The following is a 113,419-nucleotide window of genomic DNA, read 5'->3' as shown; positions in this document are numbered from 1 at the left end:
GTATCCGCGGCCGGCGCGCTCACGCCACAGGAGTCCGGATCGTTCGGGCGGCGGGTTTCGACCGAGCGGCGGCCCTGCACGGTGATGTCGTTGGTCACATACTTCAGGCGGTCGTTGTTCTGCTTCTCGTTGTTGAGCGAGCCCAGCTCGTACCAACTGAGGGTGACCATGCCGCTACCGGCGGTGCCGCCGGTGAGGTTCCACATGCAGACCGCGCCATTGAAGGACGGCTCCACATACATGTTGTCGCCCACCGATTTCGCGATGTCGTCCTGGGCGACCACCTGGCATTCGCGCAGCAGCTTGTCGAAATTGGTGTTGATGCGCGAGGTTCCGCCGGTGCCGGTCCCGGTGGTGCCGCCCGCGGGCAGCGCGCTGCCGGGGACGGTCTTGCCGCAGCCGCCCAGCGCGGCGGTCAGGGCCAGCACCGAGAGGGCGACCGCGCCGCGTACCCGCCTGGATCGAGCTGACATTCCGATCCCCCTCATCCGAGCCGCTGCACGGTCAGTTCGGCCATCTTGCGGGTGCGGTCGCACGGGTTGCCGAGGTTGCCGCTGCTGAATACCCCGTAGGAGATGGACCATTCGAAGAAGTCGTCGTCCAGCTGCACCGCGAGATCGCAGACGGCGTTGCTGGGGTCGAGGGCCTGGAAGCCCTTCTTCCCGCCCACGTCGATGGTGTCCGGGGTGCGGCCGACGCTGGCCACCCACGCCTTCTCGCGATCGATGGGACTGCCGCGGTAGGACGCGAAAGTGACGCTGGAGGAACTGATTCCGCCGGCCTGCCAGTTGCAGCCGGTCGAGTTCTTGAAGACGGTGGTGAGGGTGCCGAGCCCACCCAGGTCGCGTACCTCGTCGTCGGTGAGGTGGCCGCACTCACCGACGAACGGGCCCAGCGCCGCCACCTTCTGCGGCGGGCGGAACCCCGGTTCGTCGCCGGAATCGCTCTTCCCCCCGCACGCCGACAGCAGCAGCGCGAGGCTCAACCCCGTCACGATCGCAGTGCCCATTTTGCCCCTCCGCTTCGCTCCGGGGCGGGTTCGCGGCCCTGAGGTCTCGATTCTTCCCTCCTCTGCTCCTCCGCTTCGCTCCCCCGCTCCGTCAGTCCAGAATCGAGACGGCCGCGAACCATCTGAGTTCATGTTCTGGACGGTACCGGACTGCCAAGTGAAGTGGCGTTCAGAGGTTTCCGCGCGCTTCTTGTTCTCGCTCGATGGCCTGGAAGAGCGCCTTGAAGTTGCCCTTGCCGAAACCGAGGGAGCCGTGGCGTTCGATCAGCTCGAAGAAGACGGTGGGCCGGTCGGTGATGGGTTTGCAGAAGATCTGCAGCAGGTAGCCGTCCTCGTCGCGGTCGACCAGGATGCCGCGGCGCTGCAGTTCGGCGACCGGGACGCGGACGTGGCCGATGCGGGCGCGCAGTTCCGGGTCCTCGTAGTAGCTGTCGGGGGTGTCGAGGAATTCGATGCCTTCGCGGCGCAGCACGTCGACGGCGGCGAGGATGTCGCCGGTCGCCAGCGCGATGTGCTGGACGCCGGGGCCGCGGTAGAACTCGAGGTACTCGTCGATCTGGGAGCGTTTGCGGCTGGGAGCGGGCTCGTTGAGCGGGAACTTGACCCGGTGGTTGCCGTTGGCCACCACCTTGCTCATCAGGGCGGAGTACTCGGTGGCGATGTCGTCGCCGACGAATTCGGCCATGTTCTCGAAACCCATGACGCGCCGGTAGAACTCGACCCATTCGTCCATGCGCCCGAGTTCCACATTGCCGACCACGTGGTCGATGGCCTGGAAGATGCGCCGGGGTTGCCCGGCCCGCGGGGCGTAGGCGGAGCGGCGTGGGGTGTAGCCGGGCAGGTAGGGCCCGTAGTAGCGGGAGCGGTCGACCAGGGTGTGCCGGGTGTCGCCGTAAGTGGCGATGGCGGCGGTGCGGACGGTGCCGTAGTCGTCGGTCTCGTCGTGCGGTTCGACCAGTACGGTGGCGCCCTGGGCGCGAGCGCGGCGGATGCAGCGGTCCACATCCGGGACCTCGAGCGCGATGTCCACCACCCCGTCCCCGTGCAGATCGTGGTGTGCGACAAGCGGACTGGCCGGATCCACCGCACCCTTGACGACGAATCGGGCGCCGCCGCTGCGCAGTGCGAAGGCCTTGTGGTCACGATTGCCGGTTTCGGGACCCGAGTAGGCCTCCAACCGCATGCCGAAGGCGGACTGGAGGTAGTGCGCGGTCTGGGTGGCGTTGCCGACCACCCAGACGATGGCGTCCCAGCCCAGCACGGGGAACGGGTCGGCGGCGGCATCGTGGTCCACCAGGCCGACCAGGCGGCGGAGTTCGTCGTCGCCGGGCAGGTCGCCGGATCGGGCCCGAGCGACCCCGGAGCGGGCGTGAGCGCTGCCGTGGTGTCCTGCGTCGATGCTCATGTGCCCAGGAAAAGCCCAGCGGTCGCCACTAGGCAATATCGCTGAATTCCACTGGACACTCTGGTGAATTGCACCATCATCTGCGGCCAGGTGCTGGACAATTTGAATAGCAGTGAACTCACGAGCGGAGGTTCCGCCATGTCCCGCACGCCCGCCCGGCTGGATGAGCTGGATCTGGCCATTCTCACCGCCATGCACGAGTACCAGAAGGCGGGCATTCTGGAACTCTCCCGTCGCACCCGGGTCGCCCGCGCCACCGTGCAGTCGCGCATCGCGCGCATGGAGGAGGCGGGGGTGATCTCCTCCTACGATCCGCAGATCGACGTCACCGCGGCCGGTTTCGATGTGCAGGCGTTCGTGACGCTGGAGATCGCGCAGGGCGCGCTGGAGGCGGTCGCCAACGGCCTCGACGCCATCCCCGGCGTGCTGGAGGCCTACGCCACCACCGGTTCCGGGGATGTGCTGTGCCGGATCGGCGCGGATTCACACGCCGGCTTGCAGGCGGTCCTGCTGAGCATCGACCGGACCAGCTCGGTGGTGCGATCGCACAGCGTGGTGGTGTTGTCGACCGTGGTCCCGCAGCGCACGCTGCCGCTGCTGCGCACGCTGACCCCGTCCGGGTCGAGCAAGGCGCCGGCGTACCGCGCCGCGCACTGAGAATCCGGAGCGGATCGCCCGGTCAGGGGCGCAGGTCCGCTCCGGGATCGAGGATCTCGACGACGGGCTCGCGGTCCGGTTCCGAGAAGGACAGCAGGGCAGCGGCTTCCGCCTCCACCGCGGCGCGGTCGGCGCGGGACCACCTGGTGTGCGGGCTGATCCGCAGCAACGCGGTGTCCCCCTTGGCGAACACTTTGTAGACGCCCGTCAGGAAGCCGTCGATCAGGATCGGGGAGACCTGGTTGGCGAAGGCGCGCAGGGGCGGGGCATTGCCGTCGGGGACGATGCGGGTGCGGTCCTGGTGGGACAGGATGACGTTGTCGTACCACCCGAGCAGGCGGACGGGGGCGGGCAGGTCCGGGTCGGCGAGGGTGGCGTCGGCGTCGTCGTAGAGGGTGCGGCCGCGGTCGTCGGTGTAGGTGCGGACGCGGTCGCCGAGCTTCTCGACGGCCTTCTTCATGCCGGTGAGCTTGGACCAGGTCTGCATGTCCATGGTGGTGGCGGGACCGAAGGCGCGCAGATAGCGCAGCAGCAGTTCCTCCAGCGGATAACCGGGGTCGAGGGATTCGCCGAGCCAGGGTTGCACGCGGGACCAGACCGGGCGGCTGCTGTCGCCCCAGCGGCCGCGCGGCGGGGTCTGCAGGACGGGGAGCTGGTAGAGCCAGGCCTGCACGATCGCGCCGGGATCGCGGTCCGGGTACCGGGCGGCGGCGTGTTCGCGCAGCGTCGCGGCGGGGGTCGGCTCGTCACCGAGTACCTGTTCCCCCTGCGCACGCACCTCCTCGGGATCCAGGCCGACCAGCGCGCCGAAGTTGAAACCCTTACGGAAGGGGATCTTTTCGAGTTCGGGCTGGATGTGCGGGGCGATGCGCAGCGCGTCGGGCGGGGTGACCAGGTGAATGGTGCCGCGCATCAGGGTGATTCGCACCAGCGACCGGTCGTCGAGGGCCTTTGACACCGTCTCGGGATCGAAATCGGCTGTGCGGCTCCACAATGCGACGAACGGCGGCAACATGTCCTGCGCCTGCAGGCCGACGAGGTGGTCGCACAGCGCGTGCACGCCGAGCCCGGACCGCTCGAGCAGATGCTGACGCGCGAGCAGGGTCCGGTTCAGCACCCGGTTGGACAGCTTCACGATCGGTGACGCTACGTGAGCCGCACCCGGTTCGCGCGCGATCGCGCCGGGCGATCCGGTCAGCGGAGGGTGACGACGACCTTGCCGGTGGCGGTGCGCTTGTCGAGGGCGGAGACCGCCTCGGCGGTGTGCGCGAGGGCATAGAGGACGGGCTCCGGCGGGGTGATCTTGCCGTTCGCGAGCAGCGGTTCCACCTCGGCCCACTGTTCCTGCAGGTAGCCCGGGTGCGACATGACCCACTCACCCCAGGCCGCGCCGACCACCTCGACGTTCTTGAGCAGCAGGCGGTTCACCTTGACGGTAGGGATGTCGCCCGCGGTGAAGCCGACCACCAGCAGCCGCCCGGCCGAAGCCAGCGAGCGGATGCTGTCGGTGAAGCGGTCGCCGCCGACCGGGTCGAGCACGATGTCGACGCCGCGGCCGCCGGTGAGCTCCTTGACCGCGGCCAGCCAGCCATCGGTGAGCACCACGTCGGTGGCCCCGTTGGCACGCGCGACCTCGGCCTTCTCCTCGGTGCTGACGACGGCGATGACGCGCCCAGCACCCAGCGCCTGCGCCATGCGCAGCGTGGAGGTGCCGATGCCGCCGGCGGCGCCGTGCACCAGCACGGTCTCCCCCGGGGCCAGGCGGCCGCGGTTCCGGAGGCAGAAGTGCACGGTCAGGTCGTTGAAGAGCACGCCCGCCCCGGACTCCAGCGAGACATTGTCGGGCAGTTTGAAGACCATCTCCACCGGTGCCACCGCGACTTCCGCGGCCGCGTTGCCGAGCAGGGTCAGCGCGACCACCCGGTCGCCGGGCCGCACATGCGAGCCCTCCGGCGCCTCGCGCACGATGCCACCGACCTCGCAGCCGACGACGTAGGGCAGCGGCGGCTTCATCTGGTACAGACCGCGGGTCATGAGCACATCGGGGAAGGCGATCCCGGCCGCGTGCACGTCGATGACGACGCCGCCCGGATACCCCGCCGGCTCGGGAATATCGAGAACTTCGATGGCCTCCGGGCCTTCCAGCGTGCTCACCACGGCTGCGCGCATTCTCGATCAACTCCGATCAATTCACCGGCGGATACCTGCCGAACGTAGCACCCCCCGCCTCCCCGCGCCTTCGGCGGACGGCTGAGAGCCGTTGCCGGTTTCGTACCCGTGCCTGCGGGTGGTGCCGAAACAATTCAGGGCGTACCCGACGAGTTACCCCGAACGTTCCGAAATCAGTTGTCGCGGAGTCGGAGAGCAACAACATCATTCGGCGGGCACGAAGGAATTCGGTTGCCGAGGCTCAGCGATGGGCGTATTCGATCATGGACTCATTTGCCGCGACCTGACCGCCGGTGGTGATGACCAGGCTGTAGGCGGTGATCCGGTACTGCGTGCCGTCGGTCGGATTGGTGACCGTGAAGCCGCCGGTACCGTCGGGCACCGGGTCGTCGAGCTGGATGCCCGCGTTGTCGCTGATGCGCACGCCCTTGTAGTAGAAGCGGCCGGTCGCGGTGCGGCACACCACCAGGCGCGACTTGTCGGTGCGGCCGATGGCCATCGCCGGGTCATCGACATTGCAGCGCGGCGGCTGCGCGGTGAAACCCTGTGCGTCCGTACCGGATACGGCGCCCGAGAGCGGGACCAGGGTGGTGGTCGGGGCGGTCGTGGGGGCGGTGGTCATCGAGGTGCGCGCGGCGGTGGTCTGCGCCGGACCGGTGACCGTCGTGACGCCGCCGGCGTCGTTGCCACCGGTCCTGCCGGACAACAGCGCCCACGCGAGCACCGCGCCCAGCACCAGGACCACCCCGATGAGCGCACCCACCAGCAGCGGCAGCTTGTTGCGCTGCCGGGGCGGCAACGGCAGCGGCGCGGAGGGGTGCTCGCGGGGCAGGGCCGGGTTCTGGTAGGGCGGTGCGGGGTTTGCGGCGTAGGACGCTGCCGGATTTTCGTACGGCGGATGACCGGGCAGGTACCCGGCCTGCGCGGCGGGAATCGGGCGCAGCACGGTCGGCTCGTTGTTGCCCGGCCCGGTGTGTGGACCGGAAACCTGGCCGCCGCGGGGGTAATCCACCGGGCCCGAGGGATGAGCGCCCCCGGGAACATTGCCGGTCCCGGACGGGTGACCCGGACGCGGGTATTCGACGGAGCCCGACGGCCGGTCGAGGTAATTCGGCCCGGAGTGCCCGGGCGGGACGGCCGGGGAGCCGATGGTCGGCGGGGCGGGCGGCACGGTGGTGCGGGTGGGCTCGCCGTGGCCGGCCCGTATCAGCGCGGCCCGGGCGGCGCGGGCGAGTTGCCCGGCGGTGGCGTAGCGCCGGGTCGGATCCTTGGCCATGCCGATGGCGACCACCTGGTCCAGGCCGACCGGGACCCCGGCACGGACGCTGGGCCGCGGCGGGGGCGTGAGCATGTGGGCCCGGATGGTGGCGAGATTGCCCTCCACCCGGAACGGCGGCCCGCCGGTGAGGCATTCGTAGAGTACGCAGGCCAGCGCGTAGATGTCGGCGCCGGGCGAGACGGAGGCATTGTGCTCGAAGCGTTCCGGGGCCATGTAGGCGAAGGAGCCGATGGCATTGCCGGTCTGGGTGAGCTGGACGTCGGACTCGGTGTGCGCGATGCCGAAATCCACCAGGTAGGCGAAGGTTTCGCCGGTGAGCAGGATATTGGCGGGTTTGACGTCGCGGTGTACGAGCCCACTCTCGTGGGCGGCGTCGAGTGCGGCGGCGACCTGCTCCACCACGGTGACGGCCTGCTCGGGCGCCATCGGGCCCTCGTCGTGCAGGTAAGCCTTGAGGTCGCGGCCGCGCACCAGCCGCATGTCGATGAACAGGACGCCGTCCACCTCACCCCAGTCGTGCACCGGAATGACGTGCGGTTCCTGGAGTTTGGCGGCGGTGCGGGATTCGCGACGGAAGCGCTCGACGTAGGTGGGCTGCCGCGCCAGGTCGACATCCAGCAGTTTCACCGCGACCACCCGATCGCGCACCGTGTCGTAGGCCTCGTAGACCTCGCCCATGCCGCCGACCCCGAGCAGCCGCCGCAACTCGTACTGCCCGAACCGCGAACCGGCCCTCGCCCCTGCGGCCACCCTGCGTCGTCCTCCCTGCTGCTGGATGTACAACAGGAAAGGCTACGGGCCGTGCGACGCACTGTCATTCCCCCAAAAGCGACATAGTCCTTCCGCCGATAACGGCGACATTGCGCGACGACGCCGTCAAGCCCCGAACAGTGCCGCTTCCCATTCGGCTGGACTGATCTCCGCAGCCGAGAAACACTGTCGTTCCCCGAACAGAAGTACAGGTGACTCGACGTGAGTGTGTCCCGCACGCCCCGTAGAGTCATGTCACGGACTTCGGTCAGCAAGCACCTCACCGGTGCTTTTGGAAAGACACGCGGCACACCGTGCAGCGCGAGGAGCACCAGTGTCACTCGATGAGCCACTCGCCCCGCTTCCCCAGGAGGGCATGGGCTTCGCTTCCGCGTGGCCCGCCCGAGCCGGCGATGTGGATCCCTATCACCGGCTGCGATTCGATGCCGTGGCCCGTTATCTCCAGGACATCGCCTGGGAGGAAATGCAATCCGGATTCTTCCATCGGACGGATCCGGCCTGGATCGTGCGGCGCACCGTGGTGGACGTGGTACGGCCCATCCACTGGCCGGACCGGGTGGAACTACGGCGCTGGTGTTCGGCCATGTCGACGCGGTGGACCAATATGCGGGTGCGAATCACCAGCGAGAACGGTGGTCTGATCGAGACCGAAGGGTTCTGGATCAATATCAACGAGTTCACCAATATGCCGACCCGGATCAGCGATGAGGGCCTGGCCGAACTCGCCCGCACCACCGATCAGCACCGGCTGCGCTGGCGGCCCTGGCTCACCGACCCCACGCCGCCGGAATCGGACGTGGATCTGCCGTTCCCGGTGCGCGCCACCGATATCGACCAGTACAACCACGTGAACAACGCGGCCTACTGGCAGGCGGTGGAGCAGTACCTGGTCGACTACCCGAAGCTGGTGGCCGGGCCGCATCGCGCAGTCATCGAGTACGTGGCGCCGGTGCTGGCGCGTCAGCACATCAGCGTGCGCAGCCGGCACGAGCCGGGCGACCGCACCGGGCATCCGGCGGCGCTGCGGCTGTGGTTCGTGGTGGGCGGGGTGACGACCACGGCGGTGCGTATCGGGCCGCTGCCCAGCTGAATCCGGTGCTGCTCCGCTGAATCCGGTACTGCCCAGCCGAATCCGGTACTGCTCAGCTGAGCCGGTGGCGCAACTGCGAAATCGGCCGGCCTGGTGCGACATTCCCTGCGGGCCAATACGTTCGCTGGATGTTTGCCTGTGACACTGCGCGCCGGGTCGATCACCAATGCCCAACCCAACCCCGCCATCCCCTCCCCGTGCGCCGAGGACGGCCTCCTCATCGACCGTCAACTCCCAGGCCAACCGCCAAAACGGCTGTGCCCCCACCCATTACAGGTGGGGCCACAGCCGTTGATGCAGGGACAGGTCCGCGTTTCACGGGGGTTCGGGGGCGAAGCCCTGAGAGTCCCGAGAGTTGGGTTTACCCCTTGGCGGCCTTGAGGAGGTCCTCGACGCTGGTGAACTTCACGCGCGGGCGGCCCGCGGACTTGCCCGCGGTCTTCTCGGCGGTGTCGATGGCCTTCCAGCCGTCCCGGCCGATCTGGTCGGGCTGCCGCTGGGCGAGCAGGGCCTCCAGCGCGGCGCGATCGGCTTGCGGGGCAGCGAGCTTGCCCTGGGTGAAGTCCTCGATGAGCTGGTCGACGGTCTCCTGCGAGTCCATCCGGTTGGAGCCGATGACCCCGCGCGGGCCGCGCTTGATCCAGCCGGAGACGTAGACGCCCACAACGGGGTTGCCGTCGGCCACGACTCGGCCCTTGTCATTGGGGATGACGCCGGCAGACTCGTCGAACGGCACGTCCGCGACGGGCTCGCCCTTGTAGCCGATGGAGCGCAGCACCAGCGACGCCTCGAGGGTGCCGGTCCGGTCCGAGGCGCGGGCCACGGTGCGGCCGTTCTCCTCGACCAGCTCGTTGTGCACGTACTCGACCGCCTCGGCCTTGCCGTCGCCGGTGATGGCGGTCGGAGAGACCAGGTAGCGGAACACGATTCGCTTGTTGTCCGGGTTGCGGGAACCGGCGGCGTATTCCTGGGCGAGGGTGTACTTGAGCTGCAGCGAGGGCTCGACCTCCGGGTGGTCCAGCTCGGCCTGCGAGGCCGGGTCCAGGACCAGGTCCTCGGGGTCGACGATGATGTCGACGCCCTTCAGGTGGGTCAGCGCCAGGAATTCCGGCGAGGTGTAGGCGGCCTGCAGCGGACCGCGACGGCCCAGCACCACGACCTCGGTGATGTTGCTGCGGCGCAGCGCATCCAGGGCGTGGTCGGCGATATCGGTCTTGGCCAGCTCGTCCGGGTCGACGGTGAGCACGCGGGCCACATCGAGCGCCACATTGCCGTTGCCAACGATGACGGCGCGCTCGCCGGAGAGGTCGAATTCGCGGTCGGCGAAGTCCGGGTGGCCGTTGTACCAGGCCACGAACTCGGTGGCGGAGTGGCTGCCGGGCAGGTCCTCGCCGGGGATGCCGAGGTGGCGGTCGGTGGCCGCACCGACGGCGTAGATGACGGCGTGGTGGTGGGCGAGCAGCTCCTCGTGCGAGATGTGCTTGCCGACCTCGACATTCAACCGGTACTGCAAGGCCTCGCGCCGGAAGGCGGACTCGAACAGGCCGGCCACCGACTTGGTGCCCGGGTGGTCGGGGGCGACGCCCGCGCGCACCAGGCCGTACGGGGTGGGCAGCCGGTCGAACAGCTCCACCTCGACGTCGGCGCGGCGCAGCAGCTCCTCGGCGGCGTAGCAGGCGGCGGGGCCCGCGCCGATGATGGCGACCCGCAGCGTGCCCAGTTCCTTGGGCGCCCGTGACGGCGCGACCAGCGGCTCGAAGTTCGACTCCAGCGGATGCCGTTGGAAGTAGGCGGCATTGATATCGCGGAAGCGCGCCAGCGAGGCGAGCAGATCGTCCTCGGAGAAGATCGCGTCGACCGGGCAGGCATCGACACAGGCGCCGCAGTCGATGCAGGTGTCCGGGTCGATATAGAGCTGCTCGGTGGTGGCGAACTCGCGTTGCTCGGGCGTGGGACGAATGCAATCGACCGGACACTCGGGTACGCAGCTGGCGTCGTTGCAACAACGCTGCGTGATCACATAGGCCATATCTCGCAGATCCTCGAAACTGTCGCGTGTAATACTCCGCTCGGGCTCGAGCAGGGTCGGTAGAACACGTTCTAATATAGGCGGCATTCCATCGGGTGTCGGCACTGCGATGTGTCGCCACCTTCAGTGTGCCTCGAGTGTGAGCATGTCTCACGTCGGCACCGGCGCGCACCGCTGCGAGACCGGTCTCCCGGGCGCACTCGAGGCCCCCTACCGTAATGCCTATGGTGCGGACTCTCATCCTGATGCGGCACGGTAAATCCAGATACCCCGAGGGCGTGCAGGACCATGAGCGGCCCCTGGCCCCGCGCGGGCGGCGCGAGGCGGCGCTGGCGGGTGACTGGCTGCGCGCCACCCAGCCGGAGATCGACGCCGTCCTCTGTTCCACTTCGACGCGGACGCGGGAGACCTTGGCGGCCACCGGCATCACCGCGCCGGTGACATTCGAGGGTTCGATCTACGAGGCATCCCCGCACGTCATCATCGAGATGCTGCAACTCACCGACGATGCCGTGGAAACCCTGCTGGTCATCGGCCACTCCCCCGGAATGCCCTGGACGGCATGGGAATTGGCAGCCAACCGGCGCTCCGGCCCGGCCGAGGAGATGAGCGCGAAATTCCCCACCTCGGCGCTGGCGGTCATCGAGTTCGACCGCCCGTGGGCAGCCGCCGACCCGGGCACGGGTGAACTGGTGCGATTCCACGTGCCGCGGTAGATCCGGTTACCTCGGCCGGGCCGGGCTCAGCCGAGTAGCTTGCCCTTCCACACCACGACACCACCGAAGATCAGCAGGAGCAGCAGCGCCGGCCAGAAGCCGAGCAGCCACCACACCACGCCCAGCACCGCCACCACGGGCAGCGCGGCAATGGCCGTGATCACCGGTTGTTCCTTGGCCGTCTCCAGGGCCGAGCGAGCCCTGATCCGATCCACGTCTTTTCCAGCCATGACCCCAGGGTAGGCGCGAAACGGGCCGGTCGAGCCGCACACCGAAACTTCGCGCACCCCAGATCCTCCACGTCGCACGCCCGTAGGCTTGCTTGGAGTGCACTCCAACCCGCTAGCGTTGTGAATGGTTCGGCAGGAAGGGGTGAGACCGATGAGCGCAGTACCGGTACAACAGCGCAATCCGGCGCCGCAGGACACCGTGGAACACGAACGGCCGCGGTATTCGATCGGCGAGGTCTCCGATCGCTGCGGCCTGACCCGGGACACGCTGCGCTGGTACGAGCGCATCGGCCTGATGGACTACGTGGGCCGCGACCACTCCGGCCAGCGCCGGTTCAGCGACCGGGATCTGGGGTGGCTGGCGTTCATCGGGAAGCTGCGGCGCACGGGCATGTCGGTGGCCGACATGGTCAAGTACGCGGAGCTGGTGCGGTCCGGGGAGCACACCTATCCGGAGCGGCTCGAGATGTTCCGGCGAACCCGCGCCGAAGTGCTCACCCAGATCGAGGAACTCCAGTCCACCCTGGTGGTCCTCGACCACAAGATCGAGCTCTACGGGGGCGGTCAGACGTGTGATCCGCCGGTCGGGTCGAATGGCGCCGCCCGCCGGCGGAACTGAGCCCCGGCTCCGCCCGGATCAGCCGATCTGGATGGAGCGCTTGGCCATTCCGTACCAGAAACCGTCGATGGCGGTGTGCTGCGTGGCCAGTTCGGCTGCGCCCGCGCCGAGGGTCACGAACAGCGGCGCGAAATGCTCGGTGCGCGGGTGGGCGCGGCGGGCGTCGGGGGCGGTGTGTTCGAAGTCCAGCAGGGCGTCGATGTCACCGGCGGCCAGCGCCTCGTCACCCCAGTGGTCGAATTCCTGGGACCAGCCGGGCGCGAAGTCGGCCGGCATGGAGAAGTTCGCCTCACGCAGGTTGTGCGTGAAGAAGCCGCTGCCGAGGATGAGGACACCCTCGTCGCGCAGCGGGGCGAGACGACGGCCCAGGTCGTAGAGGCCGACCGGGTCGAGGGTCGGCAGGGACAGCTGCAGGACCGGGATGTCGGCGTCGGGATACATCTCGACGAGCGGCACGTACGCGCCGTGGTCGAGGCCACGGGTCGGCGCCTCGTGCACCGGCCGGCCCGGACTTCCCAGCAGCGCACGGACTTTCGCGGCCAGGTCGGGGGCGCCGGGGGCGGCGTAGCGGACCCGGTAGTAGTGCTCGGGGAAGCCCCAGAAGTCGTAGAGCAGCGGCACGGTGGTGGTCGCGCCGAGAGTGACGGGCGCGTCCTCCCAGTGCGCGGAGACCACCAGAATGGCGGTGGGCCTGGGCAGTTCGGCCGACCAGGCGGCGAGCTGGCCGGGCCAGATCGGGTCGTCGGCCAGGGGCGGTGCGCCGTGGCTCAGGTAGAGCACCGGCATGCGGTCCGTCCGCTCGTGAGTCACGGTCTGGGACATGGGATTCCTTTCGGGGATTTCTATGGTCGGCTCAGCCGACGAGCCGGATGGTGTGCCCGGTGTGCTCGGCCTTGGCACGCAGGTAGCGCAGGTTGTCGGGGGTGGCGTGGACGCCGGTGGGGACGGTGTCGCGCACCGTCACGCCGAGGGCGGTCAGCTGGCGGACCTTGTCGGGATTGTTGGTGAGCAGGTCGAGTTCGCCGACGCCGAGAGCGGCCAGCATCTGGGCGGCCGCGGTGTAGTCGCGGGCGTCCTCGTCGAAGCCGAGTTCGGTATTGGCCTGGTAGGTGTCCAGGCCCGAGTCCTGCAGGGCGTAGGCGTCGAGCTTGTTGTAGAGGCCGATGTCACGGCCCTCCTGGCGCAGGTAGAGCAGGATGCCGCCGGTGCCGGTGATGAGTTCGACGGCCTCGCGCAGCTGCGGTCCGCAGTCGCAACGGGCGGAGCCGAAGACGTCGCCGGTGAGGCATTCCGAGTGCAGCCGCACCAGCGGCGTGCCCGGCCCGTCCGGACCGGGGTCGAGTTCACCGAGGACGAGGGCCACGTGCTCGCGGCCGTCGGCGAGGCCATCGAAGGTGACCGCCTGTGCGGTGGTCGAGTAGCCGTCGGCGAAGGTCAGCGGAATCCGCACGCGGGTGCGGACGCTTGCGCCGACGAAGGTGCTGCTCATGAGAGTTCTCCTGAGGCCAGGGACCAGTTCTTTGAATGGGGCACAGTGTTCAAATTTGAACCGCAGGCGGCGGAAGGTTATTCCGACTCGAACAACCGGCTGTAACCTGGGCAGATGAGTCCACGCTGGCTGAACGAGGAGGAACGGGCGGCCTGGTTGGCCTTCCTGAGTGCCTCCAGCCTGCTGGAACGCCGACTCGGCAGACAGCTCGAGCGGGACTCCGGACTCTCCCACCCGCAATACGAGATCCTGGTTCGCCTCGCCGCCGCCCCCGACGGCGAACTGCGCATGACCGAACTGGCCTCGACCCTGCTCAACTCCAAGAGCAAGCTCACCTACCAGGTCGACCAACTGGAGAAGGCGGGCCTGGTGGCCCGCCGCAGCTGCCGCACCGATCTACGCGCGGTCTACGCCCGCCTCACCGACGCCGGACGCGAGCGCCTCGACCAGGCCGCCCCGGGTCACGTCGAGACGGTGCGCGAATTCTTCATCGACGCCTTCACTCCCGAGCAATTGGCCGCTGTGGCAGCGGGTTTCACCGAGGTCAATCGCCGCCTCCGGGAAGGAACCGCCTAGTCGTTCCGAGTCGGCTCAGGACGCCTCGGCCACACCTGGATTCGGGTCGTAGGGCGCGGCCAGGACCGCGTCCTGCTGCCGGGCCAGCAGCATGCGGCGATGGGTCAGCTCGGCGATCTGGTCGTCGAGGCGATCGAGACCGTCGCTCACCACCTGCCGGGAATGATCGCAGTGCTGGAAGCCGGAGTCGGTGGCGCAGGGCAGCAGTTCCCGGATATCGCGGGTGGGCAGTCCGGCGTCGAGGAGTTCGCGGATGCGGGCGACCCGATCCGGGGCGGTGGCCGGGTAGCTGCGGTAGCCGTTCGAATCACGGTGCGGGACAAGCAGCCCCTGCTCCTCGTAGTAGCGCAGCAGCCGGGCGGGCACCCCGGTGGCCCGGGACAGTTCGCCGATCAGCACTGTGACCTCCCGCACATCGAGTTGACCTTCACACCCATGTGAATCCCTAACGTCGCCGCCATGACGAACATTTCTTCCGAAAGGCCGGTCCTCACCACCCAGGTCTCCGGTTCCGGCCCCGCCATCGTGCTGGCCCACGGCGGGGGCGGCGGCATCGATGCCAACTTCGGCGGCCTGATCCCTCTGCTCGCCACCGATCACCTGGTCATCGGGTCCGATTACCCGGCCGATGACACTCCGCTCACCCTGGACTCCCTCGCCGACGCCCTGGTCGCCGAGGCGGTGGCTCGAGGGGCCGGGACCTTTTCGATCGTCGCCTTCTCGCTCGGCACCGCGGTGGCGATCCGGGCGGCGGTGCGGCATCCGGAGCGGGTACGCGGGCTGGTGCTCACCGGCGGCTTCGCCAAGCCCGACAATCGGTCGAGGCTGAACATCCAACTGTGGCGGCGCGCCCTGGCCGCCGGGGACCGCGAATCCTTCGCGCGGTTCGTCCTGCTCGCCGGGTTCAGCGCGGACTTCGTGAATACCCTTCCCGAAGAGCAGCTTTCGGAGATCCTGGCGCAGACCGCGGCGAACATCCCGGGCGGCACCGCCGCGCAGGCGGCGCTGATCGAGCACACGGATGTGCGCGCCGACCTGCCGCGGGTGGCGGTACCGACGCTGGTCATCGGGCTCACCGGCGACCTGCTCTGCGATCCGGCCAACGCCCGCGCGCAGGCCGCCGGGATTCCGGGGGCCGAGTACACCGAGCTCCCGGGCGGGCACGTCGTCATGGTGGAGCAGCCCGACGCCTGGCACACGGCCGTGCTCGATTTCTTCGCGAGGCAGCGGGCGGCCGCGGCACTCTGAGTTCACCCCGGAAGACCTCGGACTGAAACACCAATTTTCAGACCGGAAGGCACGGTTCACATTCTCGGCTTACGATGCAGCCACTATGCAGTCACCTGTAACTCACGACCGGTTGTGGATCGACAAGCAGACGCCCGAGGTCTTCCGCGAACTCAACAGTGTCGCACTCGCGGTGCGGAACGCCGCCGCGGCCGCCGATCTGGACCGTGCGGTCATGGAATTGGTGAATGTGCGCGTCTCCCAGCTCACCGGCTGCCCGTTCTGCCTGGACCTGCATTCCCGGTACGCCCGCGAAGCCGGTGTCACCCAGCAGCAATTGGATGTCCTGACCGCCTGGCACCGCAGTCCGTACCTGTTCACGGAACTGCAGCAGGCCGCACTCTCGGTGGCCGAGACGGTCTCTTCATTACCGGATGAGGAGACCATGCAGCGTGAGTATGCTGCTGCGCGGCAACATTTATCGGATGACCAGATGTCCGTTCTCATCTGGGCTGCGACCACTATCGGCGCGTTCAATCGCGTGTCGATTATGAGCAGACATCCGGTGCGGGTGCGGAAGGAGAACTGAACAATGAGCGAACAGGCCGTGACGGCCGCAGTCGTTCGTAACGACGCGCAACACCGGTACGAGGTGTGGTACGGGAATTCGCTCGCCGGGTTCAGCGAGTACCGCGAGCGCGACGACAACGACACCACCTTCATTCATACCGAGGTGGATCAGGAATTCAGCGGCAAGGGCCTGGCGAATCTGCTCGCGCAGGAGGCGATCAAGGATGTGATCGCCCGCGGTCGCGTCATCGTGCCGCGCTGCCCGTTCATCAAGGGCTGGTTGGACAAGCACCCGGAATACGACGAATACGTAGTGGGCAAGGGCATCAAGAGGTGATCAGGGAGGAGCGGGCATGAGCGATCTGGAGCCACGGCCGGAAGAGGCGCTGTGCGAATCGTCCGGGCGGCCCGGGCCTCGCGCCGAATTCTTTCCGGCCCGCGAGGTGCCGCTGGGCGGCGTGCGCGGGGTGACCGTGTTCCGGTCGCTGCCGCAGCGGGACCTGCCGACGGTCGGCGCGTGGTGTTTCCTGGACCATTTCGACGGGGGCTCACCCGCCAACCCGGAGGGGCACGACATCGACCCGCATCCGCATATCGGATTGCAAACGGTCACGTGGCCTCTGGACGGGCGGATCCGCCACCGCGACAGTGTGGGCTCGGATGTGGAGATCGCGCCCGGGCAGCTGAACCTCATGACCTCCGGACGCGGCATCGCGCACTCGGAATATCGGGTGCCGGGCCACATCTCGGGTCACGGGCTCCAGCTGTGGGTGGCACTGCCGGATGAATCCCGGGATATCGCACCGCATTTCGAGCAGCATCGGGACCTGCCCGAGTTCGTGCTGCCGGGGCTGCACGGCGTCGTCCTGATGGGCTCGCTCGGCGGGGTCACCTCCCCGGCGCGGGCCTACACCCCGATCGTCGGCGCGGATCTGCGCCTCGAGGCGGGTGCGGCGGTGACGCTGCCGCTGAATCCGGACTTCGAGCACGCGGTGCTGGTGATCGCGGGCGGGCTCAGCATCGACGACACCGCCGTCGCGCCCGGCAGCTTGTTCTACCTGGGCAGCGACCGCGAGTCCCTCCGGCTGCACGACTCCGCGGGCGGCGCGCATCTGCTGCTGCTCGGCGGTGAACCGTTCGGCGAGGATCTCGTCATGTGGTGGAACTTCGTGGCCCGCAGCCACGAGGAGATCGAACAGGCCCGCAACGACTGGGAGAAGCACGATGTCGGCCGTTTCGCCGATATCGCCGGGCACACACCGGACCAGCGGATCCCCGCGCCGCCGCTGCCGGGGCTGCATCTGAAGCCGCGCAAGCGCCGCTGCGGCGTGCCGCACGAGTGAACTGCGGCGTGCCGCACGAGTGAACTGCGGCGTGCCGCACGAGTGAGACGAAGGCCGGCCCCGAACCAACTGGTTCGGGGCCGATTTCGTTGCGGTCGACCGTCAGCGGCTGGTCATGGACTGAGTTCCGATGACCCGCAACAGATCCAGCTTCTCCTGGGTGTCGGTGCCGGGCGCGGGGTAGTAGATCAGCACGTGCCGGGTGGCGCTGGGGGTGAGCAACGGTTCGCAGATCAGCTCCAGCACACCGACTTCCGGGTGGATCATGCGCTTGATGTGGCCGGTGCCGGTGCCCACCTCGTGCTCGTTCCACAGCCGCTCGAACTCCGGGCTGGCGGCCCGCAACCGGGCCACCAGCTCGGTCACGTCGGCGTCGCCGGCGCGGCGGGAGGAGACCGCGCGCAGATCGGCGACATGCTTGTGGCTCATGGCTTCCCAGTCCTGCGGGGGGAAGATGGCGCGGGAGCTCGGTTCGGTGAACCAGCGCCACGGAATGCAGCGCTCCAGCCCGCGCCGCTGCGAGTAGTCCCCGGACAGCAGGGTGTGCATGCGGTTCTGCACCAGCACCTCACCCAGGTCGGAGATGACCACGGCGGGAGTGTCGTCCAGCTTCGAGAGCAGGTGCAGCAGGCCCGGTCCCACATGACTGTCGCCGCCGCGCGCGGGGGCCTGGTGGCCGGACAGGTGGTAGAGGTGGTCGCGCTCGCTGTCGGTTAGCCGCACCGCCCGCGCCAGCGAGGCCAGGACCTGCACGGACGGGCGCGGGCCGCGCGCCTGTTCCAGCCGGGTGTAGTAGTCGGTCGACATGCCCGCGAGCATGGCGACCTCGTCGCGGCGCAGGCCCGGGGTGCGGCGGCGCGCGCCCGGCGGCAACCCGACGGTGGCGGGTTGCAGCTGCTCACGGCGGCGGCGCAGGAAGTCTGCCAGCTCGGTTCGATCCACCTCACCACTGTCCCCCGTCCCCGGCCCGCTAGCCAGGTACCGGCGATCCCAGTCTGCGGCGCGCGAATTACTCCCCAGCCGTCCACGGGCGGTTACCAGGGATCGGCGATCCCTGGATGAACGCTCCTCTCCCGGACCTCGCCGGCGGGGCGCAGTGTTAGCGATATGACCACGCACCTCAGCACCGTCCGGCTCGGCAAGACCGGGCCCGCCGTCTCCCGCCCGGCCCTCGGGGCCATGGGCATGTCCGGCATGTACGGCACCGCCGACGACGCCGTCTCGATCGCCACCGTGCACGCCGCCCTCGACTCGGGCGCGAACCTCATCGACACCGGCGACTTCTACGGCATGGGCCACAACGAACTGCTCATCCGGCAGGCGCTGGCCGACCGCAAGCGCGAGGACATCCTGCTCAGCGTGAAGTACGGCGCGCTGCGCGGACCCGACAACAGCTTCGGCGGCGTCGACACCCGGCCCGCGGCCACCAAGAACTTCCTCGCCTACTCCCTGCAACGGCTGGGCACCGACTACGTCGACATCTACCGGCCCGCCCGGCTGGACCCGAACATTCCGATCGAGGAGACCATCGGCGGCCTGGCCGAGCTGGTGCAGGCCGGCTACATCCGCCACATCGGCCTGTCCGAGGTGGGCGCGGAGACGCTGCGCCGCGCGGCGGCCGTGCACCCGATCGTGGACCTGCAGATCGAATACTCCCTGATCTCGCGTGGCATCGAGGCCGAAATCCTGCCCGTCGCACGGGAACTCGGCATCGGCATCACCGCCTACGGGGTGCTCTCGCGCGGTCTGCTGAGCGATTCGCTGCGGCCCGGGCAGCAGTTCGCGCCCTCCGATTTCCGGGCGCACAGCCCGCGTTTCCAGGGCGAGAATCTCGACGCCAACCTGCGCCTGGTCGACGCGCTGGCGAAGATCGCGGCCGAACACCAGGTGAGCGTGGCCCAGCTGGCCATCGCCTGGGTGCTGTCGCGGGGCACGGACATCGTGCCGCTGATCGGCGCGCGGAAGCCCGAACGCTGGGCCGAAGCCGTTGCGGCGGTGGACATTCGGCTGTCCGAGGCCGAGCTGGCCACCATCGAGGCGGCCGCGCCCGCCGACCAGGTGGCGGGCGGCCGCTACGCGCCCGCGCAGATGGCCATGCTCGACAGCGAGCGCTGAGTCATTTCGCTCGCGCCGGAATCACTTCCGGCGCGGCCGGATCACCGCGGTGAAGGCGGCGCGGGCCACGGGCTTGCCGGTGACATCGGAGATCGTCACCGGCACCTCGAGCTCGATCTCGGTGCGGGATTCGATGTTCGCGCGGGTCTCGGCGATGGTCTCCGGCGTCAGCTCGGAGGTAGCGCTGAACGGGCCCGCCTCACCCTTGGCCCGGGCCAGGTATTCGATGCGGCCGTCGCGGGCGACGATGAAGGTGTCGCCGAGCAGGTCCACGATGCCGGAGATGGACACGCCCATGGCGGCCGTCTCGGCCAGACCGAACAGCAGGGCGGCGTGGATATCGCCATTGTGGTTGAAGTGCTCGGGGCGCGCGGCCATGCGGACCACATTGCGGCCCGGTGTGTAGTCCACGCCCTCGATACCGGTGAACTGGATGAAGCCGAGCTTCTGGAAGCCCGCCATCACCATCTCGCCCATGGCGGCGTTCGCCTCGTCCTTGGTAGTGCTGTCCATCGCTTCTCCTGCCCGGCCAGAAATTGAAACCTGTTCCAATTTCATACCGGGCCGGACGCGGCTTTGTCCACGGCAGCTTCCTGCCACGGATCCACGACAGCTTCCGCCGGTTCAGCCCACCACCCGGCCGGCCAGCCCCAGCGCCTCGGCGGTCCGGGCCATGGTCTGGCGCGCCAGCCGCGGATCGTTGGCCAGGCTCTGCCCCAGCGTCGGCATGAGCTCGCGCAACCGCGGCTCCCAGAGCCGGGAGTAGCGCGGGAAGCAACGCTCCAGCACCTCGAGCAGAATCACCGGGGCGGTCGACGCGCCCGGCGTGGCGCCCAACACCGCGGCGATCGACCCATCCTGCGCGGCAACGACTTCCGTCCCGAACGCCAGCACCCCGCCGTGCTCCGGATCCGGCTTCACCAGCTGGGCGCGCTGACCCGCGGTGATCAGGGTCCAATCCTCGGCGCGCGCCTCGGGGACGAATTCCCGCAGCGCGGCGAGCTTCTTCTTCCGGGTCGAGGCCAGCTGCGCCACCAGCAGCCGCATCAGCTCGGGATTCGATTTCAACATGGCCGCGATCGGGCCCGCATTGCCCGGCCGCACCGACCCCGCGGCGTCGAAGAGCGAACCCCGTTTCAGGAAACGAGGATTCGCACCCGCGTACGGACCGAACAGCAGCGCGCGATCGCCATTCACGACCCGGGTATCCAAGTGCGGCATGGCAATCGACGGCGCACCCTCGGGCGCGCTGCCGTAGACCTTCCCGTCGTGCTCGGCCACCACGGCGGGATTGTCACAGCGCAGGAATCGGCCACTCACCGGCAGCAGACCATAACCGTGCACTTCCGGAACACCCGCCCGCTGCAGGATTTTCAGCGCCCAGCCGCCCGCGCCCGCGAATACGAAGCGGGCGTCCACCTTTCGCGTGAGGCGGTCGTTGTCGGTGCGCCAGTCGACCCGCAACTGCCAGGTGCCGTCATTGTTGCGGCGCAGCCCGCGCACCTCGCAATTGCGGTGTATCTCGACATCCTGCCAGCGCAGCCAATGGAACAGCTGGCCGGTCAGTTCGCCGAAATCCACATCGCTACCGGTGATATCGCGGGTCGCGGCGATCGGCTCGGAGGCGTCACGACCCCGGGTGATCAGCGGGGCCCAGTCGGCAATGACCTCCGGATCGTCGCTGAATCGCATATTCGCGAAAAGGTGGTGCGCGGACATGGTTTCGTGACGGCGGCGCAGGAAATCCACTTCCCGCTGCCCGCGCGCCAGCGTCAGGTGCGGGACCGGATTGATGAAGGTCTCCGGCTTGCGCAGCACCCCGGATTCCACCAGCGACGCCCACAGCTGCCGGGTGAGCTGGAACTGCTCATTGAGCTCGAGCGCCGGCTCGATATCGATGGTGCCGTCGGGATTCTCGGTGGTGTAATCGAGTTCGCACAGTCCGGCATGGCCGGTGCCCGAATTGTTCCAGGCCGCCGACGCTTCGGAGCCCACCTCGGGCAATCGCTCGTACACGCCGATGGTCCAGCTGGGTTCCAGATGCTTGATCAGCATCGCGAGCGTCGCGCTCATGATGCCGCCGCCGATCAGCACGACATCGTAGGGCCGCAGCGGCAGTTGTGTTCTCATCGTCATTACCTGGAAAACCCCGATTGAACTCGTACAGCGTACGGGCACGCTAGCACCATCCACCGGCCCGCCAGGGCGGCGCAGCAACACTATCGCCCAACCCGGCCCGGCGCACCCGGAGCTACCGACCCGGTTGCGACATTGCTCGAAAGGGTCCTATATTGGCCACAATCCAAGAGATGCTCTCCGGAAGTTGTGCCGCAGAATGAGAGCATCCGCCTCCGGAGAGGCGCGGAGTGGGCGGCAGATTAATTGTGCCCACGCATCTCTCCATGGAGGTCACCCCCATGCACATCGGTCTCGGACTCCCCATTTCCGATCCCCCCGCCCTGCTCGACTGGGCGCGCCGCGCCGACGCCGGCCCCTTCTCCACCCTCGGTCTGCTCGATCGGCTGGTCTACGACAATCCCGAACCGCTGGTCACCCTCGGCGTGCTCGCCGGCGCGACCAGCCGCGTGAAGCTGCAGACCGAGGTCCTCATCGCACCCTTGCGCGATCCCGCGCTGCTCGCCAAACAGGCCGCCACCCTGGATGTGCTGTCCGGCGGGCGCTTCGTGCTCGGCCTCGGCGTGGGCGGGCGCGCCGACGACCACGAGGCCTCCGGCACCGAACTGCATACTCGCGGCCGCCGCCTCGATGAGCAGATCGGCCTCATGCGCGAGCTCTGGGCCGGCAAACCGTTCAGTTCCACCTGCGGGCCCATCGGCCCCGCACCGAGCTCGCTCCCCGGCCCGGAACTGCTCTTCGGCGGCTTCCAGCCCGCCGCGCTGGAACGCGTCGGCCGCTGGGGCGGCGGGTTCCTCGCCGCCGCCGCACCCTCCTGGGCGGGTGGGCTCTTCGACACGGTCCGCCGTTCCTGGCGCGACCACGGCCGCACCGGCGCGCCCCGCATCGTGGCCCAGATCAATGTCGCGCTCGGCGCGGACGCCGTGCTCGACGACGCCCGCGCGTCCATGGGCGCGTACTACGAATTCTCCGGCCGCGCCGACTTCATGGTCGACGGCATGCTGACCACGCCCGGCGAAATCCGCGACGCCATCCGGCAATTCGGCGATCTCGGGGCGGACGAGGTGATGCTGTACTGCTACGGCCGCGACACCGATCAGGTGGATCGGCTCGCCGACGTGATCAGCTGACCGTCCGGCGGGCTCAACCGACCATTTTGCGAGCCCGGTAGGCCGCGACCGCATTGCGGTTGGTGCACGCCGTGGAGCAGTAGCGGCGGGAACGGTTGCGGGACAGGTCCAGCACGATGCCCGTGCAGGTCTCGTCGGCGCAGATGGCCAGCCGGGACAGCTCGTCGGCGCGAATCAGGTCGATCATGGCCATGGCGGTCTCGACGGCCATGCGGACATCCAGCGGAGCCTCGGGCGGGACCGCGTGGATGTGGTAGTCGAGGCCGTCGTGGCGGACCAGCCGCGGCACCGCGTGATGCTCGGCCAGGATGGCGTTCACCAGGTCGACCGCCGTGTCGCGGTCGGCGGTGAGCAGGCGGCGCAGCGGGGCGCGCTGGGCGCGGACGGCCGTCAGCTCCGCCCGGGTGCGGGCATGGACGCCGGTGTAGCCGTGCTTGACGAAAAACTCGTCCAGCTGGGCGATCTCGGTGAGGGTGTCCGGGTCCTCGGCCGAGTTCACCAGTTCCACCGCCGCCGCCATGGCCGCCACCGTGTCATCAGCGAAAATCACTTTGACAGATTACACCCGGGCCGCCTAGCGTCATTTGTCATGGCGACTTTGACTCATGACAGAGTGGCGGTGTCGAACCGCTTGCGTTCCGGGCTGCTCTGCGCCGCGCTGTCGGCGGCCGCGTTCGGGCTCTCCGGCCCGCTGGCCCGCGGGCTCATCGACGCCGGCTGGAGTCCGGCCGCCGTGGTCATCGTGCGCGTACTGCTCGGCGCGCTGGTCCTGCTGCCCGTGGCCGCGCGACAGTTGCGCGGCGACTGGAACCTGCTGCGCCGCAATGCCGCCCTGCTCGCCGGCTACGGCCTGCTCGCCGTCGCCACCGCGCAGCTGGCCTACTTCAACGCCGTCGCGCACATGGAAGTCGCGGTGGCACTGCTCATCGAATACACCGCACCCATCGCGGTGGTGGTGTGGCTGTGGCTGCGGCACAGCCAGAAGCCCGGGCGCGCAACCGTTCTCGGCGCGGTGATCGGCGTGACCGGCTTGATCCTGGTGCTCGACCCGAACTCCGGCACGGCCACCAGCTGGGTCGGCATCACCTGGGCACTGGGCGCGATGGTCGGCGCGGCAGCGTATTTCATCCTGTCCGCGCACGCCGGGGACCAGGTACCCGGCACCGTGCTGGCCACCGGCGGACTGCTGGTCGGCGGGCTCGGCATTCTGGCGGCCGGACTGATCGGCATCGTGCCGCTGCACGCCACTACCAATTCCGTCGCGTTCCAGGGCTTCATCGTGGACTGGTGGGCGCCGCTGCTCGCGCTCGGCGTGATCACCGCCGCCGTCTCGTACGTGACCGGTATTGCCGCCACCCGGCTGCTCGGCTCCCGGCTGGCGTCCTTCGCCGCGCTCGGCGAGGTGCTGGCCGCCATTCTGTTCTCCTGGGCACTGCTCGGCCAGGCGCCCGCGCCGATCCAATTGCTCGGTGGCGCATTGATTCTCATCGGCGTGGTGGTGGTCCGGCTGGGCGAGCCCGCGGGCGACCCACTGGCGAGCGACACGCCACACTCCTGACACCGGCGCTGACCTGCCGATTCCATTTGTCGATTGCCCTTGTGCGCCACAACCCTTCACATCTCGAGTTGATAACGGTAGTTTGTCGCAAATGTCGGGGAACCAGTCCGCAACTCGAGGGAAAACCACGATGGCTATAACCAAATACATTGCGCCCGCCCTGCTTTGCCTGACCGCGACCACCGTCGCGGGCACCGCAACCGCCGAACCGGCGCAGGCTCCGGAGCAACCCGCCCTGCAGATCAAGGGCACCGATCACAATATCGGCTATGACGTGGCCCTCACCGCCGACCATCGCGCCGCCGTCAGCACCCTGCAGGCCGGGCGCTTCCTCGCCACCTGGGACGGCGACGCCGTCATCGTGACCAACGACGATGGCGTCCTGGTCTCCACGGTCCCCCTGAAGTACGACATCGACGGCAAGACAGCCGAATTCACCCCGACCATCGATCAGGACAACCGCCGGCTGACCCTCACCCCCATCGCGGAATCCGACACCCCGGTCCGTGAGGTCGACGCCCAGCAGCACTTCTTCGACGTCGTCCAGGCCAACCTGCCCGCGGTCGCCACCGGCGCGGCCATCGGCGCCACCATCGGCTTCATCGCGGGCTTCCCCGTCGGCCTGTTCGTCCTCGACTTCATCACCGCTCCCCTGCTCGCCGTGGTCGGCGGTGTCGTCGGCGGAGCCATCGGCCTCCAGATGTCGGGCGGCCAGCAGGCCACGGACGCGGCCCTCAGCTACGTCGACACCCTCGCCCCCGGCACCGGCAACCTCTTCCGCCCGGTCTTCGCCGCCCTCCCCGCCGCCCCCCAACCGGCGAACTGACCCACCCCGCACCACAATTCGGCCCGCGCTCCTCGTCAGAGCGCGGGCCGTTCGCATTCCCGGTTCACTCGAGGAAGGTCGTCTCACTCGAGGAAGATCATCGAGTCCACGGGCATGCTGTTGTCCCAGTGGTACCACCACACGTTCATTTCGCCGGCGAGGTTGAACCGGAAGGTGTGCCCGCTGCCGGGACCGCCGGTGATCGTCCACAACGCATTGGGCTGGGCGACCACCGCGCTGATACTGCCGTCGGCCCAGGCGAATTGGCCCATGGACGGCGCGTCGAGACTGTTGAACGGCAATTCGGCGCTGAAATGCCCCGACACGATGCCGGGCAGCAGCGGACTGGAGCACCCCCACAGATCCGCCTCGCGCCGCACGCTCTGGCCGGCGCTGCCGGTACCCGGAATCCTGGTGCCGCTCAGCATTCCACCGTGCTGACAGCCACCCAGCCCACCGCCCGGATCGGCCGCGGCCTGCGGCGCCCACAGAGACAGCACCGCCATCCCGGAGACTGCCGCGACGACACCGTGACGAATACGACCAACGGACATGTCAGCTCCTCCACCGGGGATCGGCTAAATCGCCGCAACCAGCATAAACCCGCGATGCGCACCCGGACGTGAAAAGAGTTCGGCCCCTGCTCCGATCGGAGCAGGGGCCGAATTCCATTGGCTGCCTACAAAGCTCAGCGGTAGTCGCTGAAGCCGTAGTCGTCCAGCGGGACCGCGGCACCGGTGGAGGTGCCGAAGCCGTCCGGGCTGTAGTAGCTGTCGTCGTAGGACGGGACAGCGTACGCGGCCTGGCGGGCCTCTTCGGTCGGCTGAACCTGGATGTTGCGGTACCGGTTGATGCCGGTACCGGCCGGGATCAGCTTACCGATGATCACGTTCTCCTTCAGGCCGATCAGCTTGTCGGAGCGGCAGTTGATCGCAGCGTCCGTGAGCACGCGGGTGGTCTCCTGGAAGGAGGCCGCCGACAGCCACGAATCGGTCGCGAGCGACGCCTTGGTGATACCCATCAGCACCGGGCGACCCGAGGCGGGCTCGCCACCCTCCGCGACCACGCGGCGGTTGGCGGACTCGAACTCGGCGCGCTCCACCAGCGAACCCGGGAGGAACTCGGTCGCACCCGAATCGATGATGGTGACGCGGCGCAGCATCTGGCGGACGATCACCTCGATGTGCTTGTCGTGGATGGACACACCCTGCGAGCGGTACACCTCCTGGACCTCGTGGACCAGGTGGACCTGCACCTGACGCGGACCCATCACGCGCAGCACCTCGTGCGGATCGGCCGAGCCCTCGAGCAGCTGCTGACCGACCTCGACGTGGTCACCGTCGGCCAGGAGACGCTCGGAGCCGTCCTCATGCTTGAACACCCGCAGCCGCTGACGCTTCGACAGCTTGTCGTAGAGCACCTCGTCCGAACCGTCGTCCGGAATGATGGTGATCTTGTAGAAGCGGTCGTCGTCCTCGAGCCGCACGCGACCCGACACCTCGGCAATGGGGGCCTTGCCCTTGGGCACACGAGCCTCGAAAAGCTCCTGAACTCGGGGCAGACCACCCGTGATGTCGTCACCCGCGACACCACCCTGGTGGAAGGTACGCATGGTCAGCTGGGTACCGGGCTCACCGATGGACTGGGCGGCGACGATACCGACGGCCTCACCGATGTCCACCAGCTTGCCGGTCGCCATCGAGCGGCCGTAGCAGGTGGCACACACGCCGGTGCCGGTGGTGCAGGTCAGCACGGAGCGGACCTTCACCTCGGTGATGCCGGCCTCGAGCAGCGCCTCCAGGGCGGGGTCGCCCAGGTCGTGGCCCTTCTCGACGACGACATTGCCGTTCGCGTCCACCGCGTCGGTGGCCAGCGTACGAGCGTAGGTGCTGGTCTCCACGTGGGCGTCCCGGATGAGCGAGCCGTCGGCCTGCTTCTCCGCGATCGGCACCACGATGCCGCGCTCGGTGCCACAGTCGGTCTCGCGCACGATGACGTCCTGCGACACGTCCACCAGACGACGGGTCAGGTAACCCGAGTCGGCGGTACGAAGCGCGGTGTCGGCCAGACCCTTTCGCGCACCGTGGGTGTTGATGAAGTACTCCAGAACCGTCAGGCCCTCACGGAAGGAGGACTTGATCGGCCGCGGGATGAACTCACCCTTCGGGTTGGTAACCAGACCCTTCATACCGGCGAGGGTACGAGTCTGGGTGAAGTTACCGGTCGCGCCCGAGTCGACGATCGTAATGATCGGGTTGTCGGCCGGGTAGTGCGCGCGCAGCGCCTTACCGACCTCTTCGGTCGCTTCCTGCCAGATCTTGACCAGGGCGTTGTTGCGCTCCTGGTGATCGAGCGCACCACGCTGGTACTTCTTCTCGATCTGATCCGACTGCGCCTCGTAGCGCTCCATGATCTCCGCCTTCTCCGGCGGAACGAGCACGTCCGACATGGAGACGGTGACACCGGAGCGGGTGGCCCAGTAGAAGCCGGAGTCCTTCAGCTTGTCGACGGTCTGCGCCACGACGATCATCGGGTAGCGCTCGGCGAGATCGTTGATGATCGCCGCCTGACGCTTCTTCGGCATCGGCTCGTCGATGAACGCGTAGTCCGCCGGAAGCAGGTCGTTGAAGATGACGCGGCCCAGCGTGGTCTTGGTGATCCACGCGTCGCCCCGCTGCCAGCCGTTCGGGAACAGCTCGGCCTCGACGTCCTTCGGCGGACGCTGCTCGGTCAGACGAATCTTGACCAGCGAACGCACGGTCAGCTCACCACGGTCGACAGCCATCTGCGCCTCGGCGGGCGAGGAGTAGACGCCGAACTCGGCCTCGTCCTTGGTGGCCGCGCGGTACTCACCCTTCGCGCCCTCTTCCAGGCGGGTCAGGTAGTACAGACCGGTCACCATGTCCAGACGCGGCATGGCGAGCGGACGACCCGACGCCGGCGACAGGATGTTGTTCGAGGACAGCATGAGGATGCGGGCCTCGGCCTGCGCCTCCGCCGACAGCGGCAGGTGCACGGCCATCTGGTCACCGTCGAAGTCGGCGTTGAACGCCTCACACACCAGCGGGTGCAGCTGGATGGCCTTACCTTCGACCAGCAGTGGCTCGAAGGCCTGGATACCCAGGCGGTGCAGGGTGGGCGCCCGGTTCAGCAGCACCGGGTGCTCGGAGATGACCTCTTCGAGGACATCCCACACCTGGGGACGCTGACGCTCCACCATCCGCTTGGCGGACTTGATGTTCTGCGCGTGGTTCAGGTCGACCAGACGCTTCATGACGAACGGCTTGAACAGCTCGAGCGCCATCAGCTTGGGCAGACCACACTGGTGCAGCTTCAGCTGCGGACCGACAACGATGACCGAACGGCCGGAGTAGTCGACACGCTTACCGAGCAGGTTCTGACGGAAACGACCCTGCTTACCCTTGAGCAGATCGCTCAGCGACTTCAGCGGGCGGTTACCCGGACCGGTGACCGGACGGCCACGACGGCCGTTGTCGAACAGCGCGTCCACCGACTCCTGAAGCATGCGCTTCTCGTTGTTCACGATGATCTCGGGCGCACCCAGATCGATCAGTCGCTTCAGCCGGTTGTTGCGGTTGATGACGCGGCGGTACAGGTCGTTCAGGTCGGAGGTCGCGAAGCGGCCACCGTCCAGCTGCACCATCGGGCGCAGCTCCGGCGGGATCACCGGCACGGCGTCGAGGACCATGCCCATCGGCGAGTTGCCGTTGGTCTGGAACGCGGCTACGACCTTCAGACGCTTCAGCGCGCGCAGCTTCTTCTGGCCCTTGCCCGTGCGAATGGTCTCGCGCAGGTTCTCGGCCTCGGCGCCGATGTCGAAGGTCTCCATGAGCTTCTGGATCGCCTCGGCACCCATGGCACCGGTGAAGTACTCGCCGTAGCGGTCCTGCAGCTCGCGGTAGATCACCTCGTCGATGATCAGCTGCTTCTTGGCCAGCTTGGTGAAGGTGGTCCAGATCTCGTCGAGCCGGTCCAGCTCACGCTGGGAGCGGTCGCGCAGCTGACGCATCTCGCGCTCGCCGCCGTCCTTGACCTTGCGGCGGACGTCGGACTTGGCGCCCTCGGCCTCCAGCTCGGCCAGGTCGGCTTCCAGCTTCTGGGCGCGGGCCTCGAGGTCGGCGTCGCGCTGATCGGCGACCGACTTCTTCTCGACCTCCATCTCCGCCTCGAGCGTGGACAGCTCGTTGTGGCGCAGCTCGTCGTCGACCGCGGTGATCACGTACGCGGCGAAGTAGATGATCTTTTCCAGATCCTTCGGCGCGAGGTCGAGCAGGTAACCCAGGCGCGACGGCACACCCTTGAAATACCAGATGTGGGTGACCGGGGCGGCCAGCTCGATGTGGCCCATGCGCTCACGACGCACCTTGGCACGAGTCACCTCGACACCACAGCGCTCACAGATGATGCCCTTGAAGCGGACACGCTTGTACTTACCGCAGTAGCACTCCCAGTCCCGGGTGGGACCGAAGATCTTCTCGCAGAAGAGGCCGTCCTTCTCCGGCTTCAGCGTGCGGTAGTTGATGGTCTCCGGCTTCTTGACCTCGCCGAAAGACCAGTTGCGAATGTCTTCGGCGGTCGCCAGGCCGATCCGGAGTTCATCGAAGAAGTTGACGTCTAGCACGTAACTTCCTTTCCCCTGTTCGGGTTGAGAATGAGCAAAAGTTCAAATCCGTTGCCCTGGAGCGCCTTCCGGTATCTCATATCGAGCACCTCGAGCCGCTCCAGGACCGTTCGCTCACTGCGCCAGGTCGTCGACCGTCGCAGCCTCGTTGCGGGACAGGTTGATACCCAGGTTCGCCGCGGCGCGCTCCAGGTCCTCGTCGTCGCCGTCGCGCATCTCGATCGCGGCGCCGTCCGAGGACAGCACCTCCACGTTGAGGCACAACGACTGGAGTTCCTTCAAGAGCACCTTGAACGACTCCGGGATACCGGGCTCCGGAATGTTCTCGCCCTTGACGATCGCCTCGTACACCTTCACGCGGCCGACCACGTCGTCCGACTTGATGGTGAGCAGTTCCTGCAGGGTGTAGGCCGCGCCGTACGCCTGCATGGCCCAACATTCCATTTCACCGAAGCGCTGACCACCGAACTGCGCCTTACCACCCAGCGGCTGCTGCGTGATCATCGAGTACGGACCGGTCGAACGCGCGTGGATCTTGTCGTCGACCAGGTGGTGCAGCTTCAGGATGTACATGTAGCCGACCGACACCGGGTACGGGAACGGCTCGCCGGAACGGCCGTCCAGCAGGATGGCCTTGCCGTCGTCGTTGATCATCTTCTCGCCGTCGCGGTTCGGCAGCGTCGAACCGAGCAGGCCGGTCAGCTCCTCCTCACGCGCACCGTCGAACACCGGGGTGGCGATGTTCGTGTCGGCGGGCTGACCGATCATTTCCTCGGGCAGGTTCTTCGCCCAGTCCGGGGAACCGTCGACCTGCCAGCCGGTCTTGGCGATGTAACCCAGATGGGTCTCCAGCACCTGGCCGATGTTCATACGACGCGGCACACCGTGGGTGTTCAGGATGATGTCGACCGGCGTGCCGTCCGGCAGGAACGGCATGTCCTCCTGCGGCAGGATCTTGCCGATGACACCCTTGTTGCCGTGACGGCCGGCCAGCTTGTCGCCGTCCTGGATCTTGCGCTTCTGCGCAACGTAAACGCGCACCAGCTCGTTCACACCCGGGGGCAGATCGTCATCGTCGTCACGCGAGAACACGCGCACGCCGATCACCTTGCCCGACTCACCGTGGGGCACCTTCAGCGAGGTGTCACGCACCTCACGCGCCTTCTCACCGAAGATCGCGCGCAGCAACCGCTCCTCCGGCGTCAGCTCGGTCTCACCCTTCGGGGTGACCTTGCCGACCAGGATGTCGCCGTCACGAACCTCCGCACCGATACGCACGATGCCACGCTCGTCGAGGTCGGCCAGGACCTCATCGGAGACATTCGGGATGTCGCGGGTGATCTCCTCGGCACCGAGCTTGGTGTCACGAGCATCGATCTCGTGCTCCTCGATGTGGATCGAGGTCAGCACGTCGTCCTCCACGAGGCGCTGCGACAGGATGATCGCGTCCTCGTAGTTGTGGCCCTCCCACGGCATGATCGCCACGAGCAGGTTCTTACCCAGCGCCATCTCACCGTTCTCGGTGCACGGACCGTCGGCGAGCACATGCCCGGCCTCCACCCGCATACCCTCGTCCACGATCGGACGCTGGTTGGCGCAGGTGCCCTGGTTCGAACGCTCGAACTTACGCAGGCGGTACGAACGGCGGGTGCCATCGTCGTGCATGACGGTGATGAAGTCGGCCGAAACCTCCTCCACCACACCGGCCTTCTGGTTCACGACCACGTCGCCGGCGTCGACGGCGGCGCGCAGCTCCATGCCGGTGCCGACCAGCGGCGACTCGGAACGGATCAGCGGCACGGCCTGACGCTGCATGTTCGCGCCCATGAGGGCACGGTTGGCGTCGTCGTGCTCGAGGAACGGGATCATGGCGGTCGCGACCGACACCATCTGGCGCGGCGAGACGTCCATGAAGGTCACCTCGGTCGGCGCGACGTACTCCATCTCCTCGTTGCCGCGGCGCGCGAGCACCTTGTCCTCGAGGAAGTTGCCGTCGGCGTCGACCGGAGAGTTGGCCTGCGCACGAACCTGGCGGTCCTCCTCGTCGGCGGTCAGGTACTTGACCTCATCGGTGACGCGGCCGTTCACGACCTTGCGGTACGGGGTCTCGATGAAACCGAACGGGTTGACCCGCGCGTACACCGAGAGCGAGCCGATCAGGCCGATGTTCGGGCCTTCCGGGGTCTCGATCGGGCACATGCGGCCGTAGTGCGACGGGTGGACGTCACGAACTTCCAGGCCGGCGCGCTCACGGGACAGACCACCCGGGCCCAGCGCCGACAGACGACGCTTGTGGGTCAGACCCGACAGCGGGTTGTTCTGGTCCATGAACTGCGACAGCTGCGAGGTGCCGAAGAACTCCTTGATCGCCGCCACGACCGGGCGGATGTTGATCAGGGTCTGCGGGGTGATCGCCTCGACGTCCTGGGTGGTCATGCGCTCACGCACGACGCGCTCCATGCGGGACAGACCGACGCGGATCTGGTTCTGGATCAGCTCGCCAACCGTCCGCAGACGACGGTTGCCGAAGTGGTCGATGTCGTCGACGTCGACCGGGACCTCGGAGCCGCCGGGGGCGGTCATCAGGCGATCGCCCTGGTGCAGGCGGACCAGGTACTCGATCGTCGCGACGATGTCTTCCTTGGTCAGCGTCGAACCGGTGACCGGCTTGTCCAGGTTCAGGCCGAGCTTCTTGTTGATCTTGTAGCGACCGACGCGAGCCAGGTCGTAGCGCTTCTCCTTGAAGAACAGGTTCTCCAGCAGGGTCTGCGCCGACTCCTTGGTCGGCGGCTCGCCCGGACGCAGCTTGCGGTAGATGTCGAGCAGCGCCTCGTCCTGACCCGGGGTGGAGTCCTTTTCGAGGGTGGACATCATGATCTCGGAGAAGCCGAAGCGCTCGGTGATCTCCTCGGTGGTCATCCCCAGCGCCTTGAGCAGCACGGTGACGGGCTGACGGCGCTTGCGGTCGATGCGGACGCCGACGGTGTCGCGCTTGTCCACGTCGAACTCCAGCCACGCGCCGCGCGACGGGATGACACGCACGGAGTGCAGCGTCTTCTCGGTGGACTTGTCGATCGACTCGTCGAAGTACACACCCGGGGAACGGACCAGCTGCGACACGACGACGCGCTCGGTGCCGTTGATGATGAACGTGCCCTTGTCGGTCATCATCGGGAAGTCACCCATGAAGACCGTCTGAGACTTGATCTCACCGGTGTTGTTGTTGATGAACTCCGCGGTCACGAACAGTGGCGCCGCGTAGGTCATGTCCTTGTCCTTGCACTCCTCGATGGAGGCCTTGACCTCTTCGAAGCGTGGGTCGGAGAAGGACAGCGACATGGAGCCGGAGAAGTCCTCGATCGGAGACAGCTCCTCGAGCACCTCTTCGAGGCCCCCGACGGGATCGGTGACGTCGCCGCGCGCGGTAGCACGCTCACGCCAGTCTGCTGAACCGACCAGCCAGGCGAACGATTCGGTTTGTAGATCGAGAAGTCCGGGAACCTCCAGGGGCTCACGAATCTTCGCGAAAGACACCCGCTTCGGGGCTCCGGGGATACCGGCCTTGGTCTGGGTGGAGACTGCCAAGATGCGTCCTTCCAGCACCTCACGCGCGTCGCGTGGTGGTCCGCGACCGTCGCTTGTCTGCTACGAATTCCGCTGGTTACGACCCGAACGAAACCCGAACAGCAAACAGCGGAAGTAACACCGGAAGGTGGAACTTTCGTGATGCGATCGAGGTATGGACAGGAGGCAGCCAGCGCAACGTCCAAAACTACACCCAAACCTACGGGGGTGTCAAAGTACCACCCGTGGCGATCCGTGGGCGGCAACTTCGCCCCGGTGTGTCCGTGTCGATATCCCGGCGATCAGAACGCCGATATCACCACAGCCGAGTGACGGTCTCCACACGGTTTTCCGGCCGGGCCGCTAGTCCGCTGGCTGCGTTCGCAAGACCCTCGCCGGCGTTCTGTCCCCTGTGACAGCCGCCGCTGTTGTGAATAGCGTGACGGGTCGGACGAAACTCGTCAAGTGGCGGCCCGAGTTGACAAATCGCGAGATCGCCTGTCCCCCTACAAGATCACTGCGCCCACCTGCCCTTCGCTTCGCTCCGGGCTGTTCGCGGCCCCTTCGGGCCTCGATTCTTCCCTCCCTACGCTCCTCCGCTTCGCTCCCCCGCTCCGGTCAGTCCAGAATCGAGGCGGGGCCGCGAACGCTGTCGGTTATGCGACCAGAGAGGGCGGATTTGGGCTATTTGTCGGTGATCTCGGCGGCCAGCCAGTGACCGCCGACCTTCTGCATGCGCAGCACGATCGGACCCGAGGCGAGGGGTTCGGGCTTGCCGTCCTTGACCGCGGAGATGTTCAGGTTGACCAGGAGCTCGGCGCGGTCGCCGGTGAGAAGGGTCACGCCGATCGGATCGGTTTTGACGTCGGTGTCGGTCTGGGTCTGCTTGATGGTCTCGACCGTGGTGTCGACGTACTTGGCGAAGTCCTTCTGCATCTTGTCGGTGAGCACCGAGTTGACCGAGGCCTTCCACTTGTCGATCTCGGCGGCCTTGTAGCCGTAGAGCGTGGTCAGCGCGTGGTCGCCGGCGGCCTTCACCTCGTCGGTGCCCTTGTTGTCGACGTAGGCCAGATTGCCCGAGTCCGAATCGGGCTTGCTCACCCAGTGATTCACGGCGCCGGCGATCGCGAAGGCCAGCAGCAGCGCGGAGAGCGCTGCGCACACCGTGGCGACACCCCAGTTACGCCAAAACCCGCCCTGCCCGGTCGGCCTGGAATACTGTTGCGGGGCACTGTCTTTGGACAGACCCGGACCGCGCGACGGGGTGGTGCGCGATGCGGTCCGATCCGAACGCTCGGAGGTGGACCGGGCGCTCGTGATCTTCTGCTCGGCGCTCCCGGCCTGGACGTCGGCGGCGGTGGTGCGCGACGCGGTACCGCGCTGGGCGGCCGGGCGGCGCGGGGTGACGCGGTTGACGGGTCGTTTCCGGTTGGCCATGGTCACTCCCTCCTAGTTGCCCGGCTTGGGGGTGGGCTGGGTCGAAGTCGGCTGCTGGGGCGCGTCCTGCTGCGGCGCGGCCGAGCCCAGGGGCACCGGCTCGCCGAGGTTCTGCGCCTTCTCGGCCTTCCAGGTGCTGCCGACCTTGACCAGGTCGAGGGTCCACAGCTGGCGGAAGGACGCGGGCTGGCCACCGGGCCAGCTGCGGGTGATCTTCAGGACCGCGAAGGCCGAGGCGTGGTCGAGCTCACTGTTGAGCGCGGTGACCGTGATGCCCTCGACGCCGGCCTGGATGCGGGTCTTGGAGTCCTGGGCGGTCTGCTTGAGCTGGTCCTGCCCGTCCTCCTGCTGCTTGAGCAGGTCGCCGGTCATGGATGACCGGATATTCGCCAGCGACCCGTCGATGTCGTCCGGGTTGATGGACATGAGGTTGACGACGGCCTGGCGGGCGTCGGTCAGAACGGCGTCGCGGGCATCGGCCCGGGAGCTGTCCTTGGCATCGCCGAACCAGATGAATCCGACCACGGCGGCGGCTATCACGGACACCACCAGCAGCGCGGCCGCGCCGACGGTGACGAGCTTCCGCCGGTCCGAGCCCGCGACGCCCGGCGTCGGCGGCAGCTCGGCGGGCTCGTCCGGCACGATGGTCGGCTCGGCGGTGGATTCGGCCGTCTCCGTCTCCGTCTCGGATTCGGCCGGCTCCGGCGCGACGTCCGCCAAGGACGCGTCCGGGGTTGTTTCGGGAACCGGCGTTGTTGCCGGCTTCTCGAGGTTCGCCCCCGATTCGCTGTCCTTGTGCTGACTCACGCCGCCACCATACTTTCCTCTCTTCGCGCCCTGGCTGGGACTGTGTGCCATCTCGCTGCCGGACCGTGGCCGGGCAGATCGGTCAGTGCTTGGGCGTGACGCCCATGAGCGTGGCCAGCTGGGTGGCCACCGGGTTCAGGTTGAGCTTGTCCGGGTCGTACTTCGGCTTGTCGTCCCAGGGCTGCCCGACGCTGGGGTCGGCCAGTTCCGCGCGACTGGCGCCGCGGACGTCGGTCTCGCTGCCCTGCGGCACCGCGCACCCTGCCTGCGTATTGAGCGGGAAGTCGTCGCGGGTGTCGTCGAAGTTGGGGTTCTGGGCCTTCATCTGGTCCAGAATCCGTTGTGTACCTTCGTATCCCACCGTGCAGGCGGGCGGGTTGTTGGTCTCCAGCACCAGGCCGAAGTGGGTGGTGCCGTCACCGGGCGCGGTGGAAGAGCCACCCAGCGGCAGCAGCGGCAGCATCTGCAGCACCGGTCCGAGGGCGTAGAACTTCGGCGAGATGGCCAGCAGCAGGGTGCGCAGGTTGGTGAGGTCCTTGGTGAGGGCCGGGCCGCTCTCCGTGAGCAGGTGCTGGATCGCCGAACCCGCGTCGGTGCCGGTGCCGATCAGCCGGCGGATGTCCGGGTCGTTGGACTTCAGTTGCGCGGTGAGCTTGTCGAGGCCGTCGCTGAACTGCAGGATCGCCGGGGACTGCTCGGCCTGGGTGCCCAGCACGGTGTGAGCGGAGCGGATCAGCGCCAGGGTCTGCTGCAGGTTGTCACCGCTGGCGGTGGCGCTGAACTTGTTGAGCGAGTCGACCAGGATCTTGAGGTCGTCGCCCTTGCCGTCGAAGGCCTTGCCCAGCTCGGTGATGGTGGTGGACAGCGCCTTCAGGTCGGTGGTGCTGGCGAAGTGGTCCACGCTGGAGAGCAGCTCCTCGACGTGGACGGGCAGCTGCGCGCCGACGATGACCGAGCCGTCCTTCAGGTACGGCCCGCCGTCGCTGGTGGGCTGCAGGTCCACGTACTGCTCACCGATGGCGGAGCGGTCGGCCACCACCGCCTTGGCGTTGGCGGGGACCTTGGGCTTGCCGGAGTTCATCTCCAGGGTGATGAGCACGCCGTCGGAGGTGACGTCGAGGTCGCCGACCCGGCCCACCGGAACGCCGCGGTAGGTGACCTCCGCGCCCTTGGACAGGTTGCCGGTTTCGGCGGCCTCCACCTTCACCTTGTACAGCCCGAAGCCGAGCATGTTATCCAGCCGCACGTACTTGGCGCCGACGAACACGACGCCGAGCACCGCGATGACCGCGAAGGCGATCAGCTGATTACGTACCAGACGAGTCATCGCGGACCACCCACTCCCAGCTGCTCGAGAATCGATCCCAGTGGATCGGTCGGTCCCGGCTGCCCGATCGGCCGCGCCACGGTGGGCGGCAGCGGCAGCAGCGAGACGGTCGGCCAGCCGCCGCGCGGCCCGTTGCCGTTGTAGTACGGGTTGGTCGGATCCACGTTGACCTGGCGGCCCGGGGGCGGCACGTACTGCGGATCCTGTTTGCCCACACCGAGATTCGACAGCAGGGTCCCGATCTGCAGGTCCACCGAGAGCCAAGTGTTGACCTGACCGCCGAACGCGGACTTGATGGCCTCGTCCGGGAACGGGTAGGTCGGGATGAGCGGGAACGCGGTCACCAGGTCACCCGCCGACGAACCCAGCGCCTGCAGCGTGGGCCGCAGCGAGGACAGGTCGGTGATCAGGTTGTCCTTGGACTTGTTGAGCACGTCGAATCCGGCCTGCCCCACCCGATCCAGCTGGCCCAGCAGCTGAATCAGCTGAGGCCGTTGCTCGTTGAGGATCTTGATGCCGCCCGGCAGCTCGTCGAGGATCTTGGAGATCTGGGTGGTCTGCTGTCCCACCCGGCTGGTGAGCGTGTCGAGGCTGTCCAGTGCGCGGGTGATGTTGTCGACCTGGTCGTCGAGGCCCTTGATCAGGGTGTTGGCCTGGCTCAGCAGGTCCCGGACCTTGCCCTCGCGGCCGCCCAGAGTCTTGTTGAGTTCCACCACGATCGGCTGCAGCTGCGCTACGCCGCCGCCGTTGAGCAGCAGCGACAGCGCGCCCAGCACCTGCTCCACCTCGGTGGCGGTGCGGGTGTTCTCGACCGGGATCTTGGCGCCGTCCTTCAACCGCGCGGAATCGGCGCCCTGTGTGGGAGCGGACAGTTCGATGTACTTCTCACCCAGCAGGTTGGTCTGCTTGACCTCTGCGTGGGCATTGGCGGGCAGGTTCACGCTGTCGTTGACGAGCACCTGCACGCTGGCTTCCCAGGCGTTGTCGGGGGCGACGCGGATCTTGTCGACCCGGCCCACGGCGACACCGTCCACCTTCACCGACGACTGCGAGACCAGGTCCAGCACGTCGGAGAAGCGGATGTCGAGGTGCAGCGGATGTTTTCCGATATCCGGGCCGCCGGGCAGCGGAATGCTGTCCGCACCGCAGCCGGCCGCCATCAGCGTCACCGCGCCCAGCGAGGTGGCCAGCAGGGCGGTGCGCCGGACCCGGCCGCCGCGAATCCGGTTGGCGCTCATCGCTGCCCACCTTCCTGCTGCGACGGCGGCAGCTGGTCGGACGGATTGCCGGGGACGGTGCCGGGGACCGTGTTGTGTTGTTCGTTCTCGCCGCTGAGGATGCCGAAGGGCAGCACCAGCGAGGGTGTCTTCACGCCCGCGGTGAGCTGATCGGTGATCACCTTGCAGTTGTTCAGGATCGGCTGCAGCTGACGCGAGATGGCGTCGAACTTGGGGTCGCCGGGACGCAGCTTGCCCAGGTCCAGCATCTTGCAGATGACGCCGAAGGGATCCTGCAGATCGGTGAAGTTGGGGCGCATGTCGAGCGTGCCGGACTCACCGTTGTGCACGTTGATCAGGTTGCTCAGCGCGGTCGGGATGAGCGGCAGCGCCTTGGCCAGATCGTCGCGCTGGTCGGCGAGGGTCTGGGTGAGCTTGGTCAGCGCATCGGCGTTGGACTGCACCAGGTCCCGGTTGTTGTCGATGAACCGGGCCACGTCGCCGAGCGCGACCGACAGCAGATTCAGCGCCTGGCCGAGGGTCTGGCGCTCGTCGGACAGGAACCCGGCCAGCGAGGCCAGCTGGGTGTTGAAGGTCCGCACCTGCGCGTCGTTGTCGGCCAGGGTCTGCACGAAGGTCTGCAGGTTCTTGACCGTGTCGAAAATGTCGGTGCGCGAATCGGAGAGCGTGTGCGCGGCCTTGGACAGCTGGGTGAAGCTGTTGCCCAGCGCGTCGCCGTTGCCGGCGAGGTTCGCCGCGCCGGTGCGCACCAACTGGTTCAGCGCGCCTTCACCGGTGGCGCCGTCGGGCTTGTTCGCGCCCTCCGGGCCGAGCGCCTTCGACAGTTCGGTGATGCTGTTGTAGAGCCGGTCCACCTCGACCGGGGTCGCGGTGCGATCCTTCGGAATGGTGGCGTTGCGGGCCATCTTCGGTCCGCCCTTGTAGGCGGGTGCGAGCTGGATGTACCGGTCCGACACCACCGAGGGGGTGATCTGGGCGGCCTTGGCGTCGGCGGGGATGTCGTAGCCGCGGTCGACCTTCATGACGACCTTGACCACGTCGCCCTGCGGGTCCACCGAATCCACCCGGCCCACCGGCACGCCCAGGACGCGCACGTCGGAACCCTTGTAGATGCCGATGGACTTGTCGAAGTACGCGGTGATGGTGGTGGTGTTGAGTCGATCGAAGCTCCACCATGCGACGCCCGCGAGCACCACCGCCAGGACGGTCACTCCGGCGATGATCTTGCTCTTGGTGCTGGTGCCACGCAGGGCGAAGCGCCGAGAGGAGGAGCGCAGCGGATTGCTCGCCACGAGTTAACCTCCCATCTTTCGGATCGGCTGGCGGTCACCCGGGATGTCCGGCAGCGCGGGCGGAATCAGGTTTGTGATGACCGCGTCGAACCAGCGGCCGTTGCCCAGCACGTTGGAGTAGAGCCCGTAGAAGGGCGCGGCCAGCGTGAGGGTCTTGGACAGGTCGGCCTGGTGGTCGTTGAGCAGATCGATGGTCTTGTTGAGGTTGGTCAGCGCCGGGCCGATCTGGGCCTCGTTGTCCTTGACCAGCGCGGTCAGTTCCGCCGCAACGGTTTTCGCGCCGGTGAGCAGCTGGTGGATGGCCTGCTGGCGCACGTTCAACTCGGCCAGCAGCTCGCCGCCGTTGGAGATGAGCCGCTCGAACTCCTGATTGCGGTCGGCCAGCACCTTGGTGGTGGTCTTGGTGGCCTCGAACAGCTTCTTGAGCTGATCGTCACGCTTGGCCAGGGTCTCCGAGAGCCGGGCGACGCCGTCGATCGAGCTGCGCAGTTCCGGCGGGGTGGCCGAGAAGGCGTCCGACAGCACGGTGAAGCTCTTCGCCAGCTGCGCGGTGTCGGTCTGCTCGATGTTCTTGGCGGCGTCGCTGAACGCGTCCACCACGTCGTAGGGAGACACGGTGCGCGAGAGCGGGATCCGATCCGCGGGGTTCAGGACCTTGGTGCCCTTGGGATCCAGCGCCAGGTACTTCTGCCCGAGCAGGGTCTTGATCTGGATCGAGGCGGTGGTCTCGTCACCGACCCAGGCGTCCTGGGTGCGGAAGTCCACCAGCACCTTGTCGCCGTCGAGGCGGACATCGGACACCGCGCCGACCTTGACGCCGGCGATGCGCACCTCGTTGCCCTTCTTCAGGCCCGCGGCCTCGGAGAACTCGGCGGTGTACTTGATGCCTGCCCCGATGATCGGCAGTTTGTCCAGGTTGAACGCGGACAGGGTCACCAGCAGCACCAGGATCAGGCCCAGCCCACCCATGAACGCCGGACTGCGCTTGCCCAATACAGCGCGGTCGTCCATCAGCGGCCTCCCTTCCCATGGCAGCGCGGGGCCGGATTCGTGTAGATCGGCTGGTTCACAGTCGGCATGTTCTGCAGTGCGGGCGGGAAGTTCAGCTGCGGCGCGTCCTTGGTGCCCGGTCCGGCGACGATGTCGATGCCGCACAGATAGAACTGGAACCAGGAGCCGTAGGACGCCGCTCGACCGAGCTTCTCCATCTTGATGGGCAGGTTGGTCAACCCCTCGTCGACCTCGTCCTTGCGGTCGTTGAGAGTGCCGGTGAGCTGGTTCAGACCGGCGATGGCGCCCTGCAGGTTCGGCCGCACCGGGACCAGCAGGTCGGCGGTGGCCGAGGCCAGGTTGCCGAGCGAGGTGACCGCCGAGCCGATGGTGCCGCGATCGGCGTTCAGCCCGGTGACCAGCGCCTCGGTGTTGACGATCAGCTGGTCGAGCTGGTCGCCGCGCGAATTGATGCTGTCCAGCACGGCATTCAGGTTCTTGATCAGCTCACCGATCACCGCGTCCTTGTCGGCCACCTTGTTGGTGAGCGAGGCGGTATTGGCCACCAGGTCCGCGATGGTGCCGGATTCGCCCTGGAAGACCTGGATGATCTCGGACGACAGCTTGTTGACGTCCTCGGGGGTCAGCGTCTGGAACAGCGGCCGGAAGCCGTTGAACAGCTCGGTCAGATTGACCGCCGGCTTGGTGCGCTCCAGCGGGATGGTCGAGTCCTTGTTCATCTTGCGGCCCTGCTGCCCGGTGCCCTGCTCCAGTGCGATGTAGCGCTGGCCCACCAGGTTCCGGTACTTGATGGTCGCGGTCGTGGAGGCGGGCAGCCAATCCCGGTCGGTCAGTTCGAATTCCACATTGGCCAGGCGCTTGTCCACGATGGACACATTGGTCACCTTGCCCACCCGGACACCGGCCACCCGGACCTCGTCGCCCTTGTTCAGGGAGGTCACATCGGTGAACCGGGCATTGAACTTGGTACCGCCGCCACCGTAATTGGCGATGGTCAGCGCCAGCACGCCCGTCAGGAAGACCGTGACGAGAATGAAGGCGATCAGTTTGGTCAGTGTCGGCCCGAGGCCGCGCAACAGATCCTTCACTTGACGCTCACCTCACTGCCGCGGAAGGCCGGGGCGGCGATCTTGGTCACCCAGGTGGGCACCTGTTCGGGCGAAACTCCGTGTGCCGCACCGTAGATCGCACCCAGGGCCTGGGCCTCCTGCGGCGAGTAGGCGGTGGTCGGCGCCTGCGGGCCGTACACCTTGTACTGCGGCTCCGGCATGCGGCCGATGTTCTGGTCACCCGGATTACGGCTCGGCGGCTGGTAGGAACCGTCATTGGCGGAACCGTCGGTGTACTGGCCCGGGTCGGTGCCCGGCGGGTACATCGGAACGCACAGCGGCCCACGCGGGTCGAACCAGCGCGGCTCGTCCTGATTGGGCACATAGCGGCCGCGCGGATTCACGATCTGCACGGTCACGCGCGAGCCCGGCAGGTTGGTGCCCTTGCCGAAGATCTGGTCGATGCGCGGCTTCAGCTCCGCGAAACCAGCCAGCGCGCAACTGTAGCTGGGCGAGTACTTGGCCAGCGCTTCCAGCGCGGGCCGCGAGTCCGCCGCCACGTCGATGATGTTGTCGCGGTTGGCCACCAGGAAGTCGGCGGTGGTCGACGCGCTCGGGGTCAGCGTCGCCAGCAGGGTGTCGACCTGCGAACGCTTCTGCACGATGGTGGCATTGGTGGTGCGCAGGTTGTCCAGCGCGGACACCAACTCCGGCGCGGCATCGGCGTAGGTGGTCGCCACGTCGGCGAGGCTCTTCAGATCCTGTTGCAGCGTCGGCATTTCGCCGTTGACCTGGGTGACGATGTCGTCGAGCCGGTCGATGGTCTTGCCCAGCTCCTCGCCCTGCCCCTGCAGCGCATTGGACAGTGCGCCCAGCGTGGAGGACAGGTACTGCGGCGGAATCGCCTGCAGCAGCGGCAGGATGTGATCCAGCAGCTGGCTCACCTCGACGGCGTTGCCGCTGGTGTCCTGGTGCAGGGTCACGCCCGCGGTGAGATGCCCCTGCGGGCTCTCCGGCCACACCAGATCGATGTAGCGCTCACCGAACAGCGTCTTGGGCAGCAGGCGGGCGGTCACATTGGACGGGATCTTGCCGGCCTTGCCCGGGTCGATGGCCAGATCCAGCGTGACGTTCTTGCCGTCGTAGGAGCTCGACCGCAGCTCGCCGACGGTGACGCCGCGGACCTTCACATCCGCGTTGCGGGTCAGCGCGTTTCCGACGGTGTCGGTGATCAGGTTGACCCGGACGGTGTCCACGAACTGCTTGTTGTAGATGGCGATGGTGGTCCACAGGAACAGCGCCACCAGCACGAAGAAGAGCACGCCGAGGGTACGGCTGCGCAGTTTCTCGGTGGAACGCCAGAGCTGCACGTGCTGCGGGTTGCTCATGCTGCCTCCATCCGGGATGAGCGGGCGGCCTGCGTGGTTACGCAAGCTGCCGCCTCCGGCCGCTGACCGCTCATGCTGCCTCCATCCGGGATGAGCGGGCGGCCTGCGTGGTTACGCAAGCTGCCGCCTCCGGCCGCTGACCGCTCATCCCGCCACCCGCACCGTCGTGGTCGTGCCCCAGATAGCCAGGGACAGGAAGAAATCGAGCACATTGATCAGCACGATGGCGGCGCGCACCGCGCGGCCCACGGCCACACCCACGCCCGCGGGACCGCCGCTCGCGTTGTAGCCGTAGTAGCAGTGCACCAGGATGATCACGAACGCGAAGACGAGCACCTTCACGAAGGAATAGAGCACGTCCTCCGGTGGCAGGAACAGACTGAAGTAGTGGTCATAGGAACCACTGGACTGCCCGTTGAAGTAGATGCTGATCATCCGCGAGGCCAGGTAGGTGCCCAGCAGGCCGACCACGTACAGCGGAATCACGGCGAGGAAGCCGGCGATGGCGCGCGTGGTCACCAGGAAGGGCACCGAGGGCACCGCCATCACCTCGAGCGCGTCGATCTCCTCGGAGATCCGCATCGCGCCCAGCTGCGCGGTGAAACCACAGCCGACCGTCGCCGAAAGTGCCAGTGCCGCAACCAGTGGTGCGAGCTCGCGGGTATTGATGTACCCGGTCAGGAAGCCGGTGAGGACACCGGAGCCCAAGGCGTCGAGGGCCTTGAAGCCCTGCAGGCCGACGACCACACCGACCGAGGCCGACATGAACACGATGACGCCGATGGTGCCGCCGATGACCGCGAGGGCGCCCGACCCGAAGGTCACCTCGGCCAGCAGCCGCATGACCTCCTTGCGGAAGTGCACGATCGTCTTCGGGATCGCGCCGATCGCCCGCGAGTAGAACGACATCTGATCGCCGGCCTTGTCGACCAGGTCGACCGGCGCCATGAGCACGGGTCTGACCCGGCGCGCCGACCGGGAGAAAACGGTGGAGCGCTGCGAAACAACCATGGGTCACGCGCCCTTTGCGGGGACGACCTGAAGGTAGATCAGGGTGAGGATCAGATTCAGGAAGAACAGAACGAGGAACGTGATCACCACGGACTGGTTCACCGCGTCACCCACTCCTTTCGGTCCCCCCTTTGGATGCAGGCCCTTGTAGGCGGCGATCACGCCGGCCACGACACCGAAGATCAGGGCCTTGATCTCGCCGATGACCAGGTCGGGGATCTGCGCGAGGGCGGAGAAGGACGCGAGGTACGCGCCCGGGGTGCCGCCCTGGAGCCCGACGTTGAAGAAGTAGCCGCCGCAGATGCCGACGACCGAGACCATGCCGTTGAGCAGGAAGGCCACCAGCATCATGCCCAGCACGCGCGGAACCACAAGGCGCTGAATGGGATCGATGCCGAGGACCTCCATGGCGTCGATCTCCTCGCGAATGGTGCGCGAGCCGAGATCGGCGGCCACGGCCGAGCCGGCGGCGCCGGCGATGATCAGCGCGGTGACGACCGGTGCAGCTTGCTGCACGGTGGCCAGAACACTGGTCGCGCCGGTGAAGTTCTCCGCCCCCAGCTGCTTGATGAGCGAGCCGGTCTGCAGGGCCACCACGGCGCCGAACGGGATTGCCACCAGAGCGGCAGGGAGGATCGAGACACTCGCGATGAACCACGACTGTTCGATGAACTCCCGCACTTGGAAGGGCCGGCGGAACGTCTTCCGGAACACGTCCAGAAACAGTGCGAAAATGTTGCCGGTCTGGGCAAGTCCCGACTCGACCGGGGTGCGCAGTCGCGTCAGGGTGGGATTCACGCCGCGTATGTTACCCGTTAGTCAGGTTCTGTCGAACCGTGGCGTCGTAGCCACCCTGATATGCGGGCATCACCGTCGTGTCGGCCTCATCGCCGTTCTGCGACATCGACTCGCGAATGGCTTCCTGGGCGGCCGGCGGCAGCGTATGCATGATCTGGCGGACCCGCTCGCGGCGACGCGCGACAGCGCCACGCACGGGCATGCCCGGCTGCGCCCGCATCTGCGGGATGATGCCCTCGATCTCCTCCGCGCCACCGGCGTGGTGACCCGAGTCGAACATGGCCTGCTCGCGGGCCATCTGGGCTTCGTCCTTCTCCTCGGACATACCGATCGGGCCCTGCATACGGCCGTTGAGGAACTGCTTGACCACCGGCTCCTCCGAGGTCAGCAGCACCTCGCGTGGGCCGAACATGACCAGATTGCGGCGGAACAGCATGCCGATGTTGTCCGGCACCGTACGAGCCAGGTTGATGTTGTGCGTCACGATCAGGATCGTCGCGTCGATCTGCGCGTTGATATCGATCAACAGCTGCGAGAGATAGGTGGTGCGAACCGGATCCAGACCGGAGTCCGGCTCGTCGACCAGGATGATCTGCGGGTCCAGCACCAGCGCGCGGGCCAGGCCGGCGCGCTTGCGCATACCACCGGAGATCTCACCGGGCAGCTTGCCCTCGGCGCCGAGCAGACCGGTCAGCTCGAGCTTCTCCATGACGATCTTCTTGATCTCGGATTCGCTCTTCTTGGTGTGCTCGCGCAACGGGAAGGCCGTGTTGTCGAACAGGTTCATCGACCCGAACAGCGCGCCGTCCTGGAACAGGACACCGAACAGCTTGCGGATCTCGTACAGATCCTTGTTCGAGCAGGTGGTGATGTCGGTGCCGTCGATGTAGATCGAGCCCTTCTCCGGGCGCAGCAGACCGATCAACGACTTCAGGAAGACCGACTTACCGGTACCCGACGGGCCGAGCAATGCGCTGACTTCCCCCGGCGGCAGCGTCAGCGTGACGTCCTGCCAAATACGCTGCGAACCGAACGACTTCGTGATGCCTTCGGTTCTGACCTCGACGCCCACGCCAACCTCCACTTTCTCCGACGAGCGCACTACGTGTGACTACGCGCCACAAAATTCGCGCGGTGTGGCGCATCACAGTAGGTCCGGTCACTGTATCGCATATACACCGTCTCGGACACCGGGACCTGACTGGTCGGTAGGAACATTCGAATCGAATTACCGATTTGCGCCAATCACGACGGCACAATACGCGAAAAGGGCGGTCCCACAATGGGAACCACCCTTTTCACAATCGAGGCGTCACGAGGCTGTGCCCCGCCACAAGCCCGTCTTACTTGACGGAAACCTTGGCGCCGGCCTCTTCCAGCTTCGCCTTGGCGGCCTCGGCGGCATCCTTGGCAACCTTCTCCAGGATCGGCTTCGGGGCACCCTCGACCAGGTCCTTGGCTTCCTTCAGGCCCAGGCCCGAAACGATCTCGCGCACGACCTTGATGACCTGGATCTTCTTGTCGCCGGCACCCTCGAGGATGACGTCGAACTCGTCCTGCTCCTCGGCGGCCTCGGCCGGAGCAGCGGCGCCACCGGCGACGGCGACGGCGACCGGAGCGGCAGCGGTGACCTCGAACTTGTCCTCGAACGCCTTCACGAACTCGGACAGCTCCAGCAGGGTCATGCCGGCGAAGGTCTCGAGCAGCTCATCAACGTTGGCCATTGATATTTCCTTTCGGTAGTTCCGTCACCGCGCGAACGGCGACGAAGAGGTTTGGGGTAGTGACTTATTCGGCGTCTGCGGCCGGAGCTTCGGCGGCGCCACCCTCGGCGCGCTTCTTCTCCTCCAGGGCCGCGGCCAGGCGGGCGATCTGCGAGGCCGGGGCGGCGAACAGCCCGGCAGCCTTCGACAGGTTGCCCTTCATCGCGCCGGCCAGCTTGGCCAGCAGCACCTCGCGCGACTCCAGGTCGGCAATGCGCTCGACCTCGGACACGGACAGCGCAGCGCCGTCCATGTAGCCGCCCTTGATGATGAGCGCCTTGTTGTCCTTGGCGAACGCCTTCAGCGCCTTCGCGGCGTCGACCGGCTCACCCGTAATGAAGGTGATAGCGGTCGGACCGACGAACAAGTCATCCAGGCCTTCCACGCCCGCCTCGGCGGCAGCGCGCTTGACCAGGGTGTTCTTGGCGACGGAGTAGGTAGCGTTCGCGCCGAGGGCACGACGCAGCTCGGTGATCTTGCCGACGGACAGGCCACGGTATTCCGTGACGACAGTCGCGGTGGACGACTTGAACTGCTCAGTGATCTCCGCAACCGCGGTGACCTTCTCAGCCTTTGCCATACTTCGCCTCCTCTCTGGATGGTCGGTTCTCGTATGAACTACCGAGTTCCGCCACAGGGGCCGGCGACAAAGCAAACGCCCCGGACGCAAGGTGGTCCCGGGGCGCACAAGAAACAGTCGCGATTTCTCGCGGGTTTCCCGACCTCGGCTCTCCCTGCGTGGGCCGCCGGCAATATCGCCGGACCTTCAGCCGCCTGACGGCGGCAACCAACGGTCTTCGGTAGAACGATTTGGGGGTGATCACCGAACATGCCGGTGACCGTCGTCCAATATAGCGGACCGGCATCGATACGCCAAAACGAGGGGAAGCACCCGCCCGTCCGCCGTTGTTCTTCTTCGCAAAAGCGAAGGGCCGGTACGAGATTCGTACCGGCCCTTCGGGCTTCATACGTTGCTACGCGTTACCGCGCCGAGGAATCAGTCTTCCTCGGCGAAGTTGCGGGTGCGGTTCGGATCCACCGGGATGCCCGGTCCGGTGTTGGTCGAGAACGTCACCTTCTTGACGTAGCGGCCCTTCGCGGTGGAGGGCTTGACACGCAGGATCTCGTCGAGCGCGGCGCCGTAGTTCTCGGCCAGCTTCTTCTCGTCGAAGGAAGCCTTGCCGATCACGAAGTGCAGGTTGGCCTGCTTGTCGACGCGGAAGTTGATCTTGCCGCCCTTGATGTCGTTGACAGCCTTGGTCACATCGGGGGTGACGGTGCCGGTCTTGGGGTTCGGCATCAGGCCACGCGGGCCCAGCACGCGAGCGATACGACCGACCTTGGCCATCTGGTCCGGGGTGGCGATCGCGGCGTCGAACTCCAGCCAGCCGCCCTGGATGCGCTCGATCAGGTCCTCGGCGCCCACGGCGTCCGCACCGGCGGCCTCGGCCTCGGCGGCCTTGTCGCCGACCGCGAACACGATGACGCGGGCGGTCTTACCGGTGCCGTGCGGCAGGTTGACGGTGCCACGGACCATCTGGTCGGCCTTGCGGGGGTCGACGCCCAGACGGACGGCGACCTCGACGGTCGCGTCGGTCTTGGTGGTCGAAGTCTCCTTCGCCAGGCGCGCGGCGGCCAGCGGAGCGTAGAGCGCGGCGCGGTCGACCTTGGCGGCCGCCTCGAGATAAGCCTTGCTTCGTTTTGCCATGATTCTCTGTCCTTGTCTAAGTCAGAAGTGGTGCGGGACAGGCGGTCCCTTCCACAAGAGCTCTGTATCCAACTGCGGCGATCGCGGGCCCTACGTGGTTACGCAGATAAGCGCGGAGTAGCGCCTCCGGGCCTGACACGCTCGCCGCGGAGAGCCCTACTCCGCGATGGTGATACCCATCGAACGGGCGGTACCAGCGATGATCTTCGCCGCGGCGTCGATGTCGTTGGCGTTCAGGTCTTCCTGCTTGGTCTTGGCGATCTCACGGACCTGGTCCATGGTGATCTGCGCGACCTTGGTGCGGTGCGGCTCGGCGGAGCCCTTCTGCACACCGGCGGCCTTCAGCAGCAGACGCGCGGCGGGCGGCGTCTTCAGCTTGAAGTCGAACGAGCGGTCTTCGTAGACCGTGATCTCGACCGGGATGACGTTGCCACGCTGCGACTCGGTCGCCGCGTTGTACGCCTTGCAGAACTCCATGATGTTGACGCCGTGCTGACCCAGCGCCGGACCGACCGGCGGAGCCGGGTTGGCCTGGCCGGCCTGGATCTGGAGCTTGATGAGCCCAGCGACCTTCTTCTTCTTCGGGGGCATCTTTCTTCCTTGGGTTAGGTTCCTTACGGATTCCCGTAAGCCTTCTCCGGACCGTGCGCCCGGGCGCGGACGCCCGCGGCACAACCCGTCAAGTCTATGCGAACGCGAAAAAGGCGGTGACACCGGCCCGGAAGAGGGCCGGGCCACCGCCCTGACGCACTTAAATCTTGGCGACCTGCGTGAAAGCCAGCTCGACCGGAGTCTCGCGGCCGAAGATCGAGACCAGCACCTTGAGCTTCTGCTGCTCGGCATTGACCTCGGAGATGCTGGCCGGGAGGGTCGCGAAGGGGCCGTCCATGACAGTCACCGACTCGCCGACCTCGAAGTCGACCTCGATGACCGGCTTCACGATCGGGGCCGCGGTGGCGGCAGCGGCGGTGGCCGGGGCGGCCTTCTTCTGCTGCGCGGCCGGGACCAGGAATTTCACCACTTCGGGAATGGTGAGCGGCGAGGGCCGCGAGGTGGCGCCGACGAAACCGGTGACACCGGGGGTGTTGCGCACCGCGCCCCAGGACTCGTCGTTCAACTCCATGCGGACCAGGATGTAGCCCGGCAGCACCTTGCGGTTGACGTTCTTCTTCTGACCGTTCTTGATCTCGGTGACCTCTTCGGTCGGCACCTCGACCTGGAAGATGTAGTCCTCGAGACCAAGGTTCTGCACGCGGGTCTCGAGATTGGTCTTCACCTTGTTCTCGTAGCCGGCGTAGGAGTGGACGACGTACCAGTCACCGGGCGCGCGCCGGAGCGCGGCCGTCATCTCGGCGACCGGGTCGGCAGGCTCGTCGGAGAGCTCGGCGGCGGGGCGGGCGGGCTCGTCCTCCTCGGCATCGGCGGCGAACTCGCCGGCCTCCGCGTCGGCGGCAAAAGTCTCGGCCTCGTCGGCGAAGCCCTCAGCGTCCTCGACGTCCGCGGTGGTCTCTTCGATCACCACGTCATCCACCGGGAATTCCTCGGTTGTGCCGTTCTCCGGGGTGCTCACTGGGGCACTCGCTTCCTTAGTCGTCACGTAATCCTCTGCGCGCCGGGACAAAACGCCCGGCGGATGGTCCCGCTCCCCGCCTCTGCCCGGGGGGCCGCTCACCGGCCGCGACGGTCAGATGCGGTCATCGTGCCGCCTAGCCGAAGAGCCAGTTGACACCCTTGATGAACGCCAGATCCAACCCGCTGATGTACGCGACGATAAAAATCACGAACACCAGGACAACGCTCGTATAGGTGACCATCTGCTTGCGGTTGGGCCAGATGACCTTGCGAAGTTCCGCGATGACTTCCTTGAGGAACTTCACCAGGCGCTTGAACGGATTGCCCGTACCGCCTCGCCCGACCTTCTTGTCCTTGCCGGACTGCTTGGTGGTTGCCTTGGCCGAGTCCGACGGTCGGTCGATCGTCGCGACGGCGCTCGACGACGCGGCGCGTGTGCGCCGGGCGGACCGCTTGCCGCTCGGCCGAGCCACCGCGGCGGTGTCATCGCCATCTTCGTGGCGAGTGTCCCGCTCGTCGCTCACGTCGATCCTCTCTACGTCGGCATCCAGGGCAGGGGCGACAGGACTTGAACCTGCAACCTGCGGTTTTGGAGACCGCTGCTCTGCCAGTTGAGCTACGCCCCTTCGGCTGGACGGGGTAACGAATCCAGCCACTGTTCCATTCAGTTGTACACGGGTTTTCACACAACACGCGCGCCGCTCCTCGGAGCAGCGCGCATCGGCTGGTGACCCCAGATTCCCGAGTGTACGTTACCCCGCGTGGCGACCGCCAATCGGGGTGTCGCAGCGTATCTCGGGTCGAGGGTCAGGCCAGCTGCACCGTTGCGGTGGCGCGGCCGAAGATCTTGCGCCCGTCGGACTTCGCCACGATGGCGACGACGGCGGTGCGGGTCTCCGGGTCCACGGACTTGACCTTGCCGGTGTACTCGATCTCCGCGGGACGGTCGCTCGGGACGTAGACGGGGCTGGTGAAGCGGACGTTGTACTCCTTGACCGCGCCCGGGTCGCCGAGCCACGAGGTGACGAAGCCGCCGCCCAGGCCCATGGTCAGCATGCCGTGCGCCACAACGTTTTCCAGGCCGACCAGCTTGACGACATCGTCGCTCCAGTGGATCGGGTTGGCGTCGCCGGAGACGCCGGCGTAGTTCACCAGATCACCGCGGGTGAGACGAACCACGCGCGGGGGCAGTTCGGCGCCGACGGTCACATTCTCGAAGCGGCGGACGTGCTTACTCGCGACGATCGTGCCGGTGGCCGCGATCTCGACCGGCGACGGGGGCGGCGGCACGTCGGCGGTGCGCGGGTGGTGCTCTGGACGCTCCTCCGGGCCGACGCCGTGCATGAGCACGTTGCGCACGGCGGCACCCATATTGGGATCGATGTCACCGCCGCTGCGGCCGATGAGGGTGGTGTAGGTGGTGAGGACCAGCTCGTCGTTCTGGGCGACCACGTCGTTGCGGGTGACGATGATGTCGCCGCCGAAGGCCTGCCGGAAGGAGTGCAGGTAGACGATGCAGGACAGCTGGTCGCCGGCCCGGATGGGCCGGTGGAACTCCAGGATCTGATCGGTCTGCATGATCTGGCTCAGGTCGTAGCCGGTGATGATCTGCTCGAAGAGCCTGCGCTGGGCCAGGATTCCGACCAGCGAGATGAAGGTGAGGGGGGCGACCAGCCCGTCGTGACCGTGGCTCTTGGCGATGTCCTCGTCCCAATGGACCGGGTGGTAGTCCTGCACCGCGCGGGCGTACTCACGCACCTTCTCGCGTCCGACCTCGTAGTAGTCGTCGACGCGGTAGTGGTGGCCGACCATGGCGGCGGCGTGTGCGGCGGGGTCGAAAACCTCGCTGGAATCGACCATGTCGGCCTCGGTGTCAATGTTGATCGTCACGGCAGGAAGTCCCTATCTGATCCCCGGAACGGGATCGGGCGAGAGCGCTGAACCACCGCTATATACGCCAAATGCCGGACCGGCGCCACTGTCTCTTTCTAAGAGACTAGGTGACTTGCCGATCCGGCACTGTCATCCACGCGGTAGATCGCGCGGGTTTAAGTTAGCGAGACTCTCGGTGCGCCCGGTGGGTACCGCAGTTCGGGCAGAATTTCTTCAGCTCGAGGCGGTCCGGGTCGTTGCGCCGGTTCTTCTTGGTGATGTAGTTGCGGTGCTTGCACTGCTCGCAGGCCAAGGTGATCTTTGGCCGGATATCAGTGGACTTCGCGGCCACGATTGCCTTCTTTCCGGTCAGCCTGATTGGGATATCAGTATGTAGCGATGGCCGGACTTGAACCGGCGACACAACGATTATGAGTCGTTTGCTCTACCGACTGAGCTACACCGCCATCTGTTGTCGGTACTGACGGCGGGAAGGTCCCGGGTCCTGCAACGAGACGCCGAGTCGGTCACCACCGGCAATCCGGCGAGCCCCCTAACGGAATCGAACCGTTGACCTTTTCCTTACCATGGAAACGCTCTGCCGACTGAGCTAAGGGGGCGTGTCTGTCTTGCTCCGGTCTCGGCCGGGGCGCTGACGACTTGAACGAGATTACACACATCCTCGCCGACTATCCAAACCGTGTGGTCAGAGGACATTTCGAACACTCGCAGGTTCGCGGCCCGGCTCGATTCCGGACTGCGGCTCGATAGACCTCCGCCCTGGAGCGGGGGAGCGAAGCGAAGCAGCGGAGAAGGGAAGAATCGAGCTTCCGGCTCCATGGACCTACGCCTCGGCCGCGAACCCGCCGGAGCGGAGCGGAGGGAGTGGAGGCCAAAAGCAAAGAGCCCCGTGGATCTTGTCCACGGGGCTCTCTGGTGGCGGATGAAGGATTTGAACCTCCGAAGCATTACGCGGCTGATTTACAGTCAGCTCCCTTTGGCCGCTCGGGCAATCCGCCGGGGTACGCCTTGCAGCGCTCCAGCAGAATACAACGAACCCACGCCCGGAATGCAAACCGGCTGGATACAGCCATGCCGAAGGGGCTAGCGTCGGCGTGGAACATCCCGAATATCCGAGTCTCGGACAGGAGAAGAGTGTGGCGGATTCGTCGTTCGATGTCGTCAGCAAGATCGATCGCCAGGAGGTGGACAACGCCCTGAACCAGGCCGCCAAGGAGCTGAGCCAGCGCTACGACTTCCGGGGCACCGGTGCGAGCATCGAATGGTCGGGCGAGGAGAAGATCATCCTCAGCGCCGAGTCGGAGGATCGCGTCAAGGCCGCCCTGGATGTGTTCAAGGAGAAGCTGATTCGCCGCGACATCTCGCTCAAGGCGTTCGACGCGGGTGATCCGCAGGCCTCCGGCAAGGTGTACAAGATCACAGGAACCCTGGTGCAGGGCATCACCACGGAGAATGCGAAGAAGATCGCCAAGAAGATCCGTGACGAAGGTCCCAAGGGCGTCAAGGCGCAGATCCAGGGCGAGGAACTGCGGGTCAGCAGCAAGAGCCGCGACGATCTGCAGGCGGTCATCTCGCTGCTGAAGGGCGGCGACTTCGATATCGCCCTGCAGTTCGTGAACTACCGCTAGTAATTGCGGTTTCCACCAGCCATCTCCTCGAGGCGGGCGATACGGTCCGCCATCGGGGGGTGGGTGGAGAACCAGCGGGCCATCCGATCGCCGTTGCGGAACGGGTTGGCGATCATCAGGTGCGACTGAGCGGTCAGCTGGGGTTCGGGGGGCAGCGGGGCGGCCTGGGTGCCGCGTTCCAGCTTGCGCAGGGCCGACGCGAGGGCCAGGGGGTCGCCGGTGAGTTCGGCGCCGTCCTGGTCGGCCTGGTACTCCCGGGAGCGGGACACGGCGAGTTTGATGAGCGAGGCCGCGATCGGGCCCAGCAGCGAAACCAGCAGGATGCCAATGATATTCGGGCCCTCGCCGTCCCGGCTGCCGCCGAAGGCGCCCGCGAAGAAGGCCAGGTTGGCCAGGCCGGAAATGACCGAGGCGAGCGCGCCGGCCACCGACGAGATCAGGATGTCGCGGTTGTAGACGTGCGACAGTTCGTGGCCCAGCACCGCGCGCAGTTCCCGCTCGTCGAGGATCTGCAGGATGCCGGTGGTGCAGCAGACCGCGGCATTGCGCGGATTGCGGCCGGTGGCAAAGGCATTCGGCGCATTGGTGGGGCTGATGTAGAGGCGCGGCATGGGTTGCCGTGCGGCCGTGGCCAACTCGCGCACGATGCGATACATGGCCGGGGCCTCCAGCTCCGTCACCGGCTGCGCGTGCATGGCCTTCAACGCCAGCTTGTCGCTGTTGAAGTAGGCGTAGGCATTCATGCCCACGGCCAGCACGATCGACAGGATCAGGATCGTGGGATTGCGGAACATCGCTCCCACGAACACGATCAGCGCCGACATCCCTACCAGCAGCCCGAACGTCTTCAACCCGTTCGCATACCCGTGACTGTGCATTTTTGCCCTCCGCTTCGCTCCGGGCGGGTTCGCGGCCCTGGAGGTCTCGTTCTTCCCTCCTCCGCTCCTCCGCTCCTCCGCTTCGCTCCCCCGCTCCGTCAGTCCAGAACGAGACGAGCCGCGAACCACGTTGCTGTGCCCATCAGGGCAGGTACACCAGATCAACGATGGATGTCACGGAGGGGTTCCCCGGGATCCTCAGCCGACGCGTTCGATGGTGTAGCGGACCAGGTGTTCCAGGGCCTCGTTGGCCGGGCCGGCGGGCAGGGCGGAGAGTTCGGCGTGGGCGATGTCGGCGTAGCCGTGCAGCTTCTCCTTGGCCAGCACCAGGCCGCGGGAGCGGGACAGCAGGTACAGGGCCTCGTCGACCTCGGCGTCGGTCTCCAGCGGGCGGGCCAGCAGCTTGCGCAGGTGGTCGCCCTCGGCGCCCTCGTCGCGCAGGGCGTAGAGGACCGGCAGGGTGTGGACGCCCTCGCGCAGGTCGGTGCCGGGGGTCTTGCCGGACTGCTCGGACACCGAGGAGATGTCGATGATGTCGTCGGCGATCTGGAAGGCGGTGCCCACGGCGTCGCCGAGGCGGGCCAGCCGCTCCACGTGGTCGCGATCCGCGCCGGAGAAGGTACCGCCGAAACGGCCGGCGGCGGCGATCAGCGAACCGGTCTTCTCCCAGACCACGCGCAGGTAGTGCTCGACCGGGTCCTGGGACTGCCGGGCGCCGATGGTCTCGCGCATCTGGCCGGTGACCAGCTCGGCGAAGGTCTCGGCGATGATGCGGACCGCGTCCGGGCCGAGGGTGGAGACCAGTCGCGACGCGTGGGCGAACAGGTAGTCGCCGGCCAGGATGGCGACGCTGTTGCCCCAGCGCGAGTTCACGCTGGGCGCGCCGCGGCGCATGGACGCCTCGTCCATGACGTCGTCGTGGTACAGGGTGGCCAGGTGCACGAGCTCCACCACGGTGCCGGCGGTGACCAGGTCGGGGCTGGTCGGGTCGGGGCCCAGCTGACCGGTCAGGATGGTGAACAGGGGACGGAACCGCTTGCCGCCGGCCTTGGCCAGGTGCAGCGCCGCTTCCTGCAGGAACTCCTCGCCGTCGGACAGCTCGGTGATCAGCAGATCCTCGACCTCGATCAGGCCCTTGCGCACGGTCGCCGCGAGCTCGGGATCGCCCAGATCCACCCCCGCGACCACGGTGCTCTCCTCGCTCACAGCTGATGCGCTCATTTCATCTCCCAGTGCCGCGTCCGACCCCACGCCAAAGAACCTAGCGTGTGGACCGATCACCCCCTATGGACACCACCGTAGTGCGACGCACGAAACACTGCTGTGTCCAATTGCCTGTGTCCAATTGCCCTCCGCTTCGCTCCGGGCGGGTTCGCGGCCCCGAGGTCTCGATTCTTCCCTCCTCCGCTCCTCCGCTTCGCTCCCCCGCTCCGTCAGTCCAGAACGAGACGGGCCGCGAACCTTTGGGCGGATCTTGTTCGGGCAGTCCGTGTCTGATTGCCCTCCGCTTCGCTCCGGGCGGGGTTCGCGGCCCTGGAGGTCTCGATTCTTCCCTCCTCCGCTTCGCTCCCCCGCTCCGTCGGTCCAGAATCGAGACGGCCGCGAACCTTTCGGCGGATCTTGTTCGGGTGGTCCGTGTTGGGGGATCCGTGGCGGAGCGGACCGCGTCGACAGCGATTGTGATGTGCTGCAAGTATTGACGCCATGCGCTCACCGGATGACGACCCGAGTATGCCGCGCCTGCAGGTCCGCGGCCCAAGCGCGGGGAGGCGGAGCGCTCGTTCCGGACTGAGCGGAGCGACGGAGCGCAGCGGAGGAGCGGAGGGAGGGAACAACGAGACCTCCAGGGCCGCGAACCCCGCCCGGGGCGGAGCGGAGGGCAAATCAGACACCGCTCTGCCGGCGCACGCCGAGGTCCTGGTGGTCGGGGCGGGGCCTGCCGGGTCCGCGGCGGCCGCCTGGGCCGCGCGGATGGGCCGGGACGTGCTGCTGACCGATTCCGCGGTGTTCCCGCGCGACAAGACCTGCGGTGACGGACTGACCCCGCGTGCCACCGCCGAACTCGAGCATCTCGGGCTGGGCGACTGGGTGCGGGCGCACACGGTCAATCGCGGCCTGCGGATGGCCGGGTTCGGGCGGGAGGCGCTGTTGCCCTGGCCGGACGGGTCGTTCCCCAGCTACGGAAGCGCCGTTCCGCGAACCGAACTCGACGACAAGCTGCGCGAGACCGCGATCAAGTCGGGCGTGCGGATGGTGGACGGGGTCAAGGTGGTGGAGGTGGCCCGCGAGGGCGACCGGGTCACCGGGGTGACCGTCAAGACCGACGCCGGCCTGCGGGCGGTGTCGTGCGACATCCTCATCGTGGCCGACGGCGTGCGCTCCCCCGTCGGAAAACTGCTGGGCCGCACCTGGCATCGCCAGTACGCGTACGGGACCGCGGCGCGCGCCTACATCAAGTCCGAGCGCAGTGACGACGAGTGGATCACCTCGCATCTCGAATTGCGGAGTGCGAACGGGGAATTGATTCCCGGATACGGCTGGGTTTTCCCGCTCGGCAATGGCGAGGTGAATATCGGCGTCGGCTCGCTGGCCACCGAAAAGCGTCCGTCGCATATCGCCTTGAAACCGCTGCTGCAGCACTATGTTTCGGAACGCCGCGCGGAGTGGGCATTCGAGGGCGAGGCGCGGGCGGTGGCGTCGGCGCTGCTGCCCATGGGCGGCGCGGTGTCGAATCTGTCCGGGCGCAACTGGGCGCTGGTGGGCGACGCGGCCGGGTGCGTGAACCCGCTCAATGGCGAGGGCATCGACTACGGTCTGGAGGGCGGGCACATGCTCGCCGGAATCCTGGACCAGCACGATCTGACCCGTATCTGGCCGGAGTTGCTGCGGGAACGCTACGGCCGCACCTATTCGGTGGCGCGGCGGCTGGCGGGGCTGGCCACCCACCCGCGCACGGTGCCGCTGGGCGGGCCGCCGATGATGCGGTCGAAGCTGTTGCAGCGCACCGCGGTCCGGGTGATGGGCAATCTGGTCACCGACGAGGACGTGGACCTGACCGCCCGGCTGTGGCGGGGTGCGGGCCGGGCCTCTCTGCGTTTCGACAAGATCCAGCCGTTCTCGTGAGCGCCCGGCCGGTTCCCGAAGAGCTGCTGCCGCATCTGCGGCGAGCGCGGGATCTGGCCGACCGGCACTACGCGGAGCGGTTGGATCTGGACAGTCTGGCGGCGGCCGCGGGGGTGTCGAAGTATCACTTCCTGCGATGTTTCGCGGCGACCTACGGCAAGACGCCCGCGGTGTATCTGGCCGAGCGCCGGATCGAGCGGGCACAGGATCTGTTGCGCGCCACCAACGTGACGGTGACCGAGGCCTGCATGCTCGTCGGCTACAGCAGTCTCGGGTCGTTCAGCAGCAAATTCACCGAGCTGGTGGGGATGTCGCCCTCGGAGTATCAAGCGAAATTCGCGGCCGAGGGCGCACCCCATATCCCGGGTTGCTACGTCTTCATGCACGGTCTCTCGGATCGGAAACCGCCTGTGTAGCAGCTATTTCGACGGCAGGACGTGAGTGCCGGTCTTGTCGGTCGAGAGCGCCAGCGAGCTGATGTACTGGATCTCGCCCTCGGGTCCCGGGACCGCCGAGGCGATCATGTCCGGGCGCTCGAATTCCATGCCGGTGACGGCGCAGGTAAGGGTCTCCCCCGACGGGTTGCCGTGCTCGTCGAACATGGGCAGCTCGATGCCGTCGTGGTCGCGGCGCAGGTAGTACTTGCCCTTGGTGAGGATCGCGGTCAGCGGGGTCGCCAGGAACGAAACCACCACGGCCACAATGGGCGAGTACGGTTTCAGGGTCTCGCCGAAGATGCCGAAGAAGGTCATGATCGACAACGCCGCCGACAGCCCGAAACCGACCAGGCCGACCGGGTTGAAGTCGTAGAGCATGCCACGCCGGAACTCCGGCTCCTTGGGCGAGATCTTCAGCACGTACTTGTTGATCGCGATATCCGTTGCGACGGTGACGATCCAGGCGATGCCGCAGTTGGCGTAGAAGCCGAGGATGCTGTTGAGGAAGTCGAACATGTTGGCTTCCATCAGGATCAACGCGATGGCCAGGTTCAGGCCGAGGAAGACGATGCGGCCCGGGTAGGTCTTGGTGACGCGGGTGAAGGAGTTGGTCCACGCCAGCGAACCCGAATACGCATTGGTCACATTGATCTTGATCTGGCTGATGACGACCAGCGCCACGGCCAGGGTCATGGCCAGCCAGGACGGCATCATGTCGCGGTAGATCTCGAGGAACTGGTGCACCGGCTGGTTGGCGATGTTCTGCGCGCCGGGCAGATTCGCGATCAGGTAGACCGCCAGGAACAGGCCGACCACCTGCTTGATGGCGCCGAAGATCACCCAACCGGGTCCGGCCAGCAGCATCCAGCCCCACCACCTCCGGGCGTTCTCCGGGGTCCGGGGCGGCATGAAGCGCAGGTAGTCGATCTGCTCGGCGATCTGTGCGATGAGCGAGAGGCAGACGCCGGCGGCCAGCAGCGCGCCGGACAGGCTCACGCCCTTGCCGTCCTGGCCGCCGTAGGACAGGAAGGTGCCGACCGAGTCCGGGTGGCGCACCAGCAGGAAGCCGAACGGCAGCACCATCAGGATCAGCCACAGCGGAGTGGTCCACACCTGCAGCTTGGCCAGGGTGTTCATGCCGTAGATGACCAGCGGGAAGATCATCACCGTGGACACCAGGTAGCCGATCGGCAGCGGCACGTGCAGGCCGAGTTTCAGGCCCTGCGCCATGATCGAACCCTCGAGGGCGAAGAAGATGAAGGTGAAGGAGGCGAACACGATGTTCGTCACCACCGACCCGTAGTAACCGAAGCCGCTGCCGCGGGTGATCAGGTCCAGGTCGATGTTGTAGCGCGCCGCGTAGTAGGCCAGCGGGAAGCCGGTGAGCATGACCACGATTGCGAAGATGCCGATGCCCAGCAGGGCGTTGCCGGTGCCGTTGGCGATGCCGATGTTCGCGCCGATGGAGAAGTCGGCCAGGTAGGCGATGCCGCCGAGCGCCGAGACGCCGACCACCGCCGGACTCCATTTGCGGTAGCTGCGGGGTGCGAACCGCAGCGTGTAATCCTCCAGCGTCTCTTTCGACGCGGCGACCGCATCGGCCGCGGGTGTTTCGACTTGAACCACCGGCACTCCTCGTTCGGGCTCGTCACGAGCTTTTTCCCGATTCGAGGGTGGTCACCGAATGTTGATCTCGGCTTTCAGATCCATTGCGCAGCTGTTACGGCAGGCTCACCGAGGTTCCGAGTGTGTGAACTCGGCTATCCGGACGCGAATCGGCCCGGCACGGAAACGCGCAATTTCGGAGAAGCCCGCGCGGGCCGGCCGTCCATAGGCTCGAGGCATGACGACCATCACCAATGTCTCGCTCGTGACCGTGTACGTGATCGATCAGACCGCCGCGAAGCAGTGGTACATCGAGAAACTGGGTTTCGTGGAGGCCAGCGATGTGACCATGGGCGACAACGGCTTCCGCTGGGTGACCGTGGTGCACCCGAACCATCCGGAGCTGGAGATCACGCTGATGATCCCCGGTCCCCCGCTGGACGACAATCTCGCCGAGGCCATCCGGCGGTCCATGGCCAACGGCACGCACGGCGCGCTGGGCCTGCGAACCGACAACTGCCAGAAGGCCTTCGAGGAACTCACCGCCAAGAACGTGGAGTTCGTGCAGCCGCCGTCGGAACGCCCCTACGGCGTCGAGGCCATCATCCGCGACAACTCCGGCAACTGGCTGGTCCTCGTCGAACCCCGCGAATTCGACCCCGCCACGGCCCAGTTCGGCCCACAGTAACCAATCACCGACAGTAAGCCGGACGAGCGACGACGCCTCTCGAATGACCGCTGAACGTTCGCTCGATGATGACCGCTGAACGTTCGCGGCCCGGCTCGGTCTGGACTGCGCTCCGCCTCCCCGCGCTTGGAGCGGGGGAGCGAAGCGGAGGAGGGAAGACCGAACTTCCGGCTCCATGGGCCTGCGCCTTGGCCGCGAACCCGCCCGGAGCGAAGCGGAGGGCAATCGAACACCTCCCGTGGATGCGGGACCACCCCCGCATCCACGGTTTACCGGGATCAGGCGATCTGCGCGGCGAACCAGGATTCGACGGACTTGCGCTCGCTGTTGATGATCCTCTTGAACAGGTTCTCGACCAGCGGTTCGATGGCCCCGCCGACCAGCGGGACCTTCACGTCCACCGCGCCGGTGGCCTCGATCTCGGAACCTCCGGCGATGGGTCGCAATTCGAACGTGCCCGCCAGATTGGTGGTGATGCCGCCCGAGCGGCCGCTGAAGGCACCCTTGGCGACGCCGTCCGCGAGCGGGCCCCAGGTGTCGGTGCGCTCGAGCATGAGCTCGCTCTTGAGAACCTTCTTGACGATGCCGGGAATCTGGTCCTCGGACACCTTCTCGGTCATGTGGATCCGGATGGTGCCTGGGCCGTCCGGGTGGGTGAGCTCGAGTGTGGCGGTGGTCGCCTCGGCGAAGCGGGCCTGCCACATCTCGTCATTGGTCAGTGCCCGGTGAAGCTCTTCGACCGGAACGCTGTACTGCACGGTGAAGCTGAATTTTCGGGACATGGCGAAGACCGTAGTCCAGCGATGGAATAGCCTGCTGAAGTGTCGGAAACTAGCCAGTCTCATAGCGCTGAACAGCGGCGGGCGGTTCGGTTGCGGCGGGCTCGGATCGGGGTCGTGATCGCCGCGGCCACCATCAGCTTCCTGGCCGTGCTGCTGGTGCTGGCGGCCTGGCGCGACGACCACCTGATCAACTCCGACAAGGGCGTGACCAGCGCCGAAGTCCTCTCGGCGGGCACGCTGCGGTCCGCGGTCATCTTCGTGACGCCCGACGGCGAGACGCACAATCCGAAGACCGGGGTGCTGTACCCCACCAAACTGACCGTCGGCGAACGCATCAATGTCGAATACCGGCGCAGTGATCCCGATCTCGTACGCGTGGCGGGTCGCGATGCGCGTGTCGCGATCATCCCGGCGCTGTCGGTCATCGTGGTCTCCTGGGCCGTCGCCATTCCCGCGCTGTGGTTGCTCGGCTCGCCCCCGACCCGGTGGCTGGGCGCGCTGCGGGCACGGCTGCGAACTAGGCTGCGGCGGTAGAAGAACCCGGCCACCACCCACAGGTTCGCGGCCCGTCTCGATTCTGGACTGCGGCTCCACAGGCCAGCGCCTTGGAGCGAGACGGGGAGCGAAGCGGAGGAGCGGAGGAGGGAAGAATCGAGACCTCCGGGGCCGCGAACCCGCCCGGAGCGAAGCGGAGGGCAAAATTAACAGAGCATCGTTTCGGGCCCAGCTGGACAAGCAGCCGCGCGACGTCGCGTCCATGTTCGACGGTGTCGCCAAGCGGTACGACCTGACCAATTCGGTGATCTCCGTTGGCCAGGACAGGTATTGGCGCTGGGTGACGCGCAAGGCACTGGGCCTGCGGCCCGGCGAGCGGGTGCTGGATCTGGCGGCGGGGACCGGCGTCTCCACCCTGGACCTGTCCAAGTCGGGCGCGTGGGTGCTGGCCGCGGACTTCTCCCAAGGCATGCTGTCGGCCGGACGGCACCGCAATGTGCCCATGGTCGCCGCCGACGCCATGGCACTGCCCTTCGCCGACGACTCCTTCGACGCGGTGACCATCGCCTACGGCCTGCGCAATGTGGCCGACCCGGATCTGGCGCTGCGCGAGATGCTGCGCGTCACCAAGCCCGGCGGGCGGCTGGTGGTGGCCGAGTTCTCCACACCGACCTGGGAACCCTTCCGGACCATCTACATGGAGTACCTGATGCGGGCGCTGCCGCCGCTGGCGCGCGCGGTCTCCAGCAATCCGGACGCCTACGTGTATCTGGCCGAGTCGATTCGGGAGTGGCCGAACCAGCCGCAGCTGGCGCTGCGGATCGCCGACGCCGGGTGGTCCTCGGTGCAGTGGCGCAATCTCTCGGGCGGGGCCGTGGCCCTGCACCGGGCGTACAAGCTGGGCTGAGCGGAACCGAGTCCGGAGCGCTGACCTGTGGCATTGCTCACGGCAGCGTCCCGACCTGGGCCTCACGGTCACGAAAGACGGCTGTGAGGTGGATTGTCATCTGGCGATAACGTTCGGTAAATCCACTGCAACCCGGGGTGGCTTAACTCGGAACCATGCCGGAACAGCCCACTCCCCCGACGAGCACCCGGACCGCGTGCTCGTACTGCGGGGTGGGCTGCGGCATCACCGTCGAAACCAAGACCGGGACACACGGACTGCCCGCGATCGCCAAGGTGAAGGGCGACAAGGACCACCCGGTCAATGCCGGGCGGCTGTGCACCAAGGGCAATACGCACGCCGAACTGATGGCCGCGCCCGGCCGCATGGAGACCGCCTACCGCCGGCCCGAACGCGGCCAGCCGCCGGTGCCCATGCCCGTCGACGAGGCGATTCACGAAGCCGCACAGCGGCTTCGCGTGATTCTCGACACAGACGGACCGGACGCCATCGCTCTCTACGTGTCCGGCCAGCTGTCGATCGAGGCCCAGTATCTGGCCACCAAACTCGCCAAGGGCCACCTGCGCACCGTGCACATGGAGGCCAACTCGCGGCTGTGCATGGCCAGCGCGGCCAGCGGGTACAAGCTGTCGCTGGGCGCGGACGGGCCGCCCGGGTCCTACGACGACCTCGATCATGCCGACCTGTTCTTCGTCATCGGCGCGAATATGGCCGACTGCCACCCCATCCTGTTCCTGCGCATGGCCGACCGGCTCAAGGCGGGCGCCAAGCTGATCGTGGTGGATCCGCGGCGCACCGACACCGCGGCGCGCGCCGACCTGTTCCTCCAGATCAAGCCGGGCACGGATCTCGCGCTGCTTAACGGGCTGCTGCACCTGCTGGTCGAGAACGGCGACATCGACGCCGAATTCATCGCCGAGCACACCGAGAACTGGGCGGGCATGCCCGAGTTCCTCGCCGCATACACCCCGTCGATGGTGTCCGAAGAAACCGGCATTCCCGAGGCCGACATCCACACCGCCGCCGCCTGGATCGGCGCGGCCGGCGAATGGATGTCGCTGTGGACCATGGGGATCAACCAGTCCACGCACGGCACCTGGGCCAGTAACGCCATCATCAACCTGCACCTGGCCACCGGTGCCATCTGCCGGACCGGCAGCGGGCCCTTCTCGCTCACCGGGCAGCCCAATGCCATGGGCGGGCGCGAAATGGGTTACATGGGACCGGGATTGCCGGGACAACGCAGCGTGCTCGCCGACGCCGACCGGGCCTTCGTGGAGGCCGAATGGGGGCTGGCGCCGGGCACCATTCGCGCCGAGGCCGGGCCCGGCTCCATCGAGATGTTCCGGGAACTGGCCGACGGGAAGATCAAAGCCTGCTGGATCATGTGCAGCAATCCCGTTGCCTCCATGGCGAATCGGCGCACCGTCATCGCCGGGCTGGAGACCGCCGAGCTGGTGATCGCCCAGGACGTGTTCACCGACACCGCCACCAACGCCTACGCCGACCTGCTGCTGCCCGCCACCCTGTGGGCCGAGGCCGACGGGGTGCAGGTGAACTCGGAACGCAACCTGACCCTGCTGCAGCAGTCGGTGGAGCCGATCGGCGACGCGCGTCCGGACTGGCAGCTCATCGCGCAGGTCGCGACGGCGCTCGGCTTCCCCGGGTTCGAATACGCCTCCAGCGCCGAGATCTTCGACGAGATCCGGCGATTCGCCAACCCGGCCACCGGCTACGACCTGCGCGGCATCGACTACGACGGGCTGCGGGCCGGGCCCGCGCAGTGGCCGTGCCCCGATCCGGCCCAGCGCCGCAACCCGATTCGCTACCTGAATGACGGGGTCAGCCAGACCCCGCACACCGACGAGCACGGGCACACCCCGCGACTGGCATTCGCCACACCCAGCCGCAAGGCCGTGTTCTGGGCGCGCCCGCACCTGCTGCCCGACGAGATGCCGGACGAGGATCACCCGTTCGTGCTCAATACCGGCCGCCTGCAACACCAGTGGCACACCATGACCAAAACCGGGAAGGTGGCGAAACTGACCAAGCTCAATGGCAAGCCCTTCCTGGAAATCCACCCCGGGGACGCCGCCCGCCTCGAGGTGCACGCGGGCGACCAGCTCGAAATCACCTCCCGCCGCGGCCGCGCCGTGCTGCCCGTCCAGGTGAGCGACCGCGTCCTCCCCGGCACCTGCTTCGCCCCGTTCCACTGGAACGACGAGCAGGGCGAATACCTGACCATCAATGCCGTCACCAACGACGCGGTCGACCCGATCTCCCTGCAACCCGAGTTCAAGGCCTGCGCGGTCCGGCTGCGGAAGGTGGCGGCCCTGACCGCGGCGGCGCCCGATGGCGCCGGCAGCGAGGGCGGGCTGACCGGCCGCGTCGCCGATGCCGGCGGCCGCCGCGCCGCGCACGCCGACCCGTCGTCCGCGGACCGCTATCCGGTCGGGGCGGGTAGTGGCTCCGGCCTCACCGGTTCGGTGCCGGCGGGTTTCGGCGCACCGTTCATCGCGGGCTCCGGGGAACCCGACCGGTCGGCTGCTGTCGCCCCCGGTACCGCGAGCGGACCGCATCCCCTGGCGCTCATGCTCGGGTTGGAGACCGGTGTCGCACCGACGCTGACCGAGACCGAGCGCATCTATCTCGGTGGATATCTCGCGGCGCTGCAGAGCCTGCCGGTCAGTGGCGTCCCGGTGCTGCCCGAGACCGCGCCGATCTCGGAGCGCAGCCGGGTGTGGATCGACGGACTGCTGGGCGGCATGTATTCGCGTGGGGCGCAGCACTACTCACCGGCGCTCGACGGTGCAGTGGGCGGCAGCCCGTCGGACACCACGGGTGCGGCCACGACCGCGGCGACCCGCACGGTGACCGTGCTGTGGGCGTCGCAGACCGGGACGGCGGAGGAACTGGCCGCCGCCCTGGCGACCTATCTGGCCGATTCGGGATCCACACCGCGCCTGCTGGACATGGATTCCGCCGAACTGTCCGACCTGACAGGTGATGTGCTGGTCATCAGCAGCACCTTCGGCGACGGCGGACCGCCCGACAATGGCGCGGACTTCTGGGAACGCCTGAACGACAGCGCGATCCGGCTGACCGGCATGCGGTACGCGGTCTTCGCGCTGGGCGATTCCTCGTACGACGACTTCTGTGGCCACGGCCGCAAACTGGACGAACTGTTCGAGAAGCGCGGAGCCACCCGCCTGTTGCCGCGCGTCGACAGCGAACCCGATCACGAGGACCTGTCCGCGGCCTGGTTCGACGCCGTGGCCGACATCCTCGCCCAGATCGCGGACCACGCCGCCACGTCGGCTGGTTCGGGACCGGACGACGGTTCCGCCGGTGGAGCCGGCACCACACCGGGCCGCGGCAGCAATCTCGACCGGTCGGGCGGCGTCACCGGGTTCGGCGGGCCCGCAGCGGGTGTTCAGAATTCGGATGGTTCGGCCGCCCGGCCCGGCGATGTGCCGCCGGGGTGGGGTTCCCCGGGCTTCGGCCCGAATTCCACTCCCACGGGCGGTGATGGCCGACATGGCGCGGCCGGGTCGGCCCGGCCGCACCGGTCCGATGCGATCACGCCGGGGTCCACCGCACCGCGGGCCGGATCCGGCACGATCACCGGCCTCGCGCCGGGGCGGCGGACACGCGCGACCGCCGCCGCGCCTTTCACACGGAATTCGCCGGTACTGGCGAAATTGGTCCGCAATGAACTGCTTTCGCGGGACGGTTCCGGAAAAGAGGTACGGCAGTTCGGTTTCGATCTGAGTGATCCCGAGGCGACCTACGAGGTCGGGGATTCGCTCGGGGTGCGGCCCGCGAATTGTGAAGCGCTGGTGGCGGAGTGGCTGGCGGTAACCGGTCTGGAGGGGCGGCGGCTCATCGAGGTCGAGGACGGTGAGGTGGCGCTGGCCGAGGCGCTGCGGACGCGCTACGACATCACGCGGGTGAGCACGGATCTGCTGTCGTTCGTGGCCGAGCACAATGCCAGCCCGTGGCTGGCCAAGCTGCTGCGCCGGGACAATCGCAATGAGCTGGACGGGTATCTGTGGGATCGGCAGGCGGTCGACGTGCTGCGCGATTTCCCGGTGCGGGCCGATCTGGTGGAGTGGCTGGGCACGCTGAAAAAGCTGCAGCCGCGCCAGTATTCGATTTCGTCGAGTCCGCTGGTGAGTCCGCGCGAGGTGCAGCTGACGGTCGGCGTGGTGCGCTACGGCGACCCGGCGGCCATCGGTTCGGCGGCTCGGCGCGGCGGGGTGAGCTCGACGTTCCTGGCCGATCGCGCCCACGCGGAGGTGCCGATCTTCCTGCAGCGGGCGCCGCATTTCCGGCCGCCGCTGGATCCGAACGCGCCGATGATCATGGTCGGTCCGGGTACCGGTATCGCGCCGTTCCGCGGTTTCCTCCAGGAGCGCCGTGCCCTCGGCTGCCGGGGTCGCAATTGGCTGTTCTTCGGCGATCAGCACGCCAAGGACAATTTCTATTACCGCGCCGAACTCGAGGACATGTTCCGTTCGGGATTCCTGACCCGGCTGGATCTGGCGTTCTCCCGGGATCAGCGCGAGCGGATCTATGTGCAGCACCGGATGATCGAGCATGGCGCGGAATTGTGGGCGTGGTTGCGCGAGGGCGGTCATTTCTATGTGTGCGGTGACGCCGCGCGCATGGCCAAGGATGTGGACGACACCCTGCTGAAGATTGCCCGCATTCACGGCAAGCTCAGCGAGGACGGCGCGCTGGCATTCAAGAAGCAGCTGGTGGCCGAGAAGCGCTACGTACGCGACGTGTACTGATCCGGTTGCCCGCCGCGGCATCGGTCCGCCGATTCCGGCCTCCACAAATGTGAAACTGTGGTATTTGTAACTCGCCTGTCCAGGCTCATGTGGATGGGCGGGCCGTCACCGGGGCGGTTGCCAGGAACGCTGAGGGCAGGTGCCTTGAACCGTCGTACCAGTCGAGCCACCGGACGATTGACGGTGGCGGTGCTCGCGACCGTCGCCGCACTGGGCTTGTCGGGCCCCGTACCCGCCGTTGCGGACGATCCCACCGCACCCGGCGTCTCGGTCCCGGACATGAAGACCGACGACGGCTCCTTCATCAAGAGCGTGGCCGTCACCGACGACCGCCACGTCACCTTCACCGTCTACTCCGCCGCCATGAACCAGACCTTCCCGGTCGACGTGCTGCGCCCGGCGGATGCCTCCGAGCCGCGCCCCACCCTCTACCTCCTCAATGGCGCCGGCGGCGGCGAGGACGCCGCCACCTGGCAATTGCGCACCGACGCACTGGATTTCCTGAGCGACAAGAACATCAATGTCGTGCAGATCATCGGCGGCAGATTCAGCTGGTACACCGACTGGCTCCAGCCCGACCGCGCGCTGGGGGTCAACAAATGGTCGACCTACCTGGGCAAGGAATTGCCGCCATTGATGACGGCCGCACTGACCAGCAGTGGCAACAATGCCATCGCCGGCATCTCGATGGCCGGTCTGCCCGTACTGAATTCGGTGATCTTCAATCCCGGGCTGTTCCGTAGCGCGGCCGTGTACAGCGGCTTCTTCCAGACCATCACGCCGATGGCCCGGGAAGCCATCAAGATGGTCACCGAGCTCTACGGCGGCGGCAAGGTCGAGAACATGTGGGGCCCCGAGGGCGGACCACTGTGGGTGGCCAACGACCCCACCCTCAATGCCGAGAAACTGCGCGGCACCAACCTTTTCATCTCCACCGGCAACGGCATTCCGGGCGCCTTCGACATGCCCGGTGCGCGCGGCCGGATGGAAGCGCCCGCGGACACTCCCAAGACCGTGGCACTGGGCTCCCTCATCGAAGCGAATTGCGAACTGTCCACGGCGATTCTGCAGAAACGCCTGGAATCCCTGAACATTCCGGCGACATTCGAGTTCCGCGGCAGCGGCACCCATATCTGGGGTTACTGGCAGGACGACCTGAAGACCTCCTGGCCGGTGCTCGCGCAGGGACTCTTCCCGAACCCGTGAACCCTTACACCGCCGGCGGATTGAGCCGGGCAAAGTCCGGGAGCCGGTAGTACGGGTAGTAGGGATAGGGCGGGGTCACCGCGCTCGCCTTGTCCAGCCGGGCGAGCTGGTCGGCGTCGAGACTCCAGCCGACCGCTCCGAGATTCTGGCGCAGCTGTTCCTCATTGCGCGCGCCCACGATGACCGTGGCCACGCTCGGCCGGCGCAGCAACCAGTTCAGGGCGATCTGCGGGACCGTGCGACCGGTTTCGGCGGCGATCTCGTCGAGGACGTCCACGACGTCGTAGAGCAGTTCGTCGCGCACCGGCGGGCCCGCCTCGGCCGTGGTGTGCAGGCGGCTGCCGGCCGGAAGCGGTTGTCCGCGACGGATTCTGCCGGTGAGACGGCCCCAGCCGAGCGGACTCCAGACCACCGCGCTCACCCCTTGATCCAGGCCGAGCGGCATCAGTTCCCACTCGTAATCACGGCCGACCAACGAGTAGTAGACCTGGTGCGCGACATAACGCGGGAAGCCGTACCGGTCCGCGGCGGCAAGGGATTTCATGAGCTGCCAGCCCGCGAAATTGGAGGCGCCGACATAGCGGATCTTGCCGGAGCGCACCAGCTCGTCGAGCGCCGCCAGCACCTCCTCGACCGGCGTGCCCGCGTCGAAGGCGTGCAGCTGGAACAGGTCGAGGCGATCGGTGCCGAGCCGCCTCAGTGAGCCCTCGACCGCCGAGACCAGCCGGGCGCGACCGGATCCGGCGTCGGACGGGCCGGGACCGGTGGGCAACGAGGCCTTGGTGGAGAGCAGCAGCTGATCGCGGCGGCCCCGGATCGCCTCGCCCAGCACCTCTTCCGAGGCGCCGTCGGAGTAGACGTCGGCGGTGTCGAACAGGGTGACGCCCGCGTCCAGGCTGATGTCCACCAGGCGACGGGCCTGCCGGGCGTCGGTATCACCCCAGGCGGAGAAGAGTTCGCCGCGGCCGCCGAAGGTGCCCGCACCGAAGCTCAATGCCGGAACCAGCAGACCCGAGGCACCGAGCCGACGGTATTCCATGACCATACTCCTAACGGAACTGCAGTTTCATTAACTCGCCCGACGCTACACTCGTCTCGCCACAAATGGAACTGGAGAACCGTTATGAGCCGCGACACCCGCGCAGAGGGCCGCGAGACGCCCACAGCGGACCATGCCGACCCGACCCCCGGCTCGGTCCGCCCGGGCGGGCGCACCGCCCGCATCCGCGAGTCCGTGCTGCGCGCCGCCGGTGACCTGCTCGCCGACCGCGGCTTCGCCACCCTCGATCTGGCCGAGGTGGCCGCGCACGCCGAGGTCGGCAAGACCACCGTCTACCGCCGCTGGCGCACCCCGGCGGGACTGGTCGCCGACCTGCTGGCCGACATGGCCGAAACCTCACTCCCCCACAGCGATACCGGCAGCCTGCGCGGGGACCTGCTCGCCAATGCGCGGCTGGTCGGGAAGACGCTCACCGATGCCCGGCAGGGCCGCCTCTTCCGGGCCGTCATCGCCGCCGCCACCAGCGACGACACCGCCGCCGCGGCCCTGCGCGCCTTCTACGACACCCGGCTGACCGAATGGTCCCCCTGCGTCGAGGCGGCCGTCGCGCGCGGCGAGGTCCCACCCGGAACCGATCCGCGCGCAGTGCTTTCCGCCGTCTCGGCCCCGCTCTACTACCGCCTGCTGGTCAGCGGCGATCCGGTCGACGAGGCGGCGATCAGCACGGCGGCGACGGCCGCCGCAGTCGCCGCGGAACAGGGCGTATTCGTCTCCGGCGCAGCGACATCCGCGCACCGGGCCCCGCGGACGCCCGCGACCTGAGGCCCGCGCGCGCCACCCCTCGCCGCGCCCGCGGGCCGCGCCCCGAGGCGCGGATCAGTCCCGGGTCCAGGACGGATCGCGGCCCGTCAGCCCGAGCACGCGATCGAACAGCGGAGCCTCCGCAGGAATGTCGACGACGGGACCGAAGAGCCCCGGAATCCCCTCGCGGGGCGTATCGCGCAGCATGCCGAGCAGCACGGCCAGATCGGCCGGGGAAGGATCGTAGGACTGCCCGGTCGCACGGGCCAGATCCCAGCCGTGGATCACCAATTCGTCCAGGGCGAACATGGCCATCTGCTGCGCGGGACCGAGCACCCCGCCCACCTCGGTCTCGCCGGACCAGGCCGCCGGCTCGCGCCAGGCGGCCACCAGGGCCTTCAGTTGCACGGAAATCCGGTCGCGCCAATCCTCGGGCAGCGTCCCGGCCCCGGGCGCCGGCGGCTGGGAGCGGCCGATCATCTCCTTGGTGGCGCCCTGCCGGAAGGCCTCGGTGAAGCCCACCACGTGAACGAGCATGTCGCGCACGGTGATCTCGGACGGTGTGCGGCGGTCGAAGTCGGCCTCGGAGATGGCGGCGACGACCGCCTCCACCGCACCCGCGGCGGCCTCCAGATCGAATGCCGGAGCTGTCATGGTTCCTCCCGGGGACATGCCGAACCACCCGGTGCGGCCCGGTCACCGATAAGGACGGGGCGGGGCTGCGGAATTCATCGCGGTGGCCCGGAATGTGCTTGCAGCGCGACGTCGCAACCGGTTCGTTAGGCCGTATCGGCGGCGAAAGACGCTGGTAGGGAGGAGAATTGATAGATGAAAGGTGATCGCGTGGAGATCGTCGTCGACACCGGCGACGGATCTCGGAACTACGAAATCATTGCCACCAGAGCGGGCCGCCGCATCGAGACCCGCATCGCGCGGGGAATCGTGGAGGTCAGCGAGGTGACACGAACCGGCAGCTCTGTCCGCACCGCCCGGTTCATGGCGGGCCGGGTGCTGGCCCTGGTCGAATACCCCGCCGAGGACGCGGCATTGCCGGGCGAGTGAGGCCTGGCGAGTGCTGCCGGACGGTTGCCGACCGGGGTGGAACAGGGGGATGCTCGAAGGTGCCCGGCTGCACGGCCGCCCACCTCGGCAGAGAGGAGCCAGCGATGATCGATCGCATCGACGCAGTGCCCGAGGCCGACTACGTAGAGCAGAGCACTCCCGCCTATGCGGCGGACGAGGTGAACTCCGAAACGCCGGAATCGGATTCCGAGATCACATCGCTGCCCGCCGACGACAATGGCTGGACCGCCTCCGAAGGGGACCTCGTCGAACAGGCGATCCCCGTGCCCCTGGACGACGACTACGACGACGAGGCCGGCAGCAGGTACTGACCCGAGGCCGTTCGCGTCCAACCTAATTCGATACGCCCGCCCGCACCGTCGCGTGCAGCTCTCGCAGGCTCGACCGCTCGGTGGCGACCTCCAGCACGCGCATCCCGTGCGCGTTGCTGGTCAGTTCGACGGCCAGCTCCGCCGGATCGACCTGCCGGTGCGGAATCCGGTAGGCGGCGCACAGCGCGGCCAGATCCATGCCGTGAGGGGTGCCGAAGACCCGCTCGAATACACCCGCGTACTGCGGGTCGCCCTGCTCGAGCAGTTCGAAGATGCCGCCGCCGTCGTCATTGGCGACCACGATGGTGAGGTCCTCCGGCCGCGGCTCGCCCGGGCCGATGAGCAGGCCGGACGCGTCGTGCAGGAAGGTGAGGTCGCCCATGAGCGCGACGGTGCGGCCCGGATGGGTGAGGGCCGCGCCGACCGCCGCCGAGACGGTGCCGTCGATGCCGGCCACGCCGCGGTTGGACAGCACCCGGACGCCGGGCCGCGGCTGGGAGACCAGCGCGGCGTCGCGGACCGGGTTCGAGGCGCCGAGCAGCAGCTGGTCGCCGTCGTGCAGGGTGTCCATCACCACGGCCGCGACATGCAGACCCGTCGGCTTCGGGTGTCCGGCCAGCTCCGCGCGCACCACGGTGACGGCCTTCTCGTTCAGATCCCGGCACAGCTCCAGCCACTCCGCCCGCGGCGCGCCGTGGGTGACCGCGCGGGTGCCGGTGCCCACCACATTGCCGGACACATCGGGCCAGCGCGGGCCGGTGGTCAGCGCGTACACGGTGATCTCCGGGTCCGACAGCACCCGCGACACCTGCCGGTGCAGCGTGGGCCGGCCGGTGATGATGGCCTGCCGGGGCCGCAGCAGTGGCAGTGCCAGCGGATGCAGCGCCGGGCCGTGCATGGGCGCGGTGGGTTCGGCGACCGTGGGCAGGGCCGCGAGTTCGGGGCGATGGCCCGCGCCGTGACCGGAGATGACCACGGTGTCCGGGGTCAGATCGATGTCCAGCGGGACATCGAGGGTCGCGTATTGCGTTGCCGTCCAGGGCTCTTCGTCTTGCCGGCCCGGGGGCAGCGGGTCACCGGCGGCCAGGTCCGGCACCAGCGGTTCGCGCAGCGGAATGTCGAAGTGCACCGGCCCGGCATTGCCGGAGCGGGTGCCGCGGGCGGCGGCCAGCACGCGGCAGACTGCGGAGCGCCACACGCTGTTCTGCTTCGAGTACAGATCGTCGCCGGGCTCGGTCTCGGCCAGCCCCAGGCTGATGGCGGCGCGGACCTGGCTGCCGAAGAGGCCGAACTGCTCGACGGTCTGGTTCGCCCCGGTGCCGAGCATCTCGTACGGGCGGTTCGCGCTCAGCACGATCAGCGGGATGCGGGCGTAGTTGGCCTCGAGGACGGCCGGGCCCAGATTGGCCACGGCGGTGCCGGAGGTCATGACGACAGGCACCGCGCGGCCACTGGCGGCAGCCAGGCCGACGGCCAGGAAGCCCGCGGAACGCTCGTCGATGCGCATGTGCAGCCGGATCCGCCCGGCCTGGTCGGCCGCCTGTAACGCGAAGGCCAGCGGCGCATTTCGCGATCCGGGGCACAGGACGACATCCCGCACTCCGCCACGCGCGAGCTCGTCGACGACGACGTGCGCCTGGGCTGTCGAAGGATTCACGCCTCCAGCCTCTCAGACAGCGGCCTGCCGTGCTGCGTCGGCCCGCTCACACCCGTGCCAGCAAGTTAGGGTTTGCTAACCTAATTCAATGGCGAAGCGCAGCAAGCATGTCAAGCCCGAGCACCGTGAGATCCTCACCGCGGAGGTCCTGGCCAGCAAACGGATCAGCCCCCATTTCGTCCGCGTCACCCTCGGCGGCCCGGGCCTGGCGGGATTCGCCGCAATGGGCTACGACCAGTGGTTCCGGCTGTTCATGCCCGGACGCGACGGCAACCTGCGCCTGCCCACCTCCGCGAGCAACCTCGGCTGGTTCGCGCAGTACCTGATGATGGGCAAGGAACACCGTCCGCTGGCGCGCAACTACACGGTGCGGGATTACCGAGCGGCCGGTTTCGGGGAGTTCGGCAGCACGGCCGAGATCGACATCGATTTCGTCTCACACGGTGACGACAGCCCCGCCTCCGCGTGGGCGAACAGCGCCACGCCCGGCTGCCAGGTCGGCCTGCTGGACGAGGGCATCACGTATCAGGCTCCCGACCACAGCGATTGGACACTGCTGGTGGGTGACGAGAGCGCGCTACCCGGGATCGCGGGCGTGCTGCGATCGCTGCCACGGGACGCCAGGGGCGCGGCGTATCTCGAGCTTCCATCCGCCGAGGACCGGCAGGAACTGGGCGAACCCGAAGGCGTACAGGTGAACTGGCTGGTCCGCACGGATCCGCACGGCGAGATCGGCGCACTGGCGGCGGACGCCGTGCGCGGGGCGGACCTGCCGGGTGCGGGCGTCTACGCCTTCGTCGCGGGCGAGCAGAAGCTGGCCGCGGGAGTGCGGCGGCAGCTGGCACAGGAGCGCGAAATCCCCAAGGCGGACATCACTTTCACCGGCTACTGGCGGGTGGGCAGGTCCCAGGGCTGAACCGGCTCACCGGCCGGAAGAAGGCGAGTGCCCCCGAACCACCTCGGCGGGCATTCGCTGTCCACGTGCGGCAGCGCCGCGGACCATGACTGTTCGCGGCCCCTCGCCGGGCCGCGAACCGGTCGCTCTTGATTAACCAGCGTGCTTCTGGACCAGGTCACCCAGGCGCGGAAGGGCCTCGGCGACATGCTTCTTCGCCGACGAGCGCATGGAGTTGTAGACCTTGGTCAGCGCCGGGCGCGAAGACGCCTCGGCCCGCGCGTCGGTCACCGACAGCAGCGCGTCGGCCACCTCGTCCTGCTTGGAGACCAGCAGATCGGCGAACGACCCGGCGCCACCGTTCTTGTACTCCACCCAGAACGGCTCCAGCTGCTCGACGAACTTGGGCGCGAAGGACTCCAGCGCGTCACTCACAATCGAGGGGCTGACCTTCTTGATCGCGGCGTAGCCGCCCTTGACGACGAGGCCCGACGCGCCGCCCTTGTCCGACACCTCCTCGTCAAGGACCTTCTCCGCGTCGGCGATGAAGGCCGGACGCTTGGCGTCATCGAGCAGGGATTCAGACAGTGCTGCAACCACTTTCAGGTTCCTCCGGATAGATTTTCGATGAACGAGCGCACGCAACTATACGCACCGGTGTCCCCGCACACACGATGCCAATGCGCTGCTACTGCCTCAGCAGCAACAGCACTGTAAGCCCTCCGCAATCGATTGGCAGCGTTTCACTTTCGGTTACCGATCGGTCGGAGTTCTCTCGGTACCGATAGCCAGCGTCCGGCCGAGCTTCGGACAACCCCGCCCGCTAACAATCAGCGCGCTTGTCGGATGGCCGAATTCCGCTGCCGGTACTCCGGGGTGACGCGCAAAACACCGCGCCGAACTGCGGTGGGCCTTCACCACGCCGGGAACCGGAACAGTATGTTCACTCCCGTGACCTTCAATGCGACGCTGTGGCGGCCCGTCCCGGGATTCGAGAACCTCACCGATATCACGTACCACCGGCACGTCGAGCAGGGCACGGTACGGATCGCCTTCGATCGCCCCGAGGTACGCAATGCCTTCCGGCCGCACACTGTCGACGAGTTGTATCGCGCTCTCGACCATGCCCGTATGAGCCCCGACGTCGGTGCGGTGCTGCTCACCGGGAACGGCCCCAGTCCCAGGGACGGCGGCTGGGCCTTCTGCTCCGGCGGCGATCAGCGCATCCGCGGGCGCAGCGGCTACCAGTACGCCTCGGGCGACACCGCTGACACCGTGGATGTGGCGCGCGCCGGGCGACTGCACATTCTCGAGGTGCAGCGGCTCATCCGTTTCATGCCCAAGGTGGTCATCGCGCTGGTCAACGGCTGGGCGGCGGGCGGCGGGCACAGCCTGCACGTCACCTGCGACCTCACCCTGGCCTCGCGCGAGCACGCGCGGTTCAAGCAGACCGACGCCGACGTGGGCAGCTTCGACGCCGGATACGGCAGTGCCTACCTCGCGAAGATGGTGGGCCAGAAGTTCGCTCGCGAGATCTTCTTCCTGGGGCGGCCCTACACCGCGCAGGAAATGCACCAGATGGGTGCGGTCAACGCGGTCGTGGATCACGAGCAGCTCGAGGACGTCGCGCTGGAGTGGACCGCCGAGATTCTCGGCAAGTCGCCGCAGGCCATCCGGATGCTGAAGTACGCGTTCAATCTCACCGACGACGGACTGGTCGGCCAGCAACTCTTCGCCGGTGAAGCGACCCGCCTGGCCTACATGACCGACGAAGCGGTCGAGGGCCGCGACGCCTTCCTCGACAAGCGCGAGCCCGACTGGAAACCCTACCCCTGGTACTTCTGAACTGACCTGACTCTCAGGGGCTACGCCCCCGGAAGCCCAGCGAGAATTCGGGGCCGCCGCCTCCGACCCCCAGGAAGTGCCACGCCGAACCCGGACCACAGCAAACAGCAAGCTGTCATGCTGCACCCATGGAGATACTGAGCAGTCGGGTAATCCTGCGGCCGCGCGACTACGAGCGGACGGTGGAGTTCTATCGCGACGCGCTGGAGCTGGCCATTGCCCGCGAGTATCCGGGTGGGACGGTCTTCTTCGCGGGGCAGTCACTGATCGAGGTGGCCGGGCACGGGCGCGCGGACGGTGCTCCGAGCGGGTTCGCCGGAGCCATCTGGCTGCAGGTGCGCGACTGCGACGACGCCGCCGCGGAACTCGCGCTGCGCGGGGTGCTCATCGACCGAGCGCCCGAGCGCGAACCGTGGGGATTGATCGAGATGTGGATCCGCGATCCCGAGGGGACGCCGCTGGTGCTCGTGGAGGTGCCGGCGAATCACCCGCTCCGGCGCGACATCCGAGGCGACTGAGCACAGCGGAACGCCCCTTAGCACGGCGGTAACTGTGAAATGCGTCCGGGGGCACCGGTTAACGGAGCGTAAAGAGCATGACGCAGACTGGTCGGCGTGTCTGCCGAACTGCTCGTTCTGCTGATCGTTGTTTGCACAGCCTTGGCATTCGACTTCACAAACGGATTTCACGACACCGCGAACGCGATGGCCACCTCCATCGCCACCGGTGCCCTCGCCCCGCGTACCGCCGTACTCCTGTCCGGAGCACTGAATCTGGTCGGTGCGTTCCTCAGCGTCGCCGTCGCCGCGACGGTCGCCGAGGGCATCGTCGACCTGTCGGAGGTGAGCGGCCGCGCTCTGCTGGACATCGTCTTCGCCGGACTGGTCGGCGGCATTCTGTGGAATCTGTTCACCTGGTTGTTAGGTTTGCCGTCGAGTTCCTCGCACGCCCTGTTCGGTGGCCTCATCGGCTCGACCATCGCGGCACTGGGCCTGCACGGGGTGATCTGGACGGCGGGCAGCAAGGGTGTGCTCGCCAAGATCATCATCCCGGCCGTGCTCTCCCCGATCGTGGCGGCGCTGGTGGCCTCCATCGCCTCGTGGGTGGTGTACCGGATCACCCGCGGCAGCAACGAGAAGACCGTCACCCGCGGCTTCCGCTGGGGACAGATCGGCACCGCCTCCCTGGTCTCGCTGGCGCACGGCACCAATGACGCGCAGAAGACCATGGGCATCATCTTCCTGGCGCTCATCGCGCACGGCTCGGCCAAGGCCAGCGATCCGCTGCCGCTGTGGGTCATCGTGTCCTGCGCCATCGCCATGGCCGCCGGCACCTGCCTCGGCGGCTGGCGCATCATTCGCACCCTGGGCAAGGGCCTGGTCGACATCGTGCCGCCGCAGGGCTTCGCCGCCGAATCCACCAGTGCGGCGATCATTCTCACCTCGGCCCACTTCGGCCTGCCGCTGTCCACCACCCAGGTGGTCACCGGATCCATCCTCGGTTCCGGCATCGGACGCCCGGGCGCGGAGGTGCGCTGGGGCGTGCTCGGCCGCATGGTGGTGGCCTGGGTGCTGACCCTGCCGCTGGCCGGTGTGGCGGGCTCGATCTGCTGGGCCATCCTGCACGGCCTCGGCGGCACGGCCGGCGTGCTGGTGGTGCTGGCGCTGCTGATCGCCATGGCCGCGTTCATCTGGTTGCGGTCCAAGCGCGCGGTGGTCAACTCGCACAACGTCACCGAGGAGTGGGGTGGCACGGCCGACCCGGCCACCGCGAACGGTCGAAGTGCCGCCCCCGCTGCTACCCGCAATGACGACACCGTCGGCATCGGCTAGGAGACCGCGATGCACACCCTGCTGCACAACCTCTCCGACCTGTGGCGAGTCATGCTGGCCGCCTTGATCTTCGGGGCCGGGCTGCCGACCGTGTTCGCCGTCGGCATTCGCTTCCGCTCCCAGGTCGACGACGGTGCGACCGGAGCCACCCGGACCGCCGCGCTGGCCGCGTCCCTGATCTGCTTCGCGGTGGTCATGATCACGGTGGTCGCCGGTGTGCTCTTCATCGCACGCGGCTTCCTGGCCTCCCGACTCGGAATTCACCTGCTCGGCGCGTGACGCCGCCTGATCGAAAGGCACGCTCGTGAGCACCCCCGAACGAACGAACCAGGCGGCCCCCGACCCTGCCCGCACCCCGCCGCCGCGGCAGAACGTCCTGCGGAAGGTGCTGGACTGGCTGAAAGCCGGATACCCACAGGGCATTCCGCAGTCCGACTATGTGGCGCTGCTCGCGGTCCTGCACCGGCGGCTCACCGATTACGAGGTGCACCTGGTGGTGGAGGAACTGATCCGCGAGCGGGTGGCCGCCTCCGATATCGAGCGCGCCGACATCGAGGCCGCGATTGCCCGAGTTGCCAAGGAGCAGCCCGGCGAGGACGATATCGCTCGGGTGGCCTCCAGGCTCGCAGCCGGTGGGTGGCCGCTGGCGACACCGACGTCCGACTGACCGCACGAGACCCTGCAGCATCGACATCCGGCCGCCGACCCCAGCGCGCGCCGCCACCCCACGGAATGACACGATCGCGAACGTGAGCAATACCCTCCGAATCCTCCCCATGCCCACCGGCGCAGCGGTGGGCGATGTATTGCCGCATCTGCGAGAAGCCTTGGAGGGCAACGGCCCGGCCTGGCTTCCGGTTCCCACCGCCGACCGCCGCGAGGCCCAGCGCCTGAGCGGAAGCCTGCGCCCCGGCGAGGAGATCGACGACGACGTGGCCCTGGTGGTCACCACCTCCGGCACCACCGGAAACCCCAAGGGCGCCATGCTCACCGCGGCCAATCTGCGGGCCAGCGGCGATGCCACCCACGAGCGCCTGGGCGGGCCCGGACAGTGGCTGCTGGCCCTGCCGACCCACCACATCGCGGGCATCCAGGTGCTGCTGCGCAGCATTCTGGCCGGCACCGAGCCCACCGTGCTGGACGTGTCCGGCGGCTTCCTGCCCGAGGCCCTGGTCGGCGCGATCGCCGGCATGCGCGGGCCGCGCCGCTACACCTCGCTGGTCCCGACCCAGCTGATCAAGGCCCTCGACGAGCCGACCGCCGCCGCGGCGCTGGCCGACCTGGACGGCGTGCTGGTCGGCGGCGCGGCCACCCCCAAGCCGGTGCTGGACCGGGCCCGCGCGGCGGGCATCAAGGTGTTCCGCACCTACGGCATGAGTGAGACCTGCGGCGGCTGCGTGTACGAGGGAGTACCGCTGACGGGCACCCGGGTACGCATCGAGGACGGGCGGGTGCTGCTCGGCGGCGACACCATCGCCAAGGGCTACCGCAATATCCCCGACCACCCCGCCTTCGCCGAACCCGGCTGGTTCCGGACCGAGGACGCCGGTCACCTCGACAATGGGGTGCTGACCATCACCGGCCGCCTCGACGAGGCGATCATGACCGGCGGTCTGCTGGTCATCCCCCAGGTCGTCGAGGCCGTCCTCATCACTCACCCGGCCGTCTCCGAGTGCGTAGTGCTGGGCCTGCCCGACGACCGCCTCGGCCAGCGCGTGGCCGCCGCCATCGTTGCGGCCCCGGGCGCCACCGCACCGAGCCTCGACGAACTGCGCGACCACGTGGTCGCCGAACTCGACGCCATCGCGGCCCCGCGCGAACTGGCCGTGCTGGACGAACTGCCGCTGCGGGGTCCGGGCAAACCCGACCGTGCCAAACTGCGACAGCTGCTGCTGGCGGATTCGACGCACTGAGCGGAGCGGGCCGGTCCGCTTCCACAGAGGTGATGGCCGCTTGCACCGCGGTGATCACCTCTTGCGCGGGGCACGCAATAGCCGTGCAAGGGGGGTGCAAGGCCGTCCCCGCAGGGTGTAGCCATGACTTCTTACACACCTGCTGAGACTCTCGCCATCGAGGCGGACGGCTTGGTCAAGGTCTTCGGGGAGCAGCGGGCCGTTGACGGCGTGAGTCTCGCGGTACCTCGGGGGGCCGTCTACGGCGTGCTGGGACCCAATGGGGCCGGCAAGACCACGACCATCCGCATGCTCGCGACGCTGCTCCGCCCGGACGGCGGCAGTGCCCGCATCTTCGGCCGCGACGTGGTCGCCGAGCCCACGGCGGTGCGGTCGCTGATCGGCGTCACCGGCCAGTACGCGTCCGTCGACGAAAAGCTCACGGCCACCGAGAATCTGGTGATCTTCTCGCGGCTGCTGGGCCTGTCGAAGACCGAATCGCGACGCAAGTCGGCCGAGCTGCTCGAGGAATTCGGCCTGACCGAGGCCGCCGACAAGGCGCTGGAGAACTTCTCCGGCGGCATGCGGCGCCGCCTGGATCTGGCTGCCAGCCTGATCGCACGGCCGCCGCTGCTGTTCCTGGACGAGCCGACCACCGGCCTGGACCCGCGCACCCGCGCCCAGATGTGGGACACCATCCGGCGGCTGGTGAGCGAGGGCTCGACCGTGCTGCTCACCACGCAGTACCTGGACGAGGCCGACCAGCTGGCCGACCGGATCGCGGTCATCGACCACGGCCAGGTCATCGCCGACGGCACCTCCGACGAGCTCAAGTCCTCGGTCGGGCTGTCCGCGCTGCAGCTGACGCTGACCGACCGCGACCGCATCGAAGAAGCGCGAAACCTGGTGGGCGAGATGCTGTCCCGCGCGGCGGGCCGGACCGTCGAGGCCACCATCACCCCCGAAGCGGGACGCATCACCGCACCGCTGCCCGATCCCAGCATCACCACCGACGTCCTGATCCGGTTGCGCGAGGCCGACATCCGGGTCGACGAGATCAATGTCGCCAAGCCGAGCCTGGACGAGGTGTTCTTCGCCCTCACCGGCCACGCGGCCGAGACCGACACCGACGAGACCGAACGGAGCGCGGCATGACCACGACTCTCCCCGCCCCCACCGGGCGGCACGCGGCCACGGCCGCGCCCATCCCCGAAGTGACCAACCATATTCCGCTCCGGCAGACCGTGGCCAATTCATTGACCATGGCCTACCGCGGCATCCTCAAGATCAAGCACAATCCGGAGCAGCTGTTCGACGTCACGATTCAGCCGATCCTTTTCACCGCATTGTTCGCCTACATCTTCGGTGGGTCGATCGGCGGCAATGTGCACGACTACCTGCCCATCCTGATTCCGGGCATCCTCGTCCAGACCGTCGTGCTGACCTCGGTGGTCACCGGCACCCAACTGCGCGAGGATATGGACAAGGGCGTCTTCGACCGGTTCAAATCCCTTCCCATCGCCCGCATTTCGGCGCTGGCGGGCGCGCTGCTCGCGGACATGGTGCGCTACGGCCTGGCCTGGTCGCTGACGGTGGTGATGGGCCTGATTCTCGGCTACCGCCCGGCAGGCGGGTTCGCGGGCGTGATCGTCGCAGGTTTGCTGGTGGTGTTCTGCTCCTTCGCGATCAGCTGGATCTGGGCGCTGATCGGCATTACCGGCAAGAGCGCGCCCGCGGTGCAGGGCATCTCCATGATGATCATGTTCCCGCTGACCTTCATGTCCGGCGCGTTCGCCCCGGTGTCGACCATGCCGGGCTGGCTGCAGGGCCTCAACAAGGCCAACCCCATCTACTACATGGTCGATGCGGCCCGAGAGCTGATGAACAGCAATGTCTACAGCTCCAACCTGGCGTACTCGATCATCGGCTCCATCGTCGTGATCGCGATCTTCGCCCCGCTCGCGGTGAAGGCGTACATGCGCCGCGCCTGACGCGGCCGCTCGCCCCGCGGTTGGGACGCCCGTCCACCGGTCACCGGTGGACGGGCGTTTCGCGTAGGGTGCCGTCGATCGCCCTCAGGTGTCCCATGATCCGGTCGGCGGCCGTGCGACGCCCCAGTCCCGCAACAGAATTCAGCGCGGCGATGATCCGCTCCTCCCCCACCGCGGCGCGGTGCAGGTCCAGGTGCCGCTGCCACTGCATCGACGGGTAGTCCTGGCGGCCGAATGCCTTCGCCGTCAGGACGATCAGGTCCAGACCGGACTCGACGTGCTGCCCGGTGGCCAGCAGATAGGTGCCGATCGCGCAGCTCATCGAACCGATCTGGGGTAGATCCCAGTACTGGCCGCCGATCAGGCGGACCGCGACATCGGTGAGTTCCGCGGCGGTCCGGTGCACCTGCTCGACGCGGCCGGACAGCACATGGGCATCGATGACGGCGGACACGAAAATCAGGGTCGCCGGGCCCGGCATTCCGACATTGTGCGGCCAGTCCATCAGCGCGGGCACCTGCCGGAAGCGACGCAGCCCGGTGTCGATATCCCCTTCGGCGAGTTCGATTTCCGCCAGTGCGGCCGCGACGGCGGCGATCCGGTGGTTGGGCTTGGTCACCGGTGCGTCGAGGGGCAGGTCGCCGACCACCCCGAGGGCCGGTTCGAGGGCCTGCCGGGCCGCGGCGGGCTGCCCGGTGCCCGCCAGCGTGATGGCCAGCAGGCCGCGGACCTCCACGGCTTCGTCCCAGGCCCGCAGTTCCTCGAGCAGGTCGACGGCCCGCCGGTAATACCCGACCGCCTCGGTGTAGCGCGCCGACTGGCCGTGCATGCTGCCGAGGTGCTGCGTGGTCATGGCGGTGCCCCAGGTGTCCCGGTCGCCGCTGATGCGCATGGCGATCTCGGCGTCCTTGATCGAGCGGTACGCCATGCCGTTGTTCTCGCACAGGTTCGCGCGCAGCAGCAGGGCCGCGAGCCGGATCTGCTCATTCGGTGACCGGACACCCGCGCTCAATCTCCGGGCCAGCTGCGTGGTGTTGCGGGACCGGGTGACCAGTTCGCCGAGATACCGTGCGACCGGGCTCATCGGCGCGCCCGACGCCAGAATGCGCCGGAGCGTGATCCGTACCCGCGCTACCGGGCGCAGGTCGGAGGCGCCGAACGTCAGGTGCATACCGAGCATCAACTGGCCGTGGATGTAGAGGTCGGTCTCGGCCGCGACGGCCGGAAAGGTCGTGGGCGGCAGGGCGATGACGCGCGGCGACCAGCTGATCAGTTCGGCGTGCGCGCCGCGCAACATCCAGAGTCCGGCCAGGGTCGGGAACACCGTGTGCACGGTCTCGGGATCGCGTTGGTCCAGCGCGTAGCGCAGCACGGCGATCAGGTTGTCCATGTCCGCGCCCAGGGTCAGGACCGCCGACACCTGTTCGGTGGTGTCGTACCGCCGCGCGGTGTCGACCGCGAATTCCCTGGCCCACTTCGACATTCGGTCCATGACCAGGCCGGATTCGCCGGTGAAGGCCAACTGCTCCTCACCGAACTCGCGAACGGTCTCCAGCATCCGATAGCGGGTGCCGCCCTCCTCGTCCTCCAGCACCGTCAGCAGCGACTGACTCACCAGACCGTCGACGGCCATGGCGGGATCGTCGATCTCGGGCCCGGCCAGCAGATATTCGGCGGCTCCCAGCGTGAATCCGGCGGGGAATCGGCACAGTCGGCGCAGTGCCACCCGCTGCGGCTCGTCGAGCAGGTTCCAGCTCCACTCGATCACCGCGTGCAACGTGCGATGACGCTGCGGAGAACTGCGATCTCCGCTGCGCAGCAGGGCGAATCGGTGGTCGAGGCGAGATTCGATCTCCTCGACGCTCATGGTGCGCACCCGCGCCGCCGCCAATTCGATGGCCAGCGGCAGCCCGTCGAGGTTGCGGCACAGCCTGGCCACCACCTCCGGATCCAGCCGCACCGACGGGCGCACCGCACGGGCCCGCGCCTCGAACAGATCGGTGGCGGGTGACCCGGCGGCGTCGATGGTCAACGGCGGCAACGGATATACCGCCTCCGCCGTGATCTGCAGCGGTGCGCGGCTGGTGGTGAGCACGGTCAGCTGATCGCTCACCCCCACCAGATCGGCGACCACCTCGGCCACCGGTTCGATGAGGTGCTCGCAGTTGTCCAGGATCAGCAGTACCGGGCGCGCACCGAGGGCCTCCCGCAGTTTCTGCCGGATATCGCGGCCACGCACCGGCCGCAGCACGTTCGTCTCCCACACGACATCGGCCACGCCGAGAGTGCTCGCGATGGCGGCCTCGATCTCGATGCGGGTTTCGGCCGCACCGTCGGATTCCGAACGCAGCGAGGCCAATTCCACCAGCATCACCGCGGTCTCGTGCGCCATCCGCGCACCCAGTTCGTTGGCGATCCGCGTCTTCCCGGTCCCGCCCGGCCCGAGCACGGTGACCACCCGCGAGGACCGCAGGATCTCCTCCAGCGCTCCCAGGTCGGCCTCCCGGCCCAGCAGCGGATTCGGCGCGGCGCGCAGTCCGATCGCGTTCTCGCCCACCGGTTCTCGCGCCTCTGCCGCCCGGGCGGATCCCGCCCCTCGGCCCAGTGCGCGCGCGTGACCCGACGAGCGGCCATCGATCGGCGCCACCTGACCGAAAGCCGCGGAACCGTCACCGGCGTAGCCGCTCCCCCCGGCCTCGCCGGGCACCACGGACAGTCTGTGCGCGGTGGCTCCGGCGGGCCCATCGGGCCGGACACCACTGCCGGCCGAGGGCGCGAATGCGCTGGGCCGGACCACCCCGGATTCGGGCGCTGCCGCCGAATGTCCTTGCGCGCCGGCCGTACTGCCGATCGGCGACACCGGCTGCCCGGGCAGGGGTTCACCGCGCAGGATGGCGGTATTCACCGCGACCAGCGCCGGGCCCGGGTCGGCGCCGAGCTGGTCGACCAGCCGGGTGCGCAGGGTGGCGAAGACGTCGAGGGCCTCGGTGGTGCGGCCTGCCGCGGCGAGCAGGCGCATGAGGGTGCCGTGGGCGGGCTCGTCCAGCGGGTCGGCGACAACGGCCTGCTGGGCCAGTTCGATGGCGGCGGGCAGGTCACCGACGGCTTCGCGGGCGGTCAGCTCCAGCGCGTCCAGCGCGCGGCGGCGGCTGGCCGCCAGGGTGGCGAGTTCCTCGGCGACGGGACCGGGCGGCAGGTCGGCGGCGGGTTCGCCGCGCCAGAGCGCGCGGGCCGCGGCCACGAAGTCCAGGCAGGCGAGGCCGTCGCCGGCGGTATGAGCTTGGCGGGCTTGCCTTTCCAGCTGCTGGGCCAGCGTCAGATCGACCTGCTCGGGTGCCAGGACCAGCCGGTATCCGGCGGGACCGATTTCGAGCGCGCCCTCGGGCAGCGCCGACCGCAGTCGCGAGACCTGGGTGTGCAGCGCGTTCATGGGCGCGCGCGGCGGGTCCTCGCCCCAGACGTCGTCGATGAGCGCCTGCGCGCTGCGACTGCGGCCGGGGTGCACGGCCAGTGCCGCCACCAGCAGCCGAGCCCGCGCGCCGGGTACGGCGGTCAGCCGGCCGTCGCGGCGCAGTGCGATCTCGCCCAGCAGGGCCACCAGGGTCGAGTCGCCCACGTTCGCCACCCGCGCGCTTCCCGTGCTGCTCGAACTGCCGTTGTGCGAATTCATTCCTTGCCAATCGTAGGTGAGCGGGCGGGCGGTCGCCGGATGCGCACGGCCGATGTCAGGCCGGTGCGCCGGACCCGGCTTACCCGACGCGCCGGGCCCGGCTCAACCGGATTTATCGCGGGCAAGGCCCATTCGGGGTCGGCAGCGCTTACGCTCATGCCATGGCCGAATTCGACATTCACCGGGAAACGGTCATCAAGGCCGATCCCGCACAGGTCCAGGCACTCGTCGACGACTTCCACCAGTGGCGCAAGTGGTCGCCGTGGGAGGACACCGACCTCGCCATGGAGCGCGTCTACAGCGGAGCCGATCGCGGCATCGGCGCCCGCTACTTCTGGAGCGGCAACCGCAAGGCCGGCCGCGGCGATATGGAGATCACCTCCGCCACCTCCGACGCCATCGGCATCAAGCTGCACTTCGAGAAGCCGTTCAAGGCGACCAACCAGGTCACCTTCGAATTCCGCCCGCAGGGCGACACCACCGCGGTGACCTGGCGCATGACCGGCACGCAGAACGGCCCGATGGCCATCATCGGCAAGCTGTTCCCGATGGATCGTCTGGTGGGCAAGGACTTCGAGAAGGGGCTGGCCCAGCTCAAGGCCGCGGCCGAAAGCTGACCGCGGCCCGCCCCGGCGTCGCCGGACACTCGGGCGGGCGCGACCGCCGACCCTCACACTAGGCTGCGAGGCATGGCTACAGCAGCACAGTGGATCGAGGGCGCTCGGCCGCGCACCCTCCCGAATGCCATCGCCCCGGTTCTGGCGGGCACCGGGGTCGCGGCCTCGATCGACGGGTTCGTGTGGTGGAAAGCGATACTGTGCCTGCTGCTTTCGGTGGCGCTGATCATCGGCGTCAACTACGCCAACGACTACTCCGACGGCATTCGCGGCACCGATGACGAGCGGGTCGGCCCGCTGCGGCTGGTCGGTTCCAAGCTGGCGGCTCCGGCGGCGGTGCGCAATGCCGCCATCGCCTGCCTCACGGTCGGCGCGGCCATCGGCCTGGTGCTGGTTATCACAAGCGCCTGGTGGCTGCTGCTGGTGGGCGCGGCCTGCCTGGCGGGGGCGTGGTTCTACACCGGCGGCCGGAACCCGTACGGCTACAGCGGTTTCGGTGAGATCGCGGTGTTCGTGTTCTTCGGCCTGGTGGCGGTGCTGGGCACCGAGTTCGTACAGGCCGGGCGGGTGGACTGGGCGGGACTGGTGTGCGCGGTGTCCGTCGGCGCGTTCTCCAGCGCGGTGCTGGTCACCAACAACCTGCGCGACATTCCCACCGATACCGAATCGGGCAAGCTCACCCTGGCGGTGCGTCTGGGCGACGCGCACACCCGCACCCTGCACCTGGTGCTGATCCTGATCCCGTTCCTCGCGCTCGCACTGCTGGTGTGGCGAAGCCCATGGACCCTGGCCGCGCTGGTCGCGCTGCCGCTGGCGATCCGCGCCAATGAGCCGGTGCGGACCGGCAAGAACGGTCCGGGATTGATTCCCGCCCTTGCCGGTACCGGTCAGGCGATGCTGGTCTGGTCGGCCGTGGTGGCCGTGGCGCTGGCCGTTGGCTGATCGACGGCCGGCCGGTCTCAGTCCCGGTCCGGGACCAGGACGCCGAGCACCCAGTTCACCAGGGAGATGATGACGCCGCCGAGCACGGCGGCCCAGAAGCCGTCCACGCGCAGGCCGTAATCCGTGGTGCCGGTGATCTTCGCGGTCAGCCACAGCATGAGCGCGTTGATCACCAGTAGGAACAGGCCCAGCGAGACCACGATGAAGGGGAATGAGAGCACCTTCACGATCGGTTTCACCAGCGTGTTCACCAGTGCGAACACCACCGTGATGGCCGCGATCACCAGGATCCTGCTCTGGGTGGTGTCCTCGGGGGTCTTGATCTCGATGCCGTTCACCCAGGCGGCGGCCAGCCAGATGGCCACCCCGTTGATCAGCAGACGTATCAGTAGCGTCATGCCCCGATCGTAGGACGAGATCATCTCGCGGGCCGGACATCCGGAGAGGGTGGTCGGGCCGCGGGCCGAATCAGGCTGCGCGGTCGAGATACCCGGACACCGCATCACGCAGGGCGCGCATCGCCTCGTCGTCGCCGAGCAGGCGGCGGGTGACGCCATTGGGCGCGCGCAGCACGGCCAGCATCATGTGCCCGGCCTCGATGCGGTTGTCCTTGCGCGACACCGCCTCACGCAGGGACAACTCGATGACCTTCTTGGATTCCTTGGTAAAGGGAATGTGGCCGCGCGGGCCGCCTTCGGCGCCCCAGTACTTGCCCCAGCGCGACTGCTCGGCGGGCACGGCCGCCTGGTCGAGGGCGTTCTCGCCGAAGGTGGCCTCCAGGCTCTCGCGCACGGCGTCGAGATCGATGCCGATGGAACGCAGGGCCGCCGCGTCCTCCGCACCGAGCGGCTCGCCGGTCCGCTTGCGGGCCACCGCGTCTCGCACGCCTTCGGCGGTGAGCCCGTGCGCCGCAAGGACTTCCCGCAGACCCCCGTCGGGGCTGGCGAGCAGACCCAGCAGCATGTGCTCGACCTCGATGGTCGACGAGCACAGGTCCCGGGCCTCCTCCTGGGCCATGACGACCGCGTATCTGGCTGCCTTGTCGAATCGTTCGAACATCAGCGGATTCCGCCCTTCCGGTTGTACTTCTGATGGACCGCCTGCCGACTGACCTCGAGCGCGTCCGCGATGGCCTGCCAGGACCAGCCCTGCTTGCGGGCATTGCCGACCTGAATGGCCTCGAGCCGCTCGAGCAACCGACGCAGTGCCAGCACCGCGCGGAGCCCGACCTGGGGGTCGGGGCTGCCGGCGGCGGCCGCCAGAGTCGTTGCCTCACTCATGAATGTCAATTTACGTTGACATTCACCGAGTGTCAACGAAAATTGACACAGTCGGAAAGGTGTTCGCCGTCAGCTGACATCACGTGACGGCTGGGAACCTGGAGCCGGAAGCGGGACTCGTTCAGTCCCACGGAATGAACGGCGCGTAGTCGCGCACACAGCCTTCGGTCCAGTCCCATCCCCGCCATCGGCACCGATCTCATCGAGCTGGTACACGAACCGCGCACGCCGGCCATCACCGAGTTGCGGATCAATGTGTGACGCACCCAATCGAGTTCGCAATCGTGACTCCTGGCGCTCGGCACCACGGTCGATCGGCCGACCGCGATGACCCGTCGGATGGTCCGCCAACGCCCCGAATCGTCAAGGTCTATTAACGCCCCCGGAGGCCCTATTACCCCGTCGAGGCTCACGAAAAACGCTGTGCCCGCTAACGATCCGAACCCAATCAAACCGTTTCGGCAAACAAGTAGCAATCTCTTGATGGGTGATCAACCGATATCAGCCGACCCGTCGTGCCGTGCGGAAACTATCCCGACCAAGTACCGGTGGCGATGAATTCGGTCAGCACCGCGGTGGGCTCGATCAAGCTCAGCCCCTGGTCGGCAACCCATTCGTCATTGAAATAGGTTCCGGCATAACGGTCTCCGCCATCACAGAGCAGCGTCACCACACTGCCGGTACGGTCTGCGGCGATCAGGTCGGCAATCAGGGCAAAGGCCCCCCACAGATTGGTGCCCGTGGACCCGCCCACCCGCCGGCCCAGCACCGCACTCGCATGCCTGGCGGTCGCCACCGAGGCCGCGTCGGGCACCTCGATCATGCAGTCCACCACGCTCGGCACGAACGACGGCTCCACTCGCGGCCGCCCGATGCCCTCGATCCGGGACGGCATTCCGGTCTGATAGTCCAGGTCGTCGACCTCGTAGCCCCCGTAGAAGGCCGAGTTCTCCGGATCCACCACGGCCAGCCGGGTCGCGTGCCGCTTGTAGCGCAGGTAGCGGCCGATGGTCGCGCTGGTACCGCCGGTCCCCGCGCCCACCACGACCCACTCCGGCACCGGGTGTGTCTCCAACGTCATCTGCTGGAAGATGGATTCGGCGATGTTGTTGTTGCCCCGCCAGTCGGTGGCCCGCTCGGCATTGGTGAACTGGTCCATGTAGTGGCCGCCGGTCTCGTCCGCCAGACGCGCCGCCTCCGTATAGATGTCGGGCGCGCGCTCGACCAGGTGACAGCGACCACCCTGGGCCTCGATGAGCGCCAGCTTCTCCGGCGAGGTCTTGGCCGGGACCACGGCCACGAAGTCCAGGCCCAGCATCCTGGCGAAATACGCCTCGCTGATGGCCGTCGACCCCGAGGAGGCCTCCACCACGGTGGTGCCCTCGGTCACCCAGCCGTTGCAGATGGCGTACAGGAACAGCGATCTCGCCAGGCGATGTTTGAGACTGCCTGTCGGATGGGTGGATTCGTCCTTCAGATAGAGCTGGACGCCCCACTCCGGCGGCAGGGGGTAGCGCAGCAGATGGGTGTCCGCGCTGCGCTGGGTATCGGCGTCGATGAGCCGGACCGCATTGTCGACCCAGCCCCTGGGTGCGCTGCGATCGCAGCGTTTCACTGCTCGTCCCTGCCCTGCAGCCTCGACATCAGTTGGTCACGATCCCGGCGGCGCTTGGCGTCCACCGCTCCGATGTCCTTGTTGACCTGGGTACGCAGCTTCTTGAACAGCAGCAGCGACAGCGGCATCGCGATGAGCAGCCCGAACAGCAGGGCCACGATGAGCGGAATGGCCACCTTCACCACGGCGGCCACGCTCATGATGATCGCGGTGATGACGGCGACCAGCCCGAGCCGGGCCACCGTGTAGATAGCCAAACTGCGTGCCAGGCGGCGGCCCGCACCTTCGGGCCGGGTTGCATCACTCACGCAGAACAGCGTAGGTGACGGGAGTTCGGGCGCCGCCGCGGCCCTCGCCCGGCAGAAAAATAAACCCGACCAGCCCGTATGTCGCTGATAGTTCGCTGCATCGGAGCCAAACGTGACCGTAAACACATAACGGATATCCGTTTTGTCTATTACTTCCCCTTTACCAAAGCGAGACCGTTCGAACACCCAGGGGGTGCAGTGCAACGATGTCGCTACTGATGAGGGATCTGTCGAAACGGAAAGGTTTGCGAATGACTGCGTTCACCGCGGCGAGCCGCGCATTGGGTTCCGTCAACGGCCAGGACACTCTGCTGACCCCAGGCCAGGTCGCTGCCCTGTTCCACGTCGATCCGAAGACCGTGACCCGCTGGGCTCACGCAGGTCGGCTCGGCTCCCTGCGGACTCCGGGCGGCCACCGCCGGTTCCGCGAATCAGAAGTTCTGCAACTCCTGCGGTCCCTCACCACCGAGGCCACCCGCGTGTAATACCTATTTCCCGCTTCAGGTGCCGCGGGTACGCACTCGGATTACCCTCGTTGTGAGGAGGTGAGCGACGTGACGTACCTGTTGGCACTCATCGCGGTAGTGGCCATCGCGATGCTGTGCTGGAAGGCTTTCGGACCCCAGCGATCGGCCGGCACCGGCCCAGCACCCGCTCGGCGCAACCGCGTAATCGGTCCCGAAGATGATCCGGATTTTCTCGCCAAGCTCTCCCGGGAGCATCGTGACGGCGAATCCCCCTGAATTACCGAAGCTCGCCAACCCGATAGCCATATAGACAGATGTGACCGTCCCCCGCGGATCCGCACCAGCGGACCTACGGGGGACGCGTCGTTTCAGGCGAAACGCACCTCCGGGATGGTGGCCATGAGCTCCTCCCATTCGGGGTACATCTCGACCTTGCGCCGATGCAGCGCCTGGATCTTGTCTGACAGCTCCGGATCCGGATCATCCGAAATGTCCGGGCCGATCACCAGTTTCGCGAAATGCGGCGCGATCTCCGGATCCCCGGCCAGATGTACCGGATCGTGCAGATACCGCTCCAACGCGGCCAGATCCTCGATACCCACACAGTAGGCATGGGTGAGGTCCTCGGCCGGATCCCCCAGGCTCTGCCCGACCGTCGCGAAACTCACCGACTCCACCGACGCGGTGCGGCGCATTGCCGCGAGTACCTCGGCCCGCTGCTGCTCGGTGGACTCGTCGCGGAATCGGAACCGCAGGACGTGAACGATCATGCCAACTCCTTCGTCTGAACTGACCAGTTCAATATTTAGAACCGGTGGATTCAGTAGACAGGATTGAACCCATGAGTTCAATAGGACGAACACACCGGTAGCATGGCGAGGTGACCACAGTGAAGGCGAGCCGCGGCCGCATCGACAAGCGGCAGGCCATTCTCACGGCGGCCCTGACAGTTTTCGCGCGACGCGGCTACGCCCAGGCCTGTGTGCAGGAGATCGCCGACGCGGCATCCGTCGCCAAACCGACGGTCTACAACCACCTCACCGACAAGGAAACCCTGTTCCGCGCGGCGATGTCGGCGGCCGCGGACGCCGTCGGGGAGCAGGCCCTGGGCGCGCTCGAACCACTGCGCGAGCCCAGCGGCGATCTCGCCACCGCCTTCGGCGAGACCTCCGCCCTGCTGCTGCAGGCCTGCTCGGACGAGCGCGCGCTCGCCCTGCACCGGCTCACCTACGCCCAGGCGGGCGACTTCCCCGATCTGGCCGAGACCGTCCTGGACCGCACCACGATCCGGCTCCGCGACGCGCTCGCCGACCGGCTGGCCCGGCTCGCGCTGGCCGGACGGCTGCGCCACAGCGACCCGGCGGTCGCCGCCGAGCAGTTCCTGGCGCTGCTGAGCGGTCCACTGGAAGCGCGCTCGCGCCAGGGCAATCGGGCCGTCGGCGCGGCCGAACTCCAGGCCGTCGCCGACGCGGCCGTGGACACGTTCCTGCGGGCCTACCGCCCCTGAGCGCCCGGCGCGAAGCGGTGGCGGACGAGATCGGTTGCGGCGCGCGCCATTCGGTCGAAGGGCTCGATCTCGCCCGCTGCACGGCAGAGCACGTGGGCGCCCTGCAGCAGGGTGAGCAGGGTGGTCGCCAGGTCCGCGGCGGCGGCCGGGTCCGCGCCGGCGACGGTCAGGCGCTCGGCGAGAGTTGTTGTCCAGGAATCGAATGCGGTGGCGGCCACGGTGCGCAGGTCGCCGCTGTCGGGGTCCACGGTGACGGCGGCGACGGCGCAGCCCGCGCCGTCGGCCGAGGCGGCCACCACCGGGCGGACCAGGGCCAGGAAGGACTCGACCAGGGTCACCGGGTCGGCGGCCGGTAGCGCGGCCAGGCGCTCGCGCACCTGGTCGCCGTTGCGGGCGGCGGCCGTCGCCACCAGTTCGGCCTTGCCGCCGGGGAAGTGGTGGTAGATCGCGCCGCGCGCGGCGCCGCTGGCGTCCAGGACCGCGGTGAAGGACATGCCCGCGACACCCTTCTTCTGCAGCGCGTCGATGGCCGCGTCGATCATCCGATCCCGCGTGGTCGCCGCCATTCTTCCTCCCGCCGTTGACTAGTACGACCATCCTAGTACACACTCGACTCGCTAGTACGTACGTACTAGCACTCAGAGAACGGAGAGCCCAGTGCCCATCACCGTGACCGCACCGCGCGGCGTCCTCACCGCCCGCGGTGAACGCGAGATCCTGCCCGCCCTCACCGCGGCCCTGGCCGAGGTCAGCGGCGGCGCCGACAATGACTTCTTCACCGGAATCATCGGCGGCAGCGTGCACCTGCTGCCGCCGGAGGACATCTACGCGGGCGGCGAGAATCGGCCGATCGTCATGGTCGAACTCAAGCTGCCCAATATCGGCCTGCCCGACCCGGACGCCCGCGCGGCCTTCATCACCGCCGCCACCAACATCGTCGCGGGGCTCACCGCCGCAGGCCATCGGCGCGAGGACATCTGGGTCAATATCCTCAATGCCCTCGACGGCGCCTGGGGCATCGGCGGCCGCGCATACACCGGCGAGGCGCTGATCGCCGCGGTCACCGCGGCCGCCAACTGACGACGGTCCGGGCGGGTGCGCAGTACCGCGCCCGCCCGGACCGTCCGGAATCCGATCCCCGTCAGTGGCTGACGGCGTCCTCTTCCGCCTTGCGCCTGAGGTTTTCGGCGACCTCCGCCTCCCACGCCTCATTGGCCTTGGCGGTGTCGACCTCGAACTCGAAGCGCTGCACCGACTTCGGGTCGATGTCGGCGACGTCCACGTAGAACTGCTCGTACCACCGGCGCAGCTGGTAGACCGGGCCGTCCTCCTCGGTCAGCAGCGGATTCTCGATCTTGGACTTGTGTTTCCAGATCTCGACGTCCTGCAGGAAGCCCTCGCCGATGCCGACGGTCATCCTCTTCGCGATCCGATCGGCCGCGACATCGTCCACGCCCTGCGGCTTGCGCACGGACATGCCGTACTGCAGCACGAACGCGTCCTGCGAGATCGGGTAGTGGCAGTTGATCAGTACGGTCTCGAGCTCGAACCCGCTGTAGTTGTTGACGAGCGGATTGACCATGTAGGACGGCCCGAAGTAGGAGGCCACCGACTTCAGCGTCGAATTCCCGCCGTACTGCGTGGCCATGCCCTTGTCCGGGCGCGCCGTGGAGTCCAGGAACTGGGTGGCGACGTGGCCCTCGAAGACGTTCTTGAAGAACGTCGGATATGCGTAGTGGATGTAGAAGAAATGGGCCATGTCCACGACGTTGTCGATGATCTCGCGGCAGTTGGAGCCCTCGATCACCATGGACTCCCAGGTCCACTCGGTCCAGCCGTCGGCGAGTCCCTCGGTGCCCTTGCCCTCGGCATCGGTGTACGGGCCCTCGATGTAGGGGATCGTCACCTCGTCCGGCGGCGGGTTGCCCTCGTGGTCGTGCCACACGAAGAGCTGGTCGTTGCGCTCCAACGTGATCCACGACCGCGTCCGCGCCAGCGGCGGCACCCGCCGTGCGTACGGAATCCCGGTGCACTTCCCATTGCCGCCCCAGCGCCAGTCATGGAACGGGCAGGCGATGGAATCACCTTTGATCTCGCCCATGCTCAGGTCGCCGCCCAGGTGCCGGCAGTAGGAGTCGAGCACGTGCAGCTCACCCTTGCTGTCGGCGAAGACCACCAGCTTGGTCCCGAATGCGGAGATCTGATGCGGCTTCCCGTCCCGGAACGACTTAGCGAGCCCGAGGCAATGCCATCCGCGTGCGTACCGCGTGGGCGCCTCGCCCACGTCGATCTCCCGCACCTTCCGAACCCGACCCTGCGGCGCCATTGCCATGACGAGCCCCTTCACTAAAAACTAGAACGTGTTCTAATCACGGTCGCTTAATACGGTACAGCCCCTGAGCACCGATCGGAAGTTCCCGGGATTTGGTTCTCGTCATGCGGACGGGCACCTCGAGTCGATCAGGTAGTCGGACGTACGTGACTCGGATAACATGTGACACGACATAGATGTCGTGTAATATAGTGACTATGAATAACGCCCACCCCACCCTGGTTTTCATCCCCTGCTTCTCCGGCGCCCCCTGGAGCGCTGATCAGCTGGCCCCTTACGGCGACCTTCCGGTGCGCACTCTGCGCCTGCCCGAAGGTGTCTCCGACATGGAGGCCTACGCCGATCATGTCGCCGCTACAGTGGCCGACCTGGACGACTACGTGCTCGTCGGCGACTCCTTCGGCGCGAATGTCGCCCTCGCACTGGCCGTGCGACAACCCGCGGGTCTACGGGCGCTGGTGGTGTCCGGCGGCTTCGCCGCCAACCCGGTCTCGGGCCCGTTCAGCGTGCTGGCCCGCGTCATGGGCAAGCTGCGTGGAGCGCTGTATCGGCAGCTGGTGCTGCGCATCCACGCGCACCGGCTGGCTTCGCCGTTCGACGGCGAAGGCCAAGTCCCCTGGACCGAGGTCGACAGCCGAAAGCTGTTCCTGGACAACACCCCCGCTGCCTCCTACGGTGCGCGGATGGTCGCGGCGTTCGACGCCGACTATGTCGCCGCCCTGCCCCGCATACAGGTACCCACCCTGATCCTCACCCCCGAGCACGACAAGCTCATCGGGGAGGACGCCGCCACGATCATTCGGGAGGGCATCCCCGATTCCCGCGAAATGGTGTTGCCGCGCACCGGCCACATGTTCCGGTTCTCCCACCCCGCCACCTACGCTGGCGTGGTGCAGACCTTCCTAGCCGAGAACATCACCGCCACGAAGCCGGGCGATGCGGCGCGCTGAACATCTTCGCTTCGCAATCCTGGCCGCCCAGCGCGAAGGCAACAGGGCGCTCGCCCAAGCACTCAAGCCGCTCGGCGTCACCCCATCACAAGCCGAGGTGCTGCGCCTGCTGCAACAACGAGGGCCCTTGTCGCTCAACGGAATCGGACAGTTACTGGTTTGCGAGAGCGGCAACAGCCCCAGCAGGCTCATCGATCGCCTGGTCGGCCTCGGCCTGCTCGATCGCCGCACCGCCCCCGAGGACCGCCGCCATGTGGAAATCAGCCTCACCCCCGAGGGTAACCAGGTCGCCACCGCGGTCGCCGAAGTCGAACAAAACCTCTACACCATGATCGACGCAGTCGCCGAAGGCCACGACACCGACGCCCTACTGGGCTTCATTCACAGCTTCGTCGACCAACTGCCCTCCGGCCAAGCACTGGCCCGACGCCTCGACGACGAAGGACAACCACCCCGCACGTCCAATTCGTAGGCAGCGCACACCTATCGCTCATCGGCAGAAGAGTTCGGCAGCGTGGTGAGGTTGCGCCGGCACCCGGAACATCCACTCCTTTGTGGTCTTCCTGCGGACGCGTCCGGAAACCGAGCATTGGCTCATCAGTGGAACCCACTCGAACCGCCGCATCGGCAACACAGTCTCGCCCGGTTCTGATGCGAACGTGTCGCGGTTTCGATGCGAATCCGATTCGCATCAGCCGACCAGCAAGATCGAAATCGACTGGTATCAGGCAAATTCGACGCCACCAGGTGCCATGTCATCTGATGCGGGCGTGTCCATGGCCAACGCCCGAATTGAGGTTCTCGACGCTTCCAGCACCACGGTCTCCCCTCGGGTAGCCACCTGGTCTCGCTGCGCGTGTTATCGGCTGGCCGCAATCAGTGTGCGAAGTGCGTTCTTCAGCTGTCGGGCGTCCAGTTCGCTGAGCGGGGCCAGGAATCGCCGCTCGCAGTCGTCGATGAGCCGCGCACCGCCCCGCAATATGTCGCGCCCTTCATCGGTGAGGCTGACAGCGTTTTTGCGGCGGTCACCCGGCTGGGGGTGACGGGTGACCCAACCCTTCGTTTGCAGCTGGTCGACCAGCGCGACCATGGTCGTGCGGTCGACTCCGAGCAGCTCTGCCACTTCCCTTTGGGAGCACCCGTACTGCTCATCCATACAGTTCAGCGCCGCCCACTGTTGCGGGCTGATCCCGGTCGGCTCGAGCTCGGCCGACGTCAGCTGCAGGAATAACAGCTGTGCGTGTTTCAGCAGATATCCCAACCGGGGAGGCGCATCACCATCGCGCGGTCGCACCGGCGGAGTGACAAGTCACATGAACACACACCATGTCGTGCCGACGTTCCTGATGCTCGTTGTGGTGTGAAAGGTGTATCCATGTCCAAGTCGATCGTGGTCTTCGGTGCCGGTCCGGGACTCGGCCGAGCCGTCGCTCGCCGCTATGCACAAAGCGGCTACGACGTGGTGCTCGTCGCCCGGAGCCGGCCACCTCTGGAGTCGTTCGCCCAGGAGCTGACCGCCGCTGGCGCGACCGCACATGTTGTTACCGCTGACCTGGCCGACACCGATGCCATTCCCGCATTGGCCGCACAGATCCGCGCCGTGGTCGGCGACCCGGATGCGTTCTACTACGGCGCCGCGGCCAACGGGTTCATTCCGGTGCTCGACCTGACGCCTCAGCGGGTGCAAGACCTCATGACGCTCGGCGTGTATTCACTGCTCGCCCTCGTACGGGAGTTCCTGCCGCACATGATCGAGCAGGGCTCGGGCGCGATCCTGAGCGCACAGGGAGCCAGTGCCCTGCAGGGCAATCCGCACATCGCCGGTGGGCTCGCCCTTGCCGCTCAACGCAACTACCTTCAGGCTTTGCACGCCGAGGTGGCCGAAAAAGGTGTCTATGTCGGCGGTCTCTTTATCGGTGCCGCTATCGAGAACACTCCGTTCCACGCCCGGATGGAGGCGGCCAAGGCTGCGGGCGAGCCGGTGCCGCCGATGCCCACCGCCGACCCGAACCTGCTCGCCGACCTGCTCTGGGACATGCACAACACCAATGGTGATGCGGTAGGGCAATACCCCGCATAGGCATCCTCGACCGACATCCGCTCTTGCCGCATAGGCGACCCGGCAATGCTGATGGACAGTGCCTCGACTTCGCTAACGCCTCGAGATTGACCGGAACGTCCGCTCGTGCCGCAGAGTGCGCGGTTTGAAACGGCCACCGCGAGGTCTTGAAGATCGACAACCCGGGGGCCGGCCGTCGAGATTCAGGTCGATGAAACGGCGTCGTGATTCACCGATGAAGCACACCTCGGCCCGACTGCGTACCGAGACGGAAAAATCCGGTACCGAAGTACCGGATCGATCCGAGAATCTGCAGGCAGACGAGGGCTAGTTGAGACCGGCGTAGCTGTGCAAACCACTCACCACGATGTTGATGATGGAAAGCGTTCTCGCAGTTTGCATGTTGGAGCTGATCACGACCAATGCAGCTACCTGCAGCTTCCGCGTTGGTGGTGATGGCGCACCGATAGATGTTCGAAGACCTGCTGCGTACCCTCTGCGTACGATCCGACGATCTTGATTCCCGACCGTCCGATTGATACCTATGCATCAATCCATGACGGGTCATACAAGGCAGTTCGGCCCGAACCTGCGACCTCTTCGTCCCGAACCACCAAACGGTCCGGCTTGTCCGGTATTGGCGGCTGTGGACGGCGTTGCGACTCAAGCTCTACCAGCGATTTTCGGTGTTGGTGATGTTGATCCATGGGGGCGGAGCTTGCTGGTGTTGCGGACGCGCTGCGGACCGCGGCCGCCCCGAACAGCGCGATCAGCGGAGATCTCGTGTGGCCGGTGTCCGCGCCTATGCTTGTTGAGGGGTTTCTGTTGCCGGTGCAGGTACCCGAATCGTGGGCTGGATATTGCTGGTCGGGTGTCGGTTTGAGGGTGTTCCCGGAAGGGAGGGGTCCTCAGCGATGGGTGCTTCGTTGGAGCCTGGGGGCGTGTTCGCTGGTTATCGGATCGTGCGTCGGCTGGGTGCGGGTGGTATGGGCACGGTGTATCTGGCTGAGCATCCGAATCTGCCGCGGCTGGTCGCTTTGAAGCTGCTCAACCGTGCTCTGACCGATGACGAGGATGTGCGTGCCCGGTTCCTGCGCGAGGCTGATACCGCTGCCCGGCTGGATCATCGGAATATCGTCGCCGTCTACGACCGCGGTGACGAGGGTGGTCAGTTGTGGATCGCGATGCAGTATGTCGATGGCAGCGATGTGGCCGGGTTGTTGCGGGATGGGGCGCTGCCGGTCGGGCGGGCGGTGTGGATCGTCACCGAGACCGCGGCTGCGCTCGATTACGCCCATGGGCATGGGGTGTTGCATCGTGATGTGAAGCCGGCCAACATCTTGTTGACCGACGCGTCGCGTGGTGAACCCGAGCGGGTGTTGCTCGCGGACTTCGGTATCGCCAAGGCTCTCGATGAAACCGGCGGTTTTACTCGCAGCGGGATGCTCCTGGCGAGTCTGCAGTACGCCGCGCCCGAACAATTCGATATCGGCGTGGCGGTCGATCACCGTGTCGATGTGTACGCCCTGGGTGCGACTCTGTATCGGATGCTGACCGGTGCTCTGCCGTATCCGGGGAGCACCCCCGCGCAGCTGATGTACGGGCATGTGAGCCTGCCGGTCCCCAAGCCCAGCAGGCACGGCGAAGTGCGTGTGCCCGAGGGTTTCGATGTCATCGTCGAACGCGCGCTGGCCAAGGACCGTGAATGCCGGTACTCCAGTTGTGGTGAGCTGGCCGCTGCCGCCAACGACGCGCTGGCGGCGTCATCGACGGAGCTCACCGCAACCGTCTCATCGTCGCCCGCACCGCCGAAATCCGAGATGGTGCCGGAAGGCATCCCGGCCGTCGGAGGCACCGAGCATGCGCACACGACGGAGCCGGCGGTGGTGGCGGGGGCTCCGGTCCGAAAGCGCCGCGTCCGCCGCCGGTTGCTTGCGGTTGCCGCGGTGGCGGTCGCGATCATCGCTGTGGTCCTGATGTGGCCGAAACCGTCACCGCACGGCTCGCCGGCCTTCACTGTCAGCCCGGTGGCCGTCGGGAAGGGCCCGGCGGGCGTCGCGGTCGATCCCATGACACACAACGCGTATGTCGCGAGTTCTTCCAGCGGTACCGTTTCCGTTCTCGACGGCACCACTGTCACCGCCACTATCGAAAACGTTCCGGGCGCGCTGGGTGTGGCGGTTGACCCGCAAACCCGCACCGTGTACGCGACCGACTATGCCGATGCCGGCAAGGTTTTCATGATCGACGCGAACACCAACACCGTCACCGCGACCATCGCCGTCGGGGCCAATCCTTACGATCTGGCGGTAGACCCCCGCACCCATTTGGTGTATGTCGCCAACGCCACCGTCGATCCGCTCGCGGAGGGCCAGACCAGTGTGCGAACTGGGTCGAAGCCGGGTTCGGTGTCGGTGATCGATCCCCGCGTCCGCGCCGTGACCGCCACCGTCGGGGTGGGCATCCGGCCGATGGCGGTCGCGGTCGACGCCGATCACCCGCGGCTCTACGTCGGCAACGCCGTCGACAACTCCGTGTCGGTGATAGACCTGTCGACCAACACCGTGGCCGCGACCGTCGGGGTGGGCCAGGGGACATATGGCCTCGCGCTCGACCATCGCTCCGGCACCCTCTACGTCGCGAACAACGTGGGTAACTCGGTATCGACCATCGACACCCACACGAACCGGGTCACCGGCATCATCCCCGTCCACCGCCCGAGCGTGATTGCCCTCGACCAGGATCGCCGCATCCTCTACGTCGGGGTGCTGCTGGCGATCGGCGACCCGCCCACGCTCGACCTGACGCCGATGGCGATCGACGCCGACACCCACAAGGTCACCCCAATCCCCGGGTCCGGCCGGGCTATAGATGGGGTCGCGGTGGACCCCGGCACCGGTGCCGCCTACTTCGTCGACTACCTCGACAATACGGTCTACGTGGTCAGACACTGACCGATTACCTTGCGGCCACGGAACACCCGCGATGAGGTCCCGAACGACCATCCCCACCAAGATCGAACTAGTCTGAGCGTATGGCCGCTATCACAACGGCAAGTACCCGCAGATCGCAGAGGAGATCGGCCTGACTGCCGAGCGGGCTGCGCGCACGGGCTGGTCGGTGACCATGCCGCCGGACGACACCGCAAGCCAATACCGGCGCGAGATCGGCATCCTGGCCAAAGCGATCGTGGCCCACCGCCTGCCGGAACCAGCTGCCGAGGATGCCGACGCGACTGCTGAGGCCGCCGAGGACAGCGACGGCGCGGTGCCGGGGCAGAAGTCGGCCGATCGCAACGGCAGCCCGCTCACCTGCCGGCGTGAGCCGCCGCGCCGGATCCGCGCGCACAAGAAGATCATTGCCGCCGGGCCGATCCTGTGCGGTCTATACGGACAGCCGTTCACCCAATAGGCCAGCCAGGCAACCGAACTCGTCCATGCTGTCCACTTTCTCCGTTGTGGTTCTCTCACTGTTCCCGCGTAAGAGGTGATCCCTTCGTTGTGGTCCTCCTCGATACGCGCCCCACTGCACCGTGACGCTCGCTCGCAAACCCTCCTCCTTGTGGTCTGCTCCCAACGCAACTGACATGCCAACGCAACATCCGCACCCAACCGCCCCCTTTGTGGTCCCCCTTGTGGTCCCTCTTTGAAACTCTCACTCTCCCAATCGCAATCGCTACGAGCCTCTATCAGCGATGATGCCGCTTCTCGTTTCGCGCGACGGTCGCCTGGCGGCGGACCACAACGGGAAGGTGGTCGCCTGATGTCTGCGAACGCGCGTTGGTCGGAGTCGAGACCACAACGCGGGGAACGAGTTCCGAACGCTCGGTTGTGCGAGCTGATGCAGGAACTCGGCGTTAGTAACAAGGGTTTGGCGCATCGTATGCGTGAGGCGAGCCAGCGCGACGGCGGTAAGCCGATCGCCACGTCGCACACCACTATCGCCAGGTACAGGGCGGGGGAGAACGAGCCCAGGCCCAGGGCCTTGGAACTGATGTTGTCGGTGCTGTCGCGCAAGGCGGGTCGCCGGATCGCTGCCGAGCAGATCGGTTACGTCGATCCTGAGCAGCCGTCGCAGCGGCCGAACGTGTAGGAACGGTTCGCCGAGAAGCACGCGGCCGAGCAGTACGAAAGGCTCCTCGCCAATTGCGGGTTCGGCGCGAATTCCACTGCGCCGCAAACGGATCAGCGTGAGGTTCGCCGCCGGGCGGCCGATGCGCCGACGGTGGAGACCAGTGCGCGGTTGCGAGCCCTGGTCGAACGTGCTGACCGAAGCGCCACGATCAGAGAGGCGGATCTGCGCGGCGTCGAGACGGCTCGGCAATCGGTTCGGGCCGACGTGGATCGGCGGCGGTCGCGGTGACCGCCGGGGAGCGTTCCCGCAGCATCGATGGCGAGACGGAGTTGAAACGTCTACTGCGGGAAAAGCATTGGAACTCGCATCCGGTGTTCCGGCGGGAGTACGACAAGGCCGCCAAGAAGGTTGATCGGAACCTGGTCGGGCTGGCTCCTGGCAAGGCGCAGTTCTACAACTGGCTCGCTGGCAATTTGAAGGGGCTGCCGCACGCCGATCACTGCGCGGTCCTGGAAGCGATGCTTCCCGATCACACCGCGGAGGAACTGTTCGCGCCCGCTGCTCTCTCGCATGGCGTCCAGAAAACTGGACAGAACCTGCCTGTCGCGCCGCAACGCCCGGTATCAGGTGAGTCGCATGACTCACGTGTTCCAAATGGAACACCTGATACTGCGGGTGTTCGAGACCGGACTCTTCGGGCACTTCGGGTCGCGGCTCTCGTACGTGATTCAAATGAATCACCTGACTCGGTGGTCCGTTCCGGGGCGACTCGGTCGCAGCAGGAAAAGACTGCGGCGATCGATGATCGGCTGCGATCGCTCATGAGCTGGATCAGTGACACCGCCCCGATCAAGGAACGCGACATCCACCGTGACAACGTTCGCGGCCCTTCGGTGGAAGCGCCGACGCGCCCGACGGTAGATCGGAGGCGGTCACGGTGACAGATGAAGCAATCATCCTGGGCCTGCGCTCGGACGGGCGAGGCTACCGCGACATCGCCAACACGCTGGGGATCACCGCCCGGCAGGTCGAAAACGTCCTGGGCGAAATCGGCACTTTGCGGGCGGCCGGTCTCGGCCACAGCGAGATCGGACGCCGCGTCGGCCTGGCCCGCAGCACCGTGCAAGATCTGCTGCGGAAAGACCGGTCTCCGCGATCGACGATGCGGAAGTCGGCGGCGGTGACCGCGCTCGCAGAGCAGGGCGGCATGCAGCTCGATGTCCTGGGCTGGTTCTTGAACTTGGACAAGAACCACACCTATGTGCTGGTCAAGGAACTCCGCCAGGAGAAGATCGTCCGCGATCTGGAGAAGATCAAAGCAGGCGACAAGTGGGTGCTGCTGCGCAAGGGTGTCGACTCCCGGATTCTGGGGTTCCCAGTACGGGAGTTCCGGCCCTCGGTGAAGCAAGCCGAACACCACCGCGCGGTCGCCCAGGCCCGGATCATGCTCGTCGGCGACGACCTCGAACGCTGGATTCCCGAACGCGTCCTGTGGCATCGCGCCGATGTCGCCGCCCAGGAATCCAAGTCCAAGTACAAGGAATTCAGCACCGGCCGCAACCCGCGCGGCGGGGTGACCCACATCCATGACGGCCGGTTCCTCGGCGATGTGGACGGCCTGTACGGCTGGTGGGCCCTCGAAGTCGAACTCACCCAGAAGTCCTCTCCGGCACTGGATATCGCCCTGCAAGGCGCGCTGCGGGCCGCCCGCAACGCCACCCCGGAGAAGGTCGTCGGCCTGCTGTACCTGTGCCGCACGGCCCGCGTCCTCGACGGCCTCCAGGCCGCCATGGAACGCCTACCGGCCGAACTGAGCAACCGCAAGGAACTGGCCCTGGCCTTCGGCGACTTCGACGACGAATGGGGCGACTTCCTCGCCCGCCGCGCGGCGAAACGCAAGCGCCGCACCAAAACTCGCACTTCCAAGGATGCATCATGATCAACACCGAAACCCTCAAACACCGCGAGGTACGCGCCGTGGTCGGCCTGGCCGAAATGCGCGCCATGCAACTCGATGTCCGCGGCGACTACCTCGCCCTCGGTCGCACCCAGACCTACGACCTGGCCCGCAAGTTGCTCGACGCCGATCTGATCTACCCGCTGATCGAGGTGCAGGCGGGCGCGAAATGGGTGGTCCCCAAACCTCGTACATCCGCGTGGGCGCTGGGCTGGAGAGCCTCCGATTGGCGGCCCTCGCCGATGTGGGCCGAGCATTACCGGGCGGTTGCCCAAACCCGTGTCGCATTGGATGCGTGCGCGTCGCATCAGTGGATGTCCGAGCGCATCATGCGACACGAGGCACCCGGACGTGGCCCTTATCCCTACGACGGGCGGTTGATGCGGCCGGACTGGCAGTGCGTAGCGGTCAAAGTCGATACCACCCGGTATCTGACACCGGAGGAATTCTCGCACCGCCTACACGCGATGCGCGACCAAGCGCGACGCGACCAGTGCGCAGAAGTCCTGTACGTGTGCGGCGGCTACGTCCGCCCCGACACTGCTGTCGCCATCGCGCGACGGGTCTTGCGCTACGAGTCTGACCTGGACTTCGTGGCGATGGACCTGGATTCACTGATCGCGAAGCACCGCGGACCGAAGCGCTCCGGCAAGGGCGTCGTCTTCCCACTGCGACACCGTGCGACAGGTGGTGCGCACTGATGCGACAGCACCGCGACACCCAGCGCGACACGCGTCGCACCGATAGTGCGCACCACGACAGCCTGCGCACCGCCCGCGACAGTTCCTCCGCACCGCGCGACACCCTGCGCACCACCTGCGACACCACCGCCCAGACCACCACTCCCCGAGGACATTCCATGAACGACGACCGCTACCTCCAGGCAAAAGACTGCGAGGAACTCACCGGTATCCCCGCGTCCACGTGGCGGTACTGGGCACACATCGGTTCCGGCCCCGTGAGTTTCAAGCTCGGCCGCCGCCGAGTGTGGCGCAAGAGCGTGATCCTGGCCTGGATCGCCGAACAGGAATCGGCTACCGGCGGGGTGGCGTAGTCCCATGACAGCACGACGGAACCGCCGCGCCGGGGTCGAAGACCTCTGGTACAAGACTGTTCGCGATGAGGACGGCGAGACGCGGCGCGTTCCGTCCAAGCTGTACGGCAAGGGCAAGAGGTGGCGCGCCCGCTACGTCGATGACGCGGGCCACGAGCACTCGAAGCGGTTTACCCAGGAAGACCGACGCACAGCGCTGGCTGGACACGCAGCTGGCCGCCCTAGTGCAGGGCATCCATATCGCGCCGCGCGACGCACAGATCACTGTCGGGCAGTGGTGCGACCAGTGGCTAAAGGGCTACGCCCAGCACCGGAACAACACGGTCAAGCTGGCCAAATGGCACGTCATGAAAATCAAGGCGGAGTTCGGGGAGCTAAAGCTGGCCGCTGTCCGGCCGTCGGCAGTGAAGGCGTGGACCGCCAAGCTGAAGGCCGAACCGCTGGCCGACAGCTACGTTTACTCGCTGCATTCTCGGCTGTCGCAGATCCTCGGCGACGCCGTGCATGACAACCTGCTGGCGCGGAATCCCTGCTCCCGCAAGACGTCCCCCAGTGCGGGGCAGCAGAAGGTCTACGTAGCGACTACCGAGCAGGTTTGGGCGCTGCACGCCGCGATGCCCGAGCACCTTCGGGTCGCGGTGCTGCTCGGCGCATTCGTCGGTCTCCGGATCTCGGAAGCCGCGGGCCTCTGGGTCGAGGACGTCGACCTCGACGACGGCGTGGTGTACCCGCAACGGCAATGGCCGGACCGACCGCTCAAGACCAAGGCAAGCGATACTCCGGTGCCCATCCCGCAGGAGCTTGCCGACATGCTGAAGACATCTATCGAGGAACGGTCGGGTCGGAACGTCGTCTGTGATGAGCTGGGCAAAGCCGCGTCCCCCTGGACGATCGGCTGGGAGTTCCGGGAAGCCCGGAACGAGATTCCCGGACTGCCGGCCGGATTCAGCTTCCAGGATCTGCGCCACTACTACGCGTCACTGCTGATCCGCCAGGGCTCAGACATCAAGACCGTGCAGACCCGAGTCCGCCACGGCAGCGCTGTCACCACGTTGCGGTACTACGCGCACCTGTGGCCGGACGCCGACGAGACCACTCGGATGGCAGTCGGGAACGTTCTTAGGGAGCACCTCGGGACGGATAACTGATCGACTAGCGACACGCTCAATGCGGCAATAGCGCGCACTTGAGTTCACTAGAGTCAGGCGGGACCACCCCGAGCATTTTGACCACTCTTTCCATCGGAGGCCTGCCGGATTTCGCCCGCGATGGGTTTACCAGCGTTGATTGTCTTGACCGTTGCACGGGTACGTGACGACCGGTGCCGGATCAGGGTTCGCCCCCTGAATATCGAGGCAAAAGTTGTTCAGATAACTACGGATCTCCGTGCCATTCCTGTACCAGGCTTGGTTGAGCTGACCGTTACACGGGTACGAGACGACCGGTGCCGGATCAGGGTTCGCCCCCTGAATATCGAGACAGAAACCGTTCATTCCACTACGGATCTGCTGGCCGTCCCAATACCAGGTTTGATTGGACTGACCGTTACACGGGTACGAGACGACCGGTGCCGGATCAGGGTTCGCCCCCTGAATATCGAGACAGAACCCATTCATTCCACTGCGGATCTGCAAGCTGTCAGCTGACGCCGTAGACGCTACGGCCAATGCGGCAATAGCCATCAGCAATAGAATGACAGATTTACGAATGCCTTTCAGCACGTTCTATTCCCCCTTCAGTTGCAGCCCCACTGGCGGCAACTCTGGATGGAGGCTAACACAGTCACCCGGTGCCATCTCGGCATTTTCTCCAAGCCCGAAACTTTGACGAAAGGCCCTGCTACGGTGAGCTTTCCGCCCTTCGGAGGCAGCTGGCGGAGCGGTGGATGGGTCTATTAGAAGAGTTCCATGGTGATGATCCTGGGCTACGCGACAGTCTGTATCAAATGCAGGCCGCCAATGCCGACTCCCGCGCGTCACCAGCTCTAACGCTCGCTCATCGGCATGATGGTGCGTCCGACCGTCCGGACCGACGTCTCCACTTGATCCCCACGCCCCGCGCCGGCGGGTTCGGTCAGCACGGGAAGCGGCACTCGAGTGCAGTCGCATAGCCCAAACCAGCAGTTTGCGATTGGGTCGGGGGGGTCTATACGGCATGTCATGTTTCGGATGGCTGCGCTGTTGTGGGAGGCGTCGTCGTCGAAGAACTGTGTCAGTGTCTGGTAGTGGTAGCGCAGGTAGTCGAGGGCTTCGACACCGTTTCCAGATGGTCTGTGGGTAGATTCCGCAACTGGTCATGAGCGCGGGGTCGTAGACGCTTTGCACGGGGTTGCCCTCAGTTGGGCGGCAGTGTCGGTGACCTGTTCGGCCGGCCATGCGTACAGCCCCAGCGAAGTGCCGGGTTTGTCGTCGTGAATTGGGTGGTCCGGGCTGAGCAGGTCGATAGGCAGTGCGTTCGATCGGCGATCGTTTTCGAACGGTTGCCGCGTCCGACTGTTGTCGAGCATCGTGCGAACCGTCGATAAGCGAACCCCAAGATTTCGTTAACGCCGTCCTCGCAGAGTGATCTTGTCAGACGACGAAGGGAGAACACAGTGAAGGCACTCGCGAGCACAGCCGTCATCGGCGGAGTCATTGCGGCGGCGGTCATCGGATTGGCCGGGTCGGCGTCCGCGACGGCGACGCCGGTAGTGAACACCTGGTGTCCACACAGCGAGTTGATGCATCCGACGTGGGATGTGAACACCGGGGAACCTGTCATCTGCGTCAACACCGGGATCAGCGGGTACATGTGGGTTCCCGACGCCACCCGCTGATTCCCGGCTACTGCCGCGGATTCACCTGGCGACCTTTCGGGCCATGCCGGTGAGCGAATCTGGCTGTGCCCCAGAGACCGAAGCGTCCAGCCGACGCAATCTGCAGCAGTGGCGGACGCCCGAAAAGCATGTCCGCTGCCAGATTCATCGAGTGGCGAACCGGTAGCTGGGCCGATTTCCCGGGCGGCAAGCCGCTCGGTCATCGGCAATAGCGGATGTTCTGCACCGCACCAGGTTCCGGCCCCCGGCGCCTCGCGCTGGCCGGTTCGATCAGCGCGGTATGCGGCAGAATAGTGCGTTCGATCGTGCACCAGGAACGGTCGATTGGGCACTGTTTGATGGCGAATGCGGTTGCGCTGCAGGCTTTCTAGTAGACCAACTCGTGTTCGGCGGAGTAGCCTCAAGAGCTTGTGACTGGGCTCGATCCAACATATGTCAGCGTCGTTTCAGCCGCGATCTCGCTCGGGGGTGTCAGCGGTCAAGTAATTCCCCCAGGTGAGGGGTAGTTCCGTCATGGAATTCCCCCACCTGGCTGTCACCGAATTCCTCCACCCGGCCGTCACGTAATTCCTCCACCTGGCGGTGTGTCTGCTGTGGGCGTGTCTCGCACACATGTTCGCTTGTCCTCGACGGTTGTTTCGGCGAGGAGAGCGAGGACAGATGGCGAGGAGGAGTTTCTCGGTGTTCGATCTTGTCGAGCTCTACACCCATTGGCAGGCCGGTCGCGGGCAGCGTGAGCTGGCGGCGTCGCTGGGTATCGACCGGAAGACGATCCGGAAATACGTCGCGCCGGCGGTCGCCGCCGGTATCACACCGGGCGTAAGCCCACCGTTGACGGCCGAGGAGTGGGCCGAGCGGGCGGCGGAATGGTTTCCCGGACTGCATGATCCGGGAGCGAGGGCGGTGACATGGCCATTGATCGACCCTCACGCCGAGCGGATCCGGGAGTGGCTGGATCAGAAGGTGACGGTCGCGACGATCGCGCAGCGGTTGCGTGATGACCATGAGGTGGATGTGTCGGAGTCGTCGGTGAGACGTTGGGTGGCAACGCATTTCGCCGATGAGGCTGCCCGCGCGAAGGTGACGGTGCCGCGGCCACCGGTTCCTCCGGGCAGTGAAGCCCAGATCGACTACGGCAAGCTCGGGTCGTGGTTCGACCCGGTCAGCGGGCGGCGAGTGTCGGTGCAGGCGTTCGTGATGGTGCTCTCGTGCTCACGGATGCCGTTCCTGCAGCCAGTGGTATCGATGGATCAAACATCTTGGTGTGCTTCGCATGTCGCGGCATTCGAGTTCTTCGGCGGAGTCCCGACCCGGCTGGTGATCGACAATCTGCGCACCGGTGTCGACAAGCCCGATCTCTACGATCCGAAACTCAACCGCACCTATGCCGAACTCGCCGTCCACTATCAGACGTTGATCGACCCGGCGCGGGTCCGCAAGCCGAAGGACAAGCCACGCGTCGAACGGCAGATGCAGTATGTTCGCGATTCCTTCTGGCGCGGACGGGAATTCACTACGCTGGCGCAGATGCAGGCCGAAGCGGTTCGCTGGTGTCGCGACGTCGCCGGGCTGCGCAACTCCCGCGCCCTGGACGGCGGACAACCGTTGCGGGTGTTCGAAGCCGTCGAACGCGACGCGCTGGCACCGCTACCCCCGGCGCCGTTCGTGTTGTCGGCGTGGTCGACCGGCAGGGTCGGGCTCGACACCCACATCAAGATCGGGAAAGCGTTGTATTCGGTGCCGTGGCGGCTGATCGGGCAGACCCTGCACGCCCGCACCAGCGGCGATATCGTGCAGATCTTCCGCGACCAGCACGTGGTCGCCACCCACGTCCGCCGCCTATCGGGGCGGGCGACGAACACCGAGCACTATCCACCCGAGACGGTCGCGTTCCATCTGCAGGGCCCGACCTGGTGTCGCAAAATCGCCGCCGATGTCGGACCGGCCTGCGAACTGGTCATCGGTGACCTGTTGTCGCCGAACGCGATCCATCATCTGCGCGCCGCCCAGGGCATCCTGCGGCTGCGTGAGAAATACGGTCTCGGCCGTCTGGAGGCGGCCTGCTCACGGGCGATCGAGGTCGGCGACCCGTCCTACCGCACCGTCAAAGGCATCCTCGCCGCCGGAACCGAGACCGACGACCCGTTCGGCACCACCAGCGGTGCTGACATCACCACCGTTCCCGCATTCCTGCGCGGCCCCGACCAGTTCAGCGTCAACTGACGCCGCCGGACCCGGTCTCACATCCGTTCAATTCCTCACTCCAGCAAGGAAACACACTCATGTCCATCAGTGATCCCGCCCTGCGTGAGGTTCTGCGCGCACTGAAACTCACCGGCATGCTCGACACCCTCGACGCGCGCCTGGCCCAGACCCGCGACGGGAAACTCGGGCACCTCGAATTCCTGCAGGTCCTCTGCGAGGACGAGATCGCCCGCCGCGAAACCAACGCACTCGCACGCAGAATCCGGCGCGCGAAGTTCGAAGAACAAGCCACCTTCGAGGACTTCGACTTCGCCGCGAGCCCGAAACTCCCGTCAGCGATGATCCGCGACCTGGCTGCCCTGCGCTGGCTCGATTCGGGCGAGTCGGTCATCCTCTACGGCCCGGTCGGGGTCGGGAAAACCCATGTCGCACAAGCACTCGGACACGCGGTCGCCCGCCGCGGCGGCGATGTCCGCTTCGCCAAAACCAGCCGAGTGCTGGCCGACTTGGCCGGTGGCCACGCGGACCGGTCCTGGGGCAAACGGATTCGTGAATACACCCGCCCGCACGTGTTGATCCTCGACGACTTCGCCATGCGCGAGCACACCGCTTTGCACGCCGACGATCTCTACGAACTGATCAGCGAACGCGCGCTCAGCGGCAAACCACTCATCCTCACCAGCAACCGCGCACCCAAGGACTGGTACGCCCTGTTCCCGAACCCGGTCGTCGCCGAGAGCCTGCTCGACCGGCTCATCAACACCAGCCACCAGGTCCTCATGGACGGACCTTCCTACCGACCCCGCAAACGCCCCGGCCGACCCACCAACTGACCACCACAAACCGGCTCGCTACGCTCGCAACGAGGCCCGCCCACTGGAGGAATTCCCTGACGGCAGCCAGGAGGAATTACCTGACGGTCGACAGGGGTGCGAGCCTGACATGGCGCAACGCGCGTGGCTCGAGGATGCACACTGGCCACGAGCTGGCACGGTCCTTGTACAGCACGCTGGTATCACCTCAGATGATCGAAGCCCGCAACACATTGGAGAAGTATCGGCGTTCTCATCAGCGAACGTACAGTGATACCAAGTTGGTCCTGTCCACCTATTTCGCCGTTCTGTGGTGCTTTGAAGGCATACTGGTGGGCCGCAATAGCCTTGTAGGCCAGACCCGCCCGAATGGCACGGAACCTGCCGTTCGATACCTCGACGATGCGATTCGGTGGCACTTGCGCGAGTGGGCGAAGCGGTGGCCGCAGCTACGCGGGCAAATCGTCGAGTCTGTCAGTGATCTGGACGATCGCCATTCGCTCACAAGTCTTATCGAGCTAGCAACCGCGGTCCTAGGACGCGATTCTGTCGAGGTCAGTGCGATATGCGCTCAACTCAACAATGAATGATGGCGCTCCTACTATGCGCGGCGATCGGCAGTAGCGGACGTTCTGCACCGCACCAGGTTCCGGCCGCCGACGCCCCGCGCTGGCCGGTTCGGTCAGCGCGGGTTGCGGCAAGAGCGGACGTTCGATCGGCTCGGTGTGTCACCGACGGCGAACGAGCACCGGCTGATGGTGGTGGATGCCCGTTCGCGGATCGGTAAGCCGGCCGGCTTGTTCGTTCAGCGCGACTATTCGCGGGTTGCGGGGCCCTCGATCAATCCGTACTCGACAGCGGCGGAGGTGGTGAGTATCCGTTGCTGTTGCAGGTCATCACGGATCTGGTCGGTGTCGCGACCGGTGACTTGCGCCAGTCGAGCGAGCAGTCCGTCGAACATGGCCCGCGCGTGTTCGAGTCGCGGTTCGACACGACTGAGGCTGCCATCCAGGCGCACCGACGGCTCCCGCAACACGAACTGGGCACTTCTATAGCCGTAGCGGTGGTCGCACGCTGCGAGCACTCCCAGCGCTGCACCGCCAAGAGTGCCGCTCACGTAGGCGCTCACCGGCGCCCGAAGGACGTCCAGCACATCGGTGACGGTGCTGGCGTTCGGCAGATCTGCTTCCAGCCCGTACATTTCGAGCCGGATCGGTCGGGCGCTCTCAGCGTCGAGCGTCAGCAACCGCGCGCACAACTCGGTGGCAGCCGCAGCATCCAAGTGCCCGTGCGCGATCAGCGTCCGCCCCAGCAGCGGCGCTTCCGCCGGTCCGCTCGGGTGAGGATCGATCCACACCTGCCTCGCCGGCGGCGGGGCAGGAACAGGCTGCGGTTCCTCACGTGCCGGGTAGAAGTTCGGAAACTCCCGCGGCCAAGGCTGCCACTGAGAAGTAGGTGTGCTCGTCTCGATCCTCAAGGCTGTTCTCCGATCCGATTCGATTCAGCAGTCGTGTTCGTCACTTGCAAGGTGAGACGGCTGCCGACCGCAGCGGCGTACCGCTGCAGCGTCGAGGTCCGCACATCGACGTTCTCGGTCTCCAACCGCGCCACCGCCGACTGCGACGTACCCATACGGGCAGCAACTTCGGTCTGCGACAACCCCGCTGCCCGCCGCCGCTCGGCCAGTTCGGCAATCAACCGCGCACGATCCTGCGTGATCCTGCGCAACGCCATCTCCCGGAACCCGGGCAGCACCGGCAGAGATTCCTCGTCCGGCGACTGGGTCACCTCCTCGCTCATACCTACAACGATATCTCACTTTAGATATAACGCCAGGGCCGAAACGAAGCCCGTCAGCGGCACTCACACGGAGGATCCACTGAAATCCACGATCAGCTGTCACGTCTTCTAGCGCGCTCATTGGCAGTTGCGGACGTTCAGTCGACCTCGGATCAACACGGCCAGTTGATCTTCCGATGCCCCGCATTGTCCGGTTCGGTCAGCGCGGTATGCGGCATGAGAGCTCACTTCGGTCAGCTGAAGTGAGCTGCTGCCGATGCGAAGAACTATCCTGCCCAGAACACCATGATGTCTTTGTTGGCGGCCTTCGCTGCGCGCATCCACTTGATGCGTGATTCGAGATTTTCGCGCACGTCCACACGCAACCTGGACCGCACCGCCGGATCCGAATTTTCCCACCGCTCAAGCTGGTCGGCACACAGCTGCTTGCCCCAACTGCCACCATTGGCGCCGTCTGGTTCGGGCAGGCCATGGCATGACGCGAAGCTGTAGAGCAGATCGATCCTGCCCTCGTCATCCATCCCCAACTTCCCGAAAGCCTTGTCGAGCCTCTCCTGGAAGGTGTGGTGGAAGTCCTCTTCATCGATGTCCTCGCCGAAGTACGCGCAGATTCGCTCGCACGCGTCCAAGTAGGCGTATCCGCAGTCCTCGGTGTAGGGCCCGCCGTTGATGACAGCACGTAACGCGCTCTTGGCATCGAGCGCCACGTCTCCGCACCCACACATGCGCTCGCCGTCCTCCTCGGAATCATTCCAGTGTTCTGTGATCGCCTCGAACAGCGACTCGTCCTTCGAACCGATGGCGGCCTCGACGGTAGCGCGGTCGACCAAGTACACGGTCATGATGGAACTCATGGCGGCATCCTAAAACGACCGGCCGACAAGGCAACTCGGCCCGTTTGGTGTCGGTAACCCATCCGGGCACGGCAGTGACTTCCGCTCATCGGCATGATGGTGCGTTCAGTCGGCCTGGGACCAGTACGGCCAGTTGATCTTCGGAACCACCGCTGGTCGGCCCGAACAGCCCCGCATGCAGGCATGTGAGCACGTTGGTGGAGGTAGTGATGGAGTCACAGGCGCGATGCAGGTATGACGTTGTTCGCTGTGTGGTTACGGGCCATATTCACTACGGGCTATTGGTTGAATCCGAGGACGGCGAGGTCGGATTCGTGGACAGCAGGTACATCACCGACCAGCCGCGCGAACCGTGGCCTGCGGTGGGTCGCTGGTTGTGGTGCGTGGTTCTGGGCTATACGAGCGCTGGGAGGCTTCGAGTGGCAGCGACACCGCTGTACGTCGAAATGGTAGCTTCCGCGGACGATCCCGCCACGGGGGCAGAGGCGTGGGGAATGCTGACCGGTCGAGGTACGCGACGCAACTAGGTTTCCGCCCGCGGTATGTACTTATGGCCAGCGAGCAAGATCCGCTACTCCGTGCAGGCACGCCTGCTTCTGCGTCCCGAGACGCGCGATATTCGGCATGAGCGGGCACAGCCGGCGGCCGTACGGCACTCTGCCCGTTGATCTTCGGTTGCTCCGCGCTGGCCGGTTCGGTCAGCGCGCCATGCGGCATTACAGCGCGTCGGCCCGGTAGCCCGCGGATGCAGATCATCCGACATCGAATTACCGCACGCGACACCAGCGCTGGACGGAGCCGTTGT

The 113,419-nt window shown here is 67.0% G+C and carries 112 protein-coding genes and 4 tRNA genes (1 of these 116 cut by a window edge); 53 read left to right on the top strand and 63 right to left on the bottom strand.

Features of this window, described 5'->3' with window-relative positions:
- From ACIRRA_RS25565 to hppD, 3 genes are all read right to left on the bottom strand, one after another.
- Nucleotides 1-473: the 5' portion of a DUF3558 domain-containing protein gene (locus ACIRRA_RS25565; protein ID WP_402772758.1), read on the bottom strand. Its footprint begins 106 nt before the window's first position; only the first 473 of its 579 coding nucleotides appear in the window; it begins with the start codon at nt 471-473; its stop codon lies off the left edge, out of view.
- 11 nt (nt 474-484) lie between these two features.
- Complete coding sequence (locus ACIRRA_RS25560) at nt 485-1,009, bottom strand: DUF3558 domain-containing protein (protein WP_402772755.1); 525 nt, start codon at nt 1,007-1,009, stop codon at nt 485-487.
- A gap of 169 nt (nt 1,010-1,178) precedes the next feature.
- A complete protein-coding gene (gene hppD, locus ACIRRA_RS25555) occupies nt 1,179-2,414 on the bottom strand; it encodes a 4-hydroxyphenylpyruvate dioxygenase (protein WP_402772752.1) in 1,236 nt (411 codons plus the stop codon).
- Between the two features lie 138 nt (nt 2,415-2,552).
- Between hppD and ACIRRA_RS25550 the strand changes: the two genes are divergently transcribed.
- Entirely contained in the window at nt 2,553-3,071 is a 519-nt protein-coding gene (locus ACIRRA_RS25550) for an Lrp/AsnC family transcriptional regulator (protein ID WP_402772749.1), read from the top strand.
- Between the two features lie 22 nt (nt 3,072-3,093).
- On the opposite strand, the gene ACIRRA_RS25545 is transcribed toward ACIRRA_RS25550, so the two are convergent.
- From ACIRRA_RS25545 to ACIRRA_RS25535, 3 genes are all read right to left on the bottom strand, one after another.
- Nucleotides 3,094-4,206: a winged helix DNA-binding domain-containing protein gene (locus ACIRRA_RS25545; protein ID WP_402772746.1), complete on the bottom strand. Its 1,113-nt coding sequence runs from the start codon at nt 4,204-4,206 to the stop codon at nt 3,094-3,096.
- A gap of 59 nt (nt 4,207-4,265) precedes the next feature.
- Nucleotides 4,266-5,240: an NADPH:quinone oxidoreductase family protein gene (locus ACIRRA_RS25540; protein WP_402772744.1), complete on the bottom strand. Its 975-nt coding sequence runs from the start codon at nt 5,238-5,240 to the stop codon at nt 4,266-4,268.
- A 241-nt stretch (nt 5,241-5,481) separates the two neighbouring features.
- Complete coding sequence (locus tag ACIRRA_RS25535) at nt 5,482-7,269, bottom strand: protein kinase (RefSeq protein ID WP_402772742.1); 1,788 nt, start codon at nt 7,267-7,269, stop codon at nt 5,482-5,484.
- Nucleotides 7,270-7,603: 334 nt separating this feature from the next.
- Here ACIRRA_RS25535 and ACIRRA_RS25530 point away from each other — a divergent pair, with 334 nt between their 5' ends.
- The gene (locus tag ACIRRA_RS25530; protein ID WP_402772739.1) at nt 7,604-8,380 is read left to right on the top strand and encodes an acyl-[acyl-carrier-protein] thioesterase; all 777 of its coding nucleotides are present in this window, start codon (nt 7,604-7,606) and stop codon (nt 8,378-8,380) included.
- 361 nt (nt 8,381-8,741) lie between these two features.
- Here the strand turns inward: ACIRRA_RS25530 and ACIRRA_RS25525 are convergent, their stop codons facing one another.
- Complete coding sequence (locus tag ACIRRA_RS25525; RefSeq protein ID WP_402772736.1) at nt 8,742-10,409, bottom strand: FAD-dependent oxidoreductase; 1,668 nt, start codon at nt 10,407-10,409, stop codon at nt 8,742-8,744.
- Between the two features lie 224 nt (nt 10,410-10,633).
- Here ACIRRA_RS25525 and ACIRRA_RS25520 point away from each other — a divergent pair, with 224 nt between their 5' ends.
- Nucleotides 10,634-11,125 carry a SixA phosphatase family protein gene (locus tag ACIRRA_RS25520; RefSeq protein ID WP_402772733.1) on the top strand — a complete coding sequence of 164 codons (492 nt, stop codon included), beginning with the start codon at nt 10,634-10,636 and terminating at the stop codon, nt 11,123-11,125.
- A 26-nt stretch (nt 11,126-11,151) separates the two neighbouring features.
- Here ACIRRA_RS25520 and ACIRRA_RS25515 read toward each other — a convergent pair whose 3' ends face one another.
- Nucleotides 11,152-11,355: a hypothetical protein gene (locus ACIRRA_RS25515; RefSeq protein ID WP_354836509.1), complete on the bottom strand. Its 204-nt coding sequence runs from the start codon at nt 11,353-11,355 to the stop codon at nt 11,152-11,154.
- A gap of 151 nt (nt 11,356-11,506) precedes the next feature.
- Between ACIRRA_RS25515 and ACIRRA_RS25510 the strand changes: the two genes are divergently transcribed.
- On the top strand, nt 11,507-11,974 hold the full coding sequence (locus ACIRRA_RS25510) for a MerR family transcriptional regulator (RefSeq protein WP_402772730.1): 468 nt from the start codon (nt 11,507-11,509) through the stop codon (nt 11,972-11,974).
- A gap of 18 nt (nt 11,975-11,992) precedes the next feature.
- On the opposite strand, the gene ACIRRA_RS25505 is transcribed toward ACIRRA_RS25510, so the two are convergent.
- Together ACIRRA_RS25505 and ribA are read right to left on the bottom strand one after the other, a co-directional pair.
- The gene (locus ACIRRA_RS25505; RefSeq protein ID WP_402772727.1) at nt 11,993-12,796 is read right to left on the bottom strand and encodes a dioxygenase; all 804 of its coding nucleotides are present in this window, start codon (nt 12,794-12,796) and stop codon (nt 11,993-11,995) included.
- 31 nt (nt 12,797-12,827) lie between these two features.
- Nucleotides 12,828-13,463 (bottom strand): GTP cyclohydrolase II, encoded by a 636-nt coding sequence (gene ribA, locus ACIRRA_RS25500; RefSeq protein ID WP_402772724.1) that lies wholly within the window; start codon nt 13,461-13,463, stop codon nt 12,828-12,830.
- Between the two features lie 114 nt (nt 13,464-13,577).
- Between ribA and ACIRRA_RS25495 the strand changes: the two genes are divergently transcribed.
- Nucleotides 13,578-14,039: a MarR family winged helix-turn-helix transcriptional regulator gene (locus ACIRRA_RS25495; protein ID WP_402772721.1), complete on the top strand. Its 462-nt coding sequence runs from the start codon at nt 13,578-13,580 to the stop codon at nt 14,037-14,039.
- Nucleotides 14,040-14,054: 15 nt separating this feature from the next.
- On the opposite strand, the gene ACIRRA_RS25490 is transcribed toward ACIRRA_RS25495, so the two are convergent.
- Nucleotides 14,055-14,453 (bottom strand): MerR family transcriptional regulator, encoded by a 399-nt coding sequence (locus ACIRRA_RS25490; protein ID WP_402772718.1) that lies wholly within the window; start codon nt 14,451-14,453, stop codon nt 14,055-14,057.
- 45 nt (nt 14,454-14,498) lie between these two features.
- On the opposite strand from ACIRRA_RS25490, the gene ACIRRA_RS25485 reads away from it, so the two are divergent.
- From ACIRRA_RS25485 to ACIRRA_RS25470, 4 genes are all read left to right on the top strand, one after another.
- Nucleotides 14,499-15,287 carry an alpha/beta fold hydrolase gene (locus ACIRRA_RS25485; protein WP_402772715.1) on the top strand — a complete coding sequence of 263 codons (789 nt, stop codon included), beginning with the start codon at nt 14,499-14,501 and terminating at the stop codon, nt 15,285-15,287.
- 85 nt (nt 15,288-15,372) lie between these two features.
- Nucleotides 15,373-15,855: a carboxymuconolactone decarboxylase family protein gene (locus ACIRRA_RS25480; RefSeq protein WP_402772712.1), complete on the top strand. Its 483-nt coding sequence runs from the start codon at nt 15,373-15,375 to the stop codon at nt 15,853-15,855.
- A gap of 3 nt (nt 15,856-15,858) precedes the next feature.
- The gene (locus ACIRRA_RS25475; RefSeq protein ID WP_357007160.1) at nt 15,859-16,173 is read left to right on the top strand and encodes a GNAT family N-acetyltransferase; all 315 of its coding nucleotides are present in this window, start codon (nt 15,859-15,861) and stop codon (nt 16,171-16,173) included.
- A 16-nt stretch (nt 16,174-16,189) separates the two neighbouring features.
- Entirely contained in the window at nt 16,190-17,179 is a 990-nt protein-coding gene (locus tag ACIRRA_RS25470) for a pirin family protein (RefSeq protein ID WP_402772709.1), read from the top strand.
- 102 nt (nt 17,180-17,281) lie between these two features.
- Here the strand turns inward: ACIRRA_RS25470 and ACIRRA_RS25465 are convergent, their stop codons facing one another.
- Nucleotides 17,282-18,121, bottom strand: a complete 840-nt coding sequence (locus ACIRRA_RS25465) for a helix-turn-helix transcriptional regulator (RefSeq protein ID WP_402772706.1) — start codon at nt 18,119-18,121, stop codon at nt 17,282-17,284.
- Between the two features lie 165 nt (nt 18,122-18,286).
- Between ACIRRA_RS25465 and ACIRRA_RS25460 the strand changes: the two genes are divergently transcribed.
- The gene (locus ACIRRA_RS25460) at nt 18,287-19,294 is read left to right on the top strand and encodes an aldo/keto reductase (protein ID WP_402772703.1); all 1,008 of its coding nucleotides are present in this window, start codon (nt 18,287-18,289) and stop codon (nt 19,292-19,294) included.
- A gap of 21 nt (nt 19,295-19,315) precedes the next feature.
- Here the strand turns inward: ACIRRA_RS25460 and ACIRRA_RS25455 are convergent, their stop codons facing one another.
- Both ACIRRA_RS25455 and mqo read right to left on the bottom strand, forming a co-directional pair.
- Nucleotides 19,316-19,807, bottom strand: coding sequence for a PaaI family thioesterase (locus ACIRRA_RS25455; RefSeq protein WP_402772700.1), 492 nt, complete (start codon nt 19,805-19,807; stop codon nt 19,316-19,318).
- A gap of 111 nt (nt 19,808-19,918) precedes the next feature.
- The gene (gene mqo / locus ACIRRA_RS25450; RefSeq protein WP_402772697.1) at nt 19,919-21,424 is read right to left on the bottom strand and encodes a malate dehydrogenase (quinone); all 1,506 of its coding nucleotides are present in this window, start codon (nt 21,422-21,424) and stop codon (nt 19,919-19,921) included.
- 287 nt (nt 21,425-21,711) lie between these two features.
- Here mqo and ACIRRA_RS25445 point away from each other — a divergent pair, with 287 nt between their 5' ends.
- A complete protein-coding gene (locus ACIRRA_RS25445) occupies nt 21,712-22,560 on the top strand; it encodes an LLM class flavin-dependent oxidoreductase (protein ID WP_402772694.1) in 849 nt (282 codons plus the stop codon).
- 13 nt (nt 22,561-22,573) lie between these two features.
- Here the strand turns inward: ACIRRA_RS25445 and ACIRRA_RS25440 are convergent, their stop codons facing one another.
- The gene (locus ACIRRA_RS25440; RefSeq protein WP_402772691.1) at nt 22,574-23,110 is read right to left on the bottom strand and encodes a CGNR zinc finger domain-containing protein; all 537 of its coding nucleotides are present in this window, start codon (nt 23,108-23,110) and stop codon (nt 22,574-22,576) included.
- 39 nt (nt 23,111-23,149) lie between these two features.
- Between ACIRRA_RS25440 and ACIRRA_RS25435 the strand changes: the two genes are divergently transcribed.
- Both ACIRRA_RS25435 and ACIRRA_RS25430 read left to right on the top strand, forming a co-directional pair.
- A complete protein-coding gene (locus ACIRRA_RS25435) occupies nt 23,150-24,118 on the top strand; it encodes an EamA family transporter (RefSeq protein ID WP_402772688.1) in 969 nt (322 codons plus the stop codon).
- 130 nt (nt 24,119-24,248) lie between these two features.
- Nucleotides 24,249-24,944, top strand: a complete 696-nt coding sequence (locus tag ACIRRA_RS25430; RefSeq protein WP_402772685.1) for a hypothetical protein — start codon at nt 24,249-24,251, stop codon at nt 24,942-24,944.
- A gap of 83 nt (nt 24,945-25,027) precedes the next feature.
- Here the strand turns inward: ACIRRA_RS25430 and ACIRRA_RS25425 are convergent, their stop codons facing one another.
- The 26 genes from ACIRRA_RS25425 to ACIRRA_RS25300 form a co-directional block, all read right to left on the bottom strand.
- Nucleotides 25,028-25,498 (bottom strand): hypothetical protein, encoded by a 471-nt coding sequence (locus tag ACIRRA_RS25425; RefSeq protein ID WP_402772682.1) that lies wholly within the window; start codon nt 25,496-25,498, stop codon nt 25,028-25,030.
- Between the two features lie 134 nt (nt 25,499-25,632).
- Nucleotides 25,633-29,586, bottom strand: a complete 3,954-nt coding sequence (locus ACIRRA_RS25420; protein ID WP_402772679.1) for a DNA-directed RNA polymerase subunit beta' — start codon at nt 29,584-29,586, stop codon at nt 25,633-25,635.
- A 114-nt stretch (nt 29,587-29,700) separates the two neighbouring features.
- On the bottom strand, nt 29,701-33,189 hold the full coding sequence (locus tag ACIRRA_RS25415) for a DNA-directed RNA polymerase subunit beta (RefSeq protein WP_402772676.1): 3,489 nt from the start codon (nt 33,187-33,189) through the stop codon (nt 29,701-29,703).
- 645 nt (nt 33,190-33,834) lie between these two features.
- On the bottom strand, nt 33,835-34,587 hold the full coding sequence (locus ACIRRA_RS25410) for a hypothetical protein (protein ID WP_402772673.1): 753 nt from the start codon (nt 34,585-34,587) through the stop codon (nt 33,835-33,837).
- Nucleotides 34,588-34,599: 12 nt separating this feature from the next.
- Nucleotides 34,600-35,394 carry a hypothetical protein gene (locus tag ACIRRA_RS25405; protein ID WP_402772670.1) on the bottom strand — a complete coding sequence of 265 codons (795 nt, stop codon included), beginning with the start codon at nt 35,392-35,394 and terminating at the stop codon, nt 34,600-34,602.
- Between the two features lie 82 nt (nt 35,395-35,476).
- The gene (locus tag ACIRRA_RS25400; RefSeq protein ID WP_402772667.1) at nt 35,477-36,721 is read right to left on the bottom strand and encodes an MCE family protein; all 1,245 of its coding nucleotides are present in this window, start codon (nt 36,719-36,721) and stop codon (nt 35,477-35,479) included.
- Entirely contained in the window at nt 36,718-37,959 is a 1,242-nt protein-coding gene (locus ACIRRA_RS25395; protein ID WP_402772664.1) for an MCE family protein, read from the bottom strand. Before ACIRRA_RS25395 ends, ACIRRA_RS25400 begins: the two co-directional genes overlap by 4 nt.
- Nucleotides 37,956-39,209: an MCE family protein gene (locus ACIRRA_RS25390; protein ID WP_402772871.1), complete on the bottom strand. Its 1,254-nt coding sequence runs from the start codon at nt 39,207-39,209 to the stop codon at nt 37,956-37,958. Before ACIRRA_RS25390 ends, ACIRRA_RS25395 begins: the two co-directional genes overlap by 4 nt.
- A gap of 45 nt (nt 39,210-39,254) precedes the next feature.
- Nucleotides 39,255-40,262 carry an MCE family protein gene (locus ACIRRA_RS25385; RefSeq protein ID WP_402772661.1) on the bottom strand — a complete coding sequence of 336 codons (1,008 nt, stop codon included), beginning with the start codon at nt 40,260-40,262 and terminating at the stop codon, nt 39,255-39,257.
- Nucleotides 40,262-41,338, bottom strand: coding sequence for an MCE family protein (locus tag ACIRRA_RS25380; protein WP_402772866.1), 1,077 nt, complete (start codon nt 41,336-41,338; stop codon nt 40,262-40,264). The genes ACIRRA_RS25385 and ACIRRA_RS25380 overlap by 1 nt, the downstream gene beginning before the upstream one ends.
- An 8-nt stretch (nt 41,339-41,346) precedes the next feature.
- Nucleotides 41,347-42,699, bottom strand: coding sequence for an MCE family protein (locus tag ACIRRA_RS25375; RefSeq protein ID WP_402772658.1), 1,353 nt, complete (start codon nt 42,697-42,699; stop codon nt 41,347-41,349).
- 144 nt (nt 42,700-42,843) lie between these two features.
- Nucleotides 42,844-43,647, bottom strand: a complete 804-nt coding sequence (locus ACIRRA_RS25370) for an ABC transporter permease (RefSeq protein WP_354850825.1) — start codon at nt 43,645-43,647, stop codon at nt 42,844-42,846.
- Nucleotides 43,648-43,713: 66 nt separating this feature from the next.
- Nucleotides 43,714-44,508 carry an MlaE family ABC transporter permease gene (locus ACIRRA_RS25365; RefSeq protein ID WP_402772654.1) on the bottom strand — a complete coding sequence of 265 codons (795 nt, stop codon included), beginning with the start codon at nt 44,506-44,508 and terminating at the stop codon, nt 43,714-43,716.
- 10 nt (nt 44,509-44,518) lie between these two features.
- Nucleotides 44,519-45,580 carry an ABC transporter ATP-binding protein gene (locus tag ACIRRA_RS25360; RefSeq protein ID WP_402772651.1) on the bottom strand — a complete coding sequence of 354 codons (1,062 nt, stop codon included), beginning with the start codon at nt 45,578-45,580 and terminating at the stop codon, nt 44,519-44,521.
- A gap of 271 nt (nt 45,581-45,851) precedes the next feature.
- Nucleotides 45,852-46,232, bottom strand: a complete 381-nt coding sequence (gene rplL, locus ACIRRA_RS25355; RefSeq protein WP_040862028.1) for a 50S ribosomal protein L7/L12 — start codon at nt 46,230-46,232, stop codon at nt 45,852-45,854.
- Nucleotides 46,233-46,296: 64 nt separating this feature from the next.
- The gene (gene rplJ, locus ACIRRA_RS25350; protein WP_354850760.1) at nt 46,297-46,851 is read right to left on the bottom strand and encodes a 50S ribosomal protein L10; all 555 of its coding nucleotides are present in this window, start codon (nt 46,849-46,851) and stop codon (nt 46,297-46,299) included.
- Between the two features lie 417 nt (nt 46,852-47,268).
- Entirely contained in the window at nt 47,269-47,979 is a 711-nt protein-coding gene (rplA, locus tag ACIRRA_RS25345; protein ID WP_402772647.1) for a 50S ribosomal protein L1, read from the bottom strand.
- 156 nt (nt 47,980-48,135) lie between these two features.
- The gene (gene rplK / locus ACIRRA_RS25340) at nt 48,136-48,570 is read right to left on the bottom strand and encodes a 50S ribosomal protein L11 (RefSeq protein ID WP_402772644.1); all 435 of its coding nucleotides are present in this window, start codon (nt 48,568-48,570) and stop codon (nt 48,136-48,138) included.
- Between the two features lie 160 nt (nt 48,571-48,730).
- Nucleotides 48,731-49,549, bottom strand: coding sequence for a transcription termination/antitermination protein NusG (gene nusG, locus ACIRRA_RS25335; RefSeq protein ID WP_402772641.1), 819 nt, complete (start codon nt 49,547-49,549; stop codon nt 48,731-48,733).
- Nucleotides 49,550-49,685: 136 nt separating this feature from the next.
- Nucleotides 49,686-50,075: a preprotein translocase subunit SecE gene (gene secE, locus ACIRRA_RS25330; RefSeq protein ID WP_402772638.1), complete on the bottom strand. Its 390-nt coding sequence runs from the start codon at nt 50,073-50,075 to the stop codon at nt 49,686-49,688.
- 29 nt (nt 50,076-50,104) lie between these two features.
- Nucleotides 50,105-50,177 (bottom strand) — tRNA-Trp (locus ACIRRA_RS25325).
- Nucleotides 50,178-50,358: 181 nt separating this feature from the next.
- Nucleotides 50,359-51,411 carry a fused (3R)-hydroxyacyl-ACP dehydratase subunits HadA/HadB gene (locus ACIRRA_RS25320; protein WP_402772863.1) on the bottom strand — a complete coding sequence of 351 codons (1,053 nt, stop codon included), beginning with the start codon at nt 51,409-51,411 and terminating at the stop codon, nt 50,359-50,361.
- Nucleotides 51,412-51,604: 193 nt separating this feature from the next.
- Nucleotides 51,605-51,775 (bottom strand): 50S ribosomal protein L33, encoded by a 171-nt coding sequence (gene rpmG, locus ACIRRA_RS25315; protein WP_029925945.1) that lies wholly within the window; start codon nt 51,773-51,775, stop codon nt 51,605-51,607.
- 42 nt (nt 51,776-51,817) lie between these two features.
- Nucleotides 51,818-51,890 (bottom strand) — tRNA-Met (locus ACIRRA_RS25310).
- Nucleotides 51,891-51,970: 80 nt separating this feature from the next.
- Nucleotides 51,971-52,043, bottom strand: a tRNA-Thr gene (locus ACIRRA_RS25305).
- A gap of 314 nt (nt 52,044-52,357) precedes the next feature.
- Nucleotides 52,358-52,442 (bottom strand) — tRNA-Tyr (locus ACIRRA_RS25300).
- Between the two features lie 138 nt (nt 52,443-52,580).
- On the opposite strand from ACIRRA_RS25300, the gene ACIRRA_RS25295 reads away from it, so the two are divergent.
- Nucleotides 52,581-53,072 (top strand): YajQ family cyclic di-GMP-binding protein, encoded by a 492-nt coding sequence (locus ACIRRA_RS25295; protein ID WP_354850771.1) that lies wholly within the window; start codon nt 52,581-52,583, stop codon nt 53,070-53,072.
- Here the strand turns inward: ACIRRA_RS25295 and htpX are convergent.
- Nucleotides 53,069-53,950, bottom strand: coding sequence for a zinc metalloprotease HtpX (htpX, locus tag ACIRRA_RS25290; protein ID WP_402772634.1), 882 nt, complete (start codon nt 53,948-53,950; stop codon nt 53,069-53,071). The two genes, ACIRRA_RS25295 and htpX, sit on opposite strands and share 4 nt — an antisense overlap.
- A gap of 198 nt (nt 53,951-54,148) precedes the next feature.
- Nucleotides 54,149-55,171 (bottom strand): polyprenyl synthetase family protein, encoded by a 1,023-nt coding sequence (locus ACIRRA_RS25285; RefSeq protein WP_402772631.1) that lies wholly within the window; start codon nt 55,169-55,171, stop codon nt 54,149-54,151.
- Between the two features lie 675 nt (nt 55,172-55,846).
- Here ACIRRA_RS25285 and ACIRRA_RS25280 point away from each other — a divergent pair.
- Together ACIRRA_RS25280 and ACIRRA_RS25275 are read left to right on the top strand one after the other, a co-directional pair.
- Nucleotides 55,847-57,073 (top strand): geranylgeranyl reductase family protein, encoded by a 1,227-nt coding sequence (locus tag ACIRRA_RS25280; RefSeq protein WP_402772861.1) that lies wholly within the window; start codon nt 55,847-55,849, stop codon nt 57,071-57,073.
- Nucleotides 57,070-57,489 carry a helix-turn-helix transcriptional regulator gene (locus ACIRRA_RS25275; RefSeq protein ID WP_402772628.1) on the top strand — a complete coding sequence of 140 codons (420 nt, stop codon included), beginning with the start codon at nt 57,070-57,072 and terminating at the stop codon, nt 57,487-57,489. The genes ACIRRA_RS25280 and ACIRRA_RS25275 overlap by 4 nt, the downstream gene beginning before the upstream one ends.
- 3 nt (nt 57,490-57,492) lie before the next feature.
- Here the strand turns inward: ACIRRA_RS25275 and ACIRRA_RS25270 are convergent, their stop codons facing one another.
- Nucleotides 57,493-59,136: a purine-cytosine permease family protein gene (locus ACIRRA_RS25270; protein WP_402772625.1), complete on the bottom strand. Its 1,644-nt coding sequence runs from the start codon at nt 59,134-59,136 to the stop codon at nt 57,493-57,495.
- A gap of 217 nt (nt 59,137-59,353) precedes the next feature.
- Between ACIRRA_RS25270 and ACIRRA_RS25265 the strand changes: the two genes are divergently transcribed.
- The gene (locus tag ACIRRA_RS25265; protein WP_357011277.1) at nt 59,354-59,803 is read left to right on the top strand and encodes a VOC family protein; all 450 of its coding nucleotides are present in this window, start codon (nt 59,354-59,356) and stop codon (nt 59,801-59,803) included.
- 278 nt (nt 59,804-60,081) lie between these two features.
- Here ACIRRA_RS25265 and ACIRRA_RS25260 read toward each other — a convergent pair whose 3' ends face one another.
- Nucleotides 60,082-60,585, bottom strand: a complete 504-nt coding sequence (locus ACIRRA_RS25260) for a DUF2505 domain-containing protein (RefSeq protein WP_402772622.1) — start codon at nt 60,583-60,585, stop codon at nt 60,082-60,084.
- A gap of 39 nt (nt 60,586-60,624) precedes the next feature.
- Between ACIRRA_RS25260 and ACIRRA_RS25255 the strand changes: the two genes are divergently transcribed.
- The 4 genes from ACIRRA_RS25255 (at nt 60,625) to ACIRRA_RS25240 (ending at nt 67,989) form a co-directional block, all read left to right on the top strand.
- Nucleotides 60,625-61,119: a DUF3592 domain-containing protein gene (locus tag ACIRRA_RS25255; protein ID WP_402772619.1), complete on the top strand. Its 495-nt coding sequence runs from the start codon at nt 60,625-60,627 to the stop codon at nt 61,117-61,119.
- A gap of 166 nt (nt 61,120-61,285) precedes the next feature.
- Nucleotides 61,286-61,987, top strand: coding sequence for a demethylmenaquinone methyltransferase (locus ACIRRA_RS25250; protein ID WP_402772858.1), 702 nt, complete (start codon nt 61,286-61,288; stop codon nt 61,985-61,987).
- Nucleotides 61,988-62,142: 155 nt separating this feature from the next.
- Nucleotides 62,143-66,783 carry a molybdopterin-dependent oxidoreductase gene (locus ACIRRA_RS25245; protein WP_402772616.1) on the top strand — a complete coding sequence of 1,547 codons (4,641 nt, stop codon included), beginning with the start codon at nt 62,143-62,145 and terminating at the stop codon, nt 66,781-66,783.
- Between the two features lie 144 nt (nt 66,784-66,927).
- A complete protein-coding gene (locus ACIRRA_RS25240; RefSeq protein WP_402772613.1) occupies nt 66,928-67,989 on the top strand; it encodes an alpha/beta hydrolase in 1,062 nt (353 codons plus the stop codon).
- Between the two features lie 4 nt (nt 67,990-67,993).
- Here ACIRRA_RS25240 and ACIRRA_RS25235 read toward each other — a convergent pair whose 3' ends face one another.
- A complete protein-coding gene (locus ACIRRA_RS25235) occupies nt 67,994-69,028 on the bottom strand; it encodes an aldo/keto reductase (protein WP_402772611.1) in 1,035 nt (344 codons plus the stop codon).
- An 84-nt stretch (nt 69,029-69,112) separates the two neighbouring features.
- Between ACIRRA_RS25235 and ACIRRA_RS25230 the strand changes: the two genes are divergently transcribed.
- Nucleotides 69,113-69,811, top strand: coding sequence for a TetR/AcrR family transcriptional regulator (locus ACIRRA_RS25230; protein WP_402772610.1), 699 nt, complete (start codon nt 69,113-69,115; stop codon nt 69,809-69,811).
- A 54-nt stretch (nt 69,812-69,865) separates the two neighbouring features.
- Here ACIRRA_RS25230 and ACIRRA_RS25225 read toward each other — a convergent pair whose 3' ends face one another.
- Entirely contained in the window at nt 69,866-70,444 is a 579-nt protein-coding gene (locus ACIRRA_RS25225; RefSeq protein WP_402772608.1) for a TIGR03086 family metal-binding protein, read from the bottom strand.
- A gap of 174 nt (nt 70,445-70,618) precedes the next feature.
- On the opposite strand from ACIRRA_RS25225, the gene ACIRRA_RS25220 reads away from it, so the two are divergent.
- The gene (locus ACIRRA_RS25220; protein ID WP_402772606.1) at nt 70,619-70,852 is read left to right on the top strand and encodes a hypothetical protein; all 234 of its coding nucleotides are present in this window, start codon (nt 70,619-70,621) and stop codon (nt 70,850-70,852) included.
- A 104-nt stretch (nt 70,853-70,956) separates the two neighbouring features.
- Entirely contained in the window at nt 70,957-71,184 is a 228-nt protein-coding gene (locus ACIRRA_RS25215; RefSeq protein WP_402772605.1) for a hypothetical protein, read from the top strand.
- Between the two features lie 22 nt (nt 71,185-71,206).
- On the opposite strand, the gene menD is transcribed toward ACIRRA_RS25215, so the two are convergent.
- Nucleotides 71,207-72,841: a 2-succinyl-5-enolpyruvyl-6-hydroxy-3-cyclohexene-1-carboxylic-acid synthase gene (menD, locus tag ACIRRA_RS25210; RefSeq protein WP_402772603.1), complete on the bottom strand. Its 1,635-nt coding sequence runs from the start codon at nt 72,839-72,841 to the stop codon at nt 71,207-71,209.
- Between the two features lie 88 nt (nt 72,842-72,929).
- Between menD and ACIRRA_RS25205 the strand changes: the two genes are divergently transcribed.
- Nucleotides 72,930-73,757: a siderophore-interacting protein gene (locus ACIRRA_RS25205; RefSeq protein WP_402772600.1), complete on the top strand. Its 828-nt coding sequence runs from the start codon at nt 72,930-72,932 to the stop codon at nt 73,755-73,757.
- A gap of 132 nt (nt 73,758-73,889) precedes the next feature.
- On the opposite strand, the gene ACIRRA_RS25200 is transcribed toward ACIRRA_RS25205, so the two are convergent.
- Nucleotides 73,890-74,336 carry a DUF6918 family protein gene (locus ACIRRA_RS25200; RefSeq protein ID WP_402772597.1) on the bottom strand — a complete coding sequence of 149 codons (447 nt, stop codon included), beginning with the start codon at nt 74,334-74,336 and terminating at the stop codon, nt 73,890-73,892.
- 351 nt (nt 74,337-74,687) lie between these two features.
- Between ACIRRA_RS25200 and ACIRRA_RS25195 the strand changes: the two genes are divergently transcribed.
- From ACIRRA_RS25195 to ACIRRA_RS25160, 8 genes are all read left to right on the top strand, one after another.
- Nucleotides 74,688-75,581, top strand: coding sequence for a 1,4-dihydroxy-2-naphthoyl-CoA synthase (locus tag ACIRRA_RS25195; RefSeq protein WP_402772595.1), 894 nt, complete (start codon nt 74,688-74,690; stop codon nt 75,579-75,581).
- A gap of 128 nt (nt 75,582-75,709) precedes the next feature.
- The gene (locus ACIRRA_RS25190) at nt 75,710-76,099 is read left to right on the top strand and encodes a VOC family protein (protein WP_402772592.1); all 390 of its coding nucleotides are present in this window, start codon (nt 75,710-75,712) and stop codon (nt 76,097-76,099) included.
- A gap of 96 nt (nt 76,100-76,195) precedes the next feature.
- On the top strand, nt 76,196-77,413 hold the full coding sequence (locus ACIRRA_RS25185) for an anion permease (RefSeq protein ID WP_402772589.1): 1,218 nt from the start codon (nt 76,196-76,198) through the stop codon (nt 77,411-77,413).
- Nucleotides 77,414-77,422: 9 nt separating this feature from the next.
- Nucleotides 77,423-77,692 carry a hypothetical protein gene (locus ACIRRA_RS25180; protein WP_402772586.1) on the top strand — a complete coding sequence of 90 codons (270 nt, stop codon included), beginning with the start codon at nt 77,423-77,425 and terminating at the stop codon, nt 77,690-77,692.
- A 25-nt stretch (nt 77,693-77,717) separates the two neighbouring features.
- The gene (locus tag ACIRRA_RS25175; protein ID WP_402772583.1) at nt 77,718-78,080 is read left to right on the top strand and encodes a DUF3349 domain-containing protein; all 363 of its coding nucleotides are present in this window, start codon (nt 77,718-77,720) and stop codon (nt 78,078-78,080) included.
- Nucleotides 78,081-78,189: 109 nt separating this feature from the next.
- Complete coding sequence (gene menE / locus ACIRRA_RS25170; protein WP_402772855.1) at nt 78,190-79,326, top strand: o-succinylbenzoate--CoA ligase; 1,137 nt, start codon at nt 78,190-78,192, stop codon at nt 79,324-79,326.
- Nucleotides 79,327-79,449: 123 nt separating this feature from the next.
- Entirely contained in the window at nt 79,450-80,460 is a 1,011-nt protein-coding gene (locus tag ACIRRA_RS25165) for an ATP-binding cassette domain-containing protein (protein WP_402772580.1), read from the top strand.
- Nucleotides 80,457-81,296 (top strand): ABC transporter permease, encoded by an 840-nt coding sequence (locus ACIRRA_RS25160; RefSeq protein WP_402772577.1) that lies wholly within the window; start codon nt 80,457-80,459, stop codon nt 81,294-81,296. Before ACIRRA_RS25165 ends, ACIRRA_RS25160 begins: the two co-directional genes overlap by 4 nt.
- 40 nt (nt 81,297-81,336) lie before the next feature.
- Here ACIRRA_RS25160 and ACIRRA_RS25155 read toward each other — a convergent pair whose 3' ends face one another.
- On the bottom strand, nt 81,337-84,966 hold the full coding sequence (locus ACIRRA_RS25155) for an AfsR/SARP family transcriptional regulator (RefSeq protein WP_402772574.1): 3,630 nt from the start codon (nt 84,964-84,966) through the stop codon (nt 81,337-81,339).
- Between the two features lie 161 nt (nt 84,967-85,127).
- Between ACIRRA_RS25155 and ACIRRA_RS25150 the strand changes: the two genes are divergently transcribed.
- Together ACIRRA_RS25150 and ACIRRA_RS25145 are read left to right on the top strand one after the other, a co-directional pair.
- A complete protein-coding gene (locus ACIRRA_RS25150) occupies nt 85,128-85,583 on the top strand; it encodes an SRPBCC family protein (protein WP_402772571.1) in 456 nt (151 codons plus the stop codon).
- A gap of 72 nt (nt 85,584-85,655) precedes the next feature.
- Nucleotides 85,656-86,525 carry a 1,4-dihydroxy-2-naphthoate polyprenyltransferase gene (locus ACIRRA_RS25145; protein WP_402772568.1) on the top strand — a complete coding sequence of 290 codons (870 nt, stop codon included), beginning with the start codon at nt 85,656-85,658 and terminating at the stop codon, nt 86,523-86,525.
- 17 nt (nt 86,526-86,542) lie between these two features.
- Here ACIRRA_RS25145 and ACIRRA_RS25140 read toward each other — a convergent pair whose 3' ends face one another.
- The 5 genes from ACIRRA_RS25140 to ACIRRA_RS25120 form a co-directional block, all read right to left on the bottom strand.
- Nucleotides 86,543-86,923, bottom strand: a complete 381-nt coding sequence (locus ACIRRA_RS25140) for a phage holin family protein (RefSeq protein WP_402772565.1) — start codon at nt 86,921-86,923, stop codon at nt 86,543-86,545.
- Between the two features lie 70 nt (nt 86,924-86,993).
- Complete coding sequence (locus ACIRRA_RS25135; protein WP_402772562.1) at nt 86,994-87,584, bottom strand: Clp protease N-terminal domain-containing protein; 591 nt, start codon at nt 87,582-87,584, stop codon at nt 86,994-86,996.
- Nucleotides 87,584-87,805, bottom strand: a complete 222-nt coding sequence (locus ACIRRA_RS25130; RefSeq protein WP_040813561.1) for a hypothetical protein — start codon at nt 87,803-87,805, stop codon at nt 87,584-87,586. Before ACIRRA_RS25130 ends, ACIRRA_RS25135 begins: the two co-directional genes overlap by 1 nt.
- Nucleotides 87,806-88,334: 529 nt before the next feature.
- Nucleotides 88,335-89,420, bottom strand: coding sequence for a PLP-dependent cysteine synthase family protein (locus ACIRRA_RS25125; RefSeq protein ID WP_402772559.1), 1,086 nt, complete (start codon nt 89,418-89,420; stop codon nt 88,335-88,337).
- Nucleotides 89,417-89,728 carry a DUF4229 domain-containing protein gene (locus ACIRRA_RS25120; protein ID WP_402772556.1) on the bottom strand — a complete coding sequence of 104 codons (312 nt, stop codon included), beginning with the start codon at nt 89,726-89,728 and terminating at the stop codon, nt 89,417-89,419. The genes ACIRRA_RS25125 and ACIRRA_RS25120 overlap by 4 nt, the downstream gene beginning before the upstream one ends.
- Before the next feature lie 251 nt (nt 89,729-89,979).
- On the opposite strand from ACIRRA_RS25120, the gene ACIRRA_RS25115 reads away from it, so the two are divergent.
- Nucleotides 89,980-90,213 carry a BldC family transcriptional regulator gene (locus ACIRRA_RS25115; RefSeq protein WP_051152909.1) on the top strand — a complete coding sequence of 78 codons (234 nt, stop codon included), beginning with the start codon at nt 89,980-89,982 and terminating at the stop codon, nt 90,211-90,213.
- Nucleotides 90,214-90,282: 69 nt separating this feature from the next.
- Entirely contained in the window at nt 90,283-90,471 is a 189-nt protein-coding gene (locus tag ACIRRA_RS25110) for a hypothetical protein (protein ID WP_402772553.1), read from the top strand.
- A gap of 92 nt (nt 90,472-90,563) precedes the next feature.
- On the opposite strand, the gene ACIRRA_RS25105 is transcribed toward ACIRRA_RS25110, so the two are convergent.
- A complete protein-coding gene (locus tag ACIRRA_RS25105) occupies nt 90,564-90,965 on the bottom strand; it encodes a Dabb family protein (RefSeq protein ID WP_402772550.1) in 402 nt (133 codons plus the stop codon).
- A gap of 110 nt (nt 90,966-91,075) precedes the next feature.
- On the opposite strand from ACIRRA_RS25105, the gene ACIRRA_RS25100 reads away from it, so the two are divergent.
- Entirely contained in the window at nt 91,076-91,702 is a 627-nt protein-coding gene (locus ACIRRA_RS25100) for a TetR/AcrR family transcriptional regulator (RefSeq protein ID WP_402772547.1), read from the top strand.
- Here ACIRRA_RS25100 and ACIRRA_RS25095 read toward each other — a convergent pair.
- Nucleotides 91,690-92,268: a TetR/AcrR family transcriptional regulator gene (locus ACIRRA_RS25095; protein ID WP_402772544.1), complete on the bottom strand. Its 579-nt coding sequence runs from the start codon at nt 92,266-92,268 to the stop codon at nt 91,690-91,692. The two genes, ACIRRA_RS25100 and ACIRRA_RS25095, sit on opposite strands and share 13 nt — an antisense overlap.
- Nucleotides 92,269-92,359: 91 nt before the next feature.
- Between ACIRRA_RS25095 and ACIRRA_RS25090 the strand changes: the two genes are divergently transcribed.
- The gene (locus ACIRRA_RS25090; RefSeq protein ID WP_402772541.1) at nt 92,360-92,782 is read left to right on the top strand and encodes a hypothetical protein; all 423 of its coding nucleotides are present in this window, start codon (nt 92,360-92,362) and stop codon (nt 92,780-92,782) included.
- 61 nt (nt 92,783-92,843) lie between these two features.
- On the opposite strand, the gene ACIRRA_RS25085 is transcribed toward ACIRRA_RS25090, so the two are convergent.
- A complete protein-coding gene (locus tag ACIRRA_RS25085; protein ID WP_402772538.1) occupies nt 92,844-94,034 on the bottom strand; it encodes a Rieske 2Fe-2S domain-containing protein in 1,191 nt (396 codons plus the stop codon).
- Between the two features lie 197 nt (nt 94,035-94,231).
- Here ACIRRA_RS25085 and ACIRRA_RS25080 point away from each other — a divergent pair, with 197 nt between their 5' ends.
- Complete coding sequence (locus ACIRRA_RS25080) at nt 94,232-94,984, top strand: alpha/beta fold hydrolase (protein ID WP_402772535.1); 753 nt, start codon at nt 94,232-94,234, stop codon at nt 94,982-94,984.
- Nucleotides 94,971-95,456, top strand: coding sequence for a MarR family winged helix-turn-helix transcriptional regulator (locus ACIRRA_RS25075; protein ID WP_402772532.1), 486 nt, complete (start codon nt 94,971-94,973; stop codon nt 95,454-95,456). Before ACIRRA_RS25080 ends, ACIRRA_RS25075 begins: the two co-directional genes overlap by 14 nt.
- A 387-nt stretch (nt 95,457-95,843) precedes the next feature.
- On the opposite strand, the gene ACIRRA_RS25070 is transcribed toward ACIRRA_RS25075, so the two are convergent.
- Nucleotides 95,844-96,245 carry a MarR family winged helix-turn-helix transcriptional regulator gene (locus ACIRRA_RS25070; protein WP_402772529.1) on the bottom strand — a complete coding sequence of 134 codons (402 nt, stop codon included), beginning with the start codon at nt 96,243-96,245 and terminating at the stop codon, nt 95,844-95,846.
- A 114-nt stretch (nt 96,246-96,359) separates the two neighbouring features.
- Between ACIRRA_RS25070 and ACIRRA_RS25065 the strand changes: the two genes are divergently transcribed.
- From ACIRRA_RS25065 to ACIRRA_RS25025, 9 genes are all read left to right on the top strand, one after another.
- The gene (locus ACIRRA_RS25065) at nt 96,360-97,064 is read left to right on the top strand and encodes an SDR family NAD(P)-dependent oxidoreductase (protein WP_402772526.1); all 705 of its coding nucleotides are present in this window, start codon (nt 96,360-96,362) and stop codon (nt 97,062-97,064) included.
- A 920-nt stretch (nt 97,065-97,984) separates the two neighbouring features.
- Entirely contained in the window at nt 97,985-99,997 is a 2,013-nt protein-coding gene (locus ACIRRA_RS25060) for a protein kinase (protein WP_402772523.1), read from the top strand.
- Nucleotides 99,998-100,163: 166 nt separating this feature from the next.
- Nucleotides 100,164-100,454, top strand: coding sequence for a hypothetical protein (locus ACIRRA_RS25055; protein ID WP_402772520.1), 291 nt, complete (start codon nt 100,164-100,166; stop codon nt 100,452-100,454).
- A gap of 429 nt (nt 100,455-100,883) precedes the next feature.
- Nucleotides 100,884-101,135 (top strand): hypothetical protein, encoded by a 252-nt coding sequence (locus ACIRRA_RS25050; RefSeq protein WP_402772517.1) that lies wholly within the window; start codon nt 100,884-100,886, stop codon nt 101,133-101,135.
- A gap of 266 nt (nt 101,136-101,401) precedes the next feature.
- Complete coding sequence (locus ACIRRA_RS25045; protein WP_402772514.1) at nt 101,402-102,058, top strand: hypothetical protein; 657 nt, start codon at nt 101,402-101,404, stop codon at nt 102,056-102,058.
- Nucleotides 102,055-103,056 carry a hypothetical protein gene (locus ACIRRA_RS25040; RefSeq protein WP_402772511.1) on the top strand — a complete coding sequence of 334 codons (1,002 nt, stop codon included), beginning with the start codon at nt 102,055-102,057 and terminating at the stop codon, nt 103,054-103,056. The genes ACIRRA_RS25045 and ACIRRA_RS25040 overlap by 4 nt, the downstream gene beginning before the upstream one ends.
- On the top strand, nt 103,053-103,775 hold the full coding sequence (locus tag ACIRRA_RS25035; RefSeq protein WP_402772508.1) for a hypothetical protein: 723 nt from the start codon (nt 103,053-103,055) through the stop codon (nt 103,773-103,775). Before ACIRRA_RS25040 ends, ACIRRA_RS25035 begins: the two co-directional genes overlap by 4 nt.
- On the top strand, nt 103,775-104,128 hold the full coding sequence (locus ACIRRA_RS25030; protein WP_402772505.1) for a helix-turn-helix transcriptional regulator: 354 nt from the start codon (nt 103,775-103,777) through the stop codon (nt 104,126-104,128). Before ACIRRA_RS25035 ends, ACIRRA_RS25030 begins: the two co-directional genes overlap by 1 nt.
- Before the next feature lie 140 nt (nt 104,129-104,268).
- On the top strand, nt 104,269-105,276 hold the full coding sequence (locus tag ACIRRA_RS25025; protein WP_402772502.1) for a tyrosine-type recombinase/integrase: 1,008 nt from the start codon (nt 104,269-104,271) through the stop codon (nt 105,274-105,276).
- A 126-nt stretch (nt 105,277-105,402) separates the two neighbouring features.
- On the opposite strand, the gene ACIRRA_RS25020 is transcribed toward ACIRRA_RS25025, so the two are convergent.
- On the bottom strand, nt 105,403-105,849 hold the full coding sequence (locus ACIRRA_RS25020) for an RICIN domain-containing protein (RefSeq protein ID WP_402772499.1): 447 nt from the start codon (nt 105,847-105,849) through the stop codon (nt 105,403-105,405).
- An 872-nt stretch (nt 105,850-106,721) separates the two neighbouring features.
- On the opposite strand from ACIRRA_RS25020, the gene ACIRRA_RS25015 reads away from it, so the two are divergent.
- From ACIRRA_RS25015 to istB, 3 genes are all read left to right on the top strand, one after another.
- On the top strand, nt 106,722-106,943 hold the full coding sequence (locus ACIRRA_RS25015; protein WP_357008936.1) for a hypothetical protein: 222 nt from the start codon (nt 106,722-106,724) through the stop codon (nt 106,941-106,943).
- Nucleotides 106,944-107,624: 681 nt separating this feature from the next.
- The gene (istA, locus tag ACIRRA_RS25010; protein WP_402772496.1) at nt 107,625-109,166 is read left to right on the top strand and encodes an IS21 family transposase; all 1,542 of its coding nucleotides are present in this window, start codon (nt 107,625-107,627) and stop codon (nt 109,164-109,166) included.
- 59 nt (nt 109,167-109,225) lie between these two features.
- The gene (gene istB / locus ACIRRA_RS25005) at nt 109,226-109,981 is read left to right on the top strand and encodes an IS21-like element helper ATPase IstB (RefSeq protein WP_402772493.1); all 756 of its coding nucleotides are present in this window, start codon (nt 109,226-109,228) and stop codon (nt 109,979-109,981) included.
- A 793-nt stretch (nt 109,982-110,774) separates the two neighbouring features.
- Here istB and ACIRRA_RS25000 read toward each other — a convergent pair.
- The 3 genes from ACIRRA_RS25000 to ACIRRA_RS24990 form a co-directional block, all read right to left on the bottom strand.
- Nucleotides 110,775-111,317, bottom strand: a complete 543-nt coding sequence (locus ACIRRA_RS25000; RefSeq protein WP_402772490.1) for an ATP-dependent Clp protease proteolytic subunit — start codon at nt 111,315-111,317, stop codon at nt 110,775-110,777.
- Between the two features lie 116 nt (nt 111,318-111,433).
- On the bottom strand, nt 111,434-111,760 hold the full coding sequence (locus ACIRRA_RS24995; protein WP_402770913.1) for a helix-turn-helix domain-containing protein: 327 nt from the start codon (nt 111,758-111,760) through the stop codon (nt 111,434-111,436).
- A 266-nt stretch (nt 111,761-112,026) separates the two neighbouring features.
- On the bottom strand, nt 112,027-112,614 hold the full coding sequence (locus ACIRRA_RS24990) for a hypothetical protein (protein ID WP_402772488.1): 588 nt from the start codon (nt 112,612-112,614) through the stop codon (nt 112,027-112,029).
- Between the last annotated feature and the right edge of the window lie 805 nt (nt 112,615-113,419).

Origin of the sequence: Nocardia sp. NPDC101769, from assembly GCF_044766925.1 — a bacterium.
In the GTDB taxonomy this organism is placed as follows: Bacteria; Actinomycetota; Actinomycetes; order Mycobacteriales; family Mycobacteriaceae; genus Nocardia.
The sequence above is the reverse complement of the archived record's forward strand: the minus strand, read 5'-3'. Positions and strand labels throughout refer to the sequence as shown.

Coding starts and splice junctions, on each gene's coding strand:
- ACIRRA_RS25105 (WP_402772550.1), bottom strand. CDS start 90,965: ATGATCGTTCACGTCCTGCGGTTCCGATTCCGCGACGAGTCCACCGAG.
- ACIRRA_RS25485 (WP_402772715.1), top strand. CDS start 14,499: ATGACGAACATTTCTTCCGAAAGGCCGGTCCTCACCACCCAGGTCTCC.
- rplA (WP_402772647.1), bottom strand. CDS start 47,979: ATGGCAAAACGAAGCAAGGCTTATCTCGAGGCGGCCGCCAAGGTCGAC.
- ACIRRA_RS25260 (WP_402772622.1), bottom strand. CDS start 60,585: ATGTCCCGAAAATTCAGCTTCACCGTGCAGTACAGCGTTCCGGTCGAA.
- ACIRRA_RS24995 (WP_402770913.1), bottom strand. CDS start 111,760: ATGAGCGAGGAGGTGACCCAGTCGCCGGACGAGGAATCTCTGCCGGTG.
- ACIRRA_RS25445 (WP_402772694.1), top strand. CDS start 21,712: ATGCACATCGGTCTCGGACTCCCCATTTCCGATCCCCCCGCCCTGCTC.
- rplL (WP_040862028.1), bottom strand. CDS start 46,232: ATGGCCAACGTTGATGAGCTGCTCGAGACCTTCGCCGGCATGACCCTG.
- ACIRRA_RS25320 (WP_402772863.1), bottom strand. CDS start 51,411: ATGGTCGATTCCAGCGAGGTTTTCGACCCCGCCGCACACGCCGCCGCC.
- ACIRRA_RS25145 (WP_402772568.1), top strand. CDS start 85,656: ATGGCTACAGCAGCACAGTGGATCGAGGGCGCTCGGCCGCGCACCCTC.
- ACIRRA_RS25245 (WP_402772616.1), top strand. CDS start 62,143: ATGCCGGAACAGCCCACTCCCCCGACGAGCACCCGGACCGCGTGCTCG.
- ACIRRA_RS25050 (WP_402772517.1), top strand. CDS start 100,884: ATGCAGGAACTCGGCGTTAGTAACAAGGGTTTGGCGCATCGTATGCGT.
- ACIRRA_RS25550 (WP_402772749.1), top strand. CDS start 2,553: ATGTCCCGCACGCCCGCCCGGCTGGATGAGCTGGATCTGGCCATTCTC.
- ACIRRA_RS25225 (WP_402772608.1), bottom strand. CDS start 70,444: ATGACAGCTCCGGCATTCGATCTGGAGGCCGCCGCGGGTGCGGTGGAG.
- ACIRRA_RS25505 (WP_402772727.1), bottom strand. CDS start 12,796: ATGTCCCAGACCGTGACTCACGAGCGGACGGACCGCATGCCGGTGCTC.
- ACIRRA_RS25395 (WP_402772664.1), bottom strand. CDS start 37,959: ATGAGCGCCAACCGGATTCGCGGCGGCCGGGTCCGGCGCACCGCCCTG.
- rplJ (WP_354850760.1), bottom strand. CDS start 46,851: ATGGCAAAGGCTGAGAAGGTCACCGCGGTTGCGGAGATCACTGAGCAG.
- ACIRRA_RS25540 (WP_402772744.1), bottom strand. CDS start 5,240: ATGCGCGCAGCCGTGGTGAGCACGCTGGAAGGCCCGGAGGCCATCGAA.
- ACIRRA_RS25085 (WP_402772538.1), bottom strand. CDS start 94,034: ATGGCAATGGCGCCGCAGGGTCGGGTTCGGAAGGTGCGGGAGATCGAC.
- ACIRRA_RS25080 (WP_402772535.1), top strand. CDS start 94,232: ATGAATAACGCCCACCCCACCCTGGTTTTCATCCCCTGCTTCTCCGGC.
- ACIRRA_RS25095 (WP_402772544.1), bottom strand. CDS start 92,268: ATGGCGGCGACCACGCGGGATCGGATGATCGACGCGGCCATCGACGCG.
- ACIRRA_RS25025 (WP_402772502.1), top strand. CDS start 104,269: ATGACGCGGGCCACGAGCACTCGAAGCGGTTTACCCAGGAAGACCGAC.
- ACIRRA_RS25265 (WP_357011277.1), top strand. CDS start 59,354: ATGACGACCATCACCAATGTCTCGCTCGTGACCGTGTACGTGATCGAT.
- rplK (WP_402772644.1), bottom strand. CDS start 48,570: ATGCCCCCGAAGAAGAAGAAGGTCGCTGGGCTCATCAAGCTCCAGATC.
- istB (WP_402772493.1), top strand. CDS start 109,226: ATGTCCATCAGTGATCCCGCCCTGCGTGAGGTTCTGCGCGCACTGAAA.
- ACIRRA_RS25385 (WP_402772661.1), bottom strand. CDS start 40,262: ATGGACGACCGCGCTGTATTGGGCAAGCGCAGTCCGGCGTTCATGGGT.
- ACIRRA_RS25455 (WP_402772700.1), bottom strand. CDS start 19,807: ATGGACAGCACTACCAAGGACGAGGCGAACGCCGCCATGGGCGAGATG.
- ACIRRA_RS25230 (WP_402772610.1), top strand. CDS start 69,113: ATGAGCCGCGACACCCGCGCAGAGGGCCGCGAGACGCCCACAGCGGAC.
- ACIRRA_RS25030 (WP_402772505.1), top strand. CDS start 103,775: ATGCGACAGCACCGCGACACCCAGCGCGACACGCGTCGCACCGATAGT.
- ACIRRA_RS25475 (WP_357007160.1), top strand. CDS start 15,859: ATGAGCGAACAGGCCGTGACGGCCGCAGTCGTTCGTAACGACGCGCAA.
- ACIRRA_RS25285 (WP_402772631.1), bottom strand. CDS start 55,171: ATGAGCGCATCAGCTGTGAGCGAGGAGAGCACCGTGGTCGCGGGGGTG.
- ACIRRA_RS25525 (WP_402772736.1), bottom strand. CDS start 10,409: ATGGCCTATGTGATCACGCAGCGTTGTTGCAACGACGCCAGCTGCGTA.
- ACIRRA_RS25510 (WP_402772730.1), top strand. CDS start 11,507: ATGAGCGCAGTACCGGTACAACAGCGCAATCCGGCGCCGCAGGACACC.
- ACIRRA_RS25430 (WP_402772685.1), top strand. CDS start 24,249: ATGGCTATAACCAAATACATTGCGCCCGCCCTGCTTTGCCTGACCGCG.
- hppD (WP_402772752.1), bottom strand. CDS start 2,414: ATGAGCATCGACGCAGGACACCACGGCAGCGCTCACGCCCGCTCCGGG.
- ACIRRA_RS25035 (WP_402772508.1), top strand. CDS start 103,053: ATGATCAACACCGAAACCCTCAAACACCGCGAGGTACGCGCCGTGGTC.
- ACIRRA_RS25520 (WP_402772733.1), top strand. CDS start 10,634: ATGGTGCGGACTCTCATCCTGATGCGGCACGGTAAATCCAGATACCCC.
- ACIRRA_RS25140 (WP_402772565.1), bottom strand. CDS start 86,923: ATGACGCTACTGATACGTCTGCTGATCAACGGGGTGGCCATCTGGCTG.
- ACIRRA_RS25155 (WP_402772574.1), bottom strand. CDS start 84,966: ATGAATTCGCACAACGGCAGTTCGAGCAGCACGGGAAGCGCGCGGGTG.
- ACIRRA_RS25235 (WP_402772611.1), bottom strand. CDS start 69,028: ATGGAATACCGTCGGCTCGGTGCCTCGGGTCTGCTGGTTCCGGCATTG.
- ACIRRA_RS25480 (WP_402772712.1), top strand. CDS start 15,373: ATGCAGTCACCTGTAACTCACGACCGGTTGTGGATCGACAAGCAGACG.
- ACIRRA_RS25460 (WP_402772703.1), top strand. CDS start 18,287: ATGACCACGCACCTCAGCACCGTCCGGCTCGGCAAGACCGGGCCCGCC.
- mqo (WP_402772697.1), bottom strand. CDS start 21,424: ATGAGAACACAACTGCCGCTGCGGCCCTACGATGTCGTGCTGATCGGC.
- ACIRRA_RS25135 (WP_402772562.1), bottom strand. CDS start 87,584: ATGTTCGAACGATTCGACAAGGCAGCCAGATACGCGGTCGTCATGGCC.
- htpX (WP_402772634.1), bottom strand. CDS start 53,950: ATGCACAGTCACGGGTATGCGAACGGGTTGAAGACGTTCGGGCTGCTG.
- ACIRRA_RS25180 (WP_402772586.1), top strand. CDS start 77,423: ATGCACACCCTGCTGCACAACCTCTCCGACCTGTGGCGAGTCATGCTG.
- ACIRRA_RS25215 (WP_402772605.1), top strand. CDS start 70,957: ATGATCGATCGCATCGACGCAGTGCCCGAGGCCGACTACGTAGAGCAG.
- ACIRRA_RS25165 (WP_402772580.1), top strand. CDS start 79,450: ATGACTTCTTACACACCTGCTGAGACTCTCGCCATCGAGGCGGACGGC.
- ACIRRA_RS25130 (WP_040813561.1), bottom strand. CDS start 87,805: ATGAGTGAGGCAACGACTCTGGCGGCCGCCGCCGGCAGCCCCGACCCC.
- ACIRRA_RS25495 (WP_402772721.1), top strand. CDS start 13,578: ATGAGTCCACGCTGGCTGAACGAGGAGGAACGGGCGGCCTGGTTGGCC.
- ACIRRA_RS25400 (WP_402772667.1), bottom strand. CDS start 36,721: ATGACTCGTCTGGTACGTAATCAGCTGATCGCCTTCGCGGTCATCGCG.
- ACIRRA_RS25375 (WP_402772658.1), bottom strand. CDS start 42,699: ATGAGCAACCCGCAGCACGTGCAGCTCTGGCGTTCCACCGAGAAACTG.
- ribA (WP_402772724.1), bottom strand. CDS start 13,463: ATGAGCAGCACCTTCGTCGGCGCAAGCGTCCGCACCCGCGTGCGGATT.
- ACIRRA_RS25075 (WP_402772532.1), top strand. CDS start 94,971: ATGCGGCGCGCTGAACATCTTCGCTTCGCAATCCTGGCCGCCCAGCGC.
- ACIRRA_RS25435 (WP_402772688.1), top strand. CDS start 23,150: ATGGCGACTTTGACTCATGACAGAGTGGCGGTGTCGAACCGCTTGCGT.
- ACIRRA_RS25410 (WP_402772673.1), bottom strand. CDS start 34,587: ATGGCCAACCGGAAACGACCCGTCAACCGCGTCACCCCGCGCCGCCCG.
- ACIRRA_RS25560 (WP_402772755.1), bottom strand. CDS start 1,009: ATGGGCACTGCGATCGTGACGGGGTTGAGCCTCGCGCTGCTGCTGTCG.
- ACIRRA_RS25205 (WP_402772600.1), top strand. CDS start 72,930: ATGGCGAAGCGCAGCAAGCATGTCAAGCCCGAGCACCGTGAGATCCTC.
- ACIRRA_RS25115 (WP_051152909.1), top strand. CDS start 89,980: ATGACTGCGTTCACCGCGGCGAGCCGCGCATTGGGTTCCGTCAACGGC.
- menE (WP_402772855.1), top strand. CDS start 78,190: ATGCCCACCGGCGCAGCGGTGGGCGATGTATTGCCGCATCTGCGAGAA.
- ACIRRA_RS25220 (WP_402772606.1), top strand. CDS start 70,619: ATGAAAGGTGATCGCGTGGAGATCGTCGTCGACACCGGCGACGGATCT.
- ACIRRA_RS25065 (WP_402772526.1), top strand. CDS start 96,360: ATGTCCAAGTCGATCGTGGTCTTCGGTGCCGGTCCGGGACTCGGCCGA.
- ACIRRA_RS25150 (WP_402772571.1), top strand. CDS start 85,128: ATGGCCGAATTCGACATTCACCGGGAAACGGTCATCAAGGCCGATCCC.
- ACIRRA_RS25425 (WP_402772682.1), bottom strand. CDS start 25,498: ATGTCCGTTGGTCGTATTCGTCACGGTGTCGTCGCGGCAGTCTCCGGG.
- ACIRRA_RS25370 (WP_354850825.1), bottom strand. CDS start 43,647: ATGGCGCCGGTCGACCTGGTCGACAAGGCCGGCGATCAGATGTCGTTC.
- ACIRRA_RS25470 (WP_402772709.1), top strand. CDS start 16,190: ATGAGCGATCTGGAGCCACGGCCGGAAGAGGCGCTGTGCGAATCGTCC.
- ACIRRA_RS25190 (WP_402772592.1), top strand. CDS start 75,710: ATGGAGATACTGAGCAGTCGGGTAATCCTGCGGCCGCGCGACTACGAG.
- ACIRRA_RS24990 (WP_402772488.1), bottom strand. CDS start 112,614: ATGAGTTCCATCATGACCGTGTACTTGGTCGACCGCGCTACCGTCGAG.
- ACIRRA_RS25160 (WP_402772577.1), top strand. CDS start 80,457: ATGACCACGACTCTCCCCGCCCCCACCGGGCGGCACGCGGCCACGGCC.
- ACIRRA_RS25515 (WP_354836509.1), bottom strand. CDS start 11,355: ATGGCTGGAAAAGACGTGGATCGGATCAGGGCTCGCTCGGCCCTGGAG.